Raw genomic sequence first — 90,437 nt, 5'->3', positions numbered from 1 at the left:
CCTTTGAAGAGAGCATCGCTCTCAGAAGACCGGAACAGAACCGGGACAGGTCCAATCCGTCTCCATCAGGATCGAGATGTGACGCGGCTCCAGGGCGAGGCGCATCATCCGGCAATATGCTTCCACCTCCGAGGGCTGGAGCGCATTCGGGCCTGCCGGGTGATAGGTGCGGGTCAGGCTCAGGCGCTGGAAAGTGTTCCAGAGAATCAGACCAGCTTGCGGCGGGCGAACCTTCTCGCCTTGCAGCGCATCGGTGACGGCGTTGCAGTGCAGGCGGGACAACCGGCGCATCAGCGCAACCCCAGGCCCGATTTGGACTGGCGTGAGGCCTCCGCAGACGAAGCAACAGATATACCAATAATCGCCGGCGCAGCCTTTCTGACCACATTACCGGCGGTGCGGGTCGATATCCGTTCGACCGCCGCGCGTCAGTTGCCATCCTGATCCACCGAAACCCGCATATCGACCTGCGAAGAACCGCCGCCGCCGCCGCGTCGCCGCCGCTCTGGCCGCGCGTGTGATCCGTCACCGTCTCCCGTGGGTGCATCAGGGCGAGAAATCCGCCCTTGCCGTCCAGACCGCCCGAGCGTGGCGCATCGCCGGTAGAGCCCCCGCCATCATATGACAGAAGGCCGCCGGGGAAGCCCGTGAAGCCATTGCCGAACAGACTGCCGATACCTTTGACCATCTGCGAATTGGCGCTCTCCATCAGTAGAGCGATAACAGCCTCCTTCGCGCTCTTGCTGCCATCGAGGACAGAGCCGAACAGATCATCACCGATCACCGATCACCGATCACGGCCGCAATGCGGGTCGTCGTGATTGCGCATGATCTCGCACTGCACCGGATCGGTTTCCAGCATCGTCAGGATCTGCTGTTCTTCCGTGGGATCAGGTCGTCCAGTGCCTCACGCCGCTTTTTGAGCGCCCCGGTCACGTCATCGGCCTCTTTGGCCCCAAGATCAAAGCCGGGGCGCGGCTTATGCTCTGGGGGCCGGCCCCGCCGCGAATGTTTGCAAGCTGGCGGGCACTGTCATGACCGGCACCCGGCTGTGCGGGGAGGGTCTGGTGCGAGGACATCACCTGCCTGCCCATGCGCCGTGGCGACCGGGGGCATCTGGGCCTCGGGCAGGGATGCCTGCCCGTGCTCGTAAGCGGGTCGCCCCGGGAGATGTCTTTTATGCCTGACGCCGGCCCTGCGGCTCAGGAGGGGGCGCATTCCTGATCTCCGGGTCAGAGGGAGATCAGGAAACGCCAGATCGCAGCCTTTGTGGCTGCCCGTTGACCGGGGGAGACCCTGCCCGGACACAGCCCGAAGAGCACAACAGTACATGGGAGCCGGTGAGCCCGCCTCAGCCGCCGCAATAGGATTCGGCCATGGCACCGAACTGCTTGTAGCGGTCCCAGAATGCATCATCGGCCGGTCTTTGCGAGATCCAGACGGTATGGGCCAGATCGGGATCGCGGAAGAACTTTGCCGCCCGGCGCTGATCGCCACCCTTCAGGGTCATATCCGCGACTTGCTGGATGCAGCCGCAAAGGGCGCGGCTTGCGGATTCGCGACCCGAACGCATGCAGGCCGATTCAATCGGGCCAGCCAGCGTCATGGAGGCGGTGGAAAGAAGCACACCGGCGGCAAGCGCCAGGGAGATGATTGGTTTCATGATGTTCTGCCTCAAGTGCCGCGAACGGGGTTTCCCTCCGCCCGACGGTCATTTTTCTGCCAGTGATATTGCCAAAAATCGCCTCTTTTTTCAATCCTCGCAGGAGGCCAGGCGGCCTTTTGCCGGGAAAAAAGACGTGATCGCGGAAACTACAAGCGCCAGGGGGCAGGAGGCGGGTCTGCCGCAAGATCGGCTGCCCCAGGGGGCGGATCGACGCCGGATCAGTCGAGGGGATCTTCGGGGATGACACGCCAGCTTGAAATCGACCAGCTTGGCCTGGGCGAGACGGTGACTTCTGCAGCCTGGATGATTCGCGACTGATCGGCGATGCCGCAGCCAGGGAGGCAGCTGGTATCCAGTCCCCAGCTGTCAAAACCGCGATGTACCGCATCGGTGAGGCGCAGCAGATCGGGCGAAGGCGCAAAGCTGGTGTCAATCCGCGCGGTGACCTCGTCAAGCCGCGCTTCGGGCAACTCAATGGTGATCGCGCGGTCGCGCCAGCCGATCCCTGGCAGGACGCGGTTTTTGCCGGCATCGGTCAGATAGGCGCCGTCTTGCAGCACAAAAAATGGCATTGGCGCGGTGACCCGGACCGAGGTGACCGTGCCGGGGCCGTCGCCGAGCCAGGCCTTTGCCTGCTCTGTGAGGCGCGTGGCCTCCTCCCCGGCAACACCATCGGGCAGGGTTTCAGACATCCCCTCAGGCGTCTTTTCGGGCGGCAGGCCGACCGGGTCGCGCAGCGTCACCAGTTCTGACGGCAGGTCGATATGGATCCGGCGCAGCCCGGTATCGGGCGGCTGCACCACCTCGGCGCCAGGATCGGCGAACCAGCGGCCCGGATCACTGGCGATGGCCTCATGATTGATCAGATAGGCTTCGTAATTCTCGAAATGGCTGGTGATCAGCTCTGCGGGGGCCGAATGCGGGACGGGGTCCCTCAGGGCGCCCATGCCCCAGTTTTCGGGGCTGTCCGCCCCGGCAGGCCAGGTCCGGCACTGGATCGTCGGGCAGGAGAAGGTCCGCACCGCCGCGCCATCTTTCAAGAGCGTGCCGATTTCTGCAACCGGGGCGCGGGCTGTTTCGCCAGAGATCTCCGCGCCGGTGATATCGCCCGTGACATTGCCGCCGCCGGATGCGTCGAGATACCAGAGCGATGGCCGCAGCCCGGCAAGCGTTGCGCCGTCGGTGATCAGGCGCGGCCCGGCGCCGGTGACGAAATCCTCAAGGATGAGCGCATATTGCCCGGAGGCGAGTTCGTCATCGCTGATCCCGCTCAGCAGCGCGACGGTCGCGGGCCCGGGCGCCATGGTCAGAAACAGAACCGCAAACCCGGGAAAGGCGCCGCGAATCTTCCACCAGGCATAAAGCCCCGCCACTGTCAGTCCGAGCCCGCCCGCCGCGAGGCCCCGGAGCAGCGCTTTCTTACCAGGTTTCCGCATTCTGCCCGTCTTCTTATTCCACGGGCGAAGGTAAACTATGAAAATCGCAGCTTCCAGTCTGCTTGCCCCTCTTCCCGGCTCTCACGGATCCCGCTATATCCCGCTGCCATGACCCAACTTGATCACATCCGCAATTTCTCCATCGTCGCCCATATCGACCACGGGAAATCCACGCTCGCCGACCGGCTTATCCAGATGACCGGCACAGTGGCCGAGCGTGACATGAAGGCGCAGATCCTCGACTCGATGGATATCGAGCGCGAGCGTGGCATCACGATCAAGGCGAACTCCGTCCGGATCGAATATCCGGCGAAGGATGGGAAAACCTATATCCTGAACCTGATCGACACCCCCGGCCATGTGGACTTCGCCTATGAGGTCTCGCGCTCGATGCGGGCGGTCGAGGGGTCGCTGCTGGTGGTTGACGCCTCGCAGGGCGTCGAGGCGCAGACGCTTGCGAATGTCTATCAGGCGCTGGATGCCGGGCATGAAATCGTGCCGGTCCTGAACAAGATCGACCTTCCGGCGGCGGATCCTGACCGGGTTAAGGCCAATATCGAAGACGTGATTGGGCTGGATGCGTCAGACGCGATTCCGATTTCGGCGAAATCGGGCCTTGGTATCCCGGATGTGCTGGAGGCCATCGTTCAGCGCCTGCCGCCGCCGAAAGGTGACCGCGATGCGCCCTTGAAGGCGATGCTGGTCGACAGCTGGTATGACAGCTATCTCGGTGTGGTCGTGATGATCCGCGTGATGGATGGCGTGATCAAAAAGGGCGAACGCATCCGGATGATGCAGACCAATGCGGTTTATCCGATTGACCGTCTCGCCGTGCTGACGCCGAAGATGAAGGATATTGCCGAGCTCGGGCCGGGTGAGATCGGCGTTTTCACGGCCTCCATCAAACAGGTGCGCGACACCCGTGTCGGCGATACCGTCACCCATGAGAGGAAGGGTTGCGAGACGCCGCTGCCGGGCTTCAAACCTGCACAGCCGGTGGTGTTCTGCGGCCTCTTCCCGGTCGATGCCGCCGATTTCGAGGCGCTGCGCGATGCGATCGAAAAGCTCGCGCTGAATGATGCGTCCTTCAGCTATGAGATGGAGACCTCGGCGGCCCTTGGCTTTGGCTTCCGCTGCGGCTTCCTTGGCCTTTTGCACCTTGAAGTGATCCGCGAGCGGCTGGAGCGTGAGTTCGATCTCGATCTGATCACCACCGCGCCGAGCGTGGTGTTCAAGCTGCATATGAAAGACGGCGAGGTGCGCGATCTGCACAACCCCGCCGATATGCCCGACCTGACCTATATCGACCATATCGAAGAGCCGCGCATCAAGGCGACGATCATGGTGCCGGATGAATATCTCGGCGATATCCTGAAGCTTTGCCAGGACCGTCGCGGTATCCAGCTGAACCTGACCTATGCCGGGCCGCGCGCCATGGTCGAATATGACCTGCCGCTTGCGGAAGTGGTGTTCGACTTCTACGACCGGCTGAAATCGGTGACCAAGGGCTATGCCTCCTTCGACTATAGCCTGTCGGAATATCGCGAGGACAATCTCGTGAAAATGTCGATCATGGTGAATGAAGAACCGGTGGATGCGCTGGCGATGATGGTTCACCGTGACCGCGCCGAGGCGCGGGGCCGGGTGATGGTCGAAAAGCTGAAAGAGCTGATCCCGCGCCATATGTTCAAGATCCCGATCCAGGCGGCGATTGGCGCAAGGGTGATCGCGCGCGAAACGCTCTCGGCGATGCGCAAGGACGTGACCGCGAAATGCTATGGCGGCGACGCGACGCGCAAACGCAAGCTTCTGGACAAGCAGAAGGAAGGCAAAAAGAAGATGCGGCAGTTCGGCAAGGTCGAAATCCCGCAGACCGCCTTCATCCAGGCGCTCAAGATGGACAATTGACGGGCAGCTTGTCCGTTCAGAATCAAAAAGGCCGGCGCTTGCGCCGGCCTTTTTGATTCTGGCCCGCCGAAACTGGCCAATGCTGCAACCGGTTTGTTCCGCTGCGCGCCGGTGCCTTGGCCCGGCCCTGGCATCTTTAACGGTGAAAAAGGGAGGGGAGGGCGGCGGTCCCGAGGGAGGAGGAGAGGGACCGCCGCAAGTTCCGGTGGCGCAAGGGAGGAGGAGAGCGCCGCCGAACCGATCGGACACGAGGATCAGGCCTGTGCCCTATTGGGAGGGCGCAGCGGCTCCGGGGAGGAGGAGAGGAGCCGCCGCGCTTTCCGGAGACCCCAGGGAGGAGGAGAGGGGCTCCGAACTTGTCTGGCCCGGGCGTCACAGGGACGGGGGGCCACTATTTTGCGCAGCGGCTCCAGGGAGGAGGAGGGGAGCCGCTGCTGTTTCCGGAGGCCCCAAGGGAGGAGGAGAGGGGCTCCGAACTCGTCTGGCCCGGCGCATAAGCGCTGCAGGCCGGTATCTGATGCGGCGACCCCAGGGAGGAGGAGGGGGTCGCCGCTGGTTCGAAGGCCCGAGGGAGGAGGAGTGGGCCACCGAATGGAGCGGGCATTGCTGCCCTTTAAAAGCTGGCGCCACCTGGGAGGAGGGCGGTGACGCCATTTTCACGCCGGATCCAGGGAGGAGGAGGAGATCCGGAGCGGGAAACTTATTTGCCGTAAGCGGCTTCGCGGGCAACTTCGGTGATCATGGCGCGCGAGAGGCCCAGATCCGACAGATCACGATCCGAGAGCGAACGAAGCTCTTCAAGGGTCCGCGAGTAGAGTTTACGACGTGCGATTGCGTTGCGCAGGGCCTCGACAACATCGCCGAAGAGCGAGGGGCGGGCCAAAGCGGCGCGGGAGGTGTTCACATATGCCATTTCATCAAGCCTTTGCGTCAGGATCGGCGGTGGTCTTGCCAGGTTTGGCGGATCTTCGTGCCGGTCTGTTGCTTTCCGTTGTCGCTAACATGCGGGCTTTTCTGCGTTTGCACAATAGACGGCCCGGCAATGCTGCCATGCAGCAATCGCATGGCTGTTTCCGGAGCTATGTCATTGATATAAACAGACATGGTTAAAGATCAGGCAGTCTGCGAACAGATCTTTCTCCGCCCCTTGCCCTTTTCGCAAAAACTGCCGAGTCTCAGCCAGCGATTTGTCCGGAGAGAGCGATGACAGCCACGCGTGAAGCGGTAACGGAGATTCTGGCGGGGATTGCCCTGCCAGGGGGCGGCACCCTGGTGTCGCGCGATTTGATTCGCGCGCTCTCGGTAGATGGTGGCGTGGTGCGTTTCGTCATCGAGGCGGAAAGCGCAGATCAGGCGCGGGCGCTCGCGCCGGTCCAGGCGGCGGCTGAGGCGGCGCTGAAGGCGCTGCCGGGGATCACCTCGGTCCAGGTGGTGATGACGGCGCATGGCCCGGCGGCGAAAGTGGCCCCGAAACCAGCGGGGCCGGTGGTGCGCAGCTCGGGCGCGGGGGGCGAGCCGCCCAGCCTGAAGATCGGCGGCCATCCGACACCGCAGCAGGGCGGGCCGCAAAAGCTCTCGGGGATCGACCGTATTATCGCGATCGGCTCGGGCAAGGGCGGCGTCGGCAAGTCGACGGTCAGCTCGAACCTTGCGGTGGCGCTGGCGAAACAGGGGCGGCGCGTGGGCCTGCTGGACGCAGATATATACGGGCCGAGCCAGGCGCGGATGATGGGGGTCTCGAAACGCCCGTCTTCCGTCGATGGCAAGATCATCGAGCCGGTGGTCGCGCATGGCGTGACCATGATGTCGATGGGGCTTTTGCTGAAAGAGGGCGAGGCGGTGGTCTGGCGCGGCCCGATGCTGATGGGGGCGATCCAGCAGCTTTTGTCCCAGGTGGCCTGGGGCGAGCTGGATATCCTTCTGATCGACCTGCCGCCCGGCACGGGTGATGTGCAGCTGTCGTTGTCACAGCGCGTGCAGCTGACCGGCGCGCTGGTGGTCTCGACGCCGCAGGATGTGGCGCTGATCGACGCGCTGAAAGCCATCGATATGTTCAACAAGCTGAAAACGCCGATCCTTGGCCTGATCGAGAATATGTCCTCTTATATCTGCCCCAATTGCGGCCATGAGGCGCATATCTTCGGCCATGGCGGCGTCCCTGCCGAAGCGCAGCGCCTGAACATCCCCTTCCTCGGCGAGCTGCCACTGGCGCTGGATGTGCGGGTGGCGGGTGATGCCGGCGCGCCGATTGCCACCGGCGATGGTCCGCTGGCCGAGGCCTATGACCGTCTCGCGCGCCGCCTGATCGACGGCAATATGGCCTGACGGCCCCTGTCACCGGCAGGCGCCCCCTGCGCCGCGCCGATCCCTGAGCTCTGAAAACCCCGCCACCCATCCCCGGTGGCGGGGTTTTGCTTTTCCGGCCCCTCTGAGCGCGGCCGGGGCGCGCAGGCGGCTCCGGGATGGGATGGGATGGAACTGCGGGCCTCCGAATCAAGCGACATGGAATCTCATGGAACTGAGGGGGCGATTTCACCTCAGGCGGGTGAATCTTCGGGATTGAGAGGGGCGGCGCGTGCATGTGGCTGGGAATGACGCGCTGCCTTCTGCGGACCTTGCGCCCTGATCCGGAAAAAACTTCGATGCTCCGGGATTGCATGGGTTTGGCTGGATTCTCCAATATATCGACAGTAACGCAAAGGAGAGCCATAGATATAGTGTCGTGATGGAGCGTGAGGGCCACAAGATCCTGTTTTCCCATCCCATCCCGGACAAGATATTGCCATCAGGGTCCAACATTTCCCTTGTCAGACCATGAAATCCCAGGCATGTTGAGGGCACGGAAGATGAGACGGGCAAACAAAGACGTCAGGGGCGGACGAAGACCCCGAATAAAGGCGAAAAAAGGCAGCTCATACAGGCAAACCCTTTCATCGGACGACAGAGATCCGGCGCGCGAGCGAGCAGACATCTCCCCCAGGTGGCGCGCGTAGCTGGACGCCCAGCGATGGGACAGAGGCGGATCGGACAGTGGCAGCAGTCCGATCCGCCCATTTCATTTCTGGATCATGAGAATTCGGCCGACGGGCCAGAAGACTGACGCCGCAAGGCGAATTTCATCGGGTCGCAAGGCTCAGGGACAGACGCAACAGACGACGCAACAAGGGCCGGCACAAAGCAATGGCTGAGGCATTCAGAGGCGAGTTCTACCAGAAGGTAGATGCAAAGGCGCGGGTTTCGATCCCGGCGCCTTTTCGCCGTATCCTGGAAGCCGGTGACGCCGGGGCAGGGACCTCGCGCCCGCGTGTTGTGATGGTCTATGGTGGTCGCGCCGGCCAGGCCTATGTCGAATGCTATTCCGTCGGGCAGATGGCCGTGATGGAAGACAAGATCCGCAGGCTCGCGCCCGGCACGCCGCAGCGCAAGGCGCTTGAGCGCAATTACATCACCCTCTCGCAGACCGTTGAAATCGATGATGATGGCCGTCTCGTGCTGCCGCAGAAGGTACGCGAGCGGATCGGCCTGACCGATGCCGGCGAGGCCTGTTTTGCGGGCGCGCTGGACACGTTCCAGATCTGGCTGCGCGAGACCTATGATACGGAAATGGCGGCACAGGAAGAGATCGATCTCGACCTGCCCGATGGCGCGGATCTCCTCTCGCTCCTGCCGCATGACGGAGTGTAAGCGATGGCAGGAAGCGCACCGCATATCCCGGTGCTCCTCAGGCCCTTGCTTGCGGCGTCAGCCCCGGTCGAAGGCTTCTGGATTGATGGCACTTTCGGGGCAGGGGGCTATGCAAAAGGCCTGATCGGCGCGGGTGCGTCGCGGGTTCTGGGCATCGACCGCGATCCGCTGGCGCATCAGATGGCGGCCTCCTGGCTGCCGGAGTTCGGCGGGCGCATCGCGCTGGCGCAGGGCACCTTTTCCGATCTGGATACTTTGGCCGGTGAGGCGGCGGATGGCGTCGTCCTTGATATCGGCGTGTCGTCGATGCAGATCGACGAGGCAGAGCGCGGGTTTTCCTTTCAGAAAGACGGCCCGCTGGACATGCGGATGAGCCAGGACGGGCCATCGGCCGCCGATCTGGTGAACACTGCGGGCGAGGAATATCTCGCGGATATCCTTTATAATTACGGTGAAGAACGTGCCTCGCGCCGCATCGCGCGCGCGATTGTGGCCGCGCGTGAGACCAGCCCTTTCACCACCACGTTGCAACTGGCTGAGGTGGTGGCGAAACAGCTGCCGCGCCCCAAATTCGGCGAAAGCCATCCGGCGACCCGCAGCTTCCAGGCGATCCGCATCGCGGTGAATGCCGAATTCGACCAGCTGGCCGAAGGCCTGGCGGCGGCAGAGCGCATTCTGAAGCCCGGCGGGCGGCTGGCGGTGGTGACCTTCCACAGCCTCGAAGACCGCATCGTCAAACGGTTCTTCCAGCAGGCCTCGGGTGCCGAACCCGCTGCCAACCGCTATGCGCCGGCGCGGGATGCTGTCACCCCGCGCTTTCGGCTCGCGTCGAAAAAGGCCATTGGTCCCGATGAGGAAGAGCTTGCCGCCAATCCGCGCGCGCGGTCTGCGAAGCTCCGCGTCGGCATCCGCACCGATGCGCCCGCCCTGGCCGCCGATCCGGCGGCGCTCGGGCTTCCCCGGTTTCATGTGACCCGTAATTCGCAAAAAGGACGGTCCTGACATGCGCCCCGTGCTTTACGTTTTTACCTTCCTCTCGGTGATCGCCCTTGGCTTCTGGGCGTATCGCGAAAACTACGCGACCCAGGAAGTGCTGCGTGAGGTCCGGGGGCTGCAGCGCCAGATTGCCAGCCTGCGTGAGGGCCTGTCGGTGCAAAAGGCGGAATGGGCCTGGCTGAACCGGCCCGACCGCTTGCGGGATCTGGTGTCGCTGAATTTCGAACGTGTGCCACTGATGCCGATGGAGCCGGGTCAGTTCGGCGCCACCGCAAGCGTCGCCTATCCGGTGCCCGAGATCCCCGCGATCGAGCTGCCCGACGGCGTCGGCGCGGTCCAGATCACCTCGGCCAGTGCAGAAGAGGGGCTCTGATCCATGCGCACGCCCCTCCGCCCGCTTGCCCGTATCCTTGAGGCGCGCCAGAACGGTGAAAACCCCGATCTGATCGAGCGCGAGAATCTCGAACGCCGCCATGAAGTGATCCGCGACAAAAGCCAGCCGCGCGCCTCGGCCCGGCTGGGGCTGCTCGCTTTGGCCTTCGGCTGCGCCTATCTGACCATCGGGGTCCGGATGGGCCATCTGGCGGCCTCAGAGCCTGTCGAGCCGGTGGCGTCGGCGCCGGGGGCCGAGATTGTCGCGCAACGCGCCGATATCACGGACAGAAATGGTCGCATCCTTGCGACCAATATGACCACTTCGGCGCTTTACGCGCATCCGAAAGACATGGTCGATCCCAAAGGCTCGGCGCGCAAACTGGCCGAGATTTTTCCCGATCTGAAGGCCGAAGACCTGGAACGCCGTTTCACCGACGGGCGCCGGTTTCTCTGGGTGAGGAAGGTTCTCAGCCCCGAACAGATGCAGGCGGTGCATGAGATCGGCGATCCGGGGCTTTTGTTTGGCCCGCGCGAAATGCGGCTTTACCCGAACGGCTCGCTCGCGGCGCATGTGCTGGGCGGCTATTCCTTTGGCGCAGAAGGCGTGCATTCCGCCGAGGTGATCGGCACAGCCGGGATCGAAAAGGCGATGGATGCGCGGCTGCGCGATCCCGCCCAGGCTGGCCAGCCGCTGGAACTGTCGCTTGACCTTACCGTGCAGGCCACGGTCGAAGAGGTGCTTTCCGCCGGGATTTCGATGCTGAATGCGCGCGGCGGTGCGGCGATTGTGATGGATGTGCGCACGGGTGAGATTATTGCGCTGGCCTCGGCGCCGACATTCGACCCCAATGACCGCCCGGTGCCGCTGGTCGGCAAGGATGACGAACCCTCGGACAGCCCGCTCTTCAACCGCGCGGTGCAGGGGGTGTATGAGCTGGGGTCTGCCTTCAAGATCTTCGCCGCCGCTCAGGCGATGGAGCTGGGCCTTGTGACGCCCGACACCCTGGTCGATGCCAATGCGCCGATGACCTGGGGCAAGCACCGGATCAAGGAATTCGAGGGCAAGAATTACGGCCCGATGCTCTCGGTGCGCAAGGTGATCGAGAAATCGTCGAACGTCGGCACCGCCCATATCGCGCTGATGATCGGGCCGCAGCGCCAGCAGGCCTTTCTGAAATCGCTTGGCTTCTTCGACCCGACGCCGCTTGAGCTGATCGAGGCCCCGGGCGCGAAGCCGCTGATTCCCAAACGCTGGCCCGAGATCGTGACCATCACCACCTCTTACGGTCATGGCATGTCGGCAAGCCCGATGCATCTCGCCGCCGCCTATGCCTCGATCGCGAATGGCGGGCTTTACGTCAAGCCGACGCTCCTCAAGCAAAAGGGCCCCGCCTCGGGCATCCGGGTGATGAGCGAGAAGGTCGCGAAGGAATCGGTTTCGATGCTGCGCTCGGTGGTGACGCATGGCACGGCGAGCCTTGGTGAGGTCAAAGGCTATGAGGTCGCGGGCAAGACCGGCACTGCCGACAAGCCCAAGAAATCCGGGGGCTATTACAAGGACAAGGTGATCAATACCTTCGCCTCGACCTTCCCGGCCTCGAGCCCGCGCTATGTGGTGATCGTGACGCTGGATGAGCCCGCCGATACCTCGGGGCCACGGCCACGGCGCACTGCCGGCTGGACCTCTGTGCCGGTCACCGCTGAGATGATCCGGCGCATTGCGCCGCTGCTTGACGTGAGGCCGATAGTTGAACCCATCACCGGAGCTGCGCTAACAGCAGCGGCAAACTGAACGGGTGCCAGAGCTGCGGCTGAAAGCGGCAGCGAACTGAACGGGTGAAATATGGCGGGTGAAAAGCGGCTCTCGGGGCTGGGGCTGGGGCTGAAGGCAAGGCAGGCGAGGGATCCGGTCCTGACCGGGATCACGGCTGACAGCCGGGCGGTCAGGCCTGGCTTCCTCTTTGCGGCGCTGCCTGGCAGCCTGCGCCATGGCGCCGATTTCATCGCGACCGCGCTGGAAAAGGGGGCGACCGCGATCCTCACCGATCCGATGGGCGCGCTGATCGGGACCGAAGCGATCGGCCTGAAAGACGTGGCGCTGGTCGTGGTGGACGAACCGCGCGAGGCCCTCGCGCGCGCAAGCGCCCTCTGGTCGGGCGCCCAGCCTGCCGTGATGGCCGCCGTCACCGGCACCAACGGAAAGACCTCTGTGTCGACCTTCACCCGTCAGATCTGGCAGGCGCTTGGGCATGCCGCGATCAATATCGGCACGACCGGGGTCGAAGGCGACTGGCAGGCGCCATCCGCGCATACAACCCCCGACCCGGTGACCCTGCATGCCATGCTGGCAGATGCAGCCGGTGACGGCATCACCCATGCCGTGATGGAGGCCTCCTCGCATGGGCTCGACCAGCGCCGCCTCGAAGGCGTGCGGCTGAAAGCGGCGGGCTTCACCAATCTGACCCAGGACCATCTCGACTATCACCACACGATGGAGGCCTATTTCACCGCGAAAGCCGGTCTCTTCACCCGACTGCTTCCCGATGACGCGGTGGCGGTGATCAATCTCGACGGCGCTTATGGCCCTGAAATGGCCGAGCTTGCCGAAGCGCGCGGCCTGCCGGTGCTGCGCGTCGGGCGCGGCGAGACCGGCCCGCTCCCCGATCTGCAGATAAAAGCGATCCGCCCCGATGCGACCGGGCAGGAGCTGCGGCTTTTGTGGCAGGGCAAACCCTTCCAGGCGCGGCTGAGCCTGACCGGCTCCTTCCAGGCGGAAAATGTTGCGCTCGCGGCGGGCCTTGTGATCGCCTGCGGCGAGAAACCGGACCGCGTGATGGCGGCGCTGCCCGGCCTCAAAGGCGTGCGCGGCCGGATGGAGCTGGCGGCGACCCGCAGAAATGGCGCGCCGGTCTATGTCGATTACGCCCATACGCCCGATGCCATCGCCACCGCGCTGCAAGGCCTGCGCCCGCATGTCATGGGCCGGCTGATCGTGGTCTTCGGCGCCGGCGGCGACCGCGACCGCACGAAGCGCCCGCTGATGGGCGAGGCCGCGCAGGCCAATGCCGATATCCTCTTCGTCACCGACGACAATCCGCGCTCGGAAGAGCCCGCTGCCATCCGCGCAGACATCATGGCCGCCTGCCCGGAGGCCAATGAGGTCGGCGACCGCGCCGAGGCGATCCTGCGCGCCGTCGACGCGCTCCTCCCCGGTGACGCCCTCCTGATCGCCGGGAAAGGCCATGAGACCGGCCAGATCATCAAAGGCGAAATCTATCCTTTCGACGATGTCGAACAGGCCTCGGTCGCCACAGCCGCGCTGGACGGGCTGATCTGATGCGCGCCGCAACCTGCATTTTCTGTCCGGAAATATCCCCGGGGGGCGGCTCCGCAGGAGCCGGGGGGCAGGCAGCCCCCCGCCGCGCTCAGCCACAGGACGCAAACCGATGACCCCGCTCTGGACCTCTTCTGACGCTGTCACTGCAACCGGCGGCCGCACGACGGGCGCCTGGACGGCGACCGGTGTCTCGATCGACACCCGCACGCTGCAACCGGGCGATCTCTTCGTGGCACTTGCCGCAGCGCGGGACGGCCATGATTTCGTGGCTCAGGCGCTGGAAAAAGGCGCGAGCGCCGCGCTCGTCTCCCATATCCCCGAGGGGGTCAGCCCGGACGCGCCCCTGCTGGTCGTCGCGGATGTCCTTCAGGGCCTCGAAGCCCTCGGGCGCGCCGCCCGCGCCCGCACGAAAGCCCGGGTGATCGGCGTCACCGGCTCGGTCGGCAAGACCTCGACCAAGGAAATGCTGCGCGCCATGCTTTCAGGCCAGGGCGTGACCCATGCGGCCGAGGCCAGCTATAACAACCACTGGGGCGTGCCGCTGACCCTCGCCCGGATGCCGGCCGACAGCGATTTCGCCGTGATCGAGATCGGCATGTCGAACCCCGGCGAGATCGCGCCGCTTGCGCGCCTTGCCCGACCGCATGTCGCGCTGATCACCACTGTCGCCCCGGCCCATATGGCCTCCTTCGGCTCTCTCGAAGGGATCGCCCGCGAAAAAGGCACGATTTTCCAGGGGCTGGAGCCGGGCGGCACCGCCGTGATCAATATGGACCTCGACAGCACGCCGGTCCTCACCGCGCTGGCCGAAGCCGCCGGCGCGCAGATCCTTGGCTTTGGCCGTGCCAGGGCCGCCGGCTGGCATCTCGACGAGGTCCGGCCGGGCGATGAGATCACCGTGGTCCGCGCCAGCCATGACGGGCAGATGAGCCTTTTCCGCATCGCCTCGCCCGGCGCGCATTTCGCGATGAACGCGCTTGGTGCGCTGGCCTCGGTTGCAGCGCTTGGCGCCGATCCGGTGCTGGCCGCGCATGATCTCGGGCGCTGGCAGCCCCCCTCGGGCCGCGGCACCCGCGAGCGGATCGAGCTGGACGTGGTGGAAGAGACCTTCTTCGATCTGATCGATGACAGTTTCAACGCGAATCCCGCTTCGCTGGCCGCCAGCCTCGATATGCTGATCCGGACGAAACCGGTTGACGGGATCGGCGCGCTTGGCGCCGGTCGCCGCATCGCAGTTCTCGGCGATATGCTGGAACTTGGCCCCCAGGAATTGCAGCTCCATGCCGCGGTTGCGGATCACCCGGGGCTGAAGGCCGTGACCCTGATTCACTGCGTCGGGCCGCGCATGCGGGAACTTCACCGCGCGCTTCCCCTTGCGCAGCGCGGCGAATGGGTGGAAACGGCAGCCGAACTTGCGGGCCGTGCCCGCGCGCTGATGGATCCGGGCGATATCCTCCTCGTCAAAGGCTCCAAAGGATCGAAAGTCAGTCTTGTGGCCGAAGCCCTGCGCCGCCTGGGCACGGCCCGCATGAAAACCGAAGGAACCGAGTGAATGCTTTTCTGGCTGACCGAACTCTCTGACGGGGGCGATTTCTTCAATCTGTTCCGGTATATCACTTTCCGGGCAGGGATGGCTTTCGGCACGGCGCTGATCTTCGGCTTCATCTTCGGGCGTCCGCTGATCAACCTCTTGCGCCGGAAGCAAGGGAAGGGGCAGCCGATCCGCGATGACGGGCCGCAGAGCCATTTCGCGAAAGCCGGAACGCCGACGATGGGCGGGCTCCTGATCCTCTCGGCGCTGACGATTTCGACGCTCCTCTGGGCGCGGCTTGATAATCCCTATGTCTGGATCGTGCTGCTGGTCACGCTGGCCTTCGGGCTGATCGGTTTCGCGGATGACTATGCCAAGGTCACCAAACAGAACACCAAGGGCGTGTCGTCGCGCATCCGGTTTATCCTGGGCCTCGTGATCGCGGGCCTTGCGGCCTGGGCGGCGGCGCGGTTCCACCCCGAAGGGCTGACCAATCAGCTGGCCATGCCCTTTTTCAAAGATGCGCTGATCAATCTGGGCATCTTCTTCGTGCCCTTCGGCATGATCGTGATCGTCGGCGCTGCCAATGCGGTCAACCTGACCGACGGTCTGGACGGTCTGGCGATCATGCCGGTGATGATCGCGGCCGGCACCATCGGCGTCATCGCTTATGTGGTCGGCACCTCGACCATGGCGAATTACCTCGGTGTCCATGCCGTGCCGGGCACAGCGGAACTGGTGATCTTCGCCTCGGCGCTGATCGGCGGCGGGCTTGGCTTCCTGTGGTATAACGCGCCGCCCGCGGCGGTCTTCATGGGCGATACCGGCTCGCTCGCGCTTGGCGGCGCTTTGGGTGCGATGGCGGTATGCACCAAGCACGAGATCGTGCTGGCCATTGTCGGCGGCCTTTTCGTGGTCGAGGCGCTGAGCGTGATCATCCAGGTGCTTTATTACAAGCGCACCAAAAAGCGGATCTTCCTGATGGCGCCGATCCACCACCATTTCGAGAAAAAGGGCTGGGCCGAGCCGCAGATCGTGATCCGCTTCTGGATCATCTCGCTGATCCTCGCGATGATCGGGCTGGCGACGCTGAAAGTGCGCTGAGGCCGGGCTCCGGCCCTCACCGAAGGCTGGCCCTCAGCGAAGGTCAGGGCGAGACATTCGTCCCTGACATCCTCATCAGTCACGCGCCCCTTCTGGCCGCCATAAACGCGCTCAGGGCAATCTTTCCCAGGCCCCGAAATCCGGCAGAGCCGCCGCTTTCCCTGACGGTGAAGCCGCGGCTCTTTTGCCGCCCCGGGGCCGTCCTGTCCGGACCCGCGGGGCTGCATCCCTGCAAAAGCGGGATCAGTTTGCGCCGAGGCAATCCGCAGTGGCGATCACGGCATCACGGGTTCCCGCGAGGTCAAGCAGCGCCACTTCACCCTCGGAATTTGACAGGCTCAGCGTGTTTTTCAGCGCCAGATCCGTAAGAAATTCCTCATTCTCGATCAGCACGATGATGCCGCCGATCTCATGGTCACTCACGCCATGGCCATCGGCCTCCCATTCCTGGCCATCCAGATCGATGGTCATCGGATAGGCCTTGCCATCCGTAATATCGGTCCAGTCGCTGTTGAACACCGCCATGAAGGCTGCATCTTCTTTGAGATCAAAGCCGACCTGAACGACCGATCCGTCCTCGAACGCGGAGGTCATATAGCAGCCGCCGCCCATATTCGCGTCGCGGTAGATCTCCCAGCCGCCTGCCTCGCCAACGACTTCTGCGGCCTGGCCCGGAGCGAGGGACATCATCAGCGCGAAGCCGGCAAGTGTAATATTTCTGAACATTATTCATCTCCCCTATGGTCGGAAGGATGCCTGACATTGGCGTTCGGATCATGCAAGGGTTGAATTCCCTATCGTCCGGTATCGCTCTGGTTCCTTTCAGAGGCGCGGTGAGATGACCCGACCCTGCCTGATCCTGGCGGGCGGGGCGGCGGCTCTCCGGCAGCAGGACGGCGCGGCAGGATCTCAGCGATCCAGCGCGCCTTTGCCGGCAAGGATCTTCGGGCGGAATTTCCCGATCCGTGCGATCCTCGTTGCAGAGGTCTTTGCGCCGCTGAGGTTGAAGGCGTAGCTTTTCTGCCGCCCCGGGGTCAGCGCGTGGAAGGCCTCGGCCAGGTCCGGATCGGCGTCGAGCGCCTCGATCAGTTCGTCCGGCAATGCAATCTCGCTGACCTCACGGGCCGGCCGCAGACCGGCTTTTGCATAATCCATCGCCTCGCGCAGATATGCGCGGATCACCGGCTCCAGCGCGGTCACCCGGCTATTCTCGGTGAAGCGGATCATATCGGGGTGTTTCGTATGCGGGCCCTGGCGTTCAAGCACGCCATCGGGGTCTTTCATCAGCGCGGCGTTGAAGAAGCTCAGCCGGAAATCGCCCCTGAGCGCGCCGATGATCGCGATATTGCGGCCGGCATGGAGATAGCAGGGATGGCCCCATTTCACGACTTCCGCCAGCCCGGCGGCCCGACAGATCCGCCGCAGCTCTGCCAGCCCTGCCGCCCAGAGGCGGGTTGAACAGTCCGGTGTCGAAAACCGCGGGCAGCGCCCGCAGCCATGGGTGAAATAATCCTCGATCTCAGAGATCATCATCGGGCTTGCCTCCTGCGGCTGGCGTGGCCAGCCTGGCAGATCCCGCCCCGCAATGCAAAAAGGGCGGCAAAACTGCCGCCCCTTCCGCTTCTGTTCCCGCCGAGGGGGGGAAATCAGAATTTCATCACATAGGAGACGCTGGCGACCAGCGGATCGATCGCGGCTTTGCCAATTTTCGTGCCATTCAGCAGCACATCGCTGTCGATATCGATATAGCGGATATCGGCGCGCAAAGCCGCCTTGTCGCTGATCGCATAATCCACACCAAGGGTCGCGGCGAGGCCGAAGCTTTCTTTGATCTTCAGCGTGCCGAGTGTGGATTTCTCTTCAAAGAATTTGGTGTAATTCACCCCGAGCCCGACAAAGGGCGTGAATCTGCTGGTGGTCGGGATATGCCAGTTGACGCTGAGGGTCGGCGGCAGCTGCTTGGTCGACCCGATCTCGCCCAGCCCGGCAAGGCTGATATCATGTCTGAAGGGCGCGGCGGCCAGCAGCTCGATCCCGATATTGTCGCGGACGAAATATTCCAGCGTCAGGATCGGGCGGGTGTTCTTGCCGATGCTCGACTCCATCCCGGCCAGTGCGCCGTTATTGTCCTTTGGCGCGACGGTTCCGATCCCGAAGCCGAGGGTGAGGGTGCCGGCCTCCTGCGCCAGGGCAGGGGCGGCGGTGACGAGCGCGGCGAGAAGCGCGGCGGAGAGATGTTTCATACCCGTTACTTTCTGTTTTCAACACCCGCAGGAATAATGCGCAACAGGGACGGGGCATTGACGCAGGTCAAAACGGCGGCTCCCGGGGCTGCGACAGATTGGCTCAGCTGGTGGCCATCTTGCGCCTGCCGAGCCGCTGGCGCATTGTCGGAGGCGGAAAATGACCCCCTCCGGCGACAGGTGCGGGGCAGAAATGGCAGGCGGCAGAGATGATTGCGGTACGTGGCTATCAGGGGCAGAAGGTTGCGGTTCTGGGGCTGGGGCGGTCTGGCCTTGCCACGGCCCGGGCCCTGATCGCGGGTGGCGCCGAAGCGCTGCTATGGGATGACAGCCCCGAATCGCGCGGGCTTGCCGAGGCCGAGGGCTTTGCCCTCACCGATCTGACCCGCAATATGGCGCTGGAAGGCGTGGCCTGCCTCGTGACCTCGCCCGGGATCCCGCATCTCTATCCGAAGCCGAACCCGATCATCGCCCGCGCGCTGGAACTTGGCGTGCCGGTCGACAATGATATCGGCCTCTTCTTCCAGTCCTGGGGCGGCGAGGAATGGGATGAATTCGACCAGGTCCCCAAAGTTGTCTGTGTCACCGGCTCGAACGGGAAATCGACCACCACGGCGCTGATCCACCATATTCTCGAAGTCGCGGGCCGCCCGACCCAGATGGCCGGCAATATCGGCAAGGGCGTGTTGTCGATCGACCCGCCGCGCGATGGCGAGGTGCTGGTGCTGGAACTTTCCTCCTACCAGACCGATCTGGCCCGCGCGCTGACGCCGGATGTGGCGGTCTTCACCAATCTCTCGCCCGATCATCTGGACCGCCATGCCGGCATGGGCGGCTATTTCGCGGCCAAGCGCCGGCTTTTCGCCGAAGGCGGGCCGGATCGCGCGGTGATCGGCGTCGATGAGGTCGAGGGGCAGTACCTCGCCGGGCAGATGGCGCAGGGGCCGGGCGATGACCGGGTGATCCGGATCTCCTCGGGGCAAAAGCTTGAGGGCTTCGCCTGGTCGGTTTTCGCGCGCAAAGGCTTTCTGGCAGAATGGCGGCGCGGGCGGCAGATGGCGTCCGTGGATCTGCGCGGCATTTCCGGCCTGCCGGGCGCGCATAACCACCAGAATGCCTGTGCGGCCTGGGCGGTGGCGCGGACCCTGGGTCTTGCGCCAAAAATGATCGAGGGGGCTTTGCACTCTTTCGCGGGCCTTCCCCATCGCAGCCAGCTGGTGGGCGAGCGGGCAGGCGTGAAATTCATCAACGATTCCAAGGCCACCAATGTCGACAGCGCCGCGATGGCGCTGCGCGCTTTCCCGAAAATCCGCTGGATCGCGGGCGGGATGGGCAAGGATGGCGGTATTGCCAGCCTCGCTCCGGATCTTGCCCCGGTGGTGAAGGCCTATCTGATCGGCCATTCCGCCCGCGATTTCGCGCTGCAGATCGGCCAGACCCCGCATGAGATCTGTGAGACGATGGAACGCGCGGTGACCCGGGCGGCGGAAGAGGCCGGGCCGGGCGAGGTGGTGCTGCTTGCGCCTGCTGCTGCCAGTTTCGACCAATATCCGAATTTCGAGAAACGCGGCGAGGATTTCACCCGGATCGTGCGGGCGCTGCCGGGGATCGCACAGCCCTGAGGGGCTTTGCCCTGCTCAGAACGCGCCCGGTCTGAGCAGCGCCAGCGTGAAGCGGTGAAAGGTTGCAAGAATCGCACCAATTGCGATCAGCGTCGGGATGCCCGTGGTCATCGCCGCGCCGCCGCCAAGGAATGCGCCCCAGATCACGGCGCTCAGCGAGCCATAAGCGCCGTATTTGCACAACATCGCCGTGCCGATGCCGATGGCCACCCAGAACGGACCCAGGATCAGCGGCGAGAGAAAAAGCAGGTAAAACAGCATCTGGAGCGCGGACTGGCCTGGGCTGCCGTTCTGGCCGAGGCTCTGGCCGGTGCCTGGCCCTGCGGTCAGATCCATGAGGATCCAGCCGATGCCACCGATCAGGGATGGCACCAGGCACCAGGCCAGCGTGGTGAGGGTCAGCGTTTTCGCCCCGATAAGGCGCGTGCCGCGCGGGGTAGACACGAACAGGCTCACGTTACGCTCTCCGAAATCACTGTCACTGGTATCCTGGCCGGGTCGGCTGTCACGGTTGTGGTGCTCGCCCTGCGGCGCTGCTGTCCTCAAAGTTACATAGCGACCCGGCGATGTCAGGCCGGGTTTTACGACAGGCGCTGATGGCCTGTCGCGCCATGGTGCCGTCGCCGCATGATCCTGTCGCCGCTTCAGCCCGCCTTCTGGCCTCCGATTGTCAGCCCGCCGATCATCAGCGTCGGCTGGCCCACACCCACCGGCACCCATTGCCCGGCTTTGCCGCAATTGCCGATGCCGGGGTCAAGCTGCAGATCATTGCCGATGGCGCGGATGCCCTTCAGCGCGGTCGCCCCGTCACCGATCAGCGTGGCGCCCCGGATCGCCTCACCGACCTGGCCATTCCTGACCCGGTAGGCCTCGGTGCAGGAAAACACGAATTTGCCGGAGGTGATATCGACCTGGCCGCCGCCGAACCCCACCGCCCAGATCCCGTCTTTCAGATCCGCGAGCACCGCCGCCGGGTCATCCTGTCCCGAAAGCATATAGGTATTGGTCATGCGCGGCATAGGGATATGGGCATAGCTTTCGCGCCGCCCGTTGCCGGTGGGCGCCACGCCCATCAGCCGCGCGTTCTGACGGTCCTGCATATAGCCGACCAGCACCCCATCCTCGATCAGCACGTTTTTACCCGAGGGCGTGCCCTCATCATCGAAGGTCAGCGAGCCGCGCCGGTCCGGGAGCGTACCGTCATCAAGCACGGTCACCCCTTTGGACGCGATCTGCCTGCCCATCAGCCCCGCAAAGGCCGAGGTCTGTTTGCGATTGAAATCGCCCTCAAGCCCATGGCCGATCGCCTCATGGAGGAGGATCCCCGGCCAGCCCGGGCCCAGCACCACATCCATCATCCCTGCCGGCGCCGGCACCGCGGTCAGGTTCACCCGGGCGATGCGGATCGCCTCGGTGATGGCCGCTTTCCAGTTTGCGGGCGCCAGCAATTCTGCCAGACCATGCCGGCCCCCCCCGCCCGAAGAACCGCTCTCGCGCCGACCGTTTTCCTCTAAGATCACCGAGACATTGAGCCGCGCCATCGGGCGGATGTCTGACAGCCGCAACCCTTCGGGGCGCAGGATCTCGACCTCCTGGAGGCTCGCGGAAAGCGAGGCAGAGACCTGGACCACACGCGGGTCCTGGTCGCGCGCGAAAGCGTCGATCTCTTTCAGGATGTCGATCTTGCCGGCGAAAGACGTATCCTCCAGCGGGTCAACCGCCCGGTAGAGATGGTGATTGGTGCCCGGGGGAGGGGGGGCCAGCACACCGCCGCCATCGCCCACCGCCAGCCGCGCCGTGCCCACTGCGCGCCTGAGCGCCTGTTCCGAGATTTCCGTCGAATGGGCATAGCCCGCGACTTCGCCCCGCACAGCGCGCAGGCCGAACCCCTCGCTTGCATCATAGCTGGCATTGCGGATGCGGCCATCATCCAGAACGAGGCTCTCGCCCCGCCGGCGCTCAAGAAACAACTCGCCATCATCGGCGCCGGCAGTGGCCTCCCGCAACAGGCCAAGCGCGGCAGACTCGTCGAGTTTTTCCTCGAAAGGGCGGAAAGGGGCGGTGCTCATTGGGTATGTCCTTGATTCAGGTCAACCAGGCCGGGCTGCGACATCATGGTTTCTCTTGTCGTCCTGCGCCCAATATGGTTTGAACGACAGCGGAAACAATGGGATTCCTCACCGCTTCGTGACAGGAGGGGCAGGGTTTCCTCAAGGCAGCGGCAACAGGCCGCACCCAGAAGCGGGACGAGACATGCGTGTGATCACCACTCTGAAGGGCGCTGCCCTTGCAGGTTTTGCGGCACTGGCCTCCGGGTCGGCCATGGCACAGACCCTTGAAATCATTGGACAGCCTGTCGACCGGGGGGTGAATTTCCAGACCGCCGCGACCGAGCTGGCGCATGACAAGCACTTCCTCGACGATATGGTTCTGTGGATCATCACGGTCGTGACCATCTTCGTGGTGGCGCTTTTGCTGGTGGTGATCCTGCGCTTCAACAGCCGGTCGAATCCGGTGCCGCGCAAATTCACCCATAACACGCCGCTGGAAATCGCATGGACCCTGGTCCCGATCATCATCCTGATCGTGATCGGCGTCTATTCGATGCCGGCGCTGAAGAAACAGCAGACCTTCCCGGAAGGCGATGTGGTCATCAAGATCACCGGCAACCAGTGGAACTGGAGCTACGAATATCCGCAGATCCTGGATGAAAGCGGCTCGGCCCTTGCCTTTGGCAGCTTCATGATCGGTGGCAATGCCTGGGATCAGACGCTGGAAGACGGGCGCAAGCTGGTCGGCAATGGCACCCTGACCGCCGATGCCATCGAAGGGCTGGAGCGCGCAGGCTATACCAAGGACCAGTTTCTTTTGGCGACCGATACCGCGATGGTGGTGCCGGTGAACAAAAAGATCCTGCTGCAAATCACCGGCTCGGACGTGATCCACTCCTGGACCATCCCGGCTTTCGCGGTGAAACAGGATGCTGTCCCGGGCCGTATCGCGCTGGCATGGTTTGAAGCCGACCGCGAAGGCATCTTCTTTGGTCAGTGTTCGGAACTGTGCGGCAAGGACCACGCCTATATGCCGATCACGGTCAAGGTTGTCTCGCAGCAGGCCTATGACGCCTGGGCGAAAGAAGCGGCCGCGACGGGCGAAGTCGTGCTGGCCAATACGCCGGCAGCGGATGCCTCGGTTTCGCTCGCGTCGAACTGAGACATCTGCGGCAGAATGAACCCCAGGGCAGGGGCCGGGCGACAGCCACGGCCTCTTTGCGCAAGGTGAAGGTGGAATGGAATGAGCGATACCGGCTCATATGAGCGTGCAGACCGCGCGCCTGGTGAGGGCAGTTTCGGCGATTACGTGCAGCTGCTGAAGCCGCGCGTGATGTCGCTGGTGGTCTTTACCGCGCTGGTCGGGCTGCTGGTCGCGCCGGTGCATCTGCACCCGGTCGAGGCCTTTTCGGCCATTCTCTTCATCGCACTTGGCGCCGGAGCCTCGGGCGCGCTGAATATGTGGTGGGATGCCGATATCGACGCAGTGATGCGGCGCACGCAGTCGCGCCCTGTCCCCTCGGGCCGGGTCGAGCCGGGCGAGGCGCTCGGGATCGGGCTGTCGATGTCGGTGCTTTCGGTGCTGATGCTGGGGCTTGCGACCAACTGGCTGGCGGCGGGGCTGCTGGCCTTCACGATTTTCTTCTACGCCGTCATCTATACGATGTGGCTGAAACGCTGGACGCCGCAGAATATCGTGATCGGCGGCGCGGCGGGGGCCTTCCCTCCGATGATCGGCTGGGTGGCGGCGACGGGCTCGGTCGGGCTTGAGGCCGTGCTGATGTTCGCGCTGATCTTCATGTGGACGCCGCCGCATTTCTGGGCGCTGGCGCTGTTCATCAACAGCGACTATTCCAAGGCCAAAGTGCCGATGCTGACCGTGACCCACGGCAAGAAATCGACCCGTGCCCATATCATCATCTATACGCTTCTTCTGACCCCCGTGCCGCTCTGGGCCGCGATGACGCCGATTGGCGGCCCCCTGACGCTGGCGGTGGCGCTGATCCTGAACGCGATCTTCCTGATGGGCGCCGTGATGATCTGGCGTCGTGACGAGGTCACGGCCGAGGCCGATGGCTACCGCGTCGAGAAGCGCTTCTTCGCCTTCTCGATTCTTTATCTTTTCCTGCATTTCGGTGCATTCTTGGCCGAGGCGGCTTTGCGCCCCTATGGTCTCGGAGGCTGGTGAGACATGGCGCTGCAACCCACACATGAACTTCACAAGCGCCGCTTTGGCCGCAATGTCGGCGTGGCGGGGCTGCTTCTGGCCTTTGTCGTCCTGGTCTTCGTTCTGACCATGGTGAAAATCCAGCGCGGCGAGCCGGTGCAGGGCTTTGACCATGTGCCGGTCGCGGAGCGCGCGGCGGGGGCCGCCGCAGCACCGGCAGAGGAGGCAACACCATGAGCGGTCCTCAGCCTGGACGTCAGCATAAGAAAACCGGCCTGATCCTTGCGGGGGTGGTGCCGGTGATGCTGGGCCTCTCTTTCGCGGCGGTGCCGCTTTACGACTGGTTCTGCCGGGTCACCGGTTTCGGCGGCACGGTGCTTGTGGCACCTGAACCCTCCTCCGCAATGATCGACCGTGAGATCACCATCCGCTTTGACGCCTCGCGCGCCTCGGGCATGCCCTGGGAATTCCGCCCCGAGCTGACCGAGATGAAGGTGAAGATCGGCGAGAATGCGCTGGCCTTTTACGAGGCCTATAACCCGCTCGACACCGTCACCGCCGGGACTGCGAGCTATAATGTCGCCCCCTATGCGGCGGGCGGCTATTTCGTCAAAGTGCATTGCTTCTGCTTTGAACAGCAGGTGCTGAAACCCGGCGAGCGGGTGATGATGCCGGTGAGCTTCTATGTCGATCCGTCGATCATGGATGATCCCGAAGGCAAGGTGCTGAAAGAAATTACGCTGAGCTATACGTTCCATACGACGCCCGTGCCAGACGGCTATGCGGCGTCAGAGGTCAGCCCGGCGGCGACCGAGACGGCAATGCCCGTCTCGGCCAATTGAGACAGAAGTGAGAGGCGGCGCGCCCGGATGGCGGGCCGAATTTACGAAACTGAAAGAAGACGCCTGTTAAAGGATACGAGGGAACGGATACCGGCCATGGCCCACGCAAAGAACCACGACTACCATATTCTGCCACCGTCGATCTGGCCTTTCGCGCTTGCGGTCGGCGCCTTCATCATGCTGTTCGGCGGTGTGCTCTGGCAGGGTGAGAGGATCGACACCTCGCCTTCGGGCACCTGGATCGAGCAATCCGCCGGGCATCAGCCCTGGATTTTCCTGATCGGCCTTGCGATGGTGCTTTACTGCATGTTCGGCTGGTTCTCGGCGATGACCAATGAGGGCCAGACCGGCGACCATACCCCGGTCGTCCGCATCGGCCTGCGCTATGGCATGATCCTTTTCATCATGTCCGAAGTGATGTTCTTCTCGGCCTGGTTCTGGGCCTTCTTCAAGATCAAGCTCTATCCGCTGACCGAAGGCTACCCCTGGGTCGACGGCACCTGGCCGCCTGCCGGCATCGAGACCTTTGATCCCTGGCATCTGCCCTTCATGAATACGCTGATCCTGCTCCTGTCGGGCTGTGCAGTCACCTGGGCCCACCATGCCCTGGCGCATGAAAACAACCGCAAGGACATGATCAACGGGTTGATCATCGGGGTCGCGCTTGGGGTGCTCTTCACCTTCCTGCAAGCCTATGAATACAGCCATGCCGCCTTTGGTTTCGCCAATAACGCCGAAGGCGCGCCCTCGGTCTATGGTGGCGCCTTCTACATGGCGACCGGCTTCCACGGCTTCCACGTGATCATGGGGACGATCTTCCTCTTCGTCTGCCTGATGCGCGCGGTGAACGGCCATTTCACCCAGGCGAACCATGTCGGCTTTGAGGCTGCGGCCTGGTACTGGCACTTCGTCGACGTGGTCTGGCTCTTCCTCTTCTTCGTGATCTATGTCTGGGGCCAGTAAGCCCCGCCATTGTGACTGATCCTGGCGCGGGCTCCCGGAACGGAGCCCGCGTTTTCCGTTCCCGAAGACCAACAGGAGGCCCCGATGCGGCAGATCCTTTTCGCGCTGGTGATCGGCGTTCTCGGCACCGGGGTGCTTGTCCGGCTTGGGCTCTGGCAGCTGGAGCGGCTGGACTGGAAGGAGGCGATGATCGCCGAGGCGGCCACGATGATGGCCGAGGCCCCGGTGGCGCTGCCGCCGCAGCCTGACCCCGCGCGCGACCGCTACCGCCCCGTCACCGTTGCAGGCAGCTTCACCCAGGATGAGGCGCATGTCCTGACCTCGACCCGCGATCAGGGGCCGGGCTACCGCATCATCACCGCCTTTGTGACCGAAGACGGACGGCGGATCATGATCGACCGCGGCTATGTGCCGGAAACCGCGCGCAATACCCTGCGCCCCGGCCACGCGGCCAGTATCACCGGCAATCTGAACTGGCCCGATGACATGACCTCCTCGACGCCCGCGCCCGATACAGCGGCCAATCTCTGGTTTGGCCGTGATGTCGAGGCGATGGCGGCCTATCTCGGGACCGAAAAGGTCATGGTGATCGCAAGCGCGGATACCGGCGACGGTGTCACCGCGCAGCCCGCAACAGCGGCGTTCCGCAATGACCATCTCGGTTATGCGGTGACCTGGTTCGGTCTGGCCCTTGTCTGGGCGGGGATGACACTCTACTGGCTCTGGCGTATCAGGGCGCGCAAGGTCTGAAGGGCGGAACTCATGCGATATATCTCGACACGCGGCCAGGCGCCGGTTCTCGGTTTCGGCGAAGCGATGATGACGGGCCTCGCCCGCGATGGCGGCCTCTATGTGCCGGAGACGGTGCCGCATTTCACCCGCGAAGGCATCGCGTCCCTGCGCGGCCTTTCCTACGAGGATCTCGCCTTCCGGGTGATGAAGCCGTTCATCGGCGATTTCTTCGCGGATGATGAATTCCGCGCCCTGCTGGCCAAAGCCTATGCCGGTTTCGGCCATAATGCCCGCGCACCGCTGGTACAGCTTGGGCCCAACCATTTCCTGATGGAACTGTTCCACGGCCCGACGCTGGCGTTCAAAGATTTCGCCATGCAGATCATCGGCCAGATGATGCAGGCGGCGCTGGCCAAGACGGGAGAGCGCATCACGATCGTCGGTGCGACCTCGGGTGATACCGGCTCCGCCGCGATCGAGGCCTTCCGGGGGTTGAAGAATGTCGATGTCTTCATCCTCTTCCCGCATGGCCGCGTCTCGGAAGTGCAGCGCCGCCAGATGACGACGCCGTCTGAGGCCAATGTCCATGCCCTGGCGGTCGAGGGCGATTTCGACGATTGCCAGGCCCGGCTGAAGGATATGTTCAACGATTTCGACTTCCGCGACGGGGTGCGTCTGGCGGGGGTGAATTCGATCAACTGGGCGCGGGTGCTGGCGCAGGTGGTCTATTATTTCCACGCGGCCCTGGCACTTGGCAGCCCGGATCGCGAGATCAGCTTCACCGTGCCGACCGGTAATTTCGGCGATGTCTTCGCGGGCTTTATCGCGCGCGAAATGGGACTGCCGATCAAACGGCTGGTGATCGCCACCAATGAAAACGACATCCTGCATCGCTGCATGGAGACCGGCGCCTATACCAAACATGGCGTGGTGCCGACGATCAGCCCGTCGATGGATATCGAGGTCTCGTCGAATTTCGAACGCGCACTGTTCTGGGCGCATGGCAGGGATGGTGCTGCGATCCGGGAACTGATGGCAGAGCTGTCCACGAATGGCGGTTTTTCCCTGTCGCAAAACGCGATGACGGCGCTGAGCAATGTCTATGACAGCGGCGCGGTGGACGAGGCGCGGACCTATGAGACCATCGCGACCACGCTTGCGCAGACCGGAGAGCTCCTCTGCCCGCATTCCGCGGTCGGTGTAAGCGTCGGAACGGCGCAGCAGCACCTCCACCCGGAGGTGCCGATGGTGACGCTCGCAACCGCGCATCCCGCGAAGTTCCCCGATGCGGTGGCAAAGGCCACCGGCATCCGCCCGGGCCTGCCGCCGCGCATGGCAGATCTCTTTGACCGGCCCGAGCGCGTGACCCGGGTTCCGAATGACCTTGAGGCGCTCAAAACCCTGATCCGCTCAAGGCTTGGCTGAATGCGGATGCCTCCGGCGGGAGTATTTAAGTCAAGAGGAAGCCGGCATTTCCTCTTGATGAAAATACTCCGGGGGAGGCTGCCGTAAGGCAGACGGGGGCAGCGCCCCCTTTTCTCACGCTTGCCCCGGGTGTAAGACGCCCGGATTGTCCCGCTTGTGAACGGAACCAGCCTTGACCGTCCAGATCCATACGCTTTCCAACGGATTTCGCATTGTGACCGAATCCATGCCCGGGTTGAAATCGGCCTCGGTCGGGATCTGGGTTGGTGCCGGGGGGCGCCATGAGACGGCGGCCCAGAACGGGGTTGCGCATTTTCTGGAGCATATGGCCTTTAAAGGCACGCCCTCGCGCTCGGCGCTGCGGATCGCCGAGGAGATCGAAGATGTCGGCGGCTATATCAATGCCTATACCTCGCGCGAGATGACCGCCTATTACGCGCGCTGCCTGTCGGAAGACGTGCCGCGCGCGTTGGAGGTGATCGCGGATATCGTCCTCAATCCGCTGTTCAACACGGATGATATCGAGACCGAGCGCCATGTGATCCTGCAGGAGATCGGCCAGTCCAATGATACGCCCGATGATGTCATTTTCGACTGGCTGCATGAGGTCAGCTATCCCGGCCAGGCTTTCGGGCGCACCATTCTGGGGCCGGAAGAGCGGGTCTCGGCCTTCGGGCGCGAGGATTTTCTTGGCTTTGTCGCGCGTCATTACGGGCCCGACCGGATGATCCTCTCGGCGGCGGGCGGCATCAGCCATGCTGAGATCCTGCACCGGGCCGAGGCCCTGTTCGGCGGGCTTGCCGCGGTCGGCTCTGACATGCCCGAGCCTGCCCGGTTCACCGCCGGCGAGCGACGGGAAGAAAAAGATCTCGAACAGGCGCATTTCGCGCTCAACCTCGAGGCGCCGGGCTTTCGCGATCCCGAGGTCTGGGCCTCGCAGGTCTGGACCACGGCGATAGGCGGCGGCATGTCTTCGCGCCTGTTCCAGAAGATCCGTGAGGAGCGCGGGCTTTGCTATTCGATCCATGCACAGCCGGCCGCCTATGAGGATACCGGCCATGTCACCATTTACGCCGGCACTTCGGCGGCTGAGATCGGGGAACTGGCCGAGCTGACCGTCCTGGAACTGAGGCGTTCGGCAGAGGATATGTCGGAGGCAGAGGTCGCGCGGGCAAAGGCGCAACTGACGGCGGGGCTGGTGATGGGGCTGGAAAGCCCGTCCTCGCGCGCCGAGCGCAATGCCCGGCTGCTTGCCATCTGGGACCGGGTGCCAGACCTTGACGAGGCGGTTGCGAAGATCGGCACGGTCAGCCTTGAGGCGGTGCGGACGCAGGGCGCGCGCGTCTTGCAAGGGCAGGCGGCGGTGGCGGTTTACGGACCGATTTCCCGCGCGCCCTCGCTTGCGGATATGATGGCAGGGATGCGGGCATAATGCTTGGCCTGGCGCGCAGGGTCAGGATCGAGACCGAGAGGATGACGCTGCGCCTGCCGATCCATGATGACTGGCGGCAATGGAGCGCGCTGCGCGCTGAAAGCGAGGGGTTTCTGAAACCCTGGGAGCCGGTCTGGTCAGATCAGCATCTGTCGCGGCGCAGTTTCTCGGGCAGGGTTTACTGGGCGCGGCGCGCTGAGGCGCAGGGGAGTGCGCTGCCGCTGGTGATGCTGCGGCGCGAGGATCAGCGCATCGTCGGCTCGATCACGCTCGACAATATCCGCCGGGGACCGGCGCAGACCGGGACGCTGGGCTATTGGGTGGGCGAAGCCTATGCGCGCCAGGGCCTGATGCGGGAGGCGATCCTGGGCGTTGTGCATCATGCCTTTACCCGGATGGATCTGAGCCGGATCGAGGCAGCCTGCCTGCCGGAGAACCTGGCCTCACGCGGCGTGCTGGAGAAGACCGGCTTCAAATATGAGGGCGTGGCGCAGGCCTATCTCCAGATCAACGGACGCTGGCGCAACCATGTGCTTTATGCCTCTCTGCGCGCGGACCGACGCGGAAGGACAGATGTGGGGCCAGCCTGAGACAGGCGGGTACCGGGCCGCCGGCATGACGCGGTGCCGGAGTTTTTCAAAAACTCCGGCCCGATTTCTGTACAGAAATCGGGTGCGCGACGCGTGCGCCGGAGAGAAGAGGAGACGGGGTTTTGCTCAATCCGGCGGATGAGGCTTTTATCGGGCGGCTCAGGTCGCATTTGCCCGAGGGGCGGCTGGTTGCGGCAGAGCCGCGGCATCTGACCGAGCCGCGCGGCAAATGGCTGGGCCGGCCCGGGCCTCTTGCGATTCCGAAAAGCCGCGAGGAAGTCTCGCAGATCCTTGCCGTCTGCAATGCGGCTTCGGTGCCCGTTCTGCCCTGGGGCGGCGGCACCGGGCTGGTCTCGGGCCAGGTCATGCCCGAGGGGCCCGTGCCGCTCATTCTCTCCCTTGAGGCGATGACGGGGCTGCGCGGTCTTTGGCCGGATGAGAACAGCATCACGGTCGAGGCCGGGATGACGCTCGCCGCCGTTCAGGAAGCAGCCCGCGCCGCCGGACGGCTCTTCCCGCTCTCACTGGCCTCCGAAGGGACGGCCACGATCGGCGGCAATCTTGCGACCAATGCCGGCGGCACCCAGGTGCTGCGCTATGGCACCGCCCGCGAGCTGTGCCTTGGGATCGAGGCGGTGCTGGCCAGTGGGGAAGTGATTTCCGGGCTCAGGCGGCTTCGGAAGGACAATACCGGCTACGACCTGCGGGATCTGATCGTCGGCTCCGAGGGCAGTCTTGCCGTGATCACCGCCGCCAGTCTGCGCCTCTTCCCGGCCCCTAAAAAGCGCGTGGTCGCCATGCTGGCGGTGTCCTCCCCCGAAGCGGCGCAGGCGCTGCTCCGGCTTTCCGAGGCTGAGCTGGGCGGGCTGGTATCAGGGTTCGAACTGATCTCACGCGCAGGGTTCGATTTCCTCGCCGAGACCGGGTTTGATCTGCGCGCCCCCTTCGATCCGCTGCCTGACTGGCTGGTGCTGATCGAGCTGGGCCTGCCCGGCGCCATTGACGCCGAGGCCGCGATGGCGGGTCTGTACGAACAGGGCGCCGAACTCGGACTTGTGCTCGATGGCGTGATCGCGACGTCCGGGGCCCAGGCCGACCATCTCTGGGCCCTGCGCGAGACCATTCCCGATGCCAATCGCCGTCTGGGCTCGATTTCCAGCCATGACGTCTCGCTGCCGCCCGGAGCGATCCCGGATTTCATCCGGGAGGCCGGCGCCCGTCTGACCGCAATGGCGGATGTAAGGATCAATTGCTTTGGCCATCTCGGCGATGGCAATCTGCATTTCAACCTGTTTCCCGCCAAAGGGCGCAGCCGCAGTGACTATGCGGCGCTGGCGCCGGCGCTGTCGGATCTGGTGCATCAGATGGTTGACGCCGCCGGGGGCAGCATATCGGCCGAACATGGCATCGGGCGACTGAAAACGGGGGATTTGCAGCGCTACGGCGATCCCGGCCGGCTGGCGGCGATGCGCCGGATCAAGACGGCGCTTGATCCGAAAGGCATCCTCAATCCGGGTGTGGTGCTGCCGCTCTGAGCTCGCGTCGGCGCGCGTCACAGACCCTCAAAGGCGCAAAGGCAACGGACATCCATCCCGAGCGCCTCAAGTTTTTTGCGCCCGCCCAGATCGGGCAGATCGACCACGAAAGCGCAGCCGATCACCTCGGCGCCGAGCCGTTCGATCAGCGAAATCCCGGCCGCCGCCGTGCCGCCGGTGGCCAGCAGGTCATCGACCAGCAGCACCCGCTCTCCGGCGAAAAGCGCATCCTCATGGATCTCGACCACCGCCTCGCCATATTCCAGCTGATAGGCCTGACTTATGGTCTGGCCTGGCAGCTTGCCCTTCTTGCGCACCGGGACAAAACCGGTCGAAAGCTGATGCGCCACCGCGCCACCGAGGATGAAGCCGCGCGCTTCCAGCCCCACCACCTTGTCGATCCGCATCCCGGCCCAGGGCGCGAGCAACTGATCGACACATATGCGAAAGCCGCGCGGATCGGCGAAGAGCGTGGTCACATCGCGAAACAGGATCCCCTCATGCGGGAAATCGACGATGGTGCGGATATAGTCGCGGACGGTTTTTTGCATCTGGGGTCTTCCGGTTACAGCAGGCGACCAGCTTACAACAGGCGGCCCGCGACCGCGTCAAGCTTTGCCACCAGCTTCGGGTCCCGTTTCGCAGGTGCCGTCATCAGCGCGGTCTGAAGCGCCTGGTCACAGCCACAGGGGCAGGGCACCCGGCTGGCGCCAAGAGCCGCCGGCAATGCCGCCACGACCCCGCGCGCTTTGGCTGCATTGCCGGTCAGCGTCGCGATCACCGCCGCCACATCCACCGCATCATGGTCGGGATGCCAGCAATCGTAATCGGTCACCATGGCGAGGCTCGTATAACAAAGCTCTGCCTCGCGCGCGAGCTTGGCTTCGGGCATCGCGGTCATGCCGATCACATCGGCGCCCCATTGCCGGTAAAGCCGGCTCTCGGCCAGGGTTGAGAATTGCGGCCCTTCCATCGCGATATAAGTCGCACCGCGATGGAGCGTGACCCCCGCAGAAAATGCCGCTTCCGCCACTGCATCGCCCAGCCGCGCACAGGTCGGATGGGCAAAGCCGACATGAGCCACCAGCCCCTCGCCGAAAAAGCTTTTTTCGCGGGCGAAGGTGCGGTCGATGAACTGATCCACCAGCACAAACTCCCCCGGTGCGCGGTCCTCGCGCAGCGATCCCACCGCCGAGACCGCGAGAATATCGGTGCAGCCGATCCGCTTCAGCGCATCGATATTGGCACGGTATGGCACCGAAGACGGGCTGTGGACATGGCCGCGCCCGTGCCGGGGCAGGAAGGCAACCGGCAGCCCGCCGAGCCGCCCGACCAGGATCTCATCCGACGGTGCCCCCCAGGGCGTCGCCACCGTGACCCATGCGGCGCCCTCGAGCCCGTCGATCTGATAGACACCCGAGCCGCCGATGACGCCGATCATCGTGTGACCGGTTGTGGTTTGCCCGGTGATGCCCTGCATATCTTTGTCCTTCCTGATGCCGGCCAGAAGCTAGCGCTCCTGCCGCATTGCGGCAAGAGATCGCGGGTCAGGGATTTGAGTATTTGGGTCAGGGGAAAATCAACTTCCTCTTGAAAGAAATACTCCCGCCGGAGGCATCCGACGATTCCCATCGGGAAATGCGGCCAGCCCCTTGCGCCTTGCGCGCCCGGGCTATAGGAAACCGGCGATTTTGGCGGGTGACTGAGAGCCCGCCTGTGTGCAGAGCCCCAAAAGGGCCTCGGGGGGGTGCAGATGCCGCTTCTGGTAATGAAATTCGGGGGCACATCCGTCGCCGATATCGACCGTATCGCGAATGCCGCGAAGAAGGTGCAAAAAGAGGTCGAGCGCGGCTATGACGTGATCGTCATTGTCAGCGCGATGTCCGGCAAGACCAATGAGCTGGTCGGCTGGGTTGAGGGCACTTCGAAACTTTATGACGCGCGCGAATATGATGCGGTCGTGGCATCAGGCGAGAATGTCACCGCCGGGCTGATGGCACTGCGCCTGCAGGAGATGGGGGTGCCTGCGCGCTCCTGGCAGGGCTGGCAGGTGCCGATCAACACCACATCGGCCCATAGCGCGGCGCGGTTTGTGTCGATCCCGCGCGACAATCTCGATGCAAAATTCGCGGAGGGCTTCAGGGTCGCGGTGGTGGCGGGCTTCCAGGGGATCTCGCCCGAAGGCCGTATCACCACTTTGGGCCGCGGCGGCTCGGACACGACCGCAGTGGCCTTCGCCGCCGCTTTTGGCGCCGAGCGGTGCGATATCTATACTGATGTCGACGGGGTCTACACGACCGATCCGCGTGTAAGCTCGAAAGCCAGAAAGCTCGATAAGATCGCTTTTGAGGAAATGCTGGAACTGGCATCGCTGGGCGCGAAAGTTCTGCAGACCCGTTCGGTCGAGCTGGCGATGCGTTATAAGGTGCGCCTGCGCGTGCTGTCCTCGTTCGAGGATACCGACGAGAACTCAGGGACCCTGGTCTGTGACGAGGAGGAAATCATGGAATCGAAAGTCGTAAGCGGCGTCGCCTTCTCGCGTGAAGAGGCCAAGATCACGCTGTTCACCATCGAAGACCGTCCGGGCGTCGCCCAGGCGATCTTTGGCCCTTTGGCCGAGGCCGGGGTCAATGTGGACATGATCGTGCAGAATATCTCGGAAAAGGATTATGATGAGCGCCATAGCGGTGCCGTCACCGATATGACCTTCTCCTGCCCGATCAACCAGGTCGAGCGCGCCAAAAAGGCGATGGAAGAGGCGAAGGCACGCGGCGAGATCGCCTATGACGAGCTGATCATCGACACCGACGTGGCCAAGGTCTCGGTCGTGGGGATCGGCATGCGCAGCCATGCCGGGGTTGCCGCACGCACCTTCAGGGCGCTGGCGGCGGAAGGGATCAATATCAAGGTCATCGCGACCTCCGAAATCAAGATCTCGGTGCTGATCGACCGCAAATATCTGGAGCTGGCCGTTCAGGCGCTGCACGACGCTTTCGAGCTGGAAAAGGCCTGATCCCGGTCTCCTACCCTGAAACGCCCCGCCACTGCGGGGCGTTTTTTATTTACGAGGCTTAGCTCTCATTGGCTGCTATGCGGGACGGAGCGGCCGTTGAGCAGTGTCAATCAAGCTCATAATCAAACAGGAAACCGAACGCGGTTTCCCTGCCTGAGAGCGTGACGACATCTCCAATCTCAGGAAGCCTCTTTCCTTCGATTGCTTTTTCATAGAAATCGACATCGGTCGCGCTTGTTCGCATCACGAGATGCGGGCCTTTGAAGCTATAACGGGCGAAACCTTCGACAGTTGCCGTCCGGATGCCAGGCTCCGCCCATATAGCAGCCAATCGTGGAAGAGCGGACGTAAGGGTAACGCCCCAAAAAGCGAGCAACATAAGAAATCCAAATGCGGCGCAACCGGTCATCTTAAAATAAGATTTGATTCCAGTACGATAGGGCGTCTGCGCCACAATCAGGAGAAACCAGATCGAGGTCACCACAAACGCCAAACCGCAGGCAAGCCAACGGGAGCTTACCCGCCAGCCTTCCGCCAGTATCTCATACTCTGCAACTGAGCCTGAAACTGCGGCAGCCAGATAAGCCAAGAACGCCACAAAAGGTGCAAGGGTGAAGGCAAGTAGCAGGTAAGCGAACTTTCTGCGCTTCTTGGAAACAGGGACTATCGCAGCAGTAGCACGCGCTTCCTGTTGTGACACTTTTCCGACTCCAACTCCCCGTCCCTACAATAGTCTGAGGTTTACCTCGACCGTCCGCAATGGGCTCAAAGTGACTCCGCTCGCTGTGTGGTGCTTACGCCGTCTCTCGTCCCTGACTGCCCGACAATAGGGCGGTCCATCCGATTGCCGCATTGCGGCGTGAGCGGGCCGTTCCCCTTGCCGCGAAGCTGTGGTCTAAGGGGCGAAACTGATCCCGGATCAGCTCATCGACGGAGGTCGCGCCCCGATCATGCCCGAACGGACCGAGAGTGAGAGCCGCAGGCTGCTGCGGCGGTTGCGCGATGTGCTTGCCATGCCCGGAAAGGGCCAGGACCGGCTGGATCGCATCACCCATCTGATCGCCGATTCCATGGCGACCGAGGTCTGTTCGATCTATCTGTTCCGCGATGAGGAAACGCTTGAGCTCTTCGCCACCGAAGGGCTGAAGAAATCCGCGGTCCACAAGACGCGGATGCGGCTCGGCGAGGGGCTGGTGGGGCGTGTGGCGCGCACAGGCCTGCCGGTGAACACCGCCGATGCGCCTTCGGAAAAGGGATTCCGTTTCATGCCCGAGACCGGCGAGGAGATCTTCTCGTCTTTCCTCGGTGTGCCGTTGCAGCGGGTGGGCGAGAAGCTGGGCGTGCTGGTCGTGCAGTCGAAAGAGGCGCGGGTGTTCTCCGAAGACGAGCTGGATGCGCTGGAAGTGGTGGCCATGGTGCTGGCCGAGATGACGGAACTGGGCGCCTTTGCCGGCGATGATGGCGGCGGGCGCCCGATCCACCGCCAGTCGCTGATGTTTCGCGGCACCTCCGGCCAGGAGGGCGCCTCCGAGGGCAAGGTCTGGCTGCATGAGCCGCGGGTGGTGGTGACCAACCCGGTCGCCGATGATCCTTTGCTGGAAATCGACCGGATCCGCGATGCGGTGGGGCGGCTCCGGATTTCGATCGATGATCTGCTGGAGGCCGAGCAGCTTGACAAGGACCAGAAGCAGGTTCTGGAAGCCTATCGCATGTTCGCTCATTCGCGCGGCTGGCTGAAGCGGATGGAGGAAGACATCACCCTGGGCCTTTCGGCCGAGGCGGCGGTCGAAAAAGAACAATCGGCGGCGCGGGCGCGGCTGGAACAGGTGCCGGATGCCTATCTGCGCGAACGCTTGCAGGATCTTGACGATCTGTCGAACCGGCTCCTCAGGATCCTGACCGGCCAGGGCGCCGATACCGGGGCGGCGATGCCGGAAAACCCGATCCTGATTGCCCGCAATATCGGCCCGGCGGAACTGCTGGAATATGGCCGCCGGCTGAAAGGCGTGGTGCTGGAGGAAGGCTCGGTCGGCTCTCATGCCGCGATTGTCGCGCGCGCGCTGTCGATCCCGCTGGTGATCCATGCCGAAAGGATCAGCGCCGAGGCACTTAATGGTGATAATATCCTGGTGGATGGTGATCAGGGTATCGTGCATCTTCGGCCCGATGAAACCGTTTCGCGCGCCTTCCGGGACAAGATCGCTATGCAGGCCGAAGCCCAGAAACGCTATGCCTCGCTGAAAGGCCTGCCGGCCCAGGCGAAATGCGGCGCGGTGATCTCGTTGCTGATGAATGCCGGGCTGATGGCGGATCTGCCGAGCCTTGAAGGATCGGGCGCCGAAGGGGTCGGGCTGTTCCGCACCGAATTGCAGTTCCTGATCCGCAATAAGATGCCGAAACGGGCCGAGCTCGCCTCGCTTTACACCCGGGTGCTGGAGGCGGCCGGCGGGCGGCGGGTCGCCTTCAGGACGCTGGATATCGGGTCGGACAAGGTGCTGCCCTATATGAAGCCGAATGACGAGCCCAATCCCGCGATGGGCTGGCGCGCGATCCGGGTGGGGCTGGATAAGCCGGGGGTTTTGCGCATGCAGATGCAGGCGCTGATCCGGGCGGCAGCGGGGCGGCCCCTGACCGTGATGTTCCCCTTCGTCGCGGAATATGGCGAGTTCATGCAGGCGCGCGCCCAGGCCCTGCGCGAGATCCACCGTGAGAAATCGCTGGGCCATCCCGTGCCGGAGACGCTTGAGATCGGGGCGATGTGCGAGACGCCCTCGCTGGTCTTCGCGCCGAAGGCGTTTTTTGAACAGGTGGATTTTGTCTCGGTCGGGGGCAATGACCTGAAACAGTTCTTCTTTGCGGCAGATCGCGAGAATGAACGGGTGCGCAAACGCTATGACACGCTGAATGTCAGTTTCCTGACCTTCCTCGAGCAGATCATCGCGCGCTGCGCCGAGACCGCGACACCCTTGTCGTTTTGCGGCGAGGATGCCGGGCGGCCGGTCGAGGCGCTGGTGCTGGCGGCGCTTGGATTCCGGTCGCTGTCGATGCGGCCGGCCTCGGTCGGGCCGGTCAAGGCGCTGATCCGCAGTGTCGATCTGGGCGAGGTGCGGGCGGTGATCGAGGCGGGGCGTGCGGCGGGGGAGGAAACGATCCGGCCGCGGCTGATGGCCTGGCTGGCGACACAGCCGGCCTGACCAGGCAGAACCCGGGAAGGTGAGGGGGGCCAGCTCCGCCCCCCCCGCGGCCAGGGCCGCGCTCCCCCCGGGATGTTTAAGGACAGATGAAAAGCGCGGCGCGAAAGCCGGAGCCGCAATGGATCGGGCCGCGAGAGGCGGGTTCAGGGATATGAGCGGCTGGTCAGAGGAAGGTCTTGCCGCACCAGGGCGCGGTTTCGTCGAATTCCGTCATGAGCTGCGGCAGGCTCTTGCGGCTGAGCAGTTTCTCGAACCGCTGGCCCATGGCCTGGACTTTCTGATCCCTGGTGCCTGGGACATAATCGAGCATCCGGACCGAGGCGGCCTGTGCCCCGCTGTAATCGGCGCGGGTGATATAGCCGGCCTGATAAAGCTCCTCCGAGGCGATGAACAGGAGCGCGGCGCAATGCAGCGCCTGGGCGGCGCGGCCCTGGATCACCAGGTCGGCCTTGACCGGCACGGCAAAGCCCAGCACCAGCGAAGACGCTGCGGCGAGGGCGAGGAGGCGGGGAAAGCCGCGATGGCGGAGCGCGGGGCGGAAGGGGCGGAAACGGGCAAAGCGCATCGGGGAAAACCTCTCCTGTATTCTGCCCGCAAATCTCGCATGGCGGGCAGGCCCGGGTCCAATGACGAAAACCGTCATCTTGCGGTGATTTGACAAAGCAGAGGCACGGGGGCAGGGTCTGGCGCCTGCGCCTGGCCGTTTCCGGCGCCCTCTCTCGCCCTGGTGTGATATGCCCGCCGACAGCCAGAATTTTGCCGCCGAACCTGCGCCCTCCCCATCCTCGCAGCCTTTGCCCGGACCCGCATCGAAACATGCGGTCACCTTTGTTCTGATCACGGTTTTTCTGGATATGATGGGCTTTGGCATCATCATGCCGGTTCTGCCGCGGCTGATCGAAGAGGTGGGCCATGTCGGGCTTGACCGCGCGTCAGAGATCGGGGGCTGGATGTTTGCGGCCTTTGCGGTCTCGCAATTCATCTGCTCGCCGCTGGCGGGGAACCTGTCCGACCGCTTTGGCCGCAGGCCGCTTCTGTTGCTGGCGGTGTTCGGTCTGGGGGCGGATTTCCTGCTTTCGGCCTGGGCGCCGACGCTGTTCTGGCTGTTTGTCGGGCGCGTGCTCGCCGGGGTCTGCGGTTCGAGCTGGGTCATCGCCAATGCCTATATCGCCGATGTGACCGCGCCCGAAGACCGCGCCCGCGCCTTCGGGCTGATGGGCGCGGCCTTTGGCGTGGGCTTTGTGATCGGGCCTGCGATCGGCGGCCTGCTGGGCGAGATCGGCACCCGCATTCCCTTTATCGTCGCCGCCTGCGTCTCGTTCCTGAACTTCACCTATGGCTGGTTCGTGCTGCCTGAAAGCCTCAGCCCCGCAAAACGCCGCCGGTTCGAGCTGGCGCGCGCCAATCCCTTTGGCGCCTTCCGGGTGTTTCGCACCTATCCGGGGGCGGTGCCGCTCTGCGTGGTGCTGTTCGTCTTCTTCTTCGCCTCCTCGGTCTATCCGGCAATCTGGACCTTCTGGGGCATGGCGAAATTCGGCTGGTCCGAGGGCATGGTCGGGCTGACGCTGGCCGTGTTCGGCCTGGTGATGGCGGGGTTCCAGGGCGGGCTGACCGGGGTCTTCGTGCGCCGGTTTGGCGAGCATCGCACCGCACTGATCGGCCTCGTCTGCGCCAGCATCGCGGCCACAGGCTACGGGCTTGCCGGCGGGCTGGGCGTGGTGGTCTTTTTGATGTTCGTCCACGGGCCCGAGGGCCTGGTGCATCCGATGATTATGGCGATCATGTCCCGCCAGGTGCCCGAAAACGCACAGGGCGAGCTGCAGGGCGGTATTTCCGCCATCACCAATATCGCGATGCTGTTCGGCACGGTTTTCTTCTCGCAGATCTTCGGGCATTTCATGGCCGAGGGCCGCGAATGGCAATCGCCGGATGTGGCCTATTGGGTGGCAGGGGCCTGCCTCGCGCTTGCGCTTGTGCTGTTCATATGGCTGACAGGGACGACGGGGCGGAGCGCGACGGGGCGCAACACAGCAGAGGCAGCAGATAAATGAGCGAGCGGTTCAGCGGCAGTTTCACCCAGCAAGAGCCGATCCCGGAGGCAGGGATCGCGGCGGCGCTGGCGGTTTTGCGCCACGGACGGCTGCATCGCTACAATACGCAAGGCGACGAGACCGCCGAAGCCGCGCTGCTTGAGGAAGAATTCGCGGCTTTCACCGGGGCGCGCTATTGTCTCGGCGTGGCCTCCGGCGGCTATGCGATGGGCTGCGCGCTCCGGGCCGTGGGGCTGGAACATGGCGAGGCGGTTCTGACCAATGCTTTCACACTCGCCCCGGTGCCGGGCGCGATCCAGGCCGCCGGCGGGCATCCGGTCTTTGTCGAGATCACCGAAGACCTGGTGCTGGATTTCGACGATCTGGCGGCGAAAGCCCGGGCAACCGGCGCGCGGATCCTGCTTTTGTCGCATATGCGCGGCCATAGCTGCGATATGGAGGCGCTGATGGCGCTTTGTGGCACGCTTGGCCTGATCGTGATCGAGGATTGCGCCCATACGATGGGGGCGGAATGGAACGGGGTCGCCTCGGGGCGGCATGGGCTGATCGGCTGCTATTCGACCCAGACCTATAAGCATATGAATTCTGGCGAAGGCGGGCTCCTGATCACGGATGATGCGGATATCGCTGCAAAAATGATCCTGCTCTCAGGCAGTTACATGCTCTATGCCCGGCACCGCGCCGCGCCCGGGCCCGAAGCGTTCAGGGACATCAGGCTTGATATCCCGAATGTCTCGGGGCGGATGGACAATCTGCGCGCGGCGATCCTGCGGCCCCAGGTCGGGCTGCTGGCGGAACGCCGCGCCCGCTGGACCGCGCTTTACGAGACGATGGAGCAGGGCCTCGCCGATACGCCCGGCCTCAGACTGATCCGGCGCCCCGTGGCCGAGCGCCATGTCGGATCGTCCTTCCAGTTCGCGCTGCCCGACTGGGAGGCCGCGCGGATCGGGATGCTCCTGTCGCGCTGCATCGCGCGGGGGGTGGAGCTGAAATGGTTCGGGGTCGAAGAGCCGGTCGCCTTCACCTCGCGCTATCCGCATTGGCGCTATGCCGGCGAACAGCATTGCCCGAAGACCGACCGCATCCTCGCCGGCCTTGCGGATATGCGGCTGCCACTGACCTTTTCGGTGGAGGACGCGGATCTGATCGCCCGCATCATCCGGGAAGAGGTGCTGATCACCGGCCAGGCCGAACATTTCGACGCAGGCGAAGCGCCGGTGATCGAATGAGCGCTGCCCGTATCCCGGGGCCTTGCTCTGGTCCGCAGGGGCTTTGACCCCTGACTGGCCCTTGGGATGATCCGCTCCGGTTGCGGATGGCACGTGCGGGCCCAAGGCGCCAAAGATCCGGGCCAGATATTCGACGCCAGATTTGTCACGCCAGTTCCCCGACGTAAAAACAGGCTCAAGTAACCCGCGGCACTGGCTTTATTGCGGGTAGGGGCTTTCGCCGCCAAGTGAGTCATTGGTGTGCCCGATCAGCACCTCGCACAGGCAGGTCTCGGTGGTGCAGGCATCGCGGTCGGCGATAAAGGTCTCGTCGCGCGGTGGATTGCTGTGATCTGTCTCGGTGCCGGTCGCGTTTTCCAGCGCATAGACCCAGGCCGCGTCATCGAGATTGCCCATCAGCCAGAGCTCCTGCTCATCCTCATAGAGGCTGTCGCACATCAGCCGATGCGCGGGCAGCCTGGCCGGGGTCTCGCAATCGATGTCGGGGGCAATCGGATAGTTCTCGCCAAAGCGCAGGAGGCTCTCTTGCAGCGCCCGGATGCTGATCCCGCAAATCCCTTGGGCGAGGGCTGGCGAGAGGCTGAGGGCAAAGCCCGCCAGCAGGGCGATGAAGGGGGCTGCGCGACGTACCGGCAGGGGGCGGTTCCGGAGAGGGGAAGGCATTGCGATGCTCCGCTGTTGATCGGGATGAACCAATGCGACCGGGGCGCTCCGGTCAAGGTCAGGAATGGCAGCGGATAATTTCTTACTGTTTTTCATGGGAATACAGGAGCTAATCGCTTTCGTGATTCCTTTGCCTGCGACTTTCTGACGCCGGGGTCAGCAACTGTGCCGCGATGCAGCACCGGCATAAATTCTTTTTAGGATGCGGTCGCATGCAACGCAGCAAAACAAGGGTGATCCCCCTTCGGAAGGGTGGGAAAACCCCTCTCCCTCGGTTGACCCCGGGCGGGGGCAGGGGTAAAGCGAACCAATGAGTGCAAGCGGGTCGAAAAAGGGTCCGCAGGCTCGCTGACGCCAGCTGAAGGAGCATCTCGTGGACACGCTTCTCCGAGAGTATCTTCCGATTGTCATTCTGCTCGTGATCGCGGTGGGGCTTGGCCTCGTCCTGATCCTCGCTGCTGCGGTGATCGCAATCCGGAACCCGGACCCTGAAAAGGTCTCGGCCTATGAATGCGGGTTTAACGCATTCGATGACGCCAGGATGAAATTCGATGTCCGGTTCTATCTGGTCTCGATCCTGTTCATCATCTTTGACCTTGAGGTCGCCTTCCTCTTCCCCTGGGCGCTTGCGTTCAGCGAGATCTCGATGACCGCGTTCTGGTCGATGATGGTGTTCCTTGGCGTGCTGACCATCGGCTTCGCCTATGAATGGAAGAAGGGAGCTCTCGAATGGGAGTGATGCCGGGTAAAGTGCAGACGGGAGCCAACACGGTGGGGCTGGACCGCGACGGCGATGTCGCGGCCTTCTCGCGCGATCTGCAGGATAAAGGCTTCCTGCTGACCTCGACCGAGGATGTGATCAACTGGGCCCGGATCGGATCTTTGCACTGGATGACCTTTGGTCTGGCCTGCTGCGCGGTCGAGATGATCCAGATGTCGATGCCGCATTACGACGTGGAACGCTTTGGCATGGCGCCGCGCGCCTCGCCCCGGCAGTCGGATCTGATGATCGTGGCCGGCACGCTGACGAACAAGATGGCGCCCGCTTTGCGCAAGGTCTATGACCAGATGCCCGAGCCGCGCTATGTCGTCTCGATGGGCAGCTGCGCCAATGGTGGTGGGTATTACCATTACAGCTATTCGGTGGTGCGCGGCTGTGACCGTGTGGTGCCGGTCGATGTCTATGTGCCGGGCTGCCCGCCTACGGCCGAGGCGCTGCTTTATGGCTTGTTGCAATTGCAGCGGAAGATCCGCCGCACCGGCACTCTGGTGAGGTGAACAGGATGTCTGACGCGCTGAACGAACTCGGAGCCACCATCGCCCTGCGCCAGCCCGACGCGGTGCTGTCGCATTCCGTGGCCCATGGCGAGCTGACGCTGCTGGCGACGCCGGCGCATCTTCTTGCGCTGATTGAATATCTGCGGGACGAGGCGACCTGTCGCTTTTCGACGCTGATCGACATCACGGCGGTCGATTATCCGGAACGCCCGGCGCGGTTCGATGTCGTCTACCATTTCCTGTCGATGTATCGGAACCAGCGCATCCGCGTGAAAGTCGCGCTGCGCGAAGAGGAAATGATCCCCTCGCTCACGAGCCTGCATCCAGGTGCCAACTGGTTCGAGCGCGAGACCTTCGACATGTTCGGGATCATCTTCCAGGGCCATCCCGACCTGCGCCGCATCCTCACCGATTACGGTTTCCGTGGCCATCCGCTGCGCAAGGACTTCCCCACCACCGGCTATGTCGAAGTGCGCTATGACGAAGTGCAGAAGCGCGTCGTCTATGAGCCGGTGAAGCTGGTGCAGGAATATCGCCAGTTCGACTTCATGTCGCCCTGGGAAGGCGCGGAATATATCCTTCCGGGCGACCAGAAAGCGGAGGCACCGAAATGATGGACGGCACCGGCAACGGCCTTGGCTCGCAGGATATGCGCCGGAACTTCTATGATGACGGCTCGATGGATATCGAGACGTCCGAGCAGCGGATCCGCAATTTCAACATCAACTTCGGCCCGCAGCACCCTGCGGCCCATGGTGTGTTGCGTCTGGTACTGGAGCTGGATGGCGAGATCGTCGAACGCGCCGACCCGCATATCGGCCTCTTGCATCGCGGCACAGAGAAGCTGATGGAAAGCAGGACATACCTGCAGAACCTGCCCTATTTCGACCGCCTCGACTATGTGGCGCCGATGAACCAGGAACATGCCTGGTGTCTGGCGATTGAAAAGCTGACCGGCACTGTGGTGCCGCGCCGCGCCAGCCTGATCCGGGTGCTCTATTCGGAAATCGGCCGCATCCTGAACCATCTGATGAACGTCACCACCGGCGCGATGGATGTCGGCGCCCTGACACCGCCGCTCTGGGGTTTCACCGCCCGCGAAGAGCTGATGCAGTTCTACGAGCGCGCCTGTGGCGCCCGTCTGCACGCCGCCTATTTCCGCCCCGGTGGCGTCCACCAGGATCTGCCGCCGAAGCTGATCGACGATATCGAGGCATGGTCGCAGACCTTCCCGAAACTGGTCGATGACCTTGACGGGCTGATCACCGAGAACCGCATCTTCAAACAGCGCACCGTCGATATCGCGACCGTGTCGGAACAGGACGCGCTGGACTGGGGCTTCTCGGGTGTAATGGTGCGCGGATCGGGCCTCGCCTGGGACCTTCGCCGTGCGCAGCCCTATGAATGCTATGACGAATTCACCTTCCAGGTGCCGGTCGGCAAGAATGGCGACTGCTATGACCGCTATCTCTGCCGGATGCTGGAGATGCGGGAATCTGTCAAGATCATCCAGCAGGCCATCGCGAAACTGCGCGAGCCTGCGGCCCAGACCGATGTGATGGCGCGCGGCAAGCTGTCGCCGCCGAAGCGCGGCGAGATGAAGACCTCGATGGAGGCGCTCATCCACCATTTCAAACTCTATACCGAAGGCTTCCACGTCCCCGCGGGCGAGGTCTATGCCGCGGTCGAGGCGCCCAAGGGCGAATTCGGCGTCTTCCTCGTGGCAGATGGTACGAACAAGCCTTACCGCGCCAAGATCCGCGCGCCGGGCTATGCCCATCTCCAGGCGATGGATTACCTTGGCAAGGGCCACCAGCTGGCCGATGTCTCGGCGATCATTGCGACGATGGATATCGTGTTTGGTGAGGTGGACAGATGACGGCACGTTTCGCGGCGGCTCTTCTGGCGCTGGCCCTGCCGGTCGCGGGCTTTGCCCAGACCACTGAACTCGGGGAAGAGGCAAAGCAGGTCGCCGCCGCCATTGCGGCAGAGGGCTGTGTGCTGACCCAGGCCAATAATGACGCCGTTCAGAACCGCCTGACCGGGATGAATGACGAGAGCGCCATGGCGGCCTCGGTTCAGCTGATCATCGGCGGTTTCCTTTTGGAAGAGGGCGAGGGCGCCTTCCGCCTCAAGGGGCTTGGCTGCTGATGCTGTATCGTCTTGCCCCCCTTGCCGTGATGCTGCTGGCCGGGCCCGCGCTTCTCCCGGCGTCTGCTCAGGAGGCGCCGCCCGCCGGCACCGACTGGAAGGCGCTTCTGACGGAGACGCTTGAAGCCCATGGCTGCACGATGACCGAGGAAGAAGCGACGACCCTCTTGCCGCCGCTTGGGTTCAGCGACGACTGGACCGCCGTGGTCGTCGAAGAAATGCTTGCCGACGGATCGGCGGAGCTGGACGAGAATACCTGGGCCCTCACCGTGAAAACGGAGAAATGCCCCTGATGCTGCTGGTCGGGCTCATCCCTGTTTTGGTCCTGACCCCCTTCTTTGTGCATGGTCCCTTCGGGCTCCTGTACATCAAAGCCGTTTTTTCTTTCGTCGGGATCATCTGACATGCTGCGCCGCCTTTACCACGAGCAACCTGCGAGTTTCGCCTTCACGCCCGCCAACCTGGCCTGGGCCGAGGGGCAGATCAGCAAATATCCCGAAGGGCGCCAGGCCTCGGCGGTCATTCCGCTGTTGTGGCGGGCGCAGGAGCAGGAAGGCTGGCTGACCAGGCCCGCGATCGAATATATCGCGACCATGCTGGGTATGGCGAATATCCGCGTGCTTGAGGTCGCGACCTTCTACTTCATGTTCCAGCTGCAACCGGTTGGCTCTGTTGCGAATATCCAGATCTGCGGCACCACTTCCTGCATGATCTGCGGCGCAGAAGAGCTGATCGAGGTCTGCAAAGAGCTGATCGCACCGGCGCCGCATACGGTTTCCGCCGATGGCAAATTCAGCTGGGAAGAGGTCGAATGCCTCGGTGCCTGCGCCAATGCGCCGATGGCCCAGATCGGCAAGGATTACTATGAGGACCTGACGCCCACGGCGCTGCGCGGGCTGATCGCGCGCTTCCGCGACGGCGAAGTGCCGCAGCCCGGCTCCCAAAGCGGCCGCTATTCGTCGGAGCCGGTCACCGGCCTGACCTCGCTGGCCGATTATAAGGGCAAGGGTCTGGCGCTGAACGGATCGGTGCAGCGCGCGGTGGATATCGGCGAGACGGTCAAACGGATCGACGGCACCGAAGAGGCGCTGAACCTGTCCTGGATCCGCAATCGCGAGGGCGGGGTGGCGCTGGCCGAAAAGCCCGCCGCTGAGCCTGCCGCGAAACCGGCGGAACCGGTGACGGGAGTGGCGGCAGAGGGCAAACAGCCCGAAGCGCTGCGCGGGCCGCGGGGCGGCGAGGCGGATAACCTCAAGGAAATCGAAGGCATCGGTCCGGTGCTGGAACGGCTCTGCCATGAGCTCGGCTTTTTCCATTTCGACCAGATTGCCGGCTGGAGCGATGACGAAGTCACCTGGGTTGACCAGAATCTCAAGGGCTTCAAAGGCCGCGTGACCCGTGACAAATGGGTGGCGCAGGCGAAACTGATTTTGGCTGAAGGTCTGGACGCATTCCGCATCCGGGCAAAGACCAACGATTACTGAGGGCAGGGGGCATGACAGGGCCATCGGCACATGACATCAAGCGCGGGCGCCAGGTGCGCCTTGTGGCTGTTGTCATTGCGGCGACGATGATCCTGTGGATGGGCGGGCAATGGCTCGGCGGGCATTTCGGCTGGGAGACGCGGTTTGTCTTCCTCTTCGATCTCGCAGCGATTGCCGGTTTCATCTGGGCCCTGGCCGTGACGTATCAGATCTGGCGCGGGCGCCGGGCGTAAGGAGAGCGAGCGATGCTCAAGGATCAGGACCGCATCTTCACGAACCTCTACGGGATGCATGACCGCACTCTCAAAGGGGCAATGGCGCGCGGCCATTGGGATGGCACGGCGGATATCATGTCCAAAGGCCGTGACTGGATCGTGGATGAGATGAAGAAGTCGGGCCTGCGCGGGCGCGGCGGTGCGGGCTTCCCGACGGGGATGAAATGGTCCTTCATGCCGAAGGTCTCGGATGGGCGTCCGGCCTATCTGGTGGTCAATGCCGACGAATCCGAACCCGCGACCTGCAAAGACCGCGAAATCATGCGCCATGATCCGCATACGCTGATCGAAGGCTGCCTGATCGCCGGTTTCGCGATGAATGCGGTGGCCGCCTATATCTATATCCGTGGTGAATATGTCCGCGAGAAAGAGGCGCTGCAGGCCGCGATCGACGAGGCCTATGATGCCGGCCTGATTGGGCGCAATGCCTCGAAATCCGGTTATGATTTCGACGTTTACCTGCATCATGGGGCAGGGGCCTATATCTGCGGCGAGGAAACCGCGCTGCTTGAAAGCCTTGAAGGCCGCAAGGGCATGCCCCGGATGAAGCCGCCTTTCCCGGCAGGGGCGGGTCTTTATGGCTGCCCGACCACGGTGAACAACGTCGAATCCATCGCGGTGGCGCCGACCATCCTGCGCCGTGGCGGCGAATGGTTCGCGGGCTTTGGCCGTCCGAACAATGCCGGCGTGAAGCTTTTCGCTATGTCGGGCCATGTGAATGCGCCCTGCGTGATCGAAGAATCGATGTCGATCCCGATGCGCGAGCTGATCGAGAAACATGGCGGCGGCGTGCGCGGTGGCTGGAAGAACCTGAAAGCGGTGATCCCGGGCGGTGCATCCTGCCCGATCCTCACCGCCGATATGTGCGAAAACGCCATCATGGATTATGACGGCATGCGCGAGCTGAAATCCTCCTTCGGCACCGCCTGCATGATCGTGATGGACCAGTCGACCGACGTGATCAAAGCGATCTGGCGCCTGTCGAAATTCTTCAAACATGAAAGCTGCGGCCAGTGCACGCCGTGCCGCGAAGGCACCGGCTGGATGATGCGGGTGATGGACCGTCTGGTGACCGGCGATGCCGAGGTCGAAGAGATCGACATGCTGTTTGAGGTCACCAAACAGGTCGAAGGTCACACGATCTGCGCCCTTGGCGACGCTGCTGCCTGGCCGATCCAGGGTCTGATCCGCAATTTCCGCGAGGAAATCGAAGATCGTATCAAGGCAAAACGCACCGGCCGTATCTCGGCCGCGCTGGCTGCGGAATAATCATGACTGTTCGCGCAATCCCCAACATGACGGCCCCCGCCCGCAGCCTTCCGGCTGTGGCGCTGGCGCTTGTCCTGTCGGGCTGCGCGGTGATCCATACGCCGCTGCCGGAAACGGTGACGCCGGGCCTGCATCAGGTTCAGGTCGATGGCCAGGCGATCCAGGGCGAGGTTCGCCCCGGCCCGACCGGGTTGCAGCTGACCGTGGTCGGCGCACGCCCGATTGGCGGCCAGGAGATCCGGGTGACTACCGCCGGGGGCCTGCGCAACGATCAGGGTGCGCTGGCCAAGAAAGCCGCCCGCGCGACCTGTGCGGCCGCAGGCGGCCAGTTCCGCGAAAAAGCCATCGGGAAATATGATCGGGCAGGCGCCTGGCTTTTCGCCGGAGGCTGCGCATGATCACGGGATGTTTCAGCCAGCACGGATCACGGAAACGGCACGAAGCCGTGCGTTTTGATGCGCCTGTCGCTCTGGCAGGATGGGGCGCCGGTCGGATGACCGGGGCAACCTGTGGAGCATCCGTTATGACATCCGTAAAAATTCTTGCTGTATCGCTGGTGATTGCCGCAAGCGCCGGCGCCGCCGAGGCGCGCACGCCGATCAACCAGGAAGCGCATATCAACGACACATTGCGCCAGGGCTTTATCGCTGATGCGATTGCCGACAATTGCCCGACGATGCGGCCGCGAAAGCTGCGCGCGCTGAATGAGCTGACGAAGCTCAGGGATTACGCCCTGAAACAGGGATATACGCGCCAGGAAATCACCGCTTTCGTCGAGAGCAAGACCGAGAAAAAGCGCGGCAAGGCCGAGGCTGCGGCCTGGCTGAAAAAAGCCGGGGCCGAGCCGGGCAAGGTCCAGGCCTATTGTACGGTCGGCGAGACGGAAATCGCGAGAAACAGCCTGATCGGCTATTTGCTGAGGTCGACCAGATGACCAAAGGCAAAGCTCCGCGCGGCATTCCCGGCTTCCATCTCGCCTCGTTCAATTTCGGGCTTTTGCGGCATGACTGGGACGCGCCCGAGATCGCAGATTTCGCCAATGGGCTGGATCTGGTGAATGGTGTGGCCGAACGCGCGGCGGGCTTTGTCTGGCGTCTGGAGGATGATGCGATGGAGGCGGCGCAGGCCGATCCGGCCTCGCCCTTCCTGGGCAATCCGCGTATGGCCTCGACACTTTCGGTCTGGGTGGATGCGGACAGCCTTGGCGCTTTCGTGTGGAACACCGTCCACCGCCAATTCTATGCCCGCAAGGGTGAATGGTATGATGCGCCCGGCGCGCTGGTTCTGTGGTGGGTGCCGGAAGGCCACCGCCCAGATATGGCCGAGGGCTATGCGCGGTGGCAGCACCGCAATGAATTTGGAGACAGCGACCAGGCCTTCGGCTGGTCGTATCTGGAAGAGGCCGCGACATGGACAGCCCATGCCTGCGACCGGATCGCGGCGGAGTAGGCGCAGATGTCGAATCTGAAAAAAATCAACATCGACGGGACCGAGCTGGAGATCGACGGCTCGATGACGATCATCCAGGCGGCGGAAGTGGCCGGGATCGAGATCCCGCGTTTCTGCTATCACGAGCGGCTGTCCATCGCGGGCAATTGCCGGATGTGTCTGGTCGAGGTCGTGGGTGGCCCGCCGAAACCGGCGGCCTCCTGCGCGATGCAGGTCAAGGACCTGCGCCCGGGCCCGAATGGTGAGGCGCCGGTCGTCAAAACCAGATCGCCGATGGTCAAAAAGGCCCGCGAAGGGGTGATGGAGTTCCTCCTGATCAACCATCCGCTGGATTGCCCGATCTGCGACCAGGGCGGCGAATGCGATCTGCAGGACCAGGCCATGGCTTACGGCGTGGATTTCTCGCGTTACCGCGAGCCGAAACGCGCCTCTGACGAGCTGGATCTTGGCCCGCTGGTCAAGACCGCGATGACGCGCTGCATCTCCTGCACGCGCTGCGTGCGGTTCACCTCGGAAGTCGCCGGCATCACCCAGATGGGCCAGACCGGGCGCGGGGAAGACAGCGAGATCACCTCCTATCTGAACATGACGCTGGACAGTAACCTTCAGGGCAATATCATCGACCTCTGCCCGGTTGGCGCGCTGACCTCGAAACCCTATGCCTTCACTGCCCGCCCCTGGGAGCTGACCAAGACCGAGACCATCGACGTGATGGACGCGCTTGGCGCGAATATCCGCGTCGATACCAAGGGCCGCGAAGTGATGCGCATTCTGCCGCGCAACAATGATGCGGTGAATGAGGAATGGATCTCGGACAAGACCCGGTTCATCTGGGACGGGTTGCGCCGTCAGCGTCTCGACACGCCCTATATTCGGGTGGATGGCAAGCTCAGGAAAGCGACCTGGGGCGAGGCGCTCGAGGCGGCTTCGGCGGCGATGAAGGGTAAGAAAATCGTTGGTCTTGTGGGCGATCTGGCCCCGACCGAGGCGATCTACAGCCTTAAAAAACTGATCGAAGGTCTTGGCGGCAAAGTGGAATCGCGCACCGATGGCGCGCGGCTGCCGATTGGCAATCGTTCCGCCTATGTCGGCAATGCGACGATTGAAGACATCGACAACGCAAAGATGATCCAGCTGATCGGCACCAATCCGCGTGTCGAAAGCCCGGTTCTCAATGCGAGGATCCGCAAAGCCTGGACCAATGGCGCGACCGTGGGTCTGGTCGGTGAAGCGGTCGATCTGACCTATGACTATGTCCATGTCGGCTCTGACCGTGCGGCTCTGGTCGAATTGTCGGGCAAAGAGATCCCGGACGCGACCCGCGAGGCGCCGTCGATCGTGATCGTCGGGCAGGGCGCGATCAATGAGGCTGATGGCGAGGCGGTTCTGGCCCATGCCATGAAGCTGGCCGAGAATTCGAATTCGAAACTTCTGATCCTGCACACGGCGGCTGCCCGCGTCGGCGCGCTGGATGTCGGTGCCGTGACCGATGGCGGCATGGCGGCGGCGGTTCTGGGTGCCGAAGTGATCTTCAACCTCGGTGCGGATGAGGTCGAGATCGCGCGCGAATGGACTGATGCCGGTGCACCGCCCTTCGTGATCTATCAGGGCAGCCATGGCGATCGCGGTGCAAACCGCGCTGACATCATCCTGCCGGCTGCTGCTTTCACGGAAGAAAACGGTCTGTTCGTCAATACCGAGGGCCGGCCGCAACTGGCGTTCCGTGCCGGCTTTGCACCGGGCGAGGCCCGTGAGAACTGGGCGATCCTGCGCGCGCTGTCGGGCGAGCTGGGGGCCAAACTGCCCTGGGACAGCCTGGCGGGGCTTCGCGCTGCGCTGATCGCCGATCATCCGCATCTGGGTCTGGTCAACGAGGTCGTGGAAAATGAATGGCAGCCGCTTGAGCTTCGGATGCCGGCGCGTGCGGGCTTCCGCAATGCGATCCGCGACTTCTATCTGACGAACCCGATTGCCCGCGCAAGCCAGGTCATGGCCGAGCTTTCCGCCCAGGCCCAGGCCCGGGCCAATGCGCCCCTCGCAGCGGAGTAAGCAAGGCATGCGCCAGCTCTCTGCCCTCACGCTTTTCCCGGTCGCCCTGGCGGCTCTGGGGGCCTGCGCGGGGGATGGAGAGGGGGCGGCCATGCCGGGTAAGAAGGAATATCTCGGCATTCAGACCGTGCTTCTGGAGGACGATATGGTCAGTTTCCGTGTCGCCATGAAGGGCGCGCAGGATGGCAAGGATATCGAGGATTATGCCCGTTGCGCAGCCGCGCAATATGCGCTGATCCGGGGCGCCGGTTTCGCCCGCCATGTGCGGACGAATGTTGCAAAATCCGGCGATACGCTAAGGGGGGACTCGGTCTGGCTGGTTTCAGCCGCGCTGCCCCGCGGTGTGAAAACGATTGACGCCGAAGTGACGGTGCAGGATTGCGGCGCATTGAGGATCCCGACGGTCTGAGGGGCAGCCCCCGGACAAAAGGTATAAAGACAGCGGTCCGGAAAACGGACTGAGAGGACGGTAGGAAGATGGACGGATTTTTCTCGACGGGGCTTGGCACGGCGGTCATTCTGATCGCCCAGTGTCTTGCGGTGGTCGCCTTCGTCATGATCTCGCTGATCTTCATGGTCTATGGCGACCGGAAGATCTGGGCGGCGGTGCAGGTGCGGCGTGGCCCGAACGTGGTTGGCCCCTGGGGGATCCTGCAGACCTTTGCCGATGCGCTGAAATATGTGCTGAAGGAAATCGTGGTCCCTGCGGGTGTTGACCGCCCGGTCTATTTCCTCGCGCCGATCCTGTCCTTCGTTCTGGCACTGCTGGCCTTTGCGGTGATCCCCTTTGATTACGGCTGGGTGCTGGCGGATATCAACGTCGCGATCCTGTTTGTCTTCGCCGTCTCCTCGCTGGAGGTTTATGGCGTGATCATGGGCGGCTGGGCCTCGAACTCGAAATACGCCTTCCTTGGGGGCCTGCGGTCCGCCGCGCAGATGATCTCTTACGAGGTCTCGCTGGGCCTGATCATCATCGGCCTGATCATCTCCTCGGGTTCGATGAACATGTCCGACATCGTGCGCGCCCAGGATACCGGCTACGGTCTTCTCGGCTGGTACTGGCTGCCGCATTTCCCGATGCTGGTTCTGTTCTTCGTCTCGTCCCTGGCCGAGACCAACCGCCCGCCCTTCGACCTTCCCGAAGCTGAATCCGAGCTCGTCGCGGGCTTCATGGTCGAATATTCTTCGACGCCGTACCTGCTGTTCATGGCGGGTGAATATATCGCCATCTTCCTGATGTGCGCGCTGATCTCGCTCTTCTTCTTCGGCGGCTGGCTCTCGCCGATCCCGGGCATCGCCGATGGCTGGTGGTGGATGGTCGCCAAGATGTGGATGTGGTTCTTCATGTTCGCGATGGTGAAGGCCATCGTGCCGCGCTACCGCTACGATCAGCTGATGCGGATCGGCTGGAAGGTGTTCCTGCCGCTCTCGCTCGGCTGGGTCGTCCTGGTGGCATTCCTTGCAAAATTTGAAGTGCTTGGCGGCTTCTGGGCCCGCTGGGCGATCGGGGGCTGAGGGTGCAACTCGCCACCATCATAGGTCTGTCTGCTCTCACCGCAGTCGCCGCGATGCCGGCTTTTGCGCTGGATGAGGCTGAGATGCAGAAGTTGGCGGATGAGGCGCAGGCCTGCGCTGATGCCGGCGATCTGGATTGCTCGTTTGATGGCTTTACCTCCATCTACATCGAGGCGTTTCGTGCCGATCCGGAGGCAGCCTGCGAAGGGCATGAAGGTCCTTTCGGCTGTGGCATGACACTTGGCCTTCTGGCGAATGATGGTTTGCGGATCGCGCAAACTGCTTCACCCGAGCGCAAGCTGGATATTGCAGAGCGGTTGCTGACGCTTTCTGACGAAATGAAACCGACGGACAGGCCTTTCGCGGACATTGATTTCCAGTCCCACCTTCTGGGCATGGAGGCCTGTCTGGCGCTTAAGGATCACGCCTGCGCGCAAGATCATGCGAAGCACGCGGTAAAGCTTGAGGATGGCTACAGGCCGCGGTTCGAGGACGTTGCTGCGGAAATTGTTCTTCCGTTTCGCGACCCCACCAATGAAACAGATAAAGACTTCGAGGCGCGCGTTACGGCGTTTAAGACCCGTATCGCAACTGCCCGAGAAATTGCACGAGAGGTCCAGCAATGACCCAGATCGACTGGAACCGCGCCACGCGCTATTTCCTGATGATGGATTTCATCAAGGGCTTTGCGCTCGGGATGCGCTATTTCTTCAAGCCGAAACCCACCATCAACTATCCGCATGAAAAGGGGCCGCTTTCGCCCCGTTTCCGCGGTGAGCACGCGTTGCGCCGTTACCCGAATGGTGAAGAGCGCTGCATCGCCTGCAAGCTGTGCGAGGCGATCTGCCCGGCCCAGGCCATCACCATCGATGCGGAGCCGCGCGAAGACGGCTCGCGCCGCACCACGCGCTACGATATCGATATGACGAAATGCATCTATTGCGGCTTCTGTCAGGAAGCCTGCCCGGTCGATGCCATCGTCGAAGGCCCGAATTTCGAATTCTCGACCGAGACCCGCGAAGAGCTGTTCTACAACAAGGACAAACTCCTTGAGAACGGCGCGCGGTGGGAGGCCGAGATCGCCCGCAACCTCGAACTCGACGCGCCCTATCGTTAAGCCAGACCCCCCAACCGGAGACCCGGCCAGGCCATGAGCAGACTTGAATCAGCAATTACCGGAGCGGCGGGCGGGGCAATCACCTTCGCCCTTGTCGCTCTGTTTGCTGGCGGGATGCTCAGGGGCGATCCGGGGGGGCAGGGGGCAATCGGCCCGGCCGGCGCCGCAGGCCCGGCAGGGCCGGAAGGCCCGTCCGGACCCCAGGGGCCCGGCGGCGTGCAGGGGCCCGTTGGCCCGGCCGGCCCGCAAGGCGTCGAAGGCGTCGCCGGCCCGCAGGGGCCGCAGGGCGAGATCGGTGTCCAGGGCCCCGAAGGCCCCGCCGGTCCGCAGGGCGTGGCGGGCCATGGCGATCCGGGGCCGGATGCGCTGCTTCTCGTGCGCCGCGTGGGCGGCTGCCCCACGGGCTGGAACCCGGCAGGAGAGGTTGTGCTGAACGCGTCTCCCGATTATGCGGGCAGCGCCGACCAGGAACGCTCGAACCCAGGGGTCGTGACTTCGGCAACCACGGGCTTTGCCAATGTCAATTTCTTCCTCTGCCAGCAGGGGAATGCCGGCGGGTCCGGCGGGGAGGGCGCGGAATGAACGAAGCCTATACCAAAATGCTGAGCCAGATGATGGAAAGCAGCCAGGAGATGCTGAAAAGCTTCAATCCGGGCATGGCCTCGGTCACGGAAAGCATGACCGAAGGCATGAAAGCGGGCGGCTTTGACAAGCTGTTTCCGACTATGCCGGCGGATCTGATGGAAATGTGGTTCGGCAAGACCTTTAACCGCGAGGGGCTCGACAGCCGCACGCGGCTTCTGGTGACGCTGGCCGGGCTGACGGTGCAGGGGGCCTTGCTGCCCGCTGGCGCCGGCGAGCCGCAGATCAGGGTGACGGTCCGGCACGCGCTGGAAGCCGGCGCCACGGAACGCGAGATCGCCGAGGTGATCTGGCAAATGAGCATGTTCGGCGGTTTGCCCGCCATGAGACAGGCGCTGGACATTGCCCAGTCCGTCTTTGACGAGAGGAAGGAAGCTAGCAAATGACCGTCGCGGTTTTTGCCTTTTATGTCTTTGCGCTGGTGACCATTGGCTCGGGCCTGATGGTGACGTTCAGCCGCAATCCGGTGCATGCGGTGCTCTGGCTGATTTCGGCCTTTGTCGGTGCCACCGGGCTTTTCGTGCTTTTGGGCGCGGAATTCATCGCGATGCTCCTGCTGATCGTCTATGTCGGCGCGGTGGCGGTGCTGTTCCTCTTTGTCGTGATGATGCTCGACGTCGATTTCGCGGCGCTGAAGGGCGAGATGGCGCGGGCCATGCCGCTGGCGCTGCTGATTGGCGTCGTGCTGCTGATGCAGATCGGGATCGCCTTCGGGTCCTGGCGGGTGTCTTCCGGCGCCAGCATTTCTAACCCGACCCCCACGGATATCGACAATGCGCGCGCCATCGGTCTGTTGATCTATGACCGCTATATCTACCTCTTCCAGGCCGCGGGCCTCGTGCTGCTGGTCGCGATGATCGGGGCGATCCTGCTGACGCTGCGCCACCGCACCGGCATCAAGCGCCAGAACGTGCTGCATCAGATGTGGCGCGACCCGGCCCAGACCATCGAGATGAAAGACATCAAACCGGGGCAGGGGCTCTGATCCATGATCCGCGCGGTTCTGGTCATTGCAGGTATAGCAGCAACGCAGGCGGTCTCGCCCGCGCTTGCCTGCTCTGTTGATATGTCCGGATACTCGAACCTGGCTAAGCATGGGAAGAACTGCGCGATCTCCTGGCAAACGGCCCCGGCACAGAGTGTTAGCCTGAGTGAGGCCAAAGCGATTGGCGTCGGCTTTGTGGTGCAGACGACCTTTGAAGGCTTCGCCTGTGGCGGCGCGGTCAACTATGTGGTTCAGGATTGTGCAGCGGGCAGGGCTCTGGTTCTGGGACCAGAGATTTTGGACACCGAGAAGGCTGAACCGGAAAATTACGTTGCTTTCGATGATCTTCTGGCGCGCGAAGGCGCGAGGCCTGGCTTTGGTCTGGGCGGCGTCGCACGCCTTGCTGACGAACGGGGAATGAATACGGCGCAGGAGGTGAGCATCTCCAGCGGGAGGCTGCATCTTTCAGCACCGGGGCCGGACGGTGAAATGACCACGCGGATCATGAAACTGGATTGCGGCTGCAAGACGCTGTTCCCCGAGATGGGGGGCAAGGGATGAGGCTCGCGCTTTCCGCCCTGATCGTTCTGACTGCCGCTCCTGCCGGGGCGCTGACGCCGCTGCCGCCTTGTGGCGGTGTCGAGGCCGGGATGCGCACCGGCTTTCCGGCGCAGATCGAGGGCACCGGCATTGTGGTCGAAGATTATAGCCACAACATCACCGCGCATGGCGATCTGGCCGAGGCGGATACGCCGCCGGTCGCGGCGCTTTCGGGCTTCACTGGCCTCAGGATCACCCATTGTGCAAGCGGGCGCATGGTCGCGGTCGCGGGGCAGGGGCGCAGCTATGACGCTGCCAATGCGCTGGCCGCGACGACCTTCCTGCGCGAGGCCGTGGCAAAGAAACAACCCGCGACAGCGGCGCGGATGAAACAGGCGGTGAAAGCCGCTTTGGGCAAAGGGATCGAGCTGCGTGAAAACGCCGAGACCTGCGCCTGCAACACTTACTTTCCGGATCTGCGCGCCAAAGGGATGACCCCTTACAAAGAGCGCAACGATCTGGGGCAATAACGGGCGAGAGCGCCTGAGGGACGGATGAGATGGCAGTAGGCATTGAACATTACATCATGGTGGCGGCGACTTTGTTCGTCATCGGGATCTTCGGTCTCTTCCTCAACCGGAAGAATGTGATCGTCATCCTGATGTCGATCGAGCTGATCCTCCTGTCGGCCAATATCAGCTTTGTGTCTTTCTCGTCCTTCAACGGCGATCTGACCGGGCAGATCTTCACGCTCTTCGTGCTGACGGTCGCCGCAGCCGAGGCCGCCATCGGCCTCGCCATCCTCGTCGTCTTCTTCCGCAACCGCGGAACGATCGACGTCGAAGACGTGAATGTGATGAAGGGCTGAGAGAATGGTTCAGATTGTCTTTTTCGCTCCGCTGATCGGGGCCATTCTCTGCGGCTTCGGCTGGCGGTTCATCGGTGAAAAGCCGGCCCAGGTTCTGACCACGGCGGCGGTCTTCCTTGCGGCGGCGCTGAGCTGGGTCATCTTTCTTGGCTTTGACGGCGAGACCTATAAGATCACGCTCATGCGTTGGGTCGAAAGCGGCACGCTGGCGACCGAATGGGCGATCCGCGTTGACCGGATGACCGCAATCATGCTGGTCGTCGTCAACTCGGTCTCGGCCCTGGTCCATCTCTATTCGTTCGGCTATATGGCCCATGACGAGAACTGGACGGATGACGAGCCTTACCGCGCGCGTTTCTTCGCCTATCTCTCGTTCTTCACCTTCACCATGCTGACGCTGGTGACCGCCGATAACCTGCTGCAGATGTTCTTCGGCTGGGAAGGGGTGGGGGTCGCCTCGTACCTGCTGATCGGTTTCTACTGGAAGAAACAATCCGCCGGTGCTGCGGCGATGAAGGCTTTCATCGCGAACCGGGTCGGTGACTTCGGGTTCATCCTTGGCATCGCGGGCCTTTACCTCTTGACGGATTCGATCCAGTTCGACCAGGTCTTCGCCGCGATCCCGGGCAAGTCCGAAGTGACGCTGCGCTTCCTCTGGACCGACTGGAATGCGGTGAACCTGATCGCCTTCCTGCTCTTTGTCGGCGCGATGGGGAAATCGGCGCAGCTGTTCCTGCACACCTGGCTGCCGGATGCGATGGAGGGGCCGACGCCCGTCTCCGCGCTGATCCACGCCGCTACCATGGTGACCGCAGGCGTCTTCCTCGTCTGCCGGATGTCGCCGGTCTTTGAATATGCGCCCTATGCCACCGGCTTCATCACGGTGCTTGGCGCCACGACCGCCTTCTTTGCCGCGACAGTGGGTCTGGTGCAAAACGACATCAAGCGCGTGATCGCCTATTCGACCTGTTCGCAGCTGGGCTATATGTTCGTGGCGGCAGGCGTTGGCGCCTATCCGGTCGCGATGTTCCACCTCTTCACCCACGCCTTCTTCAAAGCGATGCTGTTCCTTGGCGCCGGTTCGGTGATCCATGCGACGCATCACGAGCAGGATATGCGCTGGTATGGTGGTCTGAGGAAAAAGATCCCCTTCACCTTCTGGATGATGATGATCGGCACGCTCGCCATCACCGGTGTCGGTATCCCGCTGACCTATTACGGTTTCGCCGGTTTCCTGTCGAAAGACGCCGTGATCGAGAGCGCCTATATCGGGTCGGACTACGCCTTCTGGCTGCTTGTCATCGCCGCCGGCATGACCAGCTTCTATTCCTGGCGGCTGATGTTCCTGACCTTTTACGGCACCAGCCGCGCCGATCAGAAACCGCAGGATGACCATGCGCAGGATCATGGCCACTCCCATGGCCATGATGATCACGGGCATGCTCACGGGGCTGATCACGGGCACGGCCATCACCATGAGCCGCATGAAAGCCCGCTGGTTATGCTGATCCCGCTGGCGGTGCTGTCGCTTGGCGCTCTGTTCTCGGGGATGATCTGGTACAAGGTCTTCTTCGGCGACGAAGAAAAGATGCGGACCTGGTTCGGGATGGAGCAGCTTGCGGCCCATCACGTCGAGGAGGGCCATGCTGAACCTGCCGCCGATCAGGCTGCGGCGGGTGAGACGGCGCATGCCGAAGCTGAAGCCGCAGGCGATGCGCTGACGGCTGAGGAGGCGGCAAATGCAGCCGCTCAGGCTGAGGCTCTTGCAACGGTGGATGCCGGTGTGACCGATCCGGGTGAAGCGGTCGAGGCCGCGGATCACGGCGCGGCGGTGGCTGAGTCCCATGGTGTGGCGCCCAAAGGCGCGCTTCTGATGCTGCCTTACGGTGCCGATGAGCAGGCCGTGGTCGGCACCCGCGTCGACGCAGCAAAGGTCGAGGCTTCGGGCCATGCGCCGAATACCATCATCGCGGCGGCCCATATGGTGCCGTCCTGGGTCAAGGTCTCGCCCTTTGTCGCGATGCTGATCGGTCTGGTCCTGTCCTGGCTCTTCTACATCAGGAACCCATCCTGGCCGCGCCGTCTGGCAGAGCAGCAGCGCCCGCTCTACCTCTTCCTCCTGAACAAATGGTATTTCGACGAGGTTTATAATTTCGTCTTCGTCAAAGGCTCGAAAGCCCTTGGCCGGCTGTTCTGGAAGAATGACGTCAAGGTCATTGACGGAACCATCAACGGGGTGGCGATGGGGATTATCCCCTTCTTCACCCGCCTCGCAAATCGCGCCCAGTCGGGCTTTGTCTTCCACTATGCCTTCGCCATGGTGCTCGGGATTGTTGCCCTGGTCACCTGGATGACGCTTTTCGGTGGCGCCAGGTAAAGGGGCCCGGGATCCATGGCACAACAACTTCTCAATATCATCCTCTTCCTGCCGCTGGTTGCAGCGCTGATCATGGCGCTGTTCCTCAGGGGCGATGACGAGGCCGCACGCGGCAACGCCAAATATCTGGCGCTGTTCGCGACCATCGCAACCTTCCTTGCCAGCCTCTTCCTGCTGGCGGAGTTCGATCCGTCGAACCCGGATTTCCAGTTCGTCACCGAACGTGACTGGATCCTCGGCCTGAAATGGCGGCTTGGCGTCGACGGGATCTCGATCCTCTTCGTCATGCTGACGACCTTCCTCATGCCGCTGGTAATCTGGTCGGCCTGGGATGTGACGAAACGCGTCAAAGAATACATGATCGCGTTTCTGATCCTTGAGACGCTGATGATCGGCGTGTTCTGCGCGCTGGATCTGGTGATGTTCTACCTCTTCTTCGAGGCAGGGCTGATCCCGATGTTCCTGATCATCGGGGTCTGGGGCGGCGTGAACCGCATCTATGCGGCGTTCAAATTCTTCCTCTACACCTTCCTCGGGTCCGTCCTGATGCTGGTGGCGATGATCTTCATGTATATGGATGCCGGCACCACCTGTATCGGTGCCTGTGGAGAGGGCCAGGTCTCGCTTCTGACCCATACTTTCAGCTTCGAGGCCTTTGACCTTCTGGGCATCCATGTGGTCGGCGGCGTGCAGACGCTGCTGTTCCTCGCGTTCTTTGCGAGTTTCGCGGTCAAGATGCCGATGTGGCCGGTTCACACCTGGCTGCCCGATGCCCACGTTCAGGCGCCGACCGCGGGGTCGGTGATCCTGGCGGCGGTGATGCTGAAGATGGGCGGCTACGGCTTCCTGCGGTTCTCGCTGCCGATGTTCCCGGTGGCCTCGGATCTGCTGGCGCCGCTGGTCTATTGGATGTCGGCGATTGCGGTGGTCTATACCTCGCTGGTCGCGCTGGTTCAGTCGGATATGAAAAAGCTGATCGCCTATTCCTCGGTCGCCCATATGGGCTACGTGACCATGGGGATTTTCGCGATGAACCAGCAGGGTGTCGATGGCGCGATCTTCCAGATGATCAGCCACGGCTTCATCTCGGGCGCTTTGTTCCTTTGTGTCGGCGTGATCTATGACCGGATGCATACCCGCGAGATCGACGCCTATGGCGGCCTTGTGAACCGGATGCCGGCCTATGCGATGGTCTTCATGTTCTTCACCATGGCCAATGTCGGCCTTCCCGGCACCTCTGGTTTCGTGGGTGAATTCCTGACGATCATGGGCATCTATCAGGTCAACACCTGGATCGCCTTCTTCGCGGCTTCGGGCGTGATCTTCTCGGCCTCTTACGCGCTCTGGCTCTACCGCCGGGTGGTCTTCGGCACGCTTACGAAAGACAGCCTGAAGCTGATCACCGACATGACCGCGCGTGAGAAACTGATCTTCGCGCCCCTGGTGGCGATGACCCTGTTCCTCGGCATCTATCCGAGCGCGGTCACCGATATCATCGGCCCGTCCGTGACCCATCTGATCGAGAACTACCGTGCCGCTCTGCCCGTTCTGGCTGAGCAGGCGGCAATGCACTGAGGAAGCGCGACAATGACCGCAGTTGATTTCAACACCGTTCTGCCCGAGGTGATCCTCGCGCTTTACGCGATGGCCGCGCTCATGTTCGGTGTCTACACCGGCAAGGACAAAGTGGCGGTGCCGCTGGTCTGGGCCACGGCGGGGCTTTTCGTGGCGCTTGCGCTGTGGATCGGCCTTGGCGGCGAGGGCAGCCGGACGGCCTTCCACGGCATGTTCAACGACGACCCCTTTGCGCGCTTTGCCAAGGTGACGATCCTCGTATCCTCGGCCGCCGTGCTGGTGATGAGCCAGGACTATATGCAGCGCTACAATATGCTGCGCTTTGAATATCCGGTGATCGTGACCCTGGCTGTGACCGGCATGATGATGATGGTCTCGGCCGGTGATCTCATGGCGCTTTACATGGGGCTCGAGCTGCAGTCGCTCGCGCTTTACGTGACCGCCGCAATGCGCCGCGATTCTGCGAAATCCTCGGAAGCCGGTCTGAAATATTTCGTCCTCGGCTCGCTGTCTTCCGGGATGCTGCTCTTTGGTGCCTCGCTGGTCTACGGCTTTACCGGAACGACGCAATTCGACGGCATCTTCGCCGCACTTCAGGCCGATGTCTCGCTGGGGCTGCTCTTTGGCCTGGTGTTCATGCTGGCGGGGCTTGCCTTCAAGATCTCGGCGGCACCCTTCCACATGTGGACGCCCGACGTCTATGAGGGCTCGCCCACTCCGGTGACCGCCTTCTTCGCCACCGCGCCGAAAGTCGCCGCGATGGCGCTGATCGCGCGGCTGGCCTGGGATGCCTTCGGCTCGATCCCGGCGCAATGGGGCCAGGTGCTGGCGGCGCTGTCGGTTCTGTCGATGTATCTCGGCGCGATTGCCGCGATCGGTCAGAAAGACATCAAGCGCCTGATGGCCTATTCCTCGATCGCCCATATGGGCTATGCGCTGATCGGCCTTGCCGCCGCGACCACCGGTACGGCTGATCAGGCCGTACAGGGCGTCCAGGCCATGCTGATCTATATGGTGATCTATGTCACCATGGGCGTGGGCTCCTTCGCCTTCATCCTCGGGATGGAGCGTAATGGCCGCCCGGTCACCGATATTGCCAGCCTGAAGATGCTCTCGAAGACCGAGCCGCTGAAGGCGCTGGCGCTTTTGATGCTGTTCTTCAGCCTTGCAGGTGTGCCGCCCTTTATCGGCTTCTACGCCAAATTCGCGGTGCTGAAAGCGGCGGTGGATGCGGGCATGGTCTGGCTGGCGGTGGCGGGCGGGATCGCTTCGGTGATCGGCGCCTTCTACTATCTGCGCGTCGTCTACTTCATCTATTTCGGCGATACCGAAGATCCGGCGGAAAGCCGTATGTCGGCGGTGCAATGGGTGCTGATGATGGCGGTTGCCGCGATCCTTGTCCTGGGGGCGATCAATCTCTTCGGCATCGAGGAGCCGGCTTTGACGGCGGCAAAAGCGCTTGTGCTCTGACCTGGTAACCCGGGTCGAGCTGGCTTCGGTCGACTCCACCAATCTCGAGGCCTTCCGGCAGGCCCCCGATCTTCGGGGGCCTCTGTGGATTCTGGCGGGCGAGCAGACGGCAGGGAAGGGCAGGCGGGCAAGGCCCTGGACCAGCCCGCCGGGGAATTTCTACGGCAGCCTTGCGCAACGCCTGGACGAAGCCCCTGCGCGGCTGGGGCTGCGGAGTTTCATCGCGGCGCTGGCGCTATATGACGCCTTTGTTGCGGTGGTCGGGAATGGCACGGGTTTCGCGCTGAAATGGCCCAATGATGTGCTTCTGAATGGGGGCAAACTGACGGGGATCCTGCTTGAGGCCTCTGGCCCGATGCTGGTGATCGGGATGGGCGTGAATCTCCTCCATGCGCCGCCGGCTTCGGCGGTAGAGCCGGGCGCGGTGGCGCCGGTTTCGCTCCTTGGGGAAACCGGGGTGCGGGTGACGCCCGCGCGCTTCCTCGATGCGCTGGCGCCTGCGATGACGCATTGGGAAGCCATTTTCCGCACCGAGGGTTTCGCGCCAATCCGCGCCGCCTGGCTGTCGCGCGCCGCGCGGATTGGCGAGAAGATCATCGCCCGCACCGGATCCGAGACCCGCGAGGGCATATTCGAGACCATCGACCAGGACGGCAATCTGGTTCTGCGCATGGGCTCTGGCACCGTTGCCATTCCGGCAGCGGATGTGTTTTTCTGACACGAACCCCAGGGAGCGGCGGATGCTTCTCGCGATCGACTGCGGCAATACCAATACCGTCTTTGCGATCTGGGACGGGGCGAAGTTCATCGCCACCTGGCGCATCGGCACCGATCACAAACGCACGGCGGATGAATATTTCGTCTGGCTCTCCTCGCTTTTGCTGCTGAACCGGCTGGAGGTGAAGATCGGCGAGGTGATCATCTCGTCTACCGTGCCGCGGGTGGTGTTCAATCTGCGCGTGCTGTCGAACCGCTATTTCGACTGCCGCCCGCTGGTGGTGGGCAAGCCCGAATGCCTGTTGCCGCATCAGCCGAGGGTCGATCAGGGCACGACAGTCGGCCCCGACCGGCTGGTCAATACCGCTGGCGCCTTTGACCGTCATGGCGGCAATCTGATCGTGGTTGATTTCGGCACCGCGACCACCTTTGACGTCGTCGATACCGATGGCGCCTATATCGGCGGTGTGATCGCGCCGGGGGTGAACCTGAGCCTTGAGGCACTGCATATGGCGGCGGCCGCGCTTCCCCATGTCGATGTGACGCGGCCCGCGCAGGCGATTGGCACGAATACGGTGGCCTGTATGCAGTCAGGCGTGTATTGGGGCTATATCGGCCTTGTCGAAGGCATCGTGCGCGCCATCCGCGAGGAACGCGACCGCCCGATGAAGGTGATCGGCACCGGCGGCCTTGCGTCGCTCTTCGCCCAGGACACTGAAATTTTCGAGTCGATTGAGGATGATCTGACCATGCATGGCCTCGTCCTGATCCATGAGTACAACAAGGAAAACGCATGAAGAGTGAACGGCTGATCTACCTTCCGCTGGGTGGTGCCGGCGAAATCGGGATGAATGCCTATGTCTATGGCTATGGCGCACCGGGGAAGGAGAGGCTGATCCTCGTGGATATGGGGGTGACTTTCCCCGATATGGACGGGGCTCCGGGGGTCGAGGTGATCATGCCCGACATCACCTGGCTGGAAGAACGCGCCTCGCGCCTTGAGGCGATTTTCATAACGCACGCCCATGAGGACCATATCGGCGCGCTTGGCCATCTCTGGCCGAAGCTCAAAGCCAAAGTCTACGCGCGGAAATTCACCGCGGCCATCGGCAAGCTGAAGATGGATGAGCTGGGTCATCCGACCGATGCGATTGTCACCGTGGGCGCGCGCCCTGATGTGGTCGAGGCCGGGCCGTTCCGCGTGCAATTCGTGCCGCTTTCGCATTCGATCCCGGAATCGGCGGCTTTGATTATCGACACGCCGGCCGGGCGCGTGGTGCATTCGGGGGATTTCAAACTCGACCGCTCGCCGGTTGTGGGCGAGGCCTGGGATGACGCGCTGTGGCAGGCGGTTGCCGAAGAGGCACCGGTCAAGGCGCTGATGTGTGACTCGACGAATGTGTTCTCGACCCATCCGGGGAGGTCCGAGGCGACTTTGGCGGAGCCTTTGGCCGAGCTGATCAAGGCATCAGAAGGCATGTTCGTTGCGACCACCTTCGGCTCGAACGTGGCGCGGCTGAAGACGCTCGCCGAGGCGGCTGTGGCGGCGGATCGCACGATCTGCGTCATGGGCCGGTCGATGAAGCGGATGCTTTCGGTTGCCGAGGCCACCGGGGTGCTGACCTCTTTCCCCCGCGTGGTTTCGACCGAGGAAGCGCTGGAAGTGCCGCGCCGCAACCTGATGCTGCTGGTGACCGGCAGCCAGGGCGAGCGGCGGGCGGCGGCGGCGGCTTTGTCGCGCGGCAAATATCTGGGCCATGAGCTGAAAAGGGGCGATACCTTCCTGTTCTCCTCGCGCACGATCCCGGGGAATGAGAAGGGCGTCTACAAGATCTGGAACGAGTTTTCCGAAAAGGGCGTGCGGGTCGTCGATGATGCCGGCGGGCTCTATCATGTCTCGGGCCATGCGAACCGTCCGGATCTGGAACATGTGCACCGGCTGTTGCTGCCGGATATGCTGATCCCGATGCATGGCGAACACCGGCATCTGACCGAACATGCGCGGATCGGGTCCGAGGGCGGGATCGCGACGCAGGTTGCGGTCAACGGGATGATGGTCGATCTGACCGGCGAGCATCCGAAGGTCGTTGAATATGTCGAGACCGGGCGGCTTTATCTGGACGGGACCGTGCTGATCGGGGCGCTGGACGGGGTGATCCGCAACCGGATCCGCATGGCGCTGAACGGGCATGTGCTGGCGACAGTGATCCTTGATGAGGCGGGCGAGCCGCTGGGCGAGCCCTGGGTCGAGATCATGGGGCTGACGCCGACCGGCAAGGGCGGGCGCGATCTGGCCGAGACGATGGAGGCCGAGCTTGATGAATGGATGGGCCGCGCCGGGCGCAAGGTTCTGAAAAACGACGATAAGGTCGAGGATGATATGCGCCGCATCATCCGCCAGGTCGCGGTGGAGGAAATCGGCAAGAAGCCGGAAGTGACCGTGGTGGTTTCGCGTCTTTTGCCGGAATGAGGTCAAGGCTGGCGCGGCAGGCTTCAGCCGGCTGACGGATCCTGCGCCTCCGCGCCCGATCTGCCTTTTTTCGGGTTCTCCCCATCCGGGGCCGGGCCAGAGGCCCGGCCCCGGATGGGGAGCGAAGAGCACGGCCTTTGGCCGTGCGACTTTAGCAGTCATGGCAAAGCCCGCCACAGGCGGGCTTTGCCATGACTGCCGCCCTGAGGGTCTGCCCGGCGCAGATTTGGACGGGAACAGCAGGTTTCTTTCGGCCTCTGACTGCAGCCGTCCGGGCTTAGTCTGGGGCCAATGGACCAGGGAGCGGTTCCTGTCCGGGGCGTGTCCAGGCGAGACCTTGCCGTGAAAGCGTGAATCGGCTCTGAGGCGAGGTGTAAGCGCAGGCGAGGTCCCCGCCGAAGCATCCGCGATCTTTGCGGCGCAGTGCCCGGGTCTCGCCCATAAAAAAGTGGCCGGATCGTTTGATGCGGGGCACCACCTGGGCGAAGGCCGGGGCCGGATGACGGGCTGTTGTCTCACACCAGCTCGCCCCTGCAGAGCGGTCCGGCGCGACGCCCAAAAGGCCAGAGATCGTCAAGCGGCAGAGGCTCTGCATATCCGGAGACCGCGACATGGGCGGGCGTGGTTTCGGCCGGCAATTCGCCTCCGATCAGCCAGCCTGGTCTCCCGCTCTGAATGCCGCCAGCGTCGCAACGGCGACAGGCATGGCAGGGGTGGACGGTGAGCCTGAACGCGCGGGCGGCAACGACGTTGCGCCGGCCTGAATTACGCCTGTTGGCAATCGCGATGAATGTGCCGGCCAGCGCTTGCCGCGCTGCGGGCGGAACAGCACCATTTCGTCCTTTTGGGCGTGAAGCCCAATCGGGCATGCCCAGGGCAGCCTGCCGGTCATGGACCTTGTGGCAGCCCGCCGGACTGATCGTCAGCACGATCAGTCCGGCAAGATCCGGAAGGAGCACTGCACCGGCATCGGTGCCACGCGGCAGTCCGGCGATCTCCGTGAAACTGCGCGGCAAATTAAGCGCCCTTCGACCGCGGCGGCGGCGGGGGATCAGCCAGTGACGCGATCACCGGCTGTCTGAAAGCCGGTGCCATATCGACCGACATGACCAGCTTCCTTTGCGCGCGTGACCGCGCCATCCCGAAACGTGCCACGCTTCGCCTCAACCCTATATCGCAGATCCGCGCGTCGGGCTGAAAACGCCAGGACACAACCCGAGACCTGAGATCACCCTTACTGCAACACCGCCCGGTCGGAGCGTCACGGAGACGGTTCCGCGACACGCCCCTCCATCCGGTGCTCCGGGCACACCTCTCGCAAATTCAGGGTCACGACGACCTGCCCGAAGCCAAAACAGGCCGAAAGCACGGGGCTGAGGCATCGATTGTGCAGGCTGCGCCATTGGTTATTCCCGAAATGTAAGTGCTTATGCGGGCAGGCCGGGAAGATCCGGATCGCTGGCTCAGACCGCTCCCGGTTGCCAGAACCGCTTTTCCTTCAACGGGCGCCTCAGGTCACAGCCAGTGCCCCCGGACCATGCCCTGCGGCGCGATCACCGGCCCTGATCATAGCCTGACTTGCGCTCATAGATCGCGGACAGAGACCCGCGGTCTGCGGCGGTGGCCTCTTCGAAGCTGACGCGCAGGCTGTGGCCAGAACTGCCGGAGACTTGTCGGGAGGCAGTGGCGCTCGGGCGGGGCCGGTGCGATTTCGCCTTTGCGATCTCTTGCATCTCTGTGACGGGAGAGCGGAGGATCAGCGTTCCTGAGCGGCGCTGTCGCGCGGGAGCTGCGGTTCCGCCAGGGTATCGGGAGCGCTTTGTCTGGTCTGGCGGAGAGCAGTCGGGCTGATCGCGCGGGCAGGCCAGTGGCGGCGAGACATAGCGGGTGGTTTCGGGACGGCGAGAGGGGCAAAGTGTCGTTTTCGGGCGGGGACGCTCGTGCAGAATTGTCGGCTTCAGGGGTTTTGAGCTGCGCTGTCGTTCCGATTTCAGGTGTGACATGGCCCGGGCGGAGTGTTTGCGCGCATCAGATAACAGCTCTGATGCGCGCAGACTGAAGTCAGATAGACTGAAGCCGCGCTTCGCTTTCGCCAGCCTCATCTGCGACCACATCTGTGGCCGCCGGAGCCACAGTGGAAACCTCTGCGGGAGCCGGGGTGCTTTCCGGGGCGCTGGCGGCGCCCGGTGCTGCCGCTGCGGCCCCGGATGCGGCCCCGGGTGCGGCGGTCTCTTCCGGGTTGTGGTCCGGGGCGAGATTGTCTTCCGCCGCGCCGTCCTCGGTAGGGGCGGGCGTGCTGATCCGGAAACTGCGCAGCAGGAAGTCGGGGACATGGTCGCCCATGCCGATCACGGCGGGGCCATCGTCGCGGCGGTCGCGGCGGTCGTTACGGCGGCCACCTGCATCACGGCCACCTGCATCACGGCTGCCAGCGTCACGGGTGACCGATTCGCGGCCGGCGGAATCGCGGTTGCCGTCGCGGGAGACCGGATCGCGCCGGGCTTCGCTGTGCGACGGGCTGCGCGCGCCGCCCTCACGTCCGGAGCTGTCCCTGGCACTGGCCTCTTTCTGGGGGGCCTCGCTGCGCTCGGGCTGCGCCTTCGGCGCGACGGTTTCGGCCTGGGGGGAGGCGGCGGCACGGTCTTCGTCCTGAGCGCGCTCGCGCCCGCCGCGGGACCGTTCGCGGCCCTTGCCACCGCGCGAACGCTCGCCACGCTCAGCGCGTTCCCCGCGGTCGGACCGCTCGCCGCGTGGTTCGCGGCTGGTGCGCGACGAACCGGCGCTTTCGAGATCGAGCCCTTCGGGCAGCTCTGCGCGCGGGATTTCCTGTTTCACCAGGCTTTCCACCGCGGCCAGCTGCTTGGCGTCCGAGGGTGTGGCCAGGGTGAAAGCGCGGCCATGGCGGCCGGCGCGGCCGGTGCGGCCGATGCGGTGCACGTAATCCTCGGGATGGCCGGGCACATCGAAGTTGAACACATGGCTGACCGCCGGAATATCAAGCCCGCGCGCCGCCACATCGGAGGCCACGAGGATATGCAGCGCGCCGTCGCGGAAGGCATCGAGCGTTTTTGTCCGCTGCGACTGGTCAAGGTCACCATGGATGGGGGCTGCGTTGAAACCGTGTGATTTCAGCGATTTGGCGACAACATCCACATCCATCTTGCGGTTGCAGAACACGATGCCATTGGTGCAGGTTTCGCCTTCGGCTGCGATCAGCGCGCGCAGCACGGCGCGCTTTTCGGTGAAGGACCGGTCTTTGCGCGACGGTGCGAAATACACGACCTTCTGGTCGATATTCGTGTTGGTGGTGGCCTGACGCGCAACCTCGATCCGCGCGGGGGCGGTCAGGAATGTATTGGTGATCCGCTCGATTTCAGGGGCCATGGTGGCCGAGTAGAACATCGTCTGGCGCGTGAAGGGGGTGAGCTGGAAGATGCGCTCGATATCGGGGATGAAGCCCATGTCAAGCATCCGGTCGGCCTCATCGACCACCATGATCTGCACGCCGGTCAGCAAGAGCTTGCCGCGTTCAAAATGGTCGAGCAGCCGGCCCGGCGTCGCGATCAGCACATCGACGCCGCGGTCAATCAGCTTGTCCTGTTCGCCAAAGGCCACGCCGCCGATCAGGAGCGCCTTGGTCAGCTTTGTATGTTTGGCATAGGTGTCGAAATTCTCGGCCACCTGGGCGGCGAGTTCGCGCGTCGGCGCCAGCACGAGGCTGCGCGGCATCCGCGCGCGCGCCCGGCCCTGGCCGAGCAGCGTGATCATCGGCAGCGTGAAGCTGGCGGTTTTGCCGGTGCCGGTCTGGGCAATCCCAAGCACATCGCGGCCCTTCAGAGCTTCGGGAATGGCTTCGGCCTGGATCGGCGTGGGCGTCTCATACCCTGCTTCGGAAACGGCCTGGAGAACCCGGGGATCAAGGGCGAGGTCGGAAAATTTGGTCATATGCGTCCAATAGTGGCGGCAAGGGTCATGAGGACCGGCCGCGAGTGGGGGCGGGACGCAGGATTTCAGGCGCCCCATCGGAACAGCCCGCCGGATTGCGGGTTCCGGCGCCAGATAGCGCGATTTTGTACAATGGTCAATCTGAGGCACCTTTTTGTGCCGGATTGTGACCTTCTGGTTGCGAGTGCGGCGTGTTTCCGGCGGATTGGTTCCGCTCTGGCAGCTGTGCAAAGGGGTGCCCGGGGCGGGCGCAGGCAGCGGATCTGCGCCTGTTTCGCCGGGCGGCTGCAGATTAAGGGCGCGCGGGGCTTGCGCGGGAGAGCGGCTATCCCGACATGCGCAAAGGAAAACCAGTTCGGAGACGAGAATGAAATGTCCGGTCGACAACGAGACGCTGCTAATGACAGAGCGCCAGGGGGTCGAGATCGACTACTGCCCGAAATGCCGGGGCATCTGGCTCGACAGGGGAGAGCTGGATAAGCTGATCGAGGTTGCTGCCAGCAAGGCGATGCCGGCTGTGGCCCAGGCCGAGCCGCAGCGCGCCAGCCCGCCACCTCCTCCGCCGGCGGTCAACGAAGCGGCCAGACCGCATCCTGCGCAGGACCGCTCTGTCTCTCCCGCCGCCCGCGCGTCAGAGCGGATGGGCTTTGACCAGAGCGGGCGCCATACGCCGGTGCCGGATCCGAGGGATCAGGACATGTCCGGCAACCGCAGCCGCAAACGCTATGATGACGATGACGAAGATTATGATGACCGTAACCGGGGGCGGCGCAAACGCGGAATGGGTAGTATCCTCGGCGACATATTTGATTTTTGACTGAAAAAAGGCCGGGAGAGGGGATCTCCCGGCCTTTTCCGGTCTGAGCCTGTGATGCAGCGCTGTCGCGCCCGGGTTGGTATTCCGGAGTTGGTATTCCGGGCACCCTCGCGATCAGGCCATCATTTCCTTCGTCGCCGTCAGACGCAGCGCCGGATAGTCGCGCACCACCCGGTCGATGTCCCATTGCAGCCGGGTCAGGAACACGAGGTCACCGTCATTATCGGTGGCGATGTGCTGCTTGTTCAGATTGACCATCTTTTCGATCTCGTCCTTGTCGCCCGAAATCCAGCGCGCCGAGGCGAATTGCGAGGGCTCGAACCGCACCGGGATCTGATATTCCAGCCCGATCCGCGAGGCGAGCACGTCGAATTGCAGCGCGCCGACCACACCCACGATAAAACCAGAGCCGATGGCGGGCTTGAAGACCTTGGCAGCACCTTCCTCGGCGAATTGCATCAGCGCCTTTTCCAGGTGCTTGGCCTTCATCGGGTCGGTCGCGCGGATATTTTGCAAGAGCTCGGGCGCGAAAGACGGGATGCCGGTGAAGCGCAGCGTCTCGCCCTCGGTCAGCGCGTCGCCGATCCTGAGCTGACCGTGATTCGGGATGCCGATAATGTCGCCGGCCCAGGCCTCATCCGCCAGTTCGCGGTCGGCGGCGAGGAACAGCACCGGATTGGTCACCGCCATCAGCTTTTTGGACCGCACATGCGTCAGCTTCATGCCGCGCTCAAAATGGCCCGAGGCGAGGCGGACAAAGGCCACGCGGTCGCGGTGCTTGGGGTCCATATTGGCCTGGACTTTGAAGACAAAGCCGGTGACCTTTGGTTCTTCGGCGGCCACGGCGCGTTCGGCCGCCTTTTGCGGCTGCGGCTCGGGGCCGAAATTGCCGATCCCTTCCATCAGCTCTTTGACGCCAAAGGAATTGATCGCCGAGCCGAACCAGATCGGCGTCATCGCGCCTTGCAAAAACGCCTCGCGGTCAAAGGCGGGCAGCAATTCCCGCGCCATGGCGATTTCCTCGCGCAGCTGCGCCAGCTGGTCTGCGGGGATATGATCGGCAAGGCGCGGGTCATCCAGCCCGTCGAGCTTGACCGATTCCGCGACCTTGTTGCGGTCGGCGCGGTCCATCAGCTCAAGGCGGTCATTCAGCAGGTCATAGGCGCCGAGGAAATCGCGCCCCGAGCCGATCGGCCAGGAGGCCGGCGCCACGTCGATCGCCAGATTCTCCTGGATCTCGTCGATGATCTCGAATGTGTCGCGCGCCTCGCGGTCCATCTTGTTGCAGAAGGTCAGGATCGGCAGATCGCGCAGCCGGCAGACCTCGAACAGTTTCCGCGTCTGGCTTTCCACGCCTTTCGCCCCGTCGATCACCATGATCGCGGCATCGACGGCGGTCAGCGTGCGATAGGTGTCTTCGGAAAAATCCGAGTGGCCGGGCGTGTCCACCAGATTGAACCGGAACTCGCGATATTCAAACGACATCGCCGAGGCCGAGACCGAGATGCCCCGGTCCTGTTCCATCTTGAGAAAGTCCGAGCGCGTGCGCCGCGCCTCGCCCTTGGCGCGCACCTGGCCCGCCATCTGGATCGCGCCGCCAAACAGGAGGAACTTTTCGGTCAGCGTGGTTTTGCCAGCGTCCGGATGCGCGATGATCGCGAAGGTCCGGCGGCGGGAAATCTCGGGCGGAAGGGTGGGGGCGTTGTCCAGCATGGCCGGGCTTTTAGCGCCTGTCGCTGTCGCCGTCTATCGCGCAGGCGGGCCGGGGGAAAGATCCGCCCCCGAAACCTGTCAGGCGTTGCGGGCTGGACAAAGCGGGGCCTGCATGTTTGCCTTTTGCGCAGGTGTGTTACGGGGATCTGGTCGATGCGTCTTCTGGCTGTTGTTTTCGCGCTGGTGTCCGCGCTTCCGGTGCAGGCGGCCTGGTTCACCGACAATGGCACGCGCGAAGCGATGTCGGACCTGCGCGCGAAGCCTGTCGCAGACCTCAGCCCGACCGAACGCGAGATCCTGACGGCGGCGAACCGCATCGGCTGGATTGATGTGCCGGATTGTGGCTGGGGATCGAACGCGGTGCTGGTCACGGTGGAGGGCCAGGATTACGCGGTGACCTCGCTGCATCTTCTGACCGGAAGGGGGCCGGGCCAGGTGCATTGCGACCCGGGCCTTGACGCGATTTTCCTGCCCAATGCCTCTTACATCTTTCCTGACGTTTCGGACCAAAGTGGCGACGAGGCCGTCCGCCGCATGGAATTCGAAAACAGGATTGTCGATCTGGAGCCGGATCCGGTGAACTTTACCCGCGCAGGCGCGGGGATGCCCTGGGTCGGGGACTGGGTCGCCTATCGGCTGACCGAGTCAGTCTCGGATGATATCATGCCCGATTTCGCCTGGGGAGCGGGGGGCTTACGCGGGTCGATGTCCTGGTCTGCGCGGCAGAACCCGGCCGGGCCGGTCTGGGTGATCGGCTATGACGGGCGGTTCGCGCAGGAAAACGGCTGGGAGTTTTCCTGGCAGGGCTGTGAACAGCGCAAGACGCGGCCCGATAACGGCATGATCTATTTCACCTGCGATGCCGCGCCCGGGGCAAGTTCTTCGCTGATTGCGGTGATGGAAGACGGGCGGCTGACCTTTCAGGGCATTGTGACCGGGGTCATGGATCCGACGATTGGCACGGATATTCCGATCCCGAACAGTGCGCTTTTGTGGAATATCGGCACGCAAAGCGCGGGGATACAGGCGAAACTCGACCCCCGATCCCTGCCAAAACCTGGCGGCTGGCGCGGCCTCTGGCGCTGATCCGCGCGCCGGTCAGCCCGGTTTGTTGTTTTGCCCGCTGCTCTGTCCCGTGCTTTGTCCGGTGACGCCGGGCGCTGTGTTCCGGTCGCCGCCTGCGCCACGATTGCGCCAATGTGTCGGGCCGCCGATGGATTCGAGGAATTGCCGCCCGGCCTCGGTGCCGAAATGCTGCAGATGCGCGAGGCCGGGGAATTGCGCGCGCACCTCGGAGGCGAATTGCGGTGGCAGCCGCGAGATGGTGGCGTCGTTCACCATCAGGCTTTCGACCGGGATACCCTCGGCATAGATGATCTCATGACGGTCGAAGATCAGGCTGAACCAGTCTGTCACCCCGGCTTCGCGGATGAAAACATGTTCTTCATCAACCAGATGGCGGGCCTGGACCAGCAGCTCGGACGTGGCCAGCCCCGGCAGTTTATGACGCTGGTAAAGGAACATCCGGTGATGCTGGCCGACGATCAGATCGCCGGAATTGCCCAGCGTTCCGGCCAGGATGACGACCGGCGCGAAGGCCCCGATGGCGCGCAGGCTTGCCCGCCCGATATGGCGCAATTCCTGCGGGCCATGATCGCGGGTCAGAAGCTTCATCCCCGGGCGCAGCGTCTCGATTGCGACCATCTGACCGCTGGCGAGCGAGATCCTGGTGCCGCGCGCGAAGGACAGGCTCATCATCGCCGTCAGTCGGGCATCGCGGGGCGAGATCTCGACCGCCAGCAGCGCATATTCCGCGCGATCCGAGACCGGAGACAGCGGCAGCACCCAAAGCGCGTCCGCCCCGTCCTCGCCGATCTGGATCAGCAAAAGTTCCACCCGGTCGCCATCATCGGCCATCAGGGTGTAGCGCGCGATCAGCCGCACGAGATCCCCCGCCTGACCGACCGCCGAGCCGGCAGCAACCCGCTGCGCGCCGCAGTCACCGGCGGCCTCAATCAGCAGGCGCGACGGGGCTGTGCCTTGCTCAAGCTGATAGATGTCGCCGCTTTCGACGTCATCGGGCCGGCCGAGCCCGTCGCCGCTGTTCACACCGGAAGAGACGAAAATATCCCCGGCCGCGAAAACCTGGCAGGCCTGGCCCGGAGCTGCGCCGCCCGCTGTTGCGGCAGATGCGGCGCGGTGGTCCTGGCTGGGGTTCTGGCTGGGGTCCTGGTCGGGGAAAGAGGTCATTTTGCCGGATCTGCCCTGAAACTATGCCCATGAAAACAAGGCCTGCCAATCTGAAATCAGGCCCCAAAAATCGCCCGTCCCGCCCCCTGGAGGTCGCCGGCCCGGGTTTGACCGCAAGGTGTTTCCGACTGGTTATTACGCTGATGTATAACAGTCCGCGTCGCGCGGGGTCAAACGCGGCTTGCGCCAGTCGCCCGGGAAGACGCGCATTTTCCTGGATTTTCCTGCGCGACCGCGATGGCGTTCACCCCGACGCGACTGTGCGTCTGGCCCCGGCCGCGCATAACCGCGTCACGCAGAGGCCGATCCTGTGCCGCAGCGCCCTTGCGCAAGGCGCTGTGGTCGAAGGGGGGCTTGCAACCCGGAAGGGGCATTGTCAGGCTGGCCGCCGTAAAAGCGCGAAAGGAAGCGACATGGATCTGGGCATCAGGGGCAAGACCGCGCTGGTCACGGCGGCGTCAAAGGGGCTTGGCCGGGGCTGTGCGGAGGCATTGGCGGCGGCGGGGGTCGATCTGGTGATCTGCGCGCGCGGCGAGGCGGCTTTGGTGAAAACCGCCTCGGAACTGGCTGAAACCTATGGGGTTTCGGTGACGCCGGTTGTTGCGGATATCACCGATGCGGCGGCACGGGCGCGGGTGCTGGACGCCACCGGCGCGGTGGATATTCTGGTGACCAATGCCGGCGGCCCGCCTCCGGGTGTCTGGAGCGACTGGGACCGCGACGATTTCATCCGCGCGCTTGATGCGAATATGCTGACGCCGATCGCGCTGATGCAGGCGCTGGTGCCGGGGATGATGGAGCGGGGCTGGGGCCGGGTGGTCAATATCACCTCGGCTTCGGTGCGGGCGCCGGTGGATGTGCTGGGGCTCTCGAACACCGCGCGCACCGGGTTGACCGGCTTTGTCGCCGGCACCGCGCGCCAGGTGGCGGGGAAGGGGGTTGCGATCAACAATCTCCTGCCCGGCATCCATGCCACCGACCGCGCCGTGGCGCTGGATCAGGGGGTCTCGGTCAAAACCGGGCTCAGCCCTGAAGATGCAAAGCGCCAGCGCGAAGCCTCGATCCCGGTCGGGCGCTATGGCACGGCAGCGGAGTTTGGTGCGACCTGCGCCTTCCTCTGTTCCGTCCATGCCGGGTTCATCATCGGGCAGAATATCCTCGCGGATGGCGGGGCGACCAATCTGACGATCTGATCACCTCCCCCGGCGGGGTCACTCATCCGCCGGGTCCATATCGTCCGGACCTATCCCGGCCTGGGGCAAGAGCGTCGAGATCTTGTAAAGCAGATTGCGCGCCGCCCGGGCGAGGCCGGGATCACTGGCCTCGACATGTCTGAGCCCGCAGGCGAGGGCTTCCAGCTCATCGGGCGTCAGCACGGTCGGCGGCAGCATCAGTGGCGAGCGCAGGATATAGCCCAGCCCGCGTTCGCCCGTCACCGGCAGGCCGGTCGCCGCCATCATTGCCATGTCGCGCCAGACTGTGCGGGTCGAGACACCAAGGCTGACCGCCAGCTCTTCCGCCGTATGCAGCTTGCCGTCGCGCAGGATCTGCACGAGGTCGTAAAGCCGGGCATCGCGTTTCATCTCATCGACCTCTCCGCCCTGGGGCGCCTGTGCCAGTGCCTCCAGTGGTGCCGCCCGGGCCGGGCATGCCCGTCAGGGCAACTGACAAAATACTGTCAGTTGACCGGAGGGCACAAGTGGAATGGCTCTTTTATCCGCCCGTCGATTGGCCCTACCCTGGGAACATATCGCGGTCACAGCGGCCGCGAAGACGTGAATCACGCCCTGGCTGTCAACCACCGGGGCCCCGTTTGGATGGAGGTTTCCATGCTTCAGAATATCGGCCTTCCCGGCCTCCTGCTTATCGCCGTTGTTGTTCTCGTGCTCTTTGGCAAGGGCAAAGTGTCCTCGCTGATGGGCGAGGTCGGCAAGGGTATCACCGCCTTCAAGAAAGGCGTGTCCGATGGCACTGCCGAGATCGAGAAAGAGCGCGCCGAGGTCGCCAAGGATGTGACCCCGGCCGAGACCGTGGCAAAAGACAAGGTCTGAGCCGCAAGGGTCATCGCCCCCTTTGCCCGCCGCTGAAAGGCCGGGCGGGCGGGGGCGGGTGAGCCTGTCGCAGGCTCCGCCGCCGGTCTTGTGACCGGCCGGAGGCCCTGGTGCCGGGCTGATCCGGCAGACAACACGCAGTTTGCGCAAGACGTGCAGTTCAAGGAGAGGCGCGGATGGAAATCGGCTGGTCCGAGCTTCTGGTCATTGGTGTGGTGGCGCTTGTCGTCATCGGACCGAAAGACCTGCCCGAGATGTTCCGCACTTTGGGGCGGTTCACGGCGAAACTCAGATCCATGGCGCGGGAGTTCTCGCGCGCAATGGAAGATGCCGCGAAAGAAAGCGGTGTCCAGGATGTCGCCAATGACCTGCGCAAGGTGACAAGCCCCAAAAGCATGGGGCTTGATGCGGTGAAATCCGCGGCGGATAAGTTCGAGAAATGGGATCCGCTCAAGACCGCGCGGGGCAGCACGGCTGCCACGACGGCGGCGGCGGGCGGCGCTGTGGCACCTGCTGCGGCGGTCGGGCTTGGATCCGCCGTTGCGGCCGATCCCGCAGGGGCTGAGACCGCAGCGATCCCCGATCCCAATGCGCCTGTCTCTCCCGCTGTCTCAGCCGGCCCGAACACCACCGATCTTGCACTGAAACGCGCCGAACGTGAGGCCATCGCCCGCGAAGCGGCAGAGCGGCTGCGCAACATGCCGCCTCCGCCGCAAAGCACGGCGAGTGCTTTCGAGGATGCGCCAGAGACGGTCCCGGCGACGATGATCGCGCCGCCGGTGACCAGCACACCGCTGGGCGCGGCGCCCGCCGCGAAACCCGCCGCAAAGCGCAAGGTCGCGGCGGCGAAGGCCGAAGCTGCCGGGGATCCCGGCACCAGAGCCAGCACGAGGACCGCCGCAAAGACGAAGGCGGCACCTGCCCCGAAGTCTGAAAAGCCGGCGGCAAAACCCAGGACGGCAGCGGCAAAGGCCGAGACCGGCACAACCGCCGCGAAGCCCCGCAAGCCTGCCGCAAAACCGGCTGTAAAAACTGGCCTCGATAAGGCGGAGGATCAGGCATGACCCAGGAGATCGAAGACAGCTCCGCCCCGCTGATCGAACATCTGATCGAGCTCCGGAACCGCATTCTCTGGTCGGTCGGGGCCTTCCTCGTCGCGATGCTGGCCTGTTTCGTGGTGGCGGAACCGATCCTTGGCTTCCTGCTCAAGCCGATCGAAAATGCGATGCGCGCGCTCGGAAACCCCAATCCGGTGATGCAATATACTGCGCCGCAAGAGTATTTCTTTACCCTGATCCATGTCTCGGTGATCGCGGGTCTGGTCGTCAGCTTCCCGGTGATCGGCTATCAGATGTGGCGTTTCGTGGCGCCGGGGCTTTATAAAAGCGAGAAGCGCGCTTTCCTGCCCTTCCTGCTGGCCTCGCCGGCACTGTTCCTGCTGGGGGCCGCCTTCGCGCAATTCGTCGTCACCCCGATTGCGATGCAGTTCTTCCTGGGCTTTGCCTCCGTCACCTCGATGTTCAACGCGGTCTTCGGCCAGGTCGCGGGGGCGCTGCATGACAGCTCACAGGTGGTGCTCCCTGGCGCGGCACCGGCGGTGCCGGCTGCGACCGGCAGCGGGATCGGCATCGTCTTCCAGGGTAAGGTCAATGAGACGCTTGATATTTCGCTCAAGCTGATCTTTGCCTTCGGTCTGTGTTTCCAGCTGCCGGTGCTTTTGACCCTGATGGGGCGCGCCGGGCTGGTGACGGCAAAGGGCCTGGCCGGCGTGCGTCGCTATGCCATCGTGATCATCCTGATCGTGGCCGCAGTCGTCACCCCGCCCGATATCATGTCGCAACTGATCCTGTTCGCCGCCGTCTATCCGCTCTATGAAGTTTCCATTTTCCTCGTGCGCCGTTTCGAGAAGAAACAGGAAGCCGAGGCACGTGCGAATGGCGAATGGGAAGAGGACGCGGACGAAGCATGACGGATACTCTGAGCGGGGGCGATCTTGCCCCCCAACTCACCCGGATCGCAGCGGCGCTGGAGCGAATGGCTCCGGCGCCTTTGCCCGATCCTGATTTCACCAAAGCCGAGGCCTTTGTCTGGGCCACGGGGCCGGAACGGCTTGACCCGGTTCCGCATGTCTCGCGCGTCGATATCTCGCTGCTGGTGGGCGTCGACCGTTCGCGCGACACGCTTCTGGAAAACACCCGCCATTTCGCGCGCGGCCTGCCCGCGAATAACGCGCTTTTATGGGGCGCGCGCGGCATGGGGAAATCGAGCCTCGTCAAAGCCGCCCATGCGCAGATCCTCGCAGAAGGGCTGAGCCTCAAGATCGTGGAACTCGCGCGGGAAGACCTGCCGACGGTCGCGCGGCTCCTGTCGCATCTGCGCGCGGCGCCGGAGCAGCGGTTCCTTCTGTTCTGCGACGATCTCTCGTTCAGCCATGACGACCAGCATTACAAATCGCTGAAAGCGGTGCTGGATGGCGGGATCTCGGGCCGGCCGGAAAATGTGCTGTTCTACGCCACCTCGAACCGCCGTCACCTGATGCCGCGCGATATGATCGAGAATGAGCGCTCCTCGGCGATCAATCCCGGCGAGGCGGTCGAGGAAAAGGTCTCACTCTCGGACCGGTTCGGGCTCTGGCTCGGCTTCCATCCCTGCAGCCAGGACGAATATCTGACGATGATCCGGGGCTATTGTGATGCGCATGGCGTCACTGTCAGCCCCGAACGGCTGCGGGCCGAAGCGATTGAATGGCAGGCGACGCGCGGCTCGCGCTCGGGCCGGGTGGCCTGGCAGTTCTTCTGCGATCTGGCAGCGCGCGAAGGCGTGACGCTGGCGGTGTGACAACAGACTGAATGTGGCGCGGGCCGGCCACTTTGCGCCCGTTGCGCAAAGAAAGGGCGGCCCGATGCTGACGGAAATCCTGGTCCTTCTGGCGCTGATCGCGTTGAATGGCGTCTTTTCGATGTCAGAGCTGGCGGTGGTGTCGTCGCGGCCGGCGCGGCTGAAAAGCATGGCCGCCACGTCGCGCGGCGCGGCCCAGGCGCTGCGGCTGTCGGAAAATCCGGGGCGGTTCCTCTCGACGGTGCAGATCGGGATCACCGGCGTCGGGGTGCTTTCGGGCGCGCTGGCGGGGGATACGCTGGGCGGGCGCCTTGCCGCCTGGCTGGCCGCCGGGGGGATGAGCGATGCCTGGGCCTCGCGGATCGGGGTCGGGGGTGCAGTGATCGCGATCACCTATGTCTCGCTGATCATCGGCGAACTGGTCCCAAAACAGATCGCCTTGCGCAATCCCGAGGCGGTGGCGGCAAAGGTCGCGCCGATGATGGCGCTTTTGTCGGTCGTGGCGGCGCCGGTCGTGTGGTTTCTGGAAAATTCCGGCCGGCTGATCCTGCGGCTTCTGGGGCAGCGCGGCGAGAGCGGCAACAGGGTCACCGAAGAAGAGGTCAATGTGCTTTTGACCGAGGCGCAGCAGGGCGGCGTTCTCGAGGAGGAGGAGCGCAATATGATCTCGGGCGTGATGCGGCTGTCGGACCGCACGGCACGCGCGCTGATGACGCCGCGCCAGGAGGTGACGACGCTGCCGGTGGATCTGGAGCCCGATGAGGTGGCAGCGCGGGTCAGCGGGATCAGCCAGAGCCGTATCCCGGTCGCCGATGCGGCGGGGGATGTGCTGGGGGTGATCCGGCTCGCGGATCTCTATGGGGTATTGGCGCGGGGCGACCTGCCGGATCTGCGCAGACTTTTGCGCAATGTGCCGGTGATCTCGGACCGGATGGAGGCGCTGGACGTGGTCGCGGTGCTGCAAAGATCGGGCGAGCATCTGGCGCTGGTCTATGATGAATATGGCAATTTCGAAGGGCTGATCACGCAAAGCGACCTCTTGCAGGCGATCACCGGCGCCGAGGCCGGGGCGGACCCGCGCGAGCCGCCGGTCTTCGAGCGCGCCGACGGCTCGCTCCTCGTGGCGGGCTGGATGCCGGCCGATGAATTTTGTGACCGTATGGGCCTGCCGCGCGACGCGGCCGGTGAATATGACACAGTGGCGGGTCTGGTCCTGCACCAGCTCGGCCATATGGCGGGCCTTGGCGAGCGTTTTGCCCTGCAGGCCCCGGATGGCGTGGTGCTGAGCTTCGAGGTGGTTGATCTCGATGGACTCAGAATTGACAAGGTGCTGGTTTCAAAGCTCTGACCGCGGTTCTTCTGGCAGGCTGCGGAAGCCTCCGGCGGGTATATTTGAGGGACAGAAAATGAGCCAGACCCGTCTCATTTTCTGTCTGAAAATATCCCGGGGGAGTCTGCGCCAGCAGACGGGGGCAGCGCCCCCATCCGCCAGTGTCACTGGAGATACGGCATCGGATCCAGGCTGTCGACGCCTTTGCGGACCTCGAAATGCAGGAAGGACGGGCTGCCAGAGCGCACCACACCGATCTGCTGGCCACGGCTCACAGAGTCGCCCTTTTTCACCTTCAGCTGGTCGACGCCGGCATAGACCGTCATCAGCCCGTTCGAATGCCGGATCACCACGATCTGCACCTGTTCGGTATCGCGGGTGATCGCGGCCACCGTGCCCCCATCTGCGGCCTTGACGGCAGAGCCCGCCGCCGCGCCGATATTGATGCCCTGGTTCGACTTTCGGTCATAGCCTTTGACGATGCTGCCCGAGGCCGGCATCGTCATGCGCGAGGCCGAAGCGCCGGTGCGGCTTGCCCCCATATCAGGAGAGGATGGGGTGCCTGCGGGTTTCGTGCCGGTCGGCGTCGTCTTCTCATCGGGCAGCGGTTTCGAGGCCGAGGGCGGCACCGGGGTCGCGCTGCCGGAGCCCGGGGCCGAGGGTTTCGGCTCGGGGTTCGGGGCGGCGCCGGTGGCGACCGGGATGATCAGCGTCTGACCCTCGCGGATCGCCATATCCGATCCCAGCCCATTCCATTCCGCCAGCGATTTCGCCGAGACATTATAGGCGCGCGCGATGATGAAGGCGGTCTCGCCGCGTTTCACCGTGTGGCGGGTCGGTTCCTTGCCGCCGCCGGGCGTGGTCGCGGCCACCGGTGTGGTGCTGGCCGGTGGCGGCAGGGCCGAGCTTTCCACCCGGTCAAGCGCCGCAGTCGCACCCGCGGTGATGTCGACCGGGGCAGTTGCGACCATTGGCTGCGGCGCGGCGGCGACCCGGCCGGGGAGCAGCAAAAGCTCGCCCTCGCGCAGCGGATCGTTGATCTGCAGCGAGTTTGTGCGCGCCACATCATTCGCACTCAGCCCGAGCCGCGACGACATGGTCGAGACTGTCTCGCCGCGCCGCGCCTGGGCCATCTGATAGCCAGGGTAGGACAGCACGCCATTGCCATCGGGGACCGGGCGCGAAGCCGTTGCCTGGCGCGCCTCTTCCGAGGTGCCGCCGGGGCCGCCGCGCAGATCCCAGTCGAAATTATTGTTGTTCACGCAGCCGGTCAGCGCCATCGTGGCACAGGACATGAGAACCAGCCCCAGCCGCGTCCGTCCCTTGCCTTCGCCTGGCAAAACGCTGCGCCTTACGGGATCATGGGAAATCTGGGTCATCTGCTCCGCCTTTTGCCTTTTAGCCTCATTCTTCCGGGATTTGCCCCCGGTTCTGCCTGTTTCAGGTGATTCTACTCATTCCCGAGCCCTTCGACCAGAGGGACAAACCGCACCGGGCGAAGTTCCTCGTAGTCAAAGCCATTCGGCAGCCGTTTCACCCGGATCAGCTGCTGTACCGTATCGGATTGCCCGACCGGCAGCACCATGATGCCACCGGGTTTCAGCTGCGCGAGCAGCGGTCCCGGCGGGTCTTCGGCGGCGGCGGTCACGAGGATGCGGTCGAACGGCGCCTGATCGGGCAGACCGAAAGACCCGTCCCGCGCCAGCGCTGTCACATTGGTCAGGCCCATGGATGCGAAAATCTCCTGCGCCTCGCGCGAGAGGCGCCGCCAGCGGTCGACCGTATAGACCCTGCGCGCCAGCGAGGACAGGATCGCCGCCTGATAGCCCGAGCCGGTGCCGATCTCGAGCACGGTATCGCGCGGCCCGACCTGGAGGGCCTGGGTCATCAGTCCCACAATCGAGGGCTGCGAGATCGTCTGGCCGCAGGAGATTGGCAGCGGCATGTCATCATAGGCGCGCGCGGCAAAGACGCCTTTCACAAAGCGGCCGCGATCCACCTTTTCCATGGCCGAGAGCACGCGGCTGTCGGTCACCCCATGCGAGCGCAAGGCAAAGAGAAAACGCATTTTTCGTTCGGCATGGCTGCCGGAGGCCTCATCTTCCGTATCCTCCGGCTGCCATGCGCTCATCCGAGGCGCGCCGCCAGATCGGCGAGCAGGTCATGGGCGGTCAGATCGGCGCGCAAAGGCGTGACCGAGATATGACCGGCAAGGTTCACCTCGGCATCGGTCCCGGGAAGGGTGGGGCTGTGTTGCGGCCCGCCTTTGATCCAGAGGAACCGGCGCCCATTGGGCGAGACCTGACCTTCGGCCGAGAAAGCCGTGTCGCGGCGGAAGCCCTGGGCGGCCACGCGCAGGGGTCTGGTCTGAGCCGCGGGCAGTGGCGGGAAATTCACATTGTAAAAGATGCGGTAATCATCTTCGGTCCAGATGCCATTTTCCAGCAGGCGGCGGATTATCCCGGCGCCATGGACCCGCGCGCTTTCGAACTGATCGGGAAGACCGTCGGTCTCGGGCCCCATATATTGCGACAGGGCGATGGCGGGGATGCCTTGCAGCGCGCCCTCCATCGCGGCGCCGATGGTGCCGGAATAGAGCACATTCTCGGCCGAGTTATTGCCGCGGTTCACGCCCGACAGCACCAGATCGGGCTTGGCGCCCTGGAGCACATCATAGATCGCCGCCAGCACGCAATCGGCGGGGCTGCCTTCAGCCGCATAGCGGCGATGGCCGAGTTTCGCGATGGCCATGGGCTTGTTGTAGCTGATGCAATGGCCGACGCCGGATTGCTCGAAAGCGGGGGCGACGGTCCAGACTTCTCCGCCCGGTCCGGCGATCTCGGTGGCGATCTCGTACAGCACGTCAAGCCCCTGGGCGTTGATGCCGTCATCATTGGTGATCAGAATGCGCATGATATCCTCTGGCTGGACTTCTGATTAGCCGCATCGGGGCTTTGCTACAAGCTATGTGGCCCCGAAAGACCCGTCTGCCGCCCTGAATGATGTGTATATGCCCGGTGCCAATACCGCAGATTGCGGCCAGGCGGAGCCCTGTCGCGTTAAGCCTGCCGCGCTAAGCCTGCCGCGTCTGATGTGCAAAGCTGCGTGACGGCGGTGGGGGACTTGCCGCGAAGGGGCAGAGGCCTTAGCTCTGGGCCATGCGCAAATTCATCCCCTTTCTGAAAAAACCGCCGCTGGTTCCGGTGATCCGTCTCGAGGGACAGATCGGTCAGGGAGGGCGGGCGCTCAATGATGCCGGCCTCGCCCAGGCGATCGAACGCGCCTTTTCGCGCGGCAGGCCGGCGGCTGTGGCACTGGCGATCAATTCGCCTGGCGGCTCGCCGGTGCAATCAAGCCTGATCGCGGCGCGGATCCGCCGCCTGGCCGATGAGAAGAAAATCCCCGTCCATGCCTTTGTCGAGGATGTGGCGGCCTCGGGCGGCTATTGGCTGGCGACCGCCGCCGATGATATCTGGGTCGATGCAAGCTCGATCATCGGCTCGATCGGGGTGATCATGGCGGGCTTTGGCCTGACCGATCTGATTGCCCGCCACGGGATCGAGCGCCGCGTCCATACCGCCGGCACGTCGAAAAGCTTCGCCGACCCGTTCCGGCCCCAGAGCGAGGAGGATGTCGCCCGCATCCGCGCGCTGCTGACGCCGCTGCACGAGAATTTCATCGCCCATGTAAAGGCCCGGCGCGGGGCGAGGCTGGATGCCGGGGCCGATCTCTTCAACGCCGATATCTGGCTGGGCCAGCAGGCGGTGGATCTGGGCCTTGTCGATGGCGTCGCGCATCTGAAACCGAAGCTGCGCGAGATCTACGGCGACAAGGTCCGCCTGCTGCCGGTGACCACCCGCAAACGCGGGCTGCTCAGCCGTTTCGGCCTCAACCTTGGCGAGGCGGCGCTGGCTGCCGCAGAGGAGCGCGCGATGTTTGCACGTTACGGGCTCTGACATGGTGTGGAAAATCATCCTCGTTTTTCTCTGCGCCATGGCTCTGGTCGGGATGATCGGCAAGATCCTGTTCCCCGATGCGCGGATGCTGCGCGGGCGTCCGGCAAAGGCCGGAAAATGCGGGCAGTGTGGCCGGCCATTGCTGGGGCGCTCGCCCTGTGACTGCCGCAAGGGGAAAAAGTGAAGACGGCGCTGGTCACCGGGGCCGGGCGCCGGCTTGGCCGCGCGATGGCGCTCTATCTGGCCGGTCGCGGCTGGGATGTGGCGGTGCATTACCAGAAGTCCGGGGTGGCGGCGGCAGAGGTGGTGGCAGAGATCACCGCGCTTGGCCGGCGCGCGGTGGCCTTAAAGGCCGATCTGCTGGATGAGGCCGCCTGTGAGGCGCTGATCCCGCAGGCGGCGGCAGAGCTTGGGCCGCTGACGCTTCTGGTGAACAATGCCTCGATATTCGGGCCGGACACGATCCGCACAGCGACACGCGAAAGCTGGGATCGTCATATCGGATCAAACCTGCGCGCACCCTATCTGCTGATCCAGGGCTTTGCCCGCCAATGCCTGCCTGCGCTGACCGATGCGGCAGGCGAGCGGCTGGCGCGGGGGATGGTGGTCAATATGATCGACCAGCGGGTGCTGGCACCGGGGCCGGATTTCTCGACCTATACGATTGCCAAAATGGGCCTCTGGGCGCTGACGCAAACGGCGGCGCAGGAGCTTGCGCCCGATATCCGCGTCAATGCCATCGGGCCGGGGCCGACTTTGATCGCGGAGAGCCAGTCCGAGGCCGATTATGGCGCGGAACGCCGCGGCACGATTTTGCAGCGCGGCGTCGGTCTGGGCGACATCACTTCCGCGCTTGGCTACCTGACCGAGAGCCCCGCCGTGACCGGCCAGATGATCGCGGTTGATGCCGGCCAGCACCTCGGCGCCCGGGGCCCGGGCGCGTTCCGGCCGGGGCAGGGGCGTTAACTTGTCCACTTTCGCCCCTTCCTTCACAAGCCTGTTACGAAAAGGCCTGATTTCTCAACGCCTTGTCGTGAGTGAGAAAATATTCTCCTGTTTTTCAATGCCTTATGAAAGTGCCCAAAAATTAGGCAAATCGGTGAGGCCAGCCGAAAACAAGGAAAATTCCGGCTTCCGGAAAGTTTCTCCGCAAACTTATCCACAGAAACGGTGGACTTCTTCCCTCTTGCTCCTGGCTCTGGTTCATTGCAGCGGGGAGGCAGAATCGTGACCTTCTGCATTTGTCTTTTGCCGGCAACGGATATGTCAGCGGATGCGCCACGGGGCAGGGCATGAGCACAGCGACACGCAGCGGATATGAGGTGATCCAGGACTATCTGCGGCTGCTGGACGGCAGTCCGGGGGTGTACCGGATGCTCAATGCCGCCTCCGAGGTGCTTTATGTCGGCAAGGCGCGCAATCTGAAGGCGCGGGTGTCGAATTATGCGCGCCCGACCGGCAATTCGAACCGCATCCAGCGCATGATCGCGGAAACCCATTCGATGATGTTCCTCACGACCCGGACCGAGGTCGAGGCGCTGCTTTTGGAACAGAATCTGATCAAGCAGCTGAAGCCGCGCTACAATGTGCTGATGCGGGACGACAAGTCCTTCCCCTATATCCTGATCGGCGGCGCGCATGATTTCCCGCAGCTGAAAAAGCATCGCGGCGCGCGGAAGGAAAAGGGCAGCTATTTCGGGCCGTTTGCGAGCGCCGGGGCGGTGAACCGGACGCTGAACCAGTTGCAGAAGGTGTTCCTGCTGCGCAATTGCACCGACAGCGTGTTCGCCAGCCGGACGCGGCCCTGCCTGCAATATCAGATCAAACGCTGCGCCGCGCCCTGCGTGGGGAAGGTGTCCGAGGCGGAATATGATGCGCTGGTCCAGGATGCCGGGCGGTTCCTGTCGGGGAAATCTTCGACCATCCAGGCCGAGCTGGCGGGGCAGATGCAAAAGGCCTCGGACGTGCTGGAATTCGAACGTGCGGCGGCTTTGCGCGACCGGATCCAGGCGCTGACAGCAGTGCAGACTTCGCAGGGGATCAATCCGCGCACGGTTTCCGAGGCGGATATCGTGGCGCTGCATCTCGATCATGGCCAGGCCTGTGTGCAGGTGTTTTTCATCCGCGCGAATCAGTCCTGGGGCAATCAGGATTTCTACCCGAAAACCGGCTCGGGCGCGGAGGAGGCCGAGATCATCGAGGCCTTCCTGACGCAGTTTTACGACAATAAGGAACCGCCGCGCCTCGTGTTGCTGTCGCATGCGCCGGAAGACCCCGATCTGGTCAGCGCGGCGCTGAGCGAGCGGGCCGGTCATAAGGTCGAGCTTGCGGTGCCGCAGCGGGGCGAGAAGGCCGAGCTGGTTGAGAATGCCGCGAGGAATGCCCGTGAAAGCCTTGCGCGGCGAATGTCGGAATCGGCGACGCAACGGCGGTTGCTTGACGGGCTGGCCGAGGCCTTCGGGCTGGAAGGCCCGCCGGACCGTATTGAGATTTATGACAATGCCCATATCCAGGGCGCGCATCCGATCGGCGGCATGGTGGTGGCTGGTCCGGAGGGCTTCCTGAAATCGCAATATCGCAAGTTCAATATCAAGGGCGCGGCCGGCGCGGCCGGCGATGATTTCGGCATGATGCGCGAGGTGATGACGCGGCGGTTTGAACGGCTGGTGCGTGAAGATCCGGACCGGCAGTCCGATGCCTGGCCGGATCTCTTGCTGATCGACGGCGGCGCCGGGCAGATCTCGGCGGTGGAAGAGATCCTCGCCGATCTGGGGATCGAGGAGATGCAGGTGATCGGGGTCGCGAAGGGCATTGACCGCGATCACGGCAAGGAAGAATTCCACCGCAAGGGTCAGCGCCCCTTCGCGCTGCAACGCAACGATCCGGTGCTCTATTTCATCCAGCGTCTGCGCGATGAGGCGCATCGCTGGGCCAATGGCGCGCATCGGGCAAAACGCGCGAAAGTGGTCAGCGCAACGCCGCTTGATGAGATCCCGGGCGTGGGGGCGGCGCGCAAACGCGCCTTGCTGGCGCATTTCGGTTCGGCCAGGGCGGTCAGTCGGGCGGCCCTGCCGGATCTGATGGCGGTGGAGGGGATCTCCGAGGCGATGGCCGAGACGGTCTATAATTTCTTCCATCGCGAGTAGGGGCCTGTCGCCGGGGGCTTCGCGCCCCCGGACCCCCGCGGGATATTTATGGACAGAAAATGAGCGGAGCTTCAGGCAGTGGGGGGCAATATGCGGTTTGTGGATTTCACCTCATGGCAGACATTGCTGGCGACGGTGGCCAGTTTGCTTCTGGTGACGCTGATCGGTGTGGGGATCCGCATTGTCATGATGCTGACGCTTCAGCAGCGTCAGCAGCGGATGAACCGTCAGATCAATGAGCGGCTGAAAGTGCTGATCGCGGCTTACAAGGTGCTGGGCGGATCATTCACGGGCACGCTGACCGTCGATCCGACCCATTTGCGGGACCTGCGGGCCCGGCTGGAAGCCGAGGGCGCCGGGGCAGAGGTGATCACCTCTTCGGCCAGCCGGCTGGAGCGCACGCGGGTGGTGCGCGATGCGGTCGAGGCGGCGCTGTCGGACATCATCCTGCTCGGGACAGAGGAGCAGGTGCGGCTTGCGGCCGCGGCGGCGGCCGATATGGCGGCGGGGCGGCCGGTGCCGACGGCGGCGCTGGTCATCTCGCTGCGCGCCTATATCCGCGCGGCGCTGGATCTGGAGCCGGTGCCGGGGGATGTGGTGATCCCGTCCCAGGGGCCGACACGGGGCGGCGCTGCGGCGGGGAAATCCGGGGGGCGTGGCGGGGATAGCGGCGGCTCTGGCGGCGGTGGCGGCGGTATGGGCGGCGGCGGCATGGGGGGCGGCGGCATGAGCCTCGGGCCGGGCCGGCGCGAGGGCGACAGCAGCTGAGGCGGCTGGAAAGGAGTCCTTAAACCTCTGGCGGCACTATGGGGTGATTCTGATCGACAGGTGCCGATGTGACCCGCCCGACCGAGCTGACCGATAATTGTGAGGCTGAATTCGCCTTTTCCGAACTGATCTATTCGCGCACCTGTCCGCGCGGGCTGATCCGGTCGGGGAATTCCGTGTTCCGACGTATGGCAGGGATCCCCTGGCCCGATCTGATCGGGGCACCGCACCGGGTTATCCGCCACCCCGATATGCCGAAAGGGTTCTTCTACCTGTTCTGGCAGATGCTGAAAGCGGGCGAGCCTGCGGTCGGCTATGTTAAAAACCGCAAGGCGGATGGCGGCTATTACTGGGTCCTCGCGGCGGCAATGCCCTGCGAAGGGGGGTTCTTTTCGGTGAGGTTGCGCCCCTCCAGCCCGATTTTTGAAAAGATCCGGTCGGAATATGCCGGTTTGCGCGAACGCGAACAAAGCGAGGGGCTGACACCCGAGGCTTCGTCACAGATCCTGCTGGCTCGGCTCGCGGAGCTTGGGTTCCCCAGCTATGATGCCTTTGCGGCCCAGGCACTGGCGACGGAAATCCGCTCGCGGGATATGCAGCTGAAACGGCCGGTGGATCGCAGCACCGAGGCGCTGGCCTCGCTCCTGACCCTGCTTGTCGAGACACTGTCGGAACAGGCGCGGCTGGTGTCGCAGTTTTCCGATCTGGTGCTGCTGCCGGTGAATATGCGGCTGGTTGCGGCCAGGCTGGAACCCCAGGGCGGGCCGATCAGCCAGATTTCCGTGAATTACAAGAATTCCTCGGAAGAGATCTCGCGCCGCCTTTCGGAATTCGTATCGGGCAAGGGCAATCTTTGCGGCCAGATGGCCAGCGCCGTGCGCCGAAGCCTGATCCTTGCCGGCACCTCGCGGCTCCAGGGCGAGCTGGTCGAGATTTACAATAATGGCGAAAGGGTTGAACGCGAAAAAGACGGGGAAGAGCGCCGGGTCGAAGGCAAGGTGCTGGAAGGGGTGATCCGCGATTCCCGCGCCTCGGCGCAGGTTTCCCTTAAAGAGGCCGGCAAGCTGGCGGGGATCCTCAATGAGGCCAGTATGGACCTCAGGCGGATGATCCTTGGCCTTGATACGATCCGCATTCTGGCCCGCGTGGAAAGCCGCAAGACCCAGGACAGCCAGACCGCGCTGACCGCCACAATTGACCGCATTGACGAGGTGCAGGCGTCGGTCTCGGAAAGCCTGAAGGCCTTGATGGATCGCTCCGCCGCGATTGATCAGGCGCTGACCCTGCTGCGTGCGCCTGACCGCAGCAGGGCACTGGCTGCGAGCTGACTGAAATGGGTGGCGGATACCTTTCCGTTTCCCGGCAGCAGGAAAGGTCTTCTGAAAGCGGAGGCTTTTGTGCTGTCTCCGACGGTATTGCGATCACATGTCTGACAGCGGGCCGCGCCAGACGCCGCCTGCGCCGAAAAGGTGAGGCGGTGAGAGGGCGGGACCTCTGCAGCAGGTGACCTCTGGGCTTCACAGGCACCAAACCGGGACCGGTGCCGTCTGGACCTGTCCCGGTTCTGTTCCGGTCTTCTGAGAGCGATGCTCTCTTCAAAGGA

The 90,437-nt window shown here is 63.7% G+C and carries 90 protein-coding genes; 67 read left to right on the top strand and 23 right to left on the bottom strand.

The genetic code is table 11. The features are described from left to right. Positions 1-21: 21 nt before the first annotated feature. From JC607_RS14240 to JC607_RS14230, 3 genes are all read right to left on the bottom strand, one after another. On the bottom strand, positions 22-291 hold the full coding sequence (locus JC607_RS14240) for a hypothetical protein (RefSeq protein ID WP_198837586.1): 270 nt from the start codon (positions 289-291) through the stop codon (positions 22-24). A 1,060-nt stretch (positions 292-1,351) separates the two neighbouring features. Then, on the bottom strand, positions 1,352-1,663 hold the full coding sequence (locus tag JC607_RS14235) for a hypothetical protein (protein ID WP_233092908.1): 312 nt from the start codon (positions 1,661-1,663) through the stop codon (positions 1,352-1,354). Positions 1,664-1,884: 221 nt separating this feature from the next. Further along, entirely contained in the window at positions 1,885-3,102 is a 1,218-nt protein-coding gene (locus tag JC607_RS14230; protein WP_198837585.1) for a hypothetical protein, read from the bottom strand. A 108-nt stretch (positions 3,103-3,210) separates the two neighbouring features. On the opposite strand from JC607_RS14230, the gene lepA reads away from it, so the two are divergent. After that, the gene (lepA, locus tag JC607_RS14225) at positions 3,211-5,010 is read left to right on the top strand and encodes a translation elongation factor 4 (protein WP_198837584.1); all 1,800 of its coding nucleotides are present in this window, start codon (positions 3,211-3,213) and stop codon (positions 5,008-5,010) included. 700 nt (positions 5,011-5,710) lie between these two features. Here lepA and JC607_RS14220 read toward each other — a convergent pair. Together JC607_RS14220 and JC607_RS14215 are read right to left on the bottom strand one after the other, a co-directional pair. After that, positions 5,711-5,923 carry a DUF1127 domain-containing protein gene (locus JC607_RS14220; RefSeq protein ID WP_092896164.1) on the bottom strand — a complete coding sequence of 71 codons (213 nt, stop codon included), beginning with the start codon at positions 5,921-5,923 and terminating at the stop codon, positions 5,711-5,713. A gap of 17 nt (positions 5,924-5,940) precedes the next feature. Beyond that, positions 5,941-6,114 (bottom strand): hypothetical protein, encoded by a 174-nt coding sequence (locus tag JC607_RS14215; protein ID WP_198837583.1) that lies wholly within the window; start codon positions 6,112-6,114, stop codon positions 5,941-5,943. Positions 6,115-6,213: 99 nt separating this feature from the next. Between JC607_RS14215 and JC607_RS14210 the strand changes: the two genes are divergently transcribed. From JC607_RS14210 to mraY, 8 genes are all read left to right on the top strand, one after another. Then, positions 6,214-7,335 (top strand): Mrp/NBP35 family ATP-binding protein, encoded by a 1,122-nt coding sequence (locus tag JC607_RS14210; protein WP_198837582.1) that lies wholly within the window; start codon positions 6,214-6,216, stop codon positions 7,333-7,335. Between the two features lie 855 nt (positions 7,336-8,190). Continuing rightward, a complete protein-coding gene (locus JC607_RS14205) occupies positions 8,191-8,694 on the top strand; it encodes a division/cell wall cluster transcriptional repressor MraZ (protein WP_198837581.1) in 504 nt (167 codons plus the stop codon). 3 nt (positions 8,695-8,697) lie between these two features. After that, the gene (gene rsmH, locus JC607_RS14200) at positions 8,698-9,696 is read left to right on the top strand and encodes a 16S rRNA (cytosine(1402)-N(4))-methyltransferase RsmH (protein ID WP_198837580.1); all 999 of its coding nucleotides are present in this window, start codon (positions 8,698-8,700) and stop codon (positions 9,694-9,696) included. A gap of 1 nt (position 9,697) precedes the next feature. Further along, entirely contained in the window at positions 9,698-10,063 is a 366-nt protein-coding gene (locus JC607_RS14195) for a cell division protein FtsL (protein ID WP_198837579.1), read from the top strand. A gap of 3 nt (positions 10,064-10,066) precedes the next feature. Next, a complete protein-coding gene (locus tag JC607_RS14190; RefSeq protein ID WP_198837578.1) occupies positions 10,067-11,857 on the top strand; it encodes a penicillin-binding protein 2 in 1,791 nt (596 codons plus the stop codon). Between the two features lie 51 nt (positions 11,858-11,908). Continuing rightward, on the top strand, positions 11,909-13,402 hold the full coding sequence (locus JC607_RS14185; protein ID WP_198837577.1) for a UDP-N-acetylmuramoyl-L-alanyl-D-glutamate--2,6-diaminopimelate ligase: 1,494 nt from the start codon (positions 11,909-11,911) through the stop codon (positions 13,400-13,402). Positions 13,403-13,511: 109 nt separating this feature from the next. Beyond that, entirely contained in the window at positions 13,512-14,954 is a 1,443-nt protein-coding gene (murF, locus tag JC607_RS14180) for a UDP-N-acetylmuramoyl-tripeptide--D-alanyl-D-alanine ligase (protein ID WP_198837576.1), read from the top strand. Further along, positions 14,955-16,037: a phospho-N-acetylmuramoyl-pentapeptide-transferase gene (gene mraY, locus JC607_RS14175; protein ID WP_092896180.1), complete on the top strand. Its 1,083-nt coding sequence runs from the start codon at positions 14,955-14,957 to the stop codon at positions 16,035-16,037. Positions 16,038-16,280: 243 nt separating this feature from the next. On the opposite strand, the gene JC607_RS14170 is transcribed toward mraY, so the two are convergent. The 3 genes from JC607_RS14170 to JC607_RS14160 form a co-directional block, all read right to left on the bottom strand. Next, the gene (locus JC607_RS14170; protein ID WP_198837575.1) at positions 16,281-16,763 is read right to left on the bottom strand and encodes a hypothetical protein; all 483 of its coding nucleotides are present in this window, start codon (positions 16,761-16,763) and stop codon (positions 16,281-16,283) included. 183 nt (positions 16,764-16,946) lie between these two features. After that, positions 16,947-17,570 (bottom strand): YdeI family protein, encoded by a 624-nt coding sequence (locus JC607_RS14165; RefSeq protein ID WP_233092907.1) that lies wholly within the window; start codon positions 17,568-17,570, stop codon positions 16,947-16,949. A 113-nt stretch (positions 17,571-17,683) separates the two neighbouring features. Continuing rightward, the gene (locus JC607_RS14160) at positions 17,684-18,280 is read right to left on the bottom strand and encodes an OmpW family protein (RefSeq protein ID WP_198837574.1); all 597 of its coding nucleotides are present in this window, start codon (positions 18,278-18,280) and stop codon (positions 17,684-17,686) included. 209 nt (positions 18,281-18,489) lie between these two features. Between JC607_RS14160 and murD the strand changes: the two genes are divergently transcribed. Further along, positions 18,490-19,902 carry a UDP-N-acetylmuramoyl-L-alanine--D-glutamate ligase gene (gene murD, locus JC607_RS14155; RefSeq protein WP_198837573.1) on the top strand — a complete coding sequence of 471 codons (1,413 nt, stop codon included), beginning with the start codon at positions 18,490-18,492 and terminating at the stop codon, positions 19,900-19,902. Between the two features lie 15 nt (positions 19,903-19,917). Here murD and JC607_RS14150 read toward each other — a convergent pair whose 3' ends face one another. Both JC607_RS14150 and tldD read right to left on the bottom strand, forming a co-directional pair. Then, positions 19,918-20,358: a hypothetical protein gene (locus JC607_RS14150; protein ID WP_198837572.1), complete on the bottom strand. Its 441-nt coding sequence runs from the start codon at positions 20,356-20,358 to the stop codon at positions 19,918-19,920. Between the two features lie 188 nt (positions 20,359-20,546). Next, complete coding sequence (gene tldD, locus JC607_RS14145; protein ID WP_198837571.1) at positions 20,547-21,971, bottom strand: metalloprotease TldD; 1,425 nt, start codon at positions 21,969-21,971, stop codon at positions 20,547-20,549. Between the two features lie 184 nt (positions 21,972-22,155). On the opposite strand from tldD, the gene coxB reads away from it, so the two are divergent. The 10 genes from coxB to JC607_RS14095 all read left to right on the top strand — a co-directional run bounded on the left by coxB (position 22,156) and on the right by JC607_RS14095 (position 31,639). Continuing rightward, positions 22,156-23,115 carry a cytochrome c oxidase subunit II gene (coxB, locus tag JC607_RS14140; protein ID WP_198837570.1) on the top strand — a complete coding sequence of 320 codons (960 nt, stop codon included), beginning with the start codon at positions 22,156-22,158 and terminating at the stop codon, positions 23,113-23,115. An 81-nt stretch (positions 23,116-23,196) separates the two neighbouring features. Continuing rightward, on the top strand, positions 23,197-24,141 hold the full coding sequence (gene cyoE, locus JC607_RS14135) for a heme o synthase (RefSeq protein ID WP_198837569.1): 945 nt from the start codon (positions 23,197-23,199) through the stop codon (positions 24,139-24,141). 3 nt (positions 24,142-24,144) lie between these two features. Further along, entirely contained in the window at positions 24,145-24,357 is a 213-nt protein-coding gene (locus JC607_RS14130) for a hypothetical protein (RefSeq protein WP_198837568.1), read from the top strand. Further along, a complete protein-coding gene (locus JC607_RS14125) occupies positions 24,354-24,962 on the top strand; it encodes a cytochrome c oxidase assembly protein (RefSeq protein ID WP_198837567.1) in 609 nt (202 codons plus the stop codon). Before JC607_RS14130 ends, JC607_RS14125 begins: the two co-directional genes overlap by 4 nt. A gap of 96 nt (positions 24,963-25,058) precedes the next feature. Next, complete coding sequence (locus tag JC607_RS14120) at positions 25,059-25,925, top strand: cytochrome c oxidase subunit 3 (protein WP_198837566.1); 867 nt, start codon at positions 25,059-25,061, stop codon at positions 25,923-25,925. 84 nt (positions 25,926-26,009) lie between these two features. Further along, the gene (locus tag JC607_RS14115) at positions 26,010-26,675 is read left to right on the top strand and encodes an SURF1 family protein (protein WP_198837565.1); all 666 of its coding nucleotides are present in this window, start codon (positions 26,010-26,012) and stop codon (positions 26,673-26,675) included. Between the two features lie 12 nt (positions 26,676-26,687). After that, complete coding sequence (gene thrC, locus JC607_RS14110) at positions 26,688-28,082, top strand: threonine synthase (RefSeq protein ID WP_198837564.1); 1,395 nt, start codon at positions 26,688-26,690, stop codon at positions 28,080-28,082. A gap of 172 nt (positions 28,083-28,254) precedes the next feature. Continuing rightward, positions 28,255-29,514 (top strand): pitrilysin family protein, encoded by a 1,260-nt coding sequence (locus JC607_RS14105; RefSeq protein WP_198837563.1) that lies wholly within the window; start codon positions 28,255-28,257, stop codon positions 29,512-29,514. Then, a complete protein-coding gene (locus tag JC607_RS14100) occupies positions 29,514-30,104 on the top strand; it encodes a GNAT family N-acetyltransferase (protein WP_198837562.1) in 591 nt (196 codons plus the stop codon). The genes JC607_RS14105 and JC607_RS14100 overlap by 1 nt, the downstream gene beginning before the upstream one ends. A 122-nt stretch (positions 30,105-30,226) precedes the next feature. Continuing rightward, complete coding sequence (locus tag JC607_RS14095; RefSeq protein ID WP_198837561.1) at positions 30,227-31,639, top strand: FAD-binding oxidoreductase; 1,413 nt, start codon at positions 30,227-30,229, stop codon at positions 31,637-31,639. Positions 31,640-31,656: 17 nt separating this feature from the next. On the opposite strand, the gene JC607_RS14090 is transcribed toward JC607_RS14095, so the two are convergent. Together JC607_RS14090 and JC607_RS14085 are read right to left on the bottom strand one after the other, a co-directional pair. Then, on the bottom strand, positions 31,657-32,190 hold the full coding sequence (locus JC607_RS14090; RefSeq protein WP_198837560.1) for an adenine phosphoribosyltransferase: 534 nt from the start codon (positions 32,188-32,190) through the stop codon (positions 31,657-31,659). 32 nt (positions 32,191-32,222) lie between these two features. After that, positions 32,223-33,119 (bottom strand): S-methyl-5'-thioadenosine phosphorylase, encoded by an 897-nt coding sequence (locus JC607_RS14085; RefSeq protein WP_198837559.1) that lies wholly within the window; start codon positions 33,117-33,119, stop codon positions 32,223-32,225. 273 nt (positions 33,120-33,392) lie between these two features. Here JC607_RS14085 and JC607_RS14080 point away from each other — a divergent pair, with 273 nt between their 5' ends. Continuing rightward, entirely contained in the window at positions 33,393-34,652 is a 1,260-nt protein-coding gene (locus tag JC607_RS14080) for an aspartate kinase (protein ID WP_198837558.1), read from the top strand. A gap of 106 nt (positions 34,653-34,758) precedes the next feature. Here the strand turns inward: JC607_RS14080 and JC607_RS14075 are convergent, their stop codons facing one another. Further along, positions 34,759-35,352, bottom strand: coding sequence for a hypothetical protein (locus tag JC607_RS14075; protein WP_198837557.1), 594 nt, complete (start codon positions 35,350-35,352; stop codon positions 34,759-34,761). Positions 35,353-35,602: 250 nt separating this feature from the next. Between JC607_RS14075 and ptsP the strand changes: the two genes are divergently transcribed. Next, positions 35,603-37,846: a phosphoenolpyruvate--protein phosphotransferase gene (ptsP, locus tag JC607_RS14070; RefSeq protein ID WP_198837556.1), complete on the top strand. Its 2,244-nt coding sequence runs from the start codon at positions 35,603-35,605 to the stop codon at positions 37,844-37,846. 163 nt (positions 37,847-38,009) lie between these two features. On the opposite strand, the gene JC607_RS14065 is transcribed toward ptsP, so the two are convergent. Continuing rightward, entirely contained in the window at positions 38,010-38,411 is a 402-nt protein-coding gene (locus tag JC607_RS14065) for a hypothetical protein (protein WP_198837555.1), read from the bottom strand. Between the two features lie 169 nt (positions 38,412-38,580). On the opposite strand from JC607_RS14065, the gene JC607_RS14060 reads away from it, so the two are divergent. Continuing rightward, on the top strand, positions 38,581-39,897 hold the full coding sequence (locus tag JC607_RS14060; RefSeq protein WP_198837554.1) for a TCR/Tet family MFS transporter: 1,317 nt from the start codon (positions 38,581-38,583) through the stop codon (positions 39,895-39,897). Further along, positions 39,894-41,126: a DegT/DnrJ/EryC1/StrS aminotransferase family protein gene (locus JC607_RS14055; RefSeq protein ID WP_198837553.1), complete on the top strand. Its 1,233-nt coding sequence runs from the start codon at positions 39,894-39,896 to the stop codon at positions 41,124-41,126. Before JC607_RS14060 ends, JC607_RS14055 begins: the two co-directional genes overlap by 4 nt. Before the next feature lie 198 nt (positions 41,127-41,324). Here JC607_RS14055 and JC607_RS14050 read toward each other — a convergent pair whose 3' ends face one another. Further along, the gene (locus JC607_RS14050) at positions 41,325-41,789 is read right to left on the bottom strand and encodes a hypothetical protein (protein WP_198837552.1); all 465 of its coding nucleotides are present in this window, start codon (positions 41,787-41,789) and stop codon (positions 41,325-41,327) included. Between the two features lie 373 nt (positions 41,790-42,162). Between JC607_RS14050 and JC607_RS14045 the strand changes: the two genes are divergently transcribed. From JC607_RS14045 to JC607_RS13905, 29 genes are all read left to right on the top strand, one after another. Further along, the gene (locus JC607_RS14045) at positions 42,163-42,528 is read left to right on the top strand and encodes an NADH-quinone oxidoreductase subunit A (protein ID WP_092896257.1); all 366 of its coding nucleotides are present in this window, start codon (positions 42,163-42,165) and stop codon (positions 42,526-42,528) included. Further along, positions 42,519-43,067: an NADH-quinone oxidoreductase subunit B family protein gene (locus JC607_RS14040; protein WP_172361806.1), complete on the top strand. Its 549-nt coding sequence runs from the start codon at positions 42,519-42,521 to the stop codon at positions 43,065-43,067. Before JC607_RS14045 ends, JC607_RS14040 begins: the two co-directional genes overlap by 10 nt. A gap of 5 nt (positions 43,068-43,072) precedes the next feature. Then, complete coding sequence (locus JC607_RS14035) at positions 43,073-43,681, top strand: NADH-quinone oxidoreductase subunit C (RefSeq protein ID WP_198837551.1); 609 nt, start codon at positions 43,073-43,075, stop codon at positions 43,679-43,681. After that, the gene (locus JC607_RS14030; RefSeq protein WP_370584809.1) at positions 43,678-44,946 is read left to right on the top strand and encodes an NADH-quinone oxidoreductase subunit D; all 1,269 of its coding nucleotides are present in this window, start codon (positions 43,678-43,680) and stop codon (positions 44,944-44,946) included. Before JC607_RS14035 ends, JC607_RS14030 begins: the two co-directional genes overlap by 4 nt. Further along, complete coding sequence (locus tag JC607_RS14025; protein ID WP_198837550.1) at positions 44,943-45,218, top strand: hypothetical protein; 276 nt, start codon at positions 44,943-44,945, stop codon at positions 45,216-45,218. The genes JC607_RS14030 and JC607_RS14025 overlap by 4 nt, the downstream gene beginning before the upstream one ends. After that, entirely contained in the window at positions 45,218-45,511 is a 294-nt protein-coding gene (locus tag JC607_RS14020) for a hypothetical protein (protein WP_198837549.1), read from the top strand. Before JC607_RS14025 ends, JC607_RS14020 begins: the two co-directional genes overlap by 1 nt. A gap of 111 nt (positions 45,512-45,622) precedes the next feature. Further along, positions 45,623-46,702, top strand: a complete 1,080-nt coding sequence (nuoE, locus tag JC607_RS14015; protein WP_198837548.1) for an NADH-quinone oxidoreductase subunit NuoE — start codon at positions 45,623-45,625, stop codon at positions 46,700-46,702. 11 nt (positions 46,703-46,713) lie between these two features. Continuing rightward, positions 46,714-46,935: a DUF5337 domain-containing protein gene (locus JC607_RS14010; RefSeq protein ID WP_198837547.1), complete on the top strand. Its 222-nt coding sequence runs from the start codon at positions 46,714-46,716 to the stop codon at positions 46,933-46,935. Positions 46,936-46,947: 12 nt separating this feature from the next. After that, positions 46,948-48,246, top strand: a complete 1,299-nt coding sequence (gene nuoF / locus JC607_RS14005) for an NADH-quinone oxidoreductase subunit NuoF (protein ID WP_198837546.1) — start codon at positions 46,948-46,950, stop codon at positions 48,244-48,246. 2 nt (positions 48,247-48,248) lie between these two features. After that, on the top strand, positions 48,249-48,644 hold the full coding sequence (locus JC607_RS14000; protein WP_198837545.1) for a hypothetical protein: 396 nt from the start codon (positions 48,249-48,251) through the stop codon (positions 48,642-48,644). Positions 48,645-48,769: 125 nt separating this feature from the next. Then, positions 48,770-49,180: a DUF5333 domain-containing protein gene (locus JC607_RS13995; protein ID WP_198837544.1), complete on the top strand. Its 411-nt coding sequence runs from the start codon at positions 48,770-48,772 to the stop codon at positions 49,178-49,180. Then, positions 49,177-49,695: a DUF3291 domain-containing protein gene (locus JC607_RS13990; RefSeq protein ID WP_198837543.1), complete on the top strand. Its 519-nt coding sequence runs from the start codon at positions 49,177-49,179 to the stop codon at positions 49,693-49,695. The genes JC607_RS13995 and JC607_RS13990 overlap by 4 nt, the downstream gene beginning before the upstream one ends. Before the next feature lie 6 nt (positions 49,696-49,701). After that, positions 49,702-51,744 carry an NADH-quinone oxidoreductase subunit NuoG gene (gene nuoG, locus JC607_RS13985; RefSeq protein ID WP_198837542.1) on the top strand — a complete coding sequence of 681 codons (2,043 nt, stop codon included), beginning with the start codon at positions 49,702-49,704 and terminating at the stop codon, positions 51,742-51,744. Positions 51,745-51,751: 7 nt separating this feature from the next. Then, positions 51,752-52,153, top strand: coding sequence for a hypothetical protein (locus JC607_RS13980; protein WP_198837541.1), 402 nt, complete (start codon positions 51,752-51,754; stop codon positions 52,151-52,153). Between the two features lie 68 nt (positions 52,154-52,221). Continuing rightward, positions 52,222-53,259, top strand: a complete 1,038-nt coding sequence (nuoH, locus tag JC607_RS13975; RefSeq protein WP_092896285.1) for an NADH-quinone oxidoreductase subunit NuoH — start codon at positions 52,222-52,224, stop codon at positions 53,257-53,259. A 2-nt stretch (positions 53,260-53,261) separates the two neighbouring features. Continuing rightward, a complete protein-coding gene (locus tag JC607_RS13970; RefSeq protein WP_198837540.1) occupies positions 53,262-53,885 on the top strand; it encodes a hypothetical protein in 624 nt (207 codons plus the stop codon). Beyond that, positions 53,882-54,376, top strand: coding sequence for an NADH-quinone oxidoreductase subunit NuoI (nuoI, locus tag JC607_RS13965; RefSeq protein WP_198837539.1), 495 nt, complete (start codon positions 53,882-53,884; stop codon positions 54,374-54,376). The genes JC607_RS13970 and nuoI overlap by 4 nt, the downstream gene beginning before the upstream one ends. Positions 54,377-54,409: 33 nt before the next feature. Next, positions 54,410-54,958, top strand: coding sequence for a hypothetical protein (locus JC607_RS25895; RefSeq protein WP_198837538.1), 549 nt, complete (start codon positions 54,410-54,412; stop codon positions 54,956-54,958). Then, positions 54,955-55,404: a carboxymuconolactone decarboxylase family protein gene (locus JC607_RS13955; RefSeq protein ID WP_198837537.1), complete on the top strand. Its 450-nt coding sequence runs from the start codon at positions 54,955-54,957 to the stop codon at positions 55,402-55,404. Before JC607_RS25895 ends, JC607_RS13955 begins: the two co-directional genes overlap by 4 nt. Next, a complete protein-coding gene (locus JC607_RS13950) occupies positions 55,401-56,003 on the top strand; it encodes an NADH-quinone oxidoreductase subunit J (protein WP_198837536.1) in 603 nt (200 codons plus the stop codon). The genes JC607_RS13955 and JC607_RS13950 overlap by 4 nt, the downstream gene beginning before the upstream one ends. Positions 56,004-56,006: 3 nt before the next feature. Then, on the top strand, positions 56,007-56,564 hold the full coding sequence (locus JC607_RS13945; protein WP_198837535.1) for a hypothetical protein: 558 nt from the start codon (positions 56,007-56,009) through the stop codon (positions 56,562-56,564). After that, positions 56,561-57,073 (top strand): hypothetical protein, encoded by a 513-nt coding sequence (locus tag JC607_RS13940; protein WP_198837534.1) that lies wholly within the window; start codon positions 56,561-56,563, stop codon positions 57,071-57,073. Before JC607_RS13945 ends, JC607_RS13940 begins: the two co-directional genes overlap by 4 nt. Positions 57,074-57,102: 29 nt before the next feature. Then, on the top strand, positions 57,103-57,411 hold the full coding sequence (gene nuoK / locus JC607_RS13935; RefSeq protein ID WP_092896299.1) for an NADH-quinone oxidoreductase subunit NuoK: 309 nt from the start codon (positions 57,103-57,105) through the stop codon (positions 57,409-57,411). A 4-nt stretch (positions 57,412-57,415) separates the two neighbouring features. Next, entirely contained in the window at positions 57,416-59,788 is a 2,373-nt protein-coding gene (gene nuoL / locus JC607_RS13930; RefSeq protein ID WP_198837533.1) for an NADH-quinone oxidoreductase subunit L, read from the top strand. A 15-nt stretch (positions 59,789-59,803) separates the two neighbouring features. Further along, positions 59,804-61,363 (top strand): NADH-quinone oxidoreductase subunit M, encoded by a 1,560-nt coding sequence (locus tag JC607_RS13925; RefSeq protein ID WP_198837532.1) that lies wholly within the window; start codon positions 59,804-59,806, stop codon positions 61,361-61,363. Positions 61,364-61,375: 12 nt separating this feature from the next. Then, a complete protein-coding gene (gene nuoN / locus JC607_RS13920; protein WP_198837531.1) occupies positions 61,376-62,833 on the top strand; it encodes an NADH-quinone oxidoreductase subunit NuoN in 1,458 nt (485 codons plus the stop codon). Beyond that, positions 62,823-63,551: a biotin--[acetyl-CoA-carboxylase] ligase gene (locus tag JC607_RS13915; protein WP_198837530.1), complete on the top strand. Its 729-nt coding sequence runs from the start codon at positions 62,823-62,825 to the stop codon at positions 63,549-63,551. Before nuoN ends, JC607_RS13915 begins: the two co-directional genes overlap by 11 nt. Positions 63,552-63,573: 22 nt before the next feature. Beyond that, positions 63,574-64,347: a type III pantothenate kinase gene (locus JC607_RS13910; protein WP_198837529.1), complete on the top strand. Its 774-nt coding sequence runs from the start codon at positions 63,574-63,576 to the stop codon at positions 64,345-64,347. Then, a complete protein-coding gene (locus JC607_RS13905) occupies positions 64,344-66,020 on the top strand; it encodes a ribonuclease J (protein WP_198837528.1) in 1,677 nt (558 codons plus the stop codon). Before JC607_RS13910 ends, JC607_RS13905 begins: the two co-directional genes overlap by 4 nt. Positions 66,021-66,535: 515 nt before the next feature. Here the strand turns inward: JC607_RS13905 and JC607_RS13900 are convergent. Both JC607_RS13900 and JC607_RS13895 read right to left on the bottom strand, forming a co-directional pair. Further along, positions 66,536-67,036, bottom strand: a complete 501-nt coding sequence (locus JC607_RS13900; protein ID WP_198837527.1) for a hypothetical protein — start codon at positions 67,034-67,036, stop codon at positions 66,536-66,538. A 1,045-nt stretch (positions 67,037-68,081) separates the two neighbouring features. Then, positions 68,082-69,965, bottom strand: coding sequence for a DEAD/DEAH box helicase (locus JC607_RS13895; RefSeq protein ID WP_233092906.1), 1,884 nt, complete (start codon positions 69,963-69,965; stop codon positions 68,082-68,084). A gap of 367 nt (positions 69,966-70,332) precedes the next feature. On the opposite strand from JC607_RS13895, the gene JC607_RS26065 reads away from it, so the two are divergent. Next, positions 70,333-70,782, top strand: coding sequence for a zf-TFIIB domain-containing protein (locus tag JC607_RS26065; RefSeq protein WP_198837526.1), 450 nt, complete (start codon positions 70,333-70,335; stop codon positions 70,780-70,782). Positions 70,783-70,896: 114 nt separating this feature from the next. Here JC607_RS26065 and JC607_RS13885 read toward each other — a convergent pair whose 3' ends face one another. After that, on the bottom strand, positions 70,897-72,495 hold the full coding sequence (locus tag JC607_RS13885) for a peptide chain release factor 3 (protein ID WP_198837525.1): 1,599 nt from the start codon (positions 72,493-72,495) through the stop codon (positions 70,897-70,899). Positions 72,496-72,648: 153 nt separating this feature from the next. Between JC607_RS13885 and JC607_RS13880 the strand changes: the two genes are divergently transcribed. Further along, positions 72,649-73,581: a hypothetical protein gene (locus tag JC607_RS13880; RefSeq protein WP_198837524.1), complete on the top strand. Its 933-nt coding sequence runs from the start codon at positions 72,649-72,651 to the stop codon at positions 73,579-73,581. Between the two features lie 12 nt (positions 73,582-73,593). Here JC607_RS13880 and JC607_RS13875 read toward each other — a convergent pair whose 3' ends face one another. Continuing rightward, positions 73,594-74,745, bottom strand: a complete 1,152-nt coding sequence (locus JC607_RS13875) for a Hint domain-containing protein (protein ID WP_198837523.1) — start codon at positions 74,743-74,745, stop codon at positions 73,594-73,596. Between the two features lie 413 nt (positions 74,746-75,158). Here JC607_RS13875 and JC607_RS13870 point away from each other — a divergent pair, with 413 nt between their 5' ends. Then, positions 75,159-75,938, top strand: a complete 780-nt coding sequence (locus JC607_RS13870) for an SDR family oxidoreductase (protein WP_198837522.1) — start codon at positions 75,159-75,161, stop codon at positions 75,936-75,938. 18 nt (positions 75,939-75,956) lie between these two features. Here the strand turns inward: JC607_RS13870 and JC607_RS13865 are convergent, their stop codons facing one another. Then, positions 75,957-76,328 (bottom strand): YafY family protein, encoded by a 372-nt coding sequence (locus tag JC607_RS13865; protein ID WP_198837521.1) that lies wholly within the window; start codon positions 76,326-76,328, stop codon positions 75,957-75,959. A gap of 246 nt (positions 76,329-76,574) precedes the next feature. On the opposite strand from JC607_RS13865, the gene JC607_RS13860 reads away from it, so the two are divergent. The 5 genes from JC607_RS13860 to JC607_RS13840 all read left to right on the top strand — a co-directional run bounded on the left by JC607_RS13860 (position 76,575) and on the right by JC607_RS13840 (position 80,982). Next, positions 76,575-76,796 carry a twin-arginine translocase TatA/TatE family subunit gene (locus JC607_RS13860; RefSeq protein ID WP_198837520.1) on the top strand — a complete coding sequence of 74 codons (222 nt, stop codon included), beginning with the start codon at positions 76,575-76,577 and terminating at the stop codon, positions 76,794-76,796. A gap of 176 nt (positions 76,797-76,972) precedes the next feature. After that, positions 76,973-77,860 (top strand): Sec-independent protein translocase protein TatB, encoded by an 888-nt coding sequence (gene tatB, locus JC607_RS26060; protein WP_198837519.1) that lies wholly within the window; start codon positions 76,973-76,975, stop codon positions 77,858-77,860. Further along, entirely contained in the window at positions 77,857-78,765 is a 909-nt protein-coding gene (gene tatC, locus JC607_RS13850; protein ID WP_198837518.1) for a twin-arginine translocase subunit TatC, read from the top strand. The genes tatB and tatC overlap by 4 nt, the downstream gene beginning before the upstream one ends. Next, the gene (locus JC607_RS13845; protein WP_198837517.1) at positions 78,762-79,634 is read left to right on the top strand and encodes an ATP-binding protein; all 873 of its coding nucleotides are present in this window, start codon (positions 78,762-78,764) and stop codon (positions 79,632-79,634) included. The genes tatC and JC607_RS13845 overlap by 4 nt, the downstream gene beginning before the upstream one ends. A 64-nt stretch (positions 79,635-79,698) precedes the next feature. Further along, on the top strand, positions 79,699-80,982 hold the full coding sequence (locus JC607_RS13840; RefSeq protein WP_198837516.1) for a hemolysin family protein: 1,284 nt from the start codon (positions 79,699-79,701) through the stop codon (positions 80,980-80,982). Positions 80,983-81,128: 146 nt separating this feature from the next. On the opposite strand, the gene JC607_RS13835 is transcribed toward JC607_RS13840, so the two are convergent. The 3 genes from JC607_RS13835 to surE all read right to left on the bottom strand — a co-directional run bounded on the left by JC607_RS13835 (position 81,129) and on the right by surE (position 83,877). Further along, entirely contained in the window at positions 81,129-82,259 is a 1,131-nt protein-coding gene (locus tag JC607_RS13835) for a peptidoglycan DD-metalloendopeptidase family protein (protein WP_198837587.1), read from the bottom strand. 155 nt (positions 82,260-82,414) lie between these two features. Beyond that, positions 82,415-83,095 (bottom strand): protein-L-isoaspartate(D-aspartate) O-methyltransferase, encoded by a 681-nt coding sequence (locus JC607_RS13830; RefSeq protein WP_198837515.1) that lies wholly within the window; start codon positions 83,093-83,095, stop codon positions 82,415-82,417. Next, positions 83,092-83,877, bottom strand: a complete 786-nt coding sequence (gene surE, locus JC607_RS13825; protein WP_198837514.1) for a 5'/3'-nucleotidase SurE — start codon at positions 83,875-83,877, stop codon at positions 83,092-83,094. Before surE ends, JC607_RS13830 begins: the two co-directional genes overlap by 4 nt. A 245-nt stretch (positions 83,878-84,122) precedes the next feature. On the opposite strand from surE, the gene JC607_RS13820 reads away from it, so the two are divergent. From JC607_RS13820 to JC607_RS13795, 6 genes are all read left to right on the top strand, one after another. Beyond that, complete coding sequence (locus tag JC607_RS13820; RefSeq protein WP_198837513.1) at positions 84,123-84,920, top strand: S49 family peptidase; 798 nt, start codon at positions 84,123-84,125, stop codon at positions 84,918-84,920. A 1-nt stretch (position 84,921) separates the two neighbouring features. After that, the gene (locus JC607_RS13815) at positions 84,922-85,104 is read left to right on the top strand and encodes a hypothetical protein (RefSeq protein WP_198837512.1); all 183 of its coding nucleotides are present in this window, start codon (positions 84,922-84,924) and stop codon (positions 85,102-85,104) included. Then, entirely contained in the window at positions 85,101-85,886 is a 786-nt protein-coding gene (locus JC607_RS13810; RefSeq protein WP_198837511.1) for an SDR family oxidoreductase, read from the top strand. Before JC607_RS13815 ends, JC607_RS13810 begins: the two co-directional genes overlap by 4 nt. 326 nt (positions 85,887-86,212) lie before the next feature. After that, positions 86,213-88,066, top strand: coding sequence for an excinuclease ABC subunit UvrC (gene uvrC, locus JC607_RS13805; RefSeq protein WP_198837510.1), 1,854 nt, complete (start codon positions 86,213-86,215; stop codon positions 88,064-88,066). Between the two features lie 90 nt (positions 88,067-88,156). Continuing rightward, positions 88,157-88,834: a hypothetical protein gene (locus tag JC607_RS13800; protein ID WP_198837509.1), complete on the top strand. Its 678-nt coding sequence runs from the start codon at positions 88,157-88,159 to the stop codon at positions 88,832-88,834. A gap of 68 nt (positions 88,835-88,902) precedes the next feature. Next, on the top strand, positions 88,903-90,162 hold the full coding sequence (locus JC607_RS13795) for a PAS domain-containing protein (RefSeq protein WP_198837508.1): 1,260 nt from the start codon (positions 88,903-88,905) through the stop codon (positions 90,160-90,162). The last annotated feature ends 275 nt before the right edge of the window (positions 90,163-90,437 follow it).

This window comes from Paracoccus sp. IB05 (genome assembly GCF_016405985.1).
Lineage (GTDB): Bacteria > Pseudomonadota > Alphaproteobacteria > Rhodobacterales > Rhodobacteraceae > Pseudogemmobacter.
Note: the sequence above shows the minus strand (reverse complement) of the source record. Positions and strands in the feature narration are given on the sequence as shown.

Coding starts and splice junctions, on each gene's coding strand:
- JC607_RS14240 (WP_198837586.1), bottom strand. CDS start 291: ATGCGCCGGTTGTCCCGCCTGCACTGCAACGCCGTCACCGATGCGCTG.
- JC607_RS14235 (WP_233092908.1), bottom strand. CDS start 1,663: ATGAAACCAATCATCTCCCTGGCGCTTGCCGCCGGTGTGCTTCTTTCC.
- JC607_RS14230 (WP_198837585.1), bottom strand. CDS start 3,102: ATGCGGAAACCTGGTAAGAAAGCGCTGCTCCGGGGCCTCGCGGCGGGC.
- lepA (WP_198837584.1), top strand. CDS start 3,211: ATGACCCAACTTGATCACATCCGCAATTTCTCCATCGTCGCCCATATC.
- JC607_RS14220 (WP_092896164.1), bottom strand. CDS start 5,923: ATGGCATATGTGAACACCTCCCGCGCCGCTTTGGCCCGCCCCTCGCTC.
- JC607_RS14215 (WP_198837583.1), bottom strand. CDS start 6,114: ATGTCTGTTTATATCAATGACATAGCTCCGGAAACAGCCATGCGATTG.
- JC607_RS14210 (WP_198837582.1), top strand. CDS start 6,214: ATGACAGCCACGCGTGAAGCGGTAACGGAGATTCTGGCGGGGATTGCC.
- JC607_RS14205 (WP_198837581.1), top strand. CDS start 8,191: ATGGCTGAGGCATTCAGAGGCGAGTTCTACCAGAAGGTAGATGCAAAG.
- rsmH (WP_198837580.1), top strand. CDS start 8,698: ATGGCAGGAAGCGCACCGCATATCCCGGTGCTCCTCAGGCCCTTGCTT.
- JC607_RS14195 (WP_198837579.1), top strand. CDS start 9,698: ATGCGCCCCGTGCTTTACGTTTTTACCTTCCTCTCGGTGATCGCCCTT.
- JC607_RS14190 (WP_198837578.1), top strand. CDS start 10,067: ATGCGCACGCCCCTCCGCCCGCTTGCCCGTATCCTTGAGGCGCGCCAG.
- JC607_RS14185 (WP_198837577.1), top strand. CDS start 11,909: ATGGCGGGTGAAAAGCGGCTCTCGGGGCTGGGGCTGGGGCTGAAGGCA.
- murF (WP_198837576.1), top strand. CDS start 13,512: ATGACCCCGCTCTGGACCTCTTCTGACGCTGTCACTGCAACCGGCGGC.
- mraY (WP_092896180.1), top strand. CDS start 14,955: ATGCTTTTCTGGCTGACCGAACTCTCTGACGGGGGCGATTTCTTCAAT.
- JC607_RS14170 (WP_198837575.1), bottom strand. CDS start 16,763: ATGTTCAGAAATATTACACTTGCCGGCTTCGCGCTGATGATGTCCCTC.
- JC607_RS14165 (WP_233092907.1), bottom strand. CDS start 17,570: ATGATGATCTCTGAGATCGAGGATTATTTCACCCATGGCTGCGGGCGC.
- JC607_RS14160 (WP_198837574.1), bottom strand. CDS start 18,280: ATGAAACATCTCTCCGCCGCGCTTCTCGCCGCGCTCGTCACCGCCGCC.
- murD (WP_198837573.1), top strand. CDS start 18,490: ATGATTGCGGTACGTGGCTATCAGGGGCAGAAGGTTGCGGTTCTGGGG.
- tldD (WP_198837571.1), bottom strand. CDS start 21,971: ATGAGCACCGCCCCTTTCCGCCCTTTCGAGGAAAAACTCGACGAGTCT.
- coxB (WP_198837570.1), top strand. CDS start 22,156: ATGCGTGTGATCACCACTCTGAAGGGCGCTGCCCTTGCAGGTTTTGCG.
- cyoE (WP_198837569.1), top strand. CDS start 23,197: ATGAGCGATACCGGCTCATATGAGCGTGCAGACCGCGCGCCTGGTGAG.
- JC607_RS14130 (WP_198837568.1), top strand. CDS start 24,145: ATGGCGCTGCAACCCACACATGAACTTCACAAGCGCCGCTTTGGCCGC.
- JC607_RS14125 (WP_198837567.1), top strand. CDS start 24,354: ATGAGCGGTCCTCAGCCTGGACGTCAGCATAAGAAAACCGGCCTGATC.
- JC607_RS14120 (WP_198837566.1), top strand. CDS start 25,059: ATGGCCCACGCAAAGAACCACGACTACCATATTCTGCCACCGTCGATC.
- JC607_RS14115 (WP_198837565.1), top strand. CDS start 26,010: ATGCGGCAGATCCTTTTCGCGCTGGTGATCGGCGTTCTCGGCACCGGG.
- thrC (WP_198837564.1), top strand. CDS start 26,688: ATGCGATATATCTCGACACGCGGCCAGGCGCCGGTTCTCGGTTTCGGC.
- JC607_RS14100 (WP_198837562.1), top strand. CDS start 29,514: ATGCTTGGCCTGGCGCGCAGGGTCAGGATCGAGACCGAGAGGATGACG.
- JC607_RS14090 (WP_198837560.1), bottom strand. CDS start 32,190: ATGCAAAAAACCGTCCGCGACTATATCCGCACCATCGTCGATTTCCCG.
- JC607_RS14085 (WP_198837559.1), bottom strand. CDS start 33,119: ATGCAGGGCATCACCGGGCAAACCACAACCGGTCACACGATGATCGGC.
- JC607_RS14080 (WP_198837558.1), top strand. CDS start 33,393: ATGCCGCTTCTGGTAATGAAATTCGGGGGCACATCCGTCGCCGATATC.
- ptsP (WP_198837556.1), top strand. CDS start 35,603: ATGCCCGAACGGACCGAGAGTGAGAGCCGCAGGCTGCTGCGGCGGTTG.
- JC607_RS14065 (WP_198837555.1), bottom strand. CDS start 38,411: ATGCGCTTTGCCCGTTTCCGCCCCTTCCGCCCCGCGCTCCGCCATCGC.
- JC607_RS14060 (WP_198837554.1), top strand. CDS start 38,581: ATGCCCGCCGACAGCCAGAATTTTGCCGCCGAACCTGCGCCCTCCCCA.
- JC607_RS14055 (WP_198837553.1), top strand. CDS start 39,894: ATGAGCGAGCGGTTCAGCGGCAGTTTCACCCAGCAAGAGCCGATCCCG.
- JC607_RS14050 (WP_198837552.1), bottom strand. CDS start 41,789: ATGCCTTCCCCTCTCCGGAACCGCCCCCTGCCGGTACGTCGCGCAGCC.
- JC607_RS14040 (WP_172361806.1), top strand. CDS start 42,519: ATGGGAGTGATGCCGGGTAAAGTGCAGACGGGAGCCAACACGGTGGGG.
- JC607_RS14035 (WP_198837551.1), top strand. CDS start 43,073: ATGTCTGACGCGCTGAACGAACTCGGAGCCACCATCGCCCTGCGCCAG.
- JC607_RS14030 (WP_370584809.1), top strand. CDS start 43,678: ATGATGGACGGCACCGGCAACGGCCTTGGCTCGCAGGATATGCGCCGG.
- JC607_RS14025 (WP_198837550.1), top strand. CDS start 44,943: ATGACGGCACGTTTCGCGGCGGCTCTTCTGGCGCTGGCCCTGCCGGTC.
- JC607_RS14020 (WP_198837549.1), top strand. CDS start 45,218: ATGCTGTATCGTCTTGCCCCCCTTGCCGTGATGCTGCTGGCCGGGCCC.
- nuoE (WP_198837548.1), top strand. CDS start 45,623: ATGCTGCGCCGCCTTTACCACGAGCAACCTGCGAGTTTCGCCTTCACG.
- JC607_RS14010 (WP_198837547.1), top strand. CDS start 46,714: ATGACAGGGCCATCGGCACATGACATCAAGCGCGGGCGCCAGGTGCGC.
- nuoF (WP_198837546.1), top strand. CDS start 46,948: ATGCTCAAGGATCAGGACCGCATCTTCACGAACCTCTACGGGATGCAT.
- JC607_RS14000 (WP_198837545.1), top strand. CDS start 48,249: ATGACTGTTCGCGCAATCCCCAACATGACGGCCCCCGCCCGCAGCCTT.
- JC607_RS13995 (WP_198837544.1), top strand. CDS start 48,770: ATGACATCCGTAAAAATTCTTGCTGTATCGCTGGTGATTGCCGCAAGC.
- JC607_RS13990 (WP_198837543.1), top strand. CDS start 49,177: ATGACCAAAGGCAAAGCTCCGCGCGGCATTCCCGGCTTCCATCTCGCC.
- nuoG (WP_198837542.1), top strand. CDS start 49,702: ATGTCGAATCTGAAAAAAATCAACATCGACGGGACCGAGCTGGAGATC.
- JC607_RS13980 (WP_198837541.1), top strand. CDS start 51,752: ATGCGCCAGCTCTCTGCCCTCACGCTTTTCCCGGTCGCCCTGGCGGCT.
- nuoH (WP_092896285.1), top strand. CDS start 52,222: ATGGACGGATTTTTCTCGACGGGGCTTGGCACGGCGGTCATTCTGATC.
- nuoI (WP_198837539.1), top strand. CDS start 53,882: ATGACCCAGATCGACTGGAACCGCGCCACGCGCTATTTCCTGATGATG.
- JC607_RS25895 (WP_198837538.1), top strand. CDS start 54,410: ATGAGCAGACTTGAATCAGCAATTACCGGAGCGGCGGGCGGGGCAATC.
- JC607_RS13955 (WP_198837537.1), top strand. CDS start 54,955: ATGAACGAAGCCTATACCAAAATGCTGAGCCAGATGATGGAAAGCAGC.
- JC607_RS13950 (WP_198837536.1), top strand. CDS start 55,401: ATGACCGTCGCGGTTTTTGCCTTTTATGTCTTTGCGCTGGTGACCATT.
- JC607_RS13945 (WP_198837535.1), top strand. CDS start 56,007: ATGATCCGCGCGGTTCTGGTCATTGCAGGTATAGCAGCAACGCAGGCG.
- JC607_RS13940 (WP_198837534.1), top strand. CDS start 56,561: ATGAGGCTCGCGCTTTCCGCCCTGATCGTTCTGACTGCCGCTCCTGCC.
- nuoK (WP_092896299.1), top strand. CDS start 57,103: ATGGCAGTAGGCATTGAACATTACATCATGGTGGCGGCGACTTTGTTC.
- nuoL (WP_198837533.1), top strand. CDS start 57,416: ATGGTTCAGATTGTCTTTTTCGCTCCGCTGATCGGGGCCATTCTCTGC.
- JC607_RS13925 (WP_198837532.1), top strand. CDS start 59,804: ATGGCACAACAACTTCTCAATATCATCCTCTTCCTGCCGCTGGTTGCA.
- nuoN (WP_198837531.1), top strand. CDS start 61,376: ATGACCGCAGTTGATTTCAACACCGTTCTGCCCGAGGTGATCCTCGCG.
- JC607_RS13910 (WP_198837529.1), top strand. CDS start 63,574: ATGCTTCTCGCGATCGACTGCGGCAATACCAATACCGTCTTTGCGATC.
- JC607_RS13905 (WP_198837528.1), top strand. CDS start 64,344: ATGAAGAGTGAACGGCTGATCTACCTTCCGCTGGGTGGTGCCGGCGAA.
- JC607_RS13895 (WP_233092906.1), bottom strand. CDS start 69,965: ATGACCAAATTTTCCGACCTCGCCCTTGATCCCCGGGTTCTCCAGGCC.
- JC607_RS26065 (WP_198837526.1), top strand. CDS start 70,333: ATGAAATGTCCGGTCGACAACGAGACGCTGCTAATGACAGAGCGCCAG.
- JC607_RS13885 (WP_198837525.1), bottom strand. CDS start 72,495: ATGCTGGACAACGCCCCCACCCTTCCGCCCGAGATTTCCCGCCGCCGG.
- JC607_RS13880 (WP_198837524.1), top strand. CDS start 72,649: ATGCGTCTTCTGGCTGTTGTTTTCGCGCTGGTGTCCGCGCTTCCGGTG.
- JC607_RS13875 (WP_198837523.1), bottom strand. CDS start 74,745: ATGACCTCTTTCCCCGACCAGGACCCCAGCCAGAACCCCAGCCAGGAC.
- JC607_RS13870 (WP_198837522.1), top strand. CDS start 75,159: ATGGATCTGGGCATCAGGGGCAAGACCGCGCTGGTCACGGCGGCGTCA.
- JC607_RS13865 (WP_198837521.1), bottom strand. CDS start 76,328: ATGAAACGCGATGCCCGGCTTTACGACCTCGTGCAGATCCTGCGCGAC.
- JC607_RS13860 (WP_198837520.1), top strand. CDS start 76,575: ATGCTTCAGAATATCGGCCTTCCCGGCCTCCTGCTTATCGCCGTTGTT.
- tatB (WP_198837519.1), top strand. CDS start 76,973: ATGGAAATCGGCTGGTCCGAGCTTCTGGTCATTGGTGTGGTGGCGCTT.
- tatC (WP_198837518.1), top strand. CDS start 77,857: ATGACCCAGGAGATCGAAGACAGCTCCGCCCCGCTGATCGAACATCTG.
- JC607_RS13845 (WP_198837517.1), top strand. CDS start 78,762: ATGACGGATACTCTGAGCGGGGGCGATCTTGCCCCCCAACTCACCCGG.
- JC607_RS13840 (WP_198837516.1), top strand. CDS start 79,699: ATGCTGACGGAAATCCTGGTCCTTCTGGCGCTGATCGCGTTGAATGGC.
- JC607_RS13835 (WP_198837587.1), bottom strand. CDS start 82,259: ATGTCCTGTGCCACGATGGCGCTGACCGGCTGCGTGAACAACAATAAT.
- JC607_RS13830 (WP_198837515.1), bottom strand. CDS start 83,095: ATGAGCGCATGGCAGCCGGAGGATACGGAAGATGAGGCCTCCGGCAGC.
- surE (WP_198837514.1), bottom strand. CDS start 83,877: ATGCGCATTCTGATCACCAATGATGACGGCATCAACGCCCAGGGGCTT.
- JC607_RS13820 (WP_198837513.1), top strand. CDS start 84,123: ATGCGCAAATTCATCCCCTTTCTGAAAAAACCGCCGCTGGTTCCGGTG.
- JC607_RS13815 (WP_198837512.1), top strand. CDS start 84,922: ATGGTGTGGAAAATCATCCTCGTTTTTCTCTGCGCCATGGCTCTGGTC.
- uvrC (WP_198837510.1), top strand. CDS start 86,213: ATGAGCACAGCGACACGCAGCGGATATGAGGTGATCCAGGACTATCTG.
- JC607_RS13800 (WP_198837509.1), top strand. CDS start 88,157: ATGCGGTTTGTGGATTTCACCTCATGGCAGACATTGCTGGCGACGGTG.